Origin of the sequence: Marinobacter lacisalsi (assembly GCF_042651045.1) — a bacterium.
Classification (GTDB): Bacteria; Pseudomonadota; Gammaproteobacteria; order Pseudomonadales; family Oleiphilaceae; genus Marinobacter; species Marinobacter lacisalsi.
Genome location: NZ_JBHSDI010000001.1, coordinates 566993 through 682335, shown reverse-complemented (window position 1 = coordinate 682335; position 115343 = coordinate 566993). Strand labels below are relative to the sequence as shown.

Genomic DNA, 115343 nt, shown 5'->3' with positions numbered 1-115343 from the left:
CTCGTCGAACAGGTTGCGGATGCCGCCGTAGAGATCCACGGTGGTGTCACGCCCCACCCGCCAGCTTTCACCGCCTTTCAGATCGAACCGCCAGTGGCTGTCCACCTCTTCGGTATTGGCGTCGTCGGCATAGAAATCCCCTACGTAGTGAGTACCCACTTCCACGAAGCGTCCGCCCAGGCCCTGCCAGGCCACAGCACCGTTCCACAGGGTTTGTGGCAGGCCGGGCAGGTCGTTGCCGGCATAATCATCGCCGCCGTCGGTGGTGTAACGGTCGAAGCGGTAGCGGGCCAGGGTCAGGCTGCTACGGGCTTCCCAGGCCGGCAGGAAGGGGTAGCGGACAGCGGCTTCCAGTCCGTCACGTGAGGTGCGACCGGCATTACGGTAGAAAGTGCGACCGCCGCCGGAGATTTCAAAGGGAATCAATTCGTCGTCCACGTTGACAGAAAACAGGGCCAGGTCGTATTCCAGGCCCATGTCGAACAGGCCCCGTGCACCCACTTCATAATTCCAGGCCTGCTGGGGTTCGATATCGGGGTTGAAGCCGCCCCGGCCATCGGGGCGCGCAAATTCGGTGAAGGTGGGGGTTTCGAAGGCATTACCAACGGTAGCGTACCACTGGTGCGCAGGCCGGTACTGGTAGCTGAGGCCCAGACTGCCAGACCATTCCCGGAAGGTGCGGTCGCCGCTGTCGTCGGTGCCGTCCGCCAGGAAGTCGTCGTTAATTTCCATGGTAACCCGATCATGCCGCAGGCCGGCGCTTAACGCGAGCTCGTCGGTCAGTGACCACTCACCCTGGGCGAAAACCCCGGTACTCTGGGCCTGCTGGAATTCATCCCCAGTGGTGCCGGTGACCTGGCCGTCGGCACTGACCGAACGACGGCCCCGGTCATCTTCCTGCCAGCCAAGGTCCATGCCGATCACCCAGTGAAGCGGCCGGCCTGTCAGCACGGAGCTGCGACTGTATTCCAGGCTGCCGCCATAGTAGTCCCGCTGGTAATTGATCAGGCTGGAGCCGGGAAATGGCAACTGCTGCTCGAAATCGCGCCAGCTATAGAACACCGTGGCATCCAGCGCACCTCCGCCGAAGCTCTGATCGCGGTAGTGTGTGCCCACCAACTGCTGGTCCACGGTCTGGCCGGAATCCAGCCTCTTTGCTATGTCACGGGCCTGCCGTGGGTCGTCCTCGGCGGCCTCGCGGGTCAGGCCGCTGAGGTCTTCGGCTTTCGGGGTGTCGAGCAGGTTGAGAAGTACCGTCAGGGAGCGCTGGTCATCCAACTGGTAACCCAGCTTGCCGTTGAACAGGTACTTTTCCACCTCGCTCTGCTCCCGGTAACCCTCCGAATGCAGGGCTGAGGCGCTGGCCGCATAGAACCAGTCACCCTGCTGACCACCAGCACGAACACCCAGCTGTCTCAGGCCGTAGCTGCCGGCCTGGAGGTCGATAATGGGGGATTGCCGCATGCGGCGACCATCGGCCGTGGTGATGTCGATGACGCCACCGGCGGCATTGCCATAAAGTACCGACGAAGGCCCGCGAATCACTTCGATCTGGTCGGCACTGGCCAGATCCACCGCGTCAATCTGGGCCTGCCCGTCCGGCAGAGTGTAGGGAATGCCATCCACCCGGATATGAAGCCCACGAATACCGAAAGGTGCCCGTGCCCCGAAGCCCCGGCTGGAGATGCGCTGGCCCTGGGCATAATTTTCCCGGTTCTGCAGGTAGAGGCCGGGCACGAATTCCAGGGATTCGTCCAGATGGATACGCTGCTGCCCCTGCTGGATGTCCCGCTGCCTGACAACGGTCACCGCAGCCGGCGTATTATAGATATCCCGGGACAGGCGCGGCGCCGTAACGATGATATCCGGCAGGGCTTCTGCCGCAGCTGGTGTATCCTGCTGCCCGGCAACACCGCCACTCCAGGCCAGCGCCACCAGGATCACCGGCACCGCTCCGTGCGTTTTTCTGCCCTGCATACCCTTCCCCCACCTGTCTGTTTGGTCCTGAGCCTACTGTGCCTGGATGAGCATCCGACCGGTTCACTGCCCGGTCGGAAACACCCGAAGAAAGGTACAAGAATACCAGCTCAGGTCAACGTCGTTGGGTGGACCTTGGCGACAGAACAGGATTCTGGCTATGACAGGAAGCTGTCCACGTCCCGGGCAAAGCGCTGGTGATGCTGGAACAGAAAGCCATGGCCGGATGCGGGGTATATCGTGCACAGACCATCGGGCAACGCCTCCACCGCAGCGTAGGAAGCATAGGCATGCACCATGATGTCATGAACGCCATTGGCCATGAAAACGGGTTGCCGGATATGGCCCAGACGGGACCTGACCTCACTGCTCGCCGCAAAGGTCTGTATGGCCTGAAACTGGGCCCCTACCGAGGCGACATTTACCGGAGGCAGCGGTGCTTCGGTTCTCTGGCCCAATCTTGCCAGGTGTGCCCTGCCCGCTGCCCTGCCGTCTTCGGTGTCCGGGAAGAACAGGTAGAGAAAGTCGTCATCGGTATTCACCGGCTTGCCTGCCACTTCCCACACCCTGGCCGGAGCGGGCCTGGAGCCTTCAATGCCGCCAGGTGTAGAGCCAGCCACGATTACCCGGCGCACCAGCCCCGGATACTCCAGTGCCAGTGACAAAGCGACCATTCCACCCATCGACCAGCCCAGCACATCCACCTCGTCGGCCCGGGAAAGTATAAAGCGGCTGGCGATCGCTGCCATTTCCGCGATGCTGGCCGGGGTCTTCCCGCCAGAGGCTCCCACGCCGGCACTGTCGAAAACGATCACCTGCCGATGCTCCGCCAGCAAATCCAGCAACGCGGGATCCCATTCATCCATGGTGGCACGGAACCGGTGGCACAGGACCAATGGGGGTTTATTCCCCGTCTGACCGAGCACGCGGAAGGCGATGTTTGCACCGTCAATATCCACCCAGCGGGTCTTTGCGGTATTGGCTGAATTCTCCATGGCTTTCTCCCAAATCAATCAGGTTTGGTGTTTCGGTGGTACCGGGCAGCCACAATATTATGGACATCATACAAAGATCGCAATATGATGATCGTAATTTTAAAAGCCACCGCACCACAGCGAGGAGAATGACCATGACCAACATTGTGATAGCCGGCTATGCCCGCTCCCCTTTCCACTTTGCCCGCAAGGGCGAACTGACCAGTTTGCGGCCGGATGATATGGCCGCCCAGGTTATGGGAGGTCTGGTTCACAGACTGGATCTGGACCCGGCCCTGCTGGAGGATGTGATCATGGGTTGCGCCTACCCGGAAGGCGAACAGGGCAACAACCTGGCCCGTATCGCAAGTTTCCGGGCCGGTTTTCCGGAGACGCCGGGGGCAGCCACCATCAACCGCTTCTGTGGTTCGTCCATGGCCGCTATCCACTACGCTGCCGGTCAGTTAATGCTGGGCGCCGGTGACGCCTTTCTGTGCGCCGGGGTCGAATCCATGACCCGGGTTCCCATGGGTGGCTTCAGCAACAGCCCCAACCCGGAATTGCTGGAGCACTACCCGCAGGCCTATATGCCAATGGGCTACACCGCTGAGGAAGTGGCCAATCGCTATGGCGTCAGTCGCCGGCAACAGGAAGAGATGGCCGTGGCATCCCACGCCAAGGCGAACTCGGCTCGGGAGGAAGGCCGGCTGGAAGGGGAGATTGTGCCTTTGATCACACCCGACGGCGAGGTCAGGCAGGATGGCTGTATCCGCCCGGGCACCACTCTGGAAGCCCTGGCCGGCCTGCAACCGGCCTTCGAGGGTTCAGTGACCGCTGGCACGGCTTCTCCCCTGACCGATGGCAGTGCCGCCGTACTGGTTTGTCGTGAGGAGTTTGCCGGTCGTCATAACCTGCCAATACTGGCCTGGATCCGCTCCGTCGCCGTGGCGGGCTGTCCGCCGGAAATCATGGGAATGGGGCCGGTGTACGCCACCCGCAAGGTGCTTGAGCGTAGTGGCCTGAGCATTGATCACATCGACCTCATGGAGATCAACGAGGCATTCGCCAGCCAGGCCATTGCCTGCCTGAACGAGCTCGGCATGCCCCATGACCGGGTCAACCTGGACGGTGGTGCACTGGCCCTGGGCCACCCGCTCGGAGCCACCGGGGCACGAATTACCGGAAAGGCCGCAGCCCTGCTGCAACGGACCGGCGGGCGCTATGCCATTGCCACCCAGTGCGTGGGCGGCGGCCAGGGCGTGGCAACCTTGCTGGAACGCGTATAGGCAGTTTTCCGGCGCTGACCATTCCTGGCTTTCGGTGTAGCATATCGGTCATAACGATGCCGTGGGTCATGCTGCCTGCGGCACACCAACTCCAGGAGACACCTCCATGCGCTATTCTCCCGACCAGAAGGAGAAGACTCACCAGAGAATTGTCGACGAAGCCGCCCGGCAGTTCCGGGAAAAGGGCGTCAGCAATACCGGTCTGCAACCGTTGATGAAGGCCCTGGGCCTGACCCATGGTGGTTTCTATGCCCACTTCCGATCCAAGGATGACCTGGTGGAATCGGCATTGCAGGAGGCCGCCCGGCAAATGGACGAAGAAACCGCCCAGGTCCACGATACCGGCGCGCCTCTGGCCACGCTGATCAGCCGCTACCTGTCACGCGGCCATCGTGACACGCCCGGCCAGGGCTGTGCATTGCCCACCGTTTCGGCAGAGCTGGGTCAGTTGGGCAAGCCCAGCCGGACCACCGACCGCATCGTGAACGACCGGCTGAAACTGATTGGAGACGAGCTGGGCCAGGACCAGCCCGATGACCGCAGCATCATGATCCTCTCCGCCATGGTGGGCGGCCTGCAGCTGGCCCGGAGTGTCAGTGATCCGGCCCTGTCCGATCGCATTCTGCGGGCAACCCGTGAGCAGTTACTTGTGCTCATCGAGGCCTGACCCAAACGGAACCCCCACATTCACCACGAGCGGGGTATGGCCGGGCGAGGATTGCTGCGGCTATACTCTGTCAGGTCGCTGACCTGCGCAGGCCAGCCGCGACGGAAACCCATCAACCAAGGGAACTGCCATGAGCGATCTCGAAACCCGCTTTAACGAAGCCGTCGACTTCATCCAGAATGGACGCGGTGACGCCAGCCCCTCCAATGAGCAGAAGCTGGAGTTTTATGCCCTGTACAAGCAGGCCACGGAAGGTGATGTCAGCGGCAAACGCCCCGGTATGATGGATTTTGTCGGACGCGCCAAATTCGACGCCTGGGAGAAAGTCAGGGGGCTGTCACAGGAAGAGGCCATGCAGCGGTACGTAGACAGGCTGGAAGAACTGCGCAACTGACACTCCGCTGATCGCCATTTGACGTGACTCAAGAAACCATGGAAACGCCTGATCGGTTTTTTGCGGTATTAAAACGTTTGTCATATGATGCCGCCATCATAACAAAAACCGGGGCCCGGACACTCCGAAGAGCCCGCGAAACACTGTCAGGAAAACTCCCATGTCTCTGAATGAAGCGCTTGAACAGAGCGAACCAGGTCTGTTCAAACGGGTACACAGCGCCATCCGCAAACAGCGACTGAACCAGCGAACCGAGCAGACTTACCTGCACTGGATATCCCGGTTCGTACTGTTCCACCAACCCAGGAAGCCGGAGACACTGGAAAGTGACGATCAACAGGCATTCCTCCTGTACCTACAGGACCGCATCCAGCTATCCCGCGCACGCCTTAACCAGGCACGGCAGGCACTGGTCTTTTTCTACGAGGATGTCCTCCACAACCCCGACCTGCTGGCCGAATCCGCCTGAGCGCCCATGCGCGCAAAGCTGATCACCCGCGCCGGGTTTGAGGCGCTCAAGGCAGAGATGGAGCAGCTGTGGCGCTTCGAACGCCCTGAAGTAACCCGCAAGGTCACCTGGGCTGCCAGCCTGGGCGATCGCTCCGAGAATGCCGACTACCAGTACAACAAGAAACGGCTGCGGGAAATTGACCGCCGCTTCCGTTATCTGGAACGTCGCTCACGGGAGCTTCAGGTGGTGGATTACAGCCCAGAACAGGAAGGACGGGTGTTTTTCGGCGCCTGGGTGGAGGTGGAAAACGAGGAAGGCCAGACCCGTCATTTTCGCATTGTCGGATACGACGAACTGGACCTGGACCGGCGCTATATCTCCATCGACTCCCCCATGGCCCGCGCACTGCTGAAAAAGCAGCTGGACGACGAAGCCGTGGTCGTTACCCCGGAAGGACCCGCCACCTGGATTGTCACCGATATCCACTACGAGAAACCTGCCGACGCGTGATAGCAACCATTACATGCACGTCTGTGGATGGTCAGAGTCTGCCATAAAAAAACCCCGCCAAACCGGCGGGGTCAAGGCTAGCGCTGTGCTGGAGGGAGAAGCAGACGGAACCTGTGTCTGCTTCACTACTGCAATACCCATTATCCATAGTAGCTGTTAACCCGAAGTGGCCGAGCAATGACATTTTTTTCAGGCCGCTGGATTCGTTCGCAGCACCTGCTGCTTCAACAGATTGACGCCTCATTCCTGATTTAGGTTGTATACTCTAGTCGTTATCTCCATGTTGTCTCTGTCAATTCGGTCAACCAAGACGCACCGTGGGAACATACTGTATGAATAAAGATGACCTGACCCAGGCCGCCCTGAAGGGTGTTGACAGCCTGGGCTATCAGCTGGACAAGCTGGGTATTACCGATAAGGTGAATCGCCACAACATTGCCGCCTTCATGATGGCCGAGCAACATCATCTTGAGGGCGAGTGGGACAGCCTGCAAACCCGGATGGACCGTTACCGTGGCCAGGCGGAAGAGCTTCTGGAAAGCCTTGAGAAAAGCAACTACCCGATCCTGCGACCGGTCGCGGAGCGCATCAACCGCTTCCGCCGCAATGGTCAGGCCGACTGATCTTCCTGCTGATCGTCCCGGTTCGCGGGTATTGAACGGAGCCGCCGTTTCTGCGGGTTGTAGCGGGGCAGCGTCACCCGTACCCGCAGACCGGGGTTTTCCGCCCCCGGATGATGATCAAACAGTCCGATAGACCCTTTATGAATCTCCGCCACGGCGCTTACCAGGCTAAGGCCGAGACCGTTGCCGGGGAGAGAGCGGCTCTTACCAACCCGGTAGAAACGCTGGAATATCTGCCCTTTCTCGTCATCCGGCACACCGATGCCGCTGTCACCCACCTCGAACACTGCCCCGTCATCATCCGGCGTCACGCGAACCACGATTTCGCCCTCTTCCGGAGTGTACTTGATGGCGTTATCGATCAGGTTGCTGACCATCTGGAACAGAAGGTCCCGGTCACCCTCCACCATCACGTCCTCATCAATCTCCTGGATGAAGCTCTGGTCCTTGTCTTCCGCCAATGCCTCGTACAGCTCACAGGCGTCGCTGACCAGCATGCCAAGGGACACCGGCCGCACATCGGCAGTGGTGTTACCCCGCGTTTCCAGCCGTGCGATCCGCAGTAGCGCGTTAAAGGTGGCCAGCAGCTGATCCGCTTCCGCCACGGCCTTGGCCGCCTGGTCCCTGGCCTCGTCGTTGTCCACCAGCATAAGGGTGGTTTCCAGCTGGTTACGCAGGCGGGTCAGGGGTGTGCGCAGGTCATGGGCAATGCTGTCGGAGACGTGGCGGATACCCTCCATGAGGTACACGATCCGGTCCAGCATCTGGTTGAGGTTTTCCGCCAGCTGGTCGAAATCATCCTGGGTACCACGGGTGGGTATTCGCTGGGAAAGGTGCCCATTCATGATCTTGCGGGAGGTGTTGTTGATCACCTCTATACGCCGGGTGGTACTGCGGCTCATCATGAACCCGCCCAGCAACGCCAGGGCCAGGGTAATGCCCATACCCCAGTTGATGGCCGTTTCAATCAGTGCCTTGAGGGTGTTGAGGTCGTCCACGTCCCGCCCCACCAGCAACCGCAGGCCGCCCTGCACTTCGAATATCCGGGCGCGGGCCATGCGCGGCGGGCCGGTCCAGCCGAGGCTTTCATCCAGCGTGAAGTTGATCCAGCTGCCCTGGGACTGGGCACCCTCCGGCCAGGTGCTGAGGTTGCCCGCCAGCTTGAGGTATTCATCGGTGGTCAGCAGATAGAGGGATTTGGCATTGGGGTCGCGGGCCACCCGCTCACGGATGATCGTGATCAGGCCATTGACGCCCCGACCCCGGTATTGCTCCGCCAGCCCCGCAATTTCCGCTTCGATGGTTTCATCGGTCTGGGCGGTCATGAAACCGGCGGTACGCCAGTATATGAACGCCAGCAACAGGAATACCGAGGTGGCGAATACCACCATGTACAGCAGCGCCAGCTGGAATGTGGAGGTTCGTAGCTGGCTAAGCAGTTTCACGCAACATGTATCCCGCACCCCGCACTGTCTGGAGCAGCGGGGTATCGAACTCCTTGTCGATCTTGGCCCTGAGACGGCTGATATGCACGTCGATGACGTTGGTCTGGGGATCGAAGTGATAGTCCCAGACTTTCTCCAGCAGCATCGTCCGGGTGACCACCTGGCCGGCATTGCGCATCAGGTATTCCAGCAGACGGAACTCCCGCGGCTGCACGTCGATGTTCTGCCCGGCACGCTTGACCGTACGGGCCAGCAGATCCATTTCCAGATCGGCGACCTTGAGCACGGTTTCCGTTTCCGCCGACTGGCGGTTACGGCGTACCAGCGACTCGATACGGGCCAGCAGCTCGGTAAAGGAAAAGGGCTTGGTCAGGTAGTCGTCGCCACCACCACGCAGGCCCTCTACGCGGTCGTCCACGTCTCCCAGGGCACTGAGGATCAGTACCGGAACCTGATTGCCCGTGGCACGGACCGTCTTGATGATGGACAAGCCATCCATGCCCGGCAACATCCTGTCCACAATCATGATGTCATAGTCTTCGCTGGCGGCCATCATCATGCCTTCCTTGCCGTCAGCCGCGTGATCCACCACGAAATCGGACTCCTTGAGCCCTTTTACCAGGTAGCTTGCCACGTCCTGATCGTCTTCGATTACCAGTGCTTTCACCGGTCTTCCTCCCGCCTGACTGTCTACTCGCGATTGCAGGGCCAGGCCCCGGCATCCAGGGCGCTACCACTGTCAAAGTGCCTGTGAACAGGCATTCATGCGTTGTTCACAGGCTTTGTAATGTTTGCCCAGAGTAAGGGCTCACCGGGTTAGCTGCCAGTTACGATCCTGTAAGAGGGTGTCGTCATCGACGACGGGCAGATCATGACCAGCTGTCACCCGGACATCCACCCCAAGCCCGCGTCAGTTCTGGCTTTCGGGTGGTATTCAGCACTCACCCAGCCATTGTAGCCGGCATCATCCAGCGCCCGAAAGATGGACCGGAAGTTAATTTCCCCGGTCCCGGGCTCGTGTCGGCCGGGGTTGTCGGCAAACTGGATATGACCAATGCGGGCCATGCACCGGCGTAGCGTGCGGATCAGGTCGCCTTCCATGATCTGCATATGGTAAAGATCGTACTGCAGGCGCACATTGTCAGCGCCCACCTCATCCATCAGCCCGAGGACCTTGGCGGAGGTATCCAGCAGGAAACCCGGCATATCCACCCGGGAATTGATGGCCTCCAGACACAGGGTGATGCCCTCTCCCTCCAGCCGACGGGCAGCGTAGTCCACATTCTGCCTCAGGGTCGCCCAGAGCCGGCCCTCGTCCGCCTCTGCCGGTCGCAGCCCGGCCAGACAGTTGAGCCTTTGGCAGCCAAGGGCCCGGGCATAGCGGACCGCTTCCTCGACGCCGGCACGGAACTCCTCCTCACGACCCGGCAGACAGGCGACACCGCGTTCGCCAGCGTTCCAGTCACCGGGTGGCAGGTTGAACAGTACCTGGGTCAGGTCGTTCTCCCGCAGATGCTGTGCCAGCGTGGCCTCCGGCCAGGCATAAGGGAACAGGTACTCGACACCCCGGAAACCGGCCTGGCGGGCAGCCGAAAACCGCTCCTCAAAGGGAAGCTCATTGAACAGCAGGGTCAGGTTGGCGGCGAATCGGGGCATGATGTCAGACCTTTCCCCCGGACGTCCGGCCACCACCGAGACGTGCGCCGTTAACGTGTTCCAGCTCCAGCAAGAGACCGCTGTGATCCACATCGGTGTGGCCATTGGCGATCAGTGACAGGTAGCTGTTGTGAGCCTGCTGAGCCAGCGGCAGGGTGAGCCCCTCCGCCCGTGCCTCGTCAAGGATCATGCGGAGGTCCTTGAGCTGAATACGCGCCGGCGCGCCGGGAGCAAAGTCCCTCTCGATCATACGCTGACCATGCTGCTCCAGTATTTTGCTGCCAGCAAACCCGCCCATAAGGGCTTCGCGCACCGCCGCCGGGTCCGCGCCACCTTGCGCTGCCAGCAGCAGCGCCTCGGAAACCGCGCCAATGGTCACACCCACTATGGCCTGATTGGCCAGCTTGGCCAGCTGACCCGCGCCCACCGGGCCAATGTGCGTGACCTTGCCCAACGTGCCCAATACCGGCTGCACCCTGGCCAGGTCAGCCGCTTCGCCACCGGCCATGATGCTCAGGGTTCCGGCCTCGGCGCCCCGGGTGCCGCCGGAGACCGGGGCATCGAGATAGCCGGCACCGTATTCGGTGGCCATCGCGGCATGGCGCCGGGCCACTGAGGGTTGCACCGAGCTCATGTCCACCACTACGGCCCCTGTCCGAAGTGCCCCCATAACACCCTGGCGAACCAGTACGTCTTCCACCACCTCACCGTTTTCCAGCATTGTGATCACGATGTCCGCATCGGCCACGGCGCCGGCGGGGGTTTCTGCCACCGATGCCCGCTCACGGAATGGCTCACACTTGCTTTCGGTGCGATTCCACAGGGTCATCGGAAAGCCGGCATCCAGCAGGTTACGGGTCATGGGGGCTCCCATCAGGCCGATGCCCAGGAAGGCGATATGGGGTTTTGCCATCGGATGTCCTTTTACAGCGTTTCTGTATGCAAACAAAAACGCCACCAGTGGTTAGCCGGTGGCGTTGTCATCAGGTGATCAGGTGGGCTGCCGGTCAGGCCGCCGCCTCCACCATTTTCATCTTGATCTTCTTCATGGCGTTTTTTTCCAGCTGCCGGATACGCTCGGCGGAGATGCCGTACTTGTCAGCCAGCTCGTGCAGCGTGGATTTGCTATCGGTCAGCCAGCGTTCCCGCAGGATATCCTGACTGCGTTCGTCCAGGCCTTCCAGAGCTTCCATCAGGCGGCCGTTGGAGTCTTCGGTCCAGTCGGACTGCTCCAGTTGCACAGCCGGATCACCGCGTTTGTCTTCCAGGTAGTAAGCCGGGGCCTGGTAGGCATGATCGTCATCGTCATCCTGGGGACCATCAAACGCAGTATCCTGGGATGCCAGCCGGCCTTCCATTTCACGGACCACGCGCGGCTCGACGCCAAGGTCACTGGCGACCGCGTTCAGTTCATCCTGACTCAGCCACGCCAGCCGCTTCTTCTGGCTGCGCAGGTTGAAGAACAGCTTGCGCTGGGCCTTGGTGGTGGCCACTTTCACGATGCGCCAGTTGCGCAGGATAAACTCGTGGATTTCGGCCTTGATCCAGTGCACCGCAAAAGACACCAGACGAACCCCGTATTCAGGGTTGAATCGCTTCACGGCCTTCATCAGGCCCACGTTACCTTCCTGAATCAGGTCTGACTGGTTCAAGCCATAGCCGGAATAACTGCGCGCGATATGAATCACAAAACGAAGGTGCGACAGCACCAGCGTACGCGCTGCATCCACGTCTTCCTCATAATAGAGGCGTTCAGCAAGCTCACGCTCTTCATCTGCGGATAATACCGGGATGCGACTGGCTGCCTGGATGTAGGCTTCCAGGTTTGCACCCGGAACCAGGCGATCAGCCAACTGTAGACTTGTACCCATTCGTATCCTCCGTACTTGGCGACCAGGTAGCGTATCAATTCAACCTATGACCGCCAAGTTTCTGATTAGTTCCTCAACCTGACCTGCTCTTCAATAAAAATCAATAATCTGAGGTCAAATTGCAATAAAGACGGTGCCTGATAAATGCTGCTACTGAAGCCAATTCCGCTTGGCCTGACCCTGGCACTCGTCGGATCAGGCCATCTATCGTTACTGGAGGTAACATAGAACCGTGCCACAGGCCTCAGCCATACGGTGTTTCCCCTACACCGGATTGCATCCGGGCATTGTGCCACCACATTTAAAGGCACCAGCCTAGCACAACCACCCGCCTGACAAATTAACAAGCCTTAAAGAAATTCCGGGCTCTGCACAGCATCAGGTCGCAGCAATGCGCTTTTCTACCCTGCAGACGGCTAAGCGCCGGCAATCTCGCCAGGCTCAATGGCATCCAGGTGCCGCCGGACCGCGAGCCATGCTCCCAGCCAACCCAGCGCTACCGCCACCAACAGCAGACCTGCGGCGCCGTCCAGCGGCAGACCACTGAGGGCGAAATCGCTATTGTACAGCACGACCAGCTCCTTCACTGAGCCGTTCAGCCACCAGATGGACAACTGCAGGATAACCAGCGCCACCAGACCGCCACCAAGGCCATACCAGGCTCCGGTATAAAGGAACGGACGGCGTACAAAAGAATCCGTGCCTCCCACAAGCTTGGCCACCAGAATTTCATCACGGCGATTTTCAATGGCAAGCCGGATGGTATTGCCAATCACCAGAATCACGGCCGCTGCCAGCAGCAGGGTCAACACCCAGACCGCCCGCGCAATCAGGTCGGTCATGGCGGCCAGCCGTTGCAGCCACCCCAGGTCCACCTGCACCCTCGCCACCTGTCCCTCGGCCTCCAGCTCACCCGCCAGCGTGTCTACACCAGCGGCCGTCCGGGCGTCATCCACCGGTGTCACCAGCAATGTATGAGGCAGCGGGTTTTCATCCAGATAATCCAGGGCGTCAGCCAGGCCTGAGTCAGCGCGAAATTCCGCCAATGCCTCCTCCCGGTGGATCATGACCACCTCGGCCACATCACCACGACCGGAGACCCGGGCCTGAAGATCCCGGGCATCGGCATCGGAAACCTCATCGGCAAGGTACACCGTGACCCGCGCGGCGCTTTCCCAGCCAGCGCTGACACCCTGCAGGCTGGCCAGCAGCAACAGCAGACCCACCGGCAATGCCAGGGCGATACCCATAACTGCCCAGGTCATGGCACTGGCCACCGGTGCCTGCCATAGCCGACGGGCACTGTCCTTCGCCACCTTGAGATGATGGGAGCGATAGCCTGCCAGCACGGATTTGATGGAAGATGCGGAGCGGCCGGCACCGCGGGCACGGCGATCAGCCGGCTGGCGTTCACGGCGGCTCATGACAATGCCCCCGACCTGGTGGGCTGACCGGCCAGAAGTTCACCGTGAGACAGGGTGAGCCGCCGCCGGCCCATGGATTCGATCAGGGCGATATCGTGAGTGGCAATCAACACGGTCACACCCACCTGACTGAACTGCTCGAACAGATGCATGATGTCGGCCGACAACTCGGGATCCAGATTACCCGTGGGCTCATCCGCCAGCAGAACCGGCGGTTTGTTGACCACCGCCCGGGCGATGCCCACCCGTTGCTGCTCACCGCCGGAAAGCTGGACCGGGTTCATTTTCTCCTTGCTCAGCAACCCCACCTTGTCCAGCGCTGCCCGCACGCGGCGCCCGATATCCTGGTGCGCCACACCCATGACTTCCAGGGGCATGGCGACGTTGTCGAACACCGTACGGTCAAACAGCAGCTGGTGGTTCTGGAACACGGCACCGATATGGCGACGAACGTAGGGGATCTGCCGACGTGGCATGGTGTTGAGTAACTGACCACCCACCACCACCTTGCCAGCGGAGGGGCGCTCCATCAGCAGGATCAGCTTGAGCAGGGTACTCTTGCCAGCCCCGGAGTGACCGGTCAGGAAGGCCAGTTCGCCCCGCCCCAGCTCAAAGGATACATGCCGCAATGCGGTGTGATCGCTGTCATAACGCTTGGTGACCTGCCGGAACTCAATCATTACGGCCTACTTCCATTTTTTGTCCGCCGGAGCAACCGCCGGGAAACAACTCAGTCGTCAAACAAAGCATCCACGAAGGTTTCCGGCTCGAACGGCCGCAGGTCTTCAACCTGCTCACCCACACCGATGTAGCGAATGGGCAGGCCCAGCTGGCGGGCGATCGCGAAGACGATACCCCCCTTGGCAGTACCATCAAGCTTGGTCAGGGCGATGCCCGAGACGCCAACCGCCTGCTGGAAGACCTGCGCCTGGCTCAGGGCATTCTGACCAGTGCCGGCATCCAGCACCAGCATCACCTCGTGAGGCGCTGACTCGTCCAGCTTTTTCATGACCCGAACCACCTTTTCCAGCTCGGACATGAGATTGTCCTTGTTCTGCAACCGGCCCGCTGTGTCGGCTATCACGACATCTGTACCCCGTGCCTGTGCAGACTGCACCGCATCGAAAATCACCGAGGCGCTGTCGGCCCCGGTGTGTTGGGCGATTACCGGCACATCATTCCGGTCACCCCACACCTGAAGCTGCTCTACGGCAGCGGCACGGAAGGTGTCGCCGGCCGCCAGCATGACGCTGCGACCTTCATTCCGGAACTGGTGGGCCAGCTTGCCAATGGTGGTGGTCTTGCCAACGCCGTTCACCCCGACCATCAGCATGACCCAGGGCTTCTTCCCGGTATCGATGGCCAGCGGCTCACGGCTGCCGGCCAACAGGGCGCGAAGCTCGTCCTTCAGTGCCGTCTTCAGCGCGGCACCGTCCTTGAGCTGGCTGCGGTTGAGCTTCTCTGTCAGGGAATCGATGATCTCGGTGGTGGCGGTAACGCCTACGTCTGCCATCAGCAGGGTGGTTTCAATCTCTTCCAGCAGGTCCTCATCCACCCTGCGGCCGACGGAAAACAGCCCGGAAAGGCTGGAACCGAGGCCCTGTCGGGTCTTGCCAAGCCCGGCCTTGATACGCTGGAAAACACTGACTTTCTTCTCTGGCTCTGGCTCTGGCTCTGGCTCTGGCTCTTTGACAGGCTGAGGTTCCTCGGCGGGGCTGACCACCGTCTCCTCGGATACCGGCACCTCCTGTTCCCCGGCCGGAGCCACCCCCGGCGATACCGATTCGCGATCTAGCGGTTCGGGGCGCGGCCCCGGCAGGGCTTCGGGTTTACGCTGGGGAACTGGTTTGGGGCGGGGCACCGATGCCCGCCGGCCAGCCACATCTACCACAAAGGCCAGTACCAGCAGCACCAGCAGGCCGATCAGAATCCACTCTGCCATCATTTGTCTTACCATGTTTGCTGGAGGGTCAGCCGCCCGCTTAGTGTCCCGTTTGGTTAAACCAAACGGGACACTGGAGCCGCTGCTCAGGAAAGCGCCCATTCTAGCGGCAGAGGCGTTCCGGGTCCAAACCTAGCACCAATTCCGCTACCATAAGCCCGCTCAACGACCATTACCGGACATAGCATGCCCCGCAAATCCCGCAACGCCAGACCCAACAGATCAACCCGCTCAGCAGGCCAGGGCGACGTGCGCATTATCGGCGGCGACTGGCGCAGCCGGGTACTGCGCTTCCCCGACGAGGGCGGGGTACGCCCTACCCCGGCACGTACCCGTGAAACCCTGTTCAACTGGCTCCAGTTCCTCGTGCCCGGCAGCCGGTGCCTGGACCTGTTCAGCGGCAGTGGTGTGCTGGGACTGGAAGCCTTGTCCCGTGGCGCTGACCGGGTGACCTTTGTGGAGCACACCCCGGCCCTCGCCCGAAACCTGCGGGACAACCTGCGTCTTCTGAAAACCGATCGTGGTGACGTGGTATGCGAGGATGTGATGGCTTTCCTGCAGCGCCCTGCCGACGCGCCGGCAGACATCCTCTTTATGGATGCCCCTTTCCGACAGGGCTGGCTTGAGGAACTGTTACCGCTGATTGCCGGGAATGGCTGGGTAGCGGCGGGCAGCCGCGTCTATCTGGAGTATGAAAGTGACCGGCAGGCACCGGCGGTGCCCGGGCACTGGCACCTGCACCGCACCAAGAGCGCGGGGCAGGTTACCTATGCACTCTATAATGTCGGCGCCCCGTCTGAGTGATTCGTTGATCTTGCGAGCCCCTGAGGCCGTCACGCAGAAGGTTAACGAATCACCCGGATCTTAGGCCGGACGCAGTGAATAGGCCCGCAAGTGCGCAGCGAAATCTTCCAGATACCGGATACCACTGGCCTCGGCTTCACGACACCACGCCATCAGCGCCTGCAGTTTCTCCTGGGGTTTGACACCCCGCCGACGCCAGAGGGCCTGGAGCTCCTGGTTCATGTCGTAGATCTGCCGCAGGGTCGGATGGGTCTCCAGCACCGACTCCAGGTGCGCCTGCTCCTGGGGTCGGATCAGCGAGGTTTCCCGGGACAGCAGCTTTTTCACCCGGCGGTAGCGCGGGCGAATGGTGTCATCCATCAGTGACTTCTGCTGACGCAGCACCGGCTCCATTACCCGCTTGCGATACTGCCGCATGATGTCGAAGCGGTTGTTGGCAATCGCCTGCACCGTTTCCACATCCACGTCCTGCTTGCCGGGCACCCAGTGCACCACTGGGCGATACCCTTTAGGCTTGGCCAGGCCGAACAACTGGAACAGACGGATGTAACCCCAGCCAATGTCTACCTCATACCAGCGACGGGACATCTTGGCGGAGTTGGGATAGGTATGATGGTTGTTGTGCAGCTCTTCGCCACCAATAATAATACCCAGCGGCGAAATATTGCGGGCATTGTCCTGGCATTCGAAGTTGCGATAACCGACATAGTGTCCCAGGCCATTGACCACGCCAGCGGCCCAGACCGGAATCCACATCATCTGCACCGCCCAGATCCAGATACCATGGACACCGAACAGCGCCAGGTTGATCAGGAACATCAGGGCGATGCCCAGGTTGCGGTGGCGGGTATACACGTTACGCTCGACCCAGTCCTGGGGGCAATTCTTGCCAAAGCGTTCGAGCGTTTCCGGCGTCGTGGCCTCGGCGTAGAGTTCCGCGCCTTCAAAAAGTACCTTGCGAATCCCCTTTACCACCGGGCTGTGGGGGTCATTCTCGGTTTCGCAGGTAGCGTGGTGCTTGCGGTGGATAGCTGTCCACTCGCGGGTGTTGATACTGGTGGTCAGCCACAGCCAGAAGCGGAAGAAATGCTTCAGCACGGGATGCAACTCCAGCGCGTTGTGGGCCGAGTGCCGGTGCAGGTATAGCGTTACGCTGACAATGGTGACATGTGTCAGGACAAGAGTGACGAGCACCAGTTGCACCCAGGACAGCCCGAGGACGCCGTTATACGACATAGAGTTTCCTTAACATACTGATCTTTCTTTGATTCTTTATACCGGCAATCGTCAGCCTGAGCGACGATCACGGAGCACTCACTTTAGCGTACAGTTGTTCGCCCAAACAACGGTAATTACGCTGCGATTTGTTACCATTTGATCAGGAATCACGAGGACCGCCCCTTGCCCGAACTACCGGAAGTTGAAACCACACGTCGCGGCGTTGCCCCCCACAGTGAGGGCAAGCAGGTCGCGGAACTGATCATCCGCGACCCTCGCCTGCGCTGGCCGGTTCCCGATGACCTGCCCGGGCGGCTGGCCGGGCAAATACTGCGAGAGGCGGACCGCCGCGCCAAGTACCTGCTGCTGCGATTTGACCATGGCACAGTGATTGTCCACCTGGGCATGTCCGGCAGCCTGCGGGTCATTACTGACCGCAGTGAACCCCAGAAGCATGACCATATTGACCTGGTGTTCACTGACGGCATCCGGCTGCGCTTCAACGACCCGCGGCGCTTTGGCTGCTGGCTGTGGGACGAGCACCCTCTGAACCACCCGCTGCTGGCCAGCCTGGGCCCCGAGCCCCTCGGGCAGGACTTCAACGGCCCCTACCTGTTCCGCAAGTCCCGGGGCCGCAAGACCCCGATAAAGAGCTTCCTGATGGACAACCGGATCGTGGTGGGCGTCGGCAACATCTACGCCAATGAAGCCCTGTTCAAGACCGGAATACACCCTAACCGGCCAGCAGGGCGGATTGGCGCTGCCCGCTACCAGCAACTGTGTGAGGCCATCCGCGAGACCCTGAGCGCTGCCATCCTGATGGGTGGCACCACCCTGCGGGATTTCGTCAACAGCGAGGGCAAACCGGGCTATTTCGCCCAGTCACTGCTGGTGTATGGTCGTGCGGGACAGCCCTGCGTGGAATGCCAGCGACCACTGCGGGAAATCCGTATGAACCAGCGCAGCACGGTCTACTGCACCCGATGTCAGCGATAACCCCCATTGAAGCGCTCACCCAACTGGGGCACCCTGAAACGTCAACCCGACAGATGGCAGTGGCACTATGATTGACTGGTTCCGCGCAGACCATGTGTTCCTGGATATGGACGGAACGCTCCTGGACCTGCACTTCGATAACCATTTCTGGCTGGAGCACCTGCCCCGCCGATACGCCGAAACGTACCGGATGACCCCTGACCAGGCCCGCGATCTGGTCGTGCCCATGATCATGGCGGAGCGGGGGACCCTGAAATGGTACTGCACCGATTACTGGAGCGACCGGCTCGGCCTCAACATCACCGCCCTCAAGGCGGAAGTGGGCGAGCGCATTGCCTACCGCCCCCAGGTGCGGGAGTTTTTGCGGGCGCTGCGCCGCCACCGTCTCAAACCGGTCATCCTCACCAACTGCCACCCGGACCCGCTGCGCCTGAAGCTGGACCGCACCGGACTGGAGCATCTGGTGGACGATATCGTTTCCAGCCATGACCTGGGCGCCGCCAAGGAAGACCAGGCTTTCTGGGACAACCTGCTGAACCGACTGACCCACGACCGGGAACGCGCCATCATGGTGGATGACAGCTTTCCGGTATTGGAGAGCGCCCGCCGCGCCGGTATTGGCCAGTGCCTGGCCATACTATCACCAGACAGCCGCCAGCCGCCCCGGGACCCGCATCCGGAAATTCCCGCCGTGGCCCACTTCTCCGAGGTACTGCCGGCCCTCGACCCCCAAGTGTCCCGTCTGGCTAATTCCTTAACCTACTGAGCTTCTGAAAAGCCGAAGAGCCAGGCGTGCTGGTGAAGGTTTGGTGGTTCCAAATCGAGACAGCACAACGACGCTATTCGGTTCTTCAGAAGCTCCCGAAGGGCTTGCCTCTGAGGACTCTGAGCCTGTGTTGCCAGTCTTTGAGGTGGAACCACCACACCTGCAGACTGGCGCCTTGGCCAGAGTCCTCAGAGGCAAGCAGTGGATTAAGGAATTAGCCAGACGGGACACTAGCCCCCTGACATCAGGGAAACAGGACCGGTATAATAGTTAACCAGACACGGGATACCGTCATACCCTGCGGAGGATCATGAGCCAGAAACATCCGGACACCGGCAAATCCCAGGTACGCCTCGACAAGTGGCTGTGGGCCGCGCGCTTCTACAAAACCCGCTCCCTGGCCAAGGACGCCATTGAAGGCGGCAAGGTCCATTACAACGATCAGCGCTGCAAGCCCGGCAAGACCGTGGAAACCGGAGCCACCGTGAAACTGCGCCAGGGCTTTCAGGAACGTATCGTGGTTATCGATGCCATATCGGACAAACGACGGGGCGCACCGGAAGCCCAGACCCTCTACCACGAAACCGACGACAGCATCCGCAAACGGGAAGATCTGGCCTGGCAGCGCAAGACCATGCAGGCCGCCCAGTTACCCCCGGCCCGCCGGCCCACCAAAAAAGACCGGCGTGACCTGCAGAAATTCCGGGAACAGCAGGGCCTCTGACCCTGCCGCCCGCCTGAGCTTCAGGCACCCCGGCCTTTATTGACCCAGAAATCCTTTAATCTGATGGAAACCGGATGCAAGCCAAAGACCAGTTCCGCAAGTTTATTTTTGAACACAGCCAGATCCGGGGCGCCTGGGTGCACCTGGGCGACAGCTATGGTGACATTCTCTCGCAGACCACCTATCCGGCGCCGGTCGCCCAACTGCTGGGGGAATCCCTGGCAGCCAGCGTACTGATGAGCAGCACCCTGAAGTTCAGCGGCACCCTGTCACTGCAGGCCAATGGCGAAGGCCCCGTCACCACCCTGCTGGCAGAATGCAGCCACGACCGTTTCATCCGCGGTATCGCCCGCGTTGACGAAGAGCGTTCGCAGCCGGAAGGCGAAACCCTCAACCAGCTGTTGGGCCAGGGCCGCATGGCCATCACCATTACTCCCGATCAGGGGCAGCGCTACCAGGGTGTGGTCCCGCGGGAAGCCGACACTCTCGCCGGTGCCCTGGAAGAGTACTTTGATCGCTCGGAACAGCTGGCCACACGCCTGTTCCTGTTCGCCGACGGCAAGCATTGCGCTGGCCTGCTGCTCCAGCGCCTGCCCGGCGCCACCGAGGAAGACGACGAACTGTGGGAGCGGGTGGAGCACCTGGCGGCCACCATCACCGCCGAGGAGTTGCTGACCCTGGACAGCGAGACCGTACTGCATCGCCTGTTTCATGAAGAGGATGTCCGCCTGTTCGACCGGGAACCCGTCGCCTTTCGCTGCAGCTGCAGCCGCGAGCGCACCCTGGCGGCCCTGCAGTCCATCGGCAAGGATGAGTGCTATAACATTCTGGAAGAACAGGGTAGCATCGAGATGGACTGTCAGTTCTGCCATGCCCATTACCAGTTCCAGCGCATCGATATCGATCAGCTGTTCTCGGGGCATACACTGCACTGATCTGCGACATCCACGGGTTCTGTCCAATAAGGCGGGACATCAGCCCGCAAGCCCCCTGGAAAGGGGTTTGTCGGGCTGTCGTTTTTTCAGGACGCCTCTGGCATAATAGCGCGCCTGAATTGACCCGACTGCTCATAAATCCGCCAACCCGCTGCTGTCCCGGGGCACGTGGGCAGAGCAGTCCAAAGACATCTTGAGGGCGAGGTCGAAGTGAGCACAACTTATACGGATCTGAGCTCAGCGCGATTGGTCGAGCTGGCACTGGAAAGACACGAAGGTCAACTGGCCGCCAACGGTTCGCTGGTCGTGAAGACTGGCAAGCGTACCGGCCGGTCACCGATGGACCGGTTCATTGTTCAGGAGCCCGGTACGGAAAACTCCGTTCACTGGGGACCGATCAACCGGCCCTTTGACGCAGACAAGTTCAACGCGCTGTGGGATCGGGTGGAAAGCTACCTTTCCTCAAAGGAACATTTCCTGTCCCACGTTCATGTGGGTTCTGACCCGGAACACTACCTGCCGGTGCAGATGCGCACCGAGACCGCCTGGCAGAACCTGTTCGGCCGCAACCTGTTCATCCGCCCGGACAGCTACAACCCGTCCGACAAGAGCGAGTGGCAGATCCTCAACGCCGCCAACTTCGAGTGTGACCCCGAGCGGGACGGTACCAACAGCGACGGCTGCGTGATGATCAACTTTGCCGACCGCAAGGTGCTGCTGGCTGGCATGCACTACGCCGGCGAAATGAAAAAGGCCATGTTCTCCGTGCAGAACTTCCTGCTGCCGGAGAAAGACGTGCTGCCCATGCACTGTTCCGCCAACGTGGGCGACAACGGCGACACCTGCCTCTTCTTCGGCCTGTCCGGCACCGGCAAGACCACCCTCTCCGCCGACCCGGACCGTTACCTGATCGGTGACGACGAGCACGGCTGGGGCCCGGGCACGGTCTTCAACATTGAAGGCGGCTGCTACGCCAAGTGCATCGACCTGAGCAAGAAAAACGAGCCGATCATCTGGGACGCCATCCGTTTCGGCGCCATTGTGGAAAACGTGGCCATCGATCCGGACACCCGTGAGCCGGACTACACCGACGTTTCCCTCACCGAGAACTCCCGTTGTGCCTACCCGCTTGAGCACGTGGAAAAGCGTGTCGAGGAAAACCGTGCCGGCGAGCCGTCCCACATCGTTTTCCTGACCTGCGACATGACCGGCGTACTGCCGCCGGTGTCCATCCTCAGCAAGGAAGCGGCGGCGTATCACTTCCTCAGCGGCTACACCGCGCTGGTGGGCTCCACCGAGATGGGCTCCTCCTCCAAGCTGAAGTCCACTTTCTCCACCTGCTTCGGCGCACCCTTCTTCCCGCGTCCAGCCGGCGTCTACGCCGAACTGCTGATGAAGCGGATGGATGCCTTCGGCAGCAAGGTATTCCTGGTCAACACTGGCTGGACCGGCGGCCCCTACGGCGTGGGCGAGCGCTTCAGCATCCCCACCACCCGGGGCATCATCAGCGCCATCCAGAACGGCGACCTGGACAACGCCGAAACCGAGCATCTGCCAACCCTGAACCTGGACGTGCCCAAGGCGGTGCCGGGCGTCGACAGCAACCTGCTGAACCCGCGCAGCACCTGGGCCAGCAAGGAAGAGTACGACGCCAAGGCACAGGAACTGATCGGCCAGTTCGTGGAGAACTTCAAGAAGTTTGAGGTATCCGACGCCATCGTGGCGGCCGGGCCGAAGCTGTAACTCTCGGTTCGTAGAAATAGAAAAGCGCCCTGCCTCACGGCACGGCGCTTTTTTTATCACTGATAAATGGAGGGGGAGATCACTCCAGCCGGTAAGCCACCTGCCCCTCGCACACGGTCCAGAGGGCTACACCTTTTAAGTCCTGACCCGATACAGGCACATGGTGGCCCCGGGACAGCAATACGCTCGGGGTGGCTTGCCACCGACTGTCCAGGTCCCAGAGGCTGAAGCTGGCCTTTGCACCCTGCTCAATGCCGGCGTTCCAGCCGATGACAGCGGCCGGACCTTCCGTCAGGGCACGCAGCAGGGCATTCATGGTCAGCTCGCCCTTCTCCACCAGCGCCAACCCCATGGAGAAGAGACTCTCCACAGTGGACAGCCCGGGCTCGGTAATGCCCAGGGGTGCCTGCTTGGCGGCGGTATCGTGAGGCTGATGCTGGCTGACGATGGCGTCGATTACGCCATCCTCGACACCCTGTAACAATGCCTTGCGGTCGGCCTCGGTGCGCAGGGGCGGCACCACATGGTAGCGGCTGTCAAAGCCGGACAGGGCTTCCTCGGTGAAGACAAGCTGGTGCATGGCCACATCGGCGGTTACCGAGACACTACGACTGCGGGCCTCAGCCACCATCTCTACACTGCGGGCACAGGACAGTTGACCCAGGTGCAGGCGCACTCCGGTTTCCTCCGCCAGCAGCAGCATTTCCATCACGGCGGCGGTTTCGGCCACTTCCGGCACGCCCAGCAGCCCCAACTGGGCCGCTACCCGGCCATCATGGGCGTAGCCATCGGCGGCCAGCGCCTGATTCACCGGCTGCAGCATCAGGGTCAGGTCGAAGGTGCGGGCGTAGGCCATACAGCGGCGCAGGATGCGTGCATTGGTCATGGCGTGGTTGCCATTACTGAAAGCCACACAGCCAGCGCTGGTGAGGCCCACCATATCACTGAGCAACTCACCGCCCAGGCCGCGTGTGGCGGCACCAATGGGTAACACCCGGACCGCAGACTTCGTTCGCGCCACATCCCGGATCAGGTTGGTAACGGCACCGGAATCGTTCACCGGCGAGGTGTCGGGTGACGCACAGACGGTAGTAAACCCGCCCCTTGCGGCTGCCCGGGTTTCCGAGGCGATGTTGCCCTTCTGGCCGTTGCCGGGCTCCCGCAGGTTACAGCACAGATCCACAAAACCGGGCAACAGCGTCAGGCCACTGGCATCAATGACGACATCCGCAGGGTCATGGATAGCCTCGCCGCCCATGGACTGGATCAGGCCATCACGGACCAGCAGATGGATGCCGCCAGCCTCGCCCGGCAGGCGGGCATTGTCGATTCTCAGAGTGGTGGTCATTGCGCGCCTCCCTGCTGCCGGGCCCGGGCAGCACGCTCAGCCACCTGACCACTCATGGCCATGGACATCACCGCCATGCGAATGGCGATGCCATTGGTGACCTGATTCAGGATCACCGATTGCGGCCCATCCGCCACGGCGGATTCGATTTCCACACCACGATTGATGGGCCCGGGGTGCATGACGATGCAGTCAGGCCTGGCCAGCGCGAGCTTCTCCGAATCCAGACCATAGAGCCGGTAGAACTCCCGCTCGCTGGGCAGCAGGGCCCCTTCCATCCGCTCCCGCTGCAGGCGCAGCATGATCACCACATCCAGGTCATCCATCCCTTTCGCCATATCGTATTCCACGGCGCAGCCGAGACTGTCCACGTCTGCCGGCAGCAGCGTGCCAGGCGCAATCAACCGGACCTCTTCCGCCCCCAGGGTCTGCAGCGCCCGGATCTGGGACCGGGCCACCCGTGAATGCAGGATATCCCCCACGATGGCCACCTTCAGACCCTCAAAGCGCTGCTTGTGCTGGCGGATGGTGAGCATGTCCAGCATTGCCTGGGTGGGGTGGGCGTGGCGGCCGTCGCCGGCGTTGATGATAGCCACGCCCGGGGTCACCGATTCGGCAATGAAGTGGGGCGCACCACTCTGGGAATGGCGCACCACAAACATGTCGCTGGCCATGGCTTCCAGGTTGAGCAGGGTGTCGGACAGCGACTCTCCCTTGGAGGTGGCCGAAGTGTTGATGTCCAGGTTGAGCACGTCGGCGGATAACCGCTTGGCGGCCAACTCGAAGGTGCTGCGGGTACGGGTGCTGGACTCGAAGAACAGGTTGACCACGGTGCGCCCCCGCAGAAGGGGCACCTTCTTGATGGTGCGCTCGCCCACTTCGATGAAGGAATCGGCGGTGTCGAGGATATCGGTCAGCATGGCCCGGTCGAGACCATCAAGGGTAATAAAGTGTCGCAGCTGCCCTTCATCGGTCAGCTGCAGGCGCCGGGATGCCCGGTCGTGGGGGCTGAGCTGGTCAGACACAGTCATGCCTTTACCTCCCGCACTTCAATTCTCAGGGGATCCGGCCCCACCAGCTTGACCCGCTGGCTGGCTGGCAGCGTCAGGCGATGGGCCACCACATCCGGCTGGATGGGCAGGTCTCGCCCGCCCAGGTCGATCAGCGCCACCAGGCTGATGGAGCTGGGCCGGCCGTAGTCGAACAGCTCGTTCATGGCGGCACGAATGGTGCGACCACTCATCACCACGTCGTCCACCAGCACCAGGTCGCGGTCCTCGGTTTCAAACGGCAGGTGTGACGGAGTTACCCTGGGGTTAAGGCCAATGCGACTGAAATCGTCCCGGTAGAAGGAAATATCGAGCTCACCGAAGGGCTCGTTAAGCCCCAGCCGCTGGTGCAGTTCGCCGGCGATCCAGACACCGCCGGTACGGATACCCACCAGCAGTGGATCGGTAATACCCCGATCGCTCAGATAACGCCGCAGCGACTGCTCCAGCGTATCGAGCAGAGCGGGAACCTCGGGTATGTCGGTCATGGTGGCGTCAGCCTCCGCTACATCAATGAGTCAGGACGGGTCTTCTGGTGGTTGAACCAGCTCTCCAGAATGAGTACCGCCGCCAGGTCGTCCACGCCGTGGCGTCCGAAATCGCTGCTGCCACCCTCTGCCAGCACCGCCTCCTTGGCCTCGAAGCTGCTCAACCGCTCATCCATCATTTCCACCGGCACATGGTAGCGACCGTGGAGGCGCTTGCCGAACTTACGCGCCCGGGCACACATATCGCTTTCGGTACCATCCATATTGAGGGGCAGACCGACGACAATCAGGTCCGGCTGCCACTCTTTCAGCAGGGCTTCAATCTGGCGCCAGTCCGGAATGCCATCCCGGGCGGCAATCATGGTAACCGGACGAGCAGAACCCAGCATTTCCTGGCCACAGGCGACGCCGATACGACGCAGGCCGAAATCAAAGGCCAGCACCTGACGCTGGCGAGCCACGCCGGATTCCGAGTCAGGCATGGCCCACCGACTGATCCAGTTGCCCGGGATCAATACCCATCTGTGCCAACACAGTGCGATAGCGATCCTGCCAGGGGGTGTCGAAGAGAATGGCATCACTGGCCGGACAGGTGAGCCAGGCATTGCCTGCCAGCTCTTCTTCCAGCTGACCAGCGCCCCAACCTGAATAGCCCAGGGCCACCAGGTAGCGCTCAGGACCGGCATCATTGCCAATGGCCTGGAGGATATCCCGGGAGGTGGTGATGTGCAGCCCGTCGCTAACCGCCACGGTGCTCTGCCAGTCGCGCGCCAGGGGGTGAAGCACGAAGCCTCGTTCCTGCTGGACGGGGCCGCCGCCGAAGACCGGCTGCGCCAGATGCTCGCCGTCCATATCCAGCTGTTCCAGGATTTCCCCCAGCGACACATCCAGCGGCTGGTTGATCAGCAGGCCGAAGGTGCCGTCGGCGTCATGATCGCAGATATAGACAATACCGCCGTGGAAGTTGGGATCGCCAAGCCAGGGCGATGCCACCAGGAACTGACCCTTGAGATTCTGACCCTGCCGCTCACGTTCACTCATCCTGATGTCAGCCCCCGCCGCTGGAAAGACCAGGTGCGTATGATTTCAAGCTCATCGGTTTTCTCCCGCATGGCTTCCGGGAATGGCGCAAACGGTGCGGCCAGACGGATAATGCGGATGGCGGCGTCGTCCAGCACCGAGCTACCGGAAGATTCGAGAATGCTCACTTCCTTTATAGTGCCATCCTTGCGCAAGGATACCAGCAAACGCAGGTCGCCGTAGATACCCCGGTTGCGGGCCTCCTCGGGGTAGTTGCTGTTGCCAACGCGGGTGATCTTGTCGATCCAGTTGCGCACGTACCAGGCGTTGGAGGATTGCAGGGTAGACGCAGCGGTTACCCGCGTGACCCGGGGCCGGCGGGCATAGGCCTGCTGCTGGGCGTCCAGGCGCGCCTCGAGGCTGGCAATTTCCAGGCTGCGCTCCATCAGACTTTTCTTCTCGGCCACCGGCAGATCTTCCTCGGGCGCCTCCGGGGTCTCTTCACGGACTTCCGCCTCCTGTGACCGGGCCTCGGCCTGAACCACTTCCCGTTCTTCCCGGGGCTGGCGCTCGGTTACCGTTGGCTGGACCGGCTGCACCTGCTCCACCTTGCGGGCGTTGACGTCGGCCACTTCGGTGGTGGTCTGCTCCAGCTTTTCCTCCGCCTCACCACTGCCCTGCTGGTTGCTGGCCGCCAGGAAATCCGCCTCGTCCGGGGCCTGCTCATCCTCAAACCGGGACAGGGTGATTTCCATGGTGGAGGCACTGGTGGCGGGCTCTTCGGGGGCAAAAGTCACCCCCAGCAAGACCACCGCATGCAGCGCAAGCGCCATGAACAATGTAAACATCAGGCGATCATTCGCCGTGACCTGTGCTGCCATTCCTGCCACTTCCAGGGGGTTCCTATGTCAGAGGATCATCAAGAGCGGCCCATTATCCCAGACGACGCTCGATGGCATCCATGAGCTGGCCCGCAATATCGATGCCGAACGCCGCATCCAGCTCCCGCACGCAGGTGGGACTGGTAACGTTGATCTCGGTCAGGTAGTCGCCAATCACGTCGATACCCACAAAGATCAGGTTCTTCTCCTTCAGTACCGGCGCCACGCGGTCGCAGATTTCCCGGTCACGGGCCGTCAGCTCGCGGCCTTCCCCGCGCCCGCCGGCAGCCAGATTACCCCGGTTTTCGCCCACGGACGGAATCCGGGCCAGGGCATAAGGCACCGGCTCGCCCTCGATCAGCAGGATGCGCTTGTCGCCACCCGTGATCTCCGGAATGAACTTCTGGGCCATACACTGGTGCTGACCGTCGTTGGTGAGCGTCTCGATAATAACGCCCAGGTTGAAGTCGTTCTCGCGGATCCTGAAGATGGACTTGCCGCCCATGCCATCCACCGGCTTCATGATGACGTCACCATGCTCCCGGTAGAATTCACGCAACCGATCCGCCGAGCGGGTCACGATCAGTGGCGGTGTGCAGTCCTCGAACTGGGTGGCAAAGAGCTTCTCGTTGCAGTCCCGCAGCGCCTGGGTGGGGTTGACCACCAGCGCGCCCTGGCGTTCCGCCGCTTCCAGGATATGGGTGCACATCAGGAATTCCCGGTCCACTGGCGGGTCCTTGCGCATCAGGATCGCGTCGAGATCACCCAGGGCGATGTCCGACTCACGGATGAAGTTGTACCAGTCGGCCGGATCCATTCGCACATCCAGCTCCCGCACCCGGGCCCGTGCCTGCCCGCCTTTCATGTACAGATCCGGCAGTTCCATGTACTCAATCTGCCACCCCCGTTGCCGGGCCGCCCACAGCATTGCCAGGGAGGTGTCTTTCTTGAAATGGATATCCTGGATCGGATCCATTACCACGCCGATTCTGATTGTCATCGAACCTCCCCGGTCAAATCATGAAAAAAACAGGAACCCGTCTACAGAGCATACCTGTTAAACGGTGCTATGCTGAGCGTGAGATGGTATTGCACCCGGCGCCGGAATGCACCCGCCTTTGCCTGAAGCAAAGCGCAGGCGACAAAAAATCGTCGCAGCAGACGATTCAAACTGTGCGCGTGTACAATACGTCACAAACTAAAACTTTGTTGCCGGTCACGAATAACCTATAAATAGAGTGGCTTGATAGAACACCCTCGGTTTGTGTGTTAAAAAGCAACTCTCTGAATACCGACACTCGCAGAGCGCAAGGCAGTTGCACAATGGATGACAACTTCGAAAATCTGAAAATCATGGTGATTGACGATAGCAAGACCATTCGTCGCACCGCAGAAACGCTGCTCAAAAAAGTGGGCTGCGAGGTAATCACCGCGACCGACGGATTCGATGCGCTCGCCAAGATAGCCGACTCGCACCCCGACATCATTTTCGTGGATATCATGATGCCGCGTCTGGATGGCTATCAGACCTGCGCCCTCATAAAGAACAATTCCGCCTTCCGCAAGACGCCCGTCATCATGCTCTCGAGCAAGGACGGGCTGTTTGATAAAGCGAAGGGGCGTATTGTGGGGTCGGATCAGTACCTGACCAAACCGTTCAGCAAGGACGAACTGCTCAACACGATTCGCCAATACGTTCCCCAGGCGGAAAAGTAACGTTCGTCCTAATAAAGAGAACCATTGAGGATATCATGGCCCGAATTCTGATCGTTGACGACTCCCCCACCGAAATCAAGAAAATCTCCACCATCCTGGAGAAGCACAAACACGAAGTGCTGACCGCTGACAACGGCGCCGACGGCGTTGCCATGGCCAGGGCTGAAAGCCCCGACCTGGTACTGATGGATGTAGTCATGCCCGGACTGAACGGCTTCCAGGCCACCCGGCAACTGACCCGCGCACCGGAAACTGCCTCTATCCCGGTGGTGATCGTGACCACCAAGGACCAGGAAACCGACCGTGTCTGGGGTACCCGTCAGGGCGCCAAGGGTTATCTGGTCAAGCCGGTCAAAGAGAGCGACCTGATCAGCACTATCGACAGCCTCGTTTCCTGAATTCGCCCCGTGGAGTAAGCATGTCTGCCCAGGCCGCCCCGTTTGCCGTACTGACGGATATTGCCCGGCGAAGCCGGTCCCTGGCTGCCGGCCTGCCGGAACAGCAGGAGGCCGTCGCCCTCTGGAACGGCATCGGCTTCATGCTGGCCGGCCAGCGCTATGTCGCGCCCATGGGCGAAGTCGTGGAAATCCTTCATGTCCCCCGTTACACCCATGTACCGGGGGTTCGTCCGTTCATGCTGGGCGTAGCCAACGTTCGTGGCCGGCTGCTGCCACTGATTGACCTGGCCCAATTCTTCGGTTTGCCGCGGGGTGCCCGCAGCAACCGAGATCGCCGCATCCTTGTTGTCGAACAGGACGATATCTTTACCGGCCTGGTGGTCGACGACGTGGCAGGCATGCAGTACTTCGCCGAGGACAGCTTTCAGGCTCATCCGGGTGATGTGCACGAGGTGGTCCAGCCGTTCGTCCAGGGCGGTTACGTCCGGGACGAGGAAACGTGGAACGTGTTCTCAACTTTTGCGCTGATTGATGATGAGCGCTTTCTGGATGTGTCACAGTGGTAATGTTTGCGGCCGTGCCGGCATCGCTGGCCGACTTACCCCCTGAAACCTATTTGCCAAAAAGAAGAGAGGCCGGGAGCCAAAGATGAAAAACAAAGCCGGAAGATTCAGCATGGGCCAGGGCGCCAACAAGCTTGTTGCCGGCCTGATTGCAGCGCTGATCGCACTTACCGTGCTGCTCGTTGTGGTTCTGTTCATCGTTAACGAGAACAGTCAGAACGATCAGGAATACATCGCCTACGCTGGTGAACTGCGGGTACTGTCCCAGGAGATCACCAGTAACGCCACCGAGGCGGCTGACGGTAACGCGGAAGCGTTTACTCAGCTCCAGTCCAGCCGCAACGAATTTGCCCGGCTGTGGAGCTACATCCTGGAAGGCAATCCGGAAACCGGCCTCCCGGCCAGTGAACTGGCGGCCGAGAGCGAGGTCCAGCCGTACTGGAACACCGTTCGCGAAAGCGCTGACCGCATTGTAAACACCCGGGAAGACGTGCTGGCCCTCCACGAGGTGGCAAGCCGTCTCAACGACACCATCCCCAACCTTCAGCGTGACTACCGCGACATCGTCACGGTGCTGCTGGATAACGACGCACCAGCACAACAGGTGGCTCTGGCCCAGCGTCAGTCACTGCTGGCGGAACGTATCGCACGGGCGGTGAACAGCGTACTGTCCGGTGACGAGGACGCCGTGGTTGCCGCCGACCGGTTCGGTCGCGATGCGACTGAATTCGGACGCATCCTCCAGGGTCAGCTGGAAGGCAACCCGGCCCAGAACATCTCCCGCATCGACATTGAGGAAGCCCGCTACGGTCTGGAGGCAATCCAGGAGCAGTTCCAGTTCGTTTCCCAGAACATCGATGCCATCCTTGACGCCTCGCCCTACCTCAAGCGCGTTCGTGAAGCGTCCAACAGTATCTTCCAGAATTCTCAGGTGCTGCTGCAGGAAATCTCCACCCTGGCCAACAGCTTTGCCGGCCAGGCCGGCTCCCGGATCATCAGCCCGCTGCTGGCATACCTGATCCTGGCCCTGATGGTCGCCACCGTTGTTGCCATCGGTGTGGTGCTGTATCGCGCTGCCCAGGAACGCCTGGCCCAGACCCAGGCCCAGAACGAACAGAACCAGAACGCGATCCTGCGACTGCTGGACGAACTGGCCGACCTGGCCGATGGTGACCTGACCACAGAGGCCACGGTAACCGAGGACTTCACCGGTGCCATCGCCGACTCCATCAACTACGCGATCGACCAGATGCGTGGCCTGGTACAGGCCATCCGGGGCACGGCGGTACGGGTTGCCTCCGCGGCCCAGGAATCCCAGTCCACGGCCATGCAACTGGCCGACGCCTCCGAGCACCAGGCCCAGGAAATCGCCGGCGCCTCGGCAGCCGTTAACGAGATGGCGGTGTCCATCGACCAGGTATCCTCCAACGCCGCCGAATCCACCGCAGTTGCGGAGCGCTCGGTTGCCATCGCCAAGAAAGGCGCCGAGGTGGTACAGAACACCATCCGCGGCATGGATAACATCCGTGAGCAGATTCAGGAAACCTCCAAACGGATCAAGCGACTGGGTGAATCTTCCCAGGAAATCGGTGACATCGTATCGCTGATCAACGACATTGCCGACCAGACCAACATCCTGTCCCTGAACGCCGCCATCCAGGCCTCCATGGCCGGTGACGCGGGCCGGGGCTTCGCGGTGGTTGCGGACGAGGTTCAGCGTCTTGCGGAACGTTCCTCTGCTGCCACCAAACAGATCGAGGCACTGGTCAAGACCATCCAGTCGGATACCAACGAAGCGGTTATCTCCATGGAACACACCACCGCCGAGGTGGTCCGTGGTGCCCGCCTGGCGCAGGACGCCGGTGTGGCCCTGGAGGAAATCGAGAACGTATCCATGAGTCTGGCGGAACTGATCCAGAACATCTCCAACGCTGCTCGCCAGCAGGCGTCGTCGGCGGCCCACATCTCCAATACCATGAACGTTATCCAGGAAATCACCTCCCAGACGTCTTCCGGTACCAACGCCACCGCGCGGTCTATCGGGAACCTGGCCGAGATGGCATCCGAGTTGCGGTCTTCGGTGGCCGGCTTCACGCTGCCGGAAGAAGACACAACCGGTACCATGGACAACGAGAAAGACAGCAACGTACCGGTGGTCAGCTGACCATCGGTAGCAGGGGCGACGACGCTTTATGTCTGAAACACCCCGCAACCTGTCACCCGGCTCCGAAATATGGGCGCTGCGCCCGCTCCCCGATATGGACGAGGCGCAGTTCCACCAGTGGAAAACGCTACTGGAACACCGGACCGGCATGGCCCTGGCACCTGAACGCAAGTCCTTCCTGGAAACCAATATCGGGATCCGTATGCGGGAGATCGGATGCGGCAGTTTCCAGGCGTATTACGAAAAGATCGTGGCAGGACCGGAAGCGGTGGTGGAGTGGGCCACTCTGGTGGACCGTCTCACCGTCCAGGAAACCCGTTTCTTCCGGGACGCGGATGCCTTCCGCCTGGTGTCTGACTATGTCATGACCCGGCCGCGGGAACAGCTCCGCCGGCGTCCACTGGAGGCCTGGAGCGTAGGCTGCTCCACCGGTGAGGAGGCATACACCCTGGCCATCCTGTTGAACGAAAGCATGGAGCAGTTAGGGCTTCCCCCGCTGTATGGAGTCACCGGCTCTGACATCAGCAAGCCGGCCCTGGACAAGGCGCAGAAGGGGTTATTCAACCCACGCCGGCTCAATGGCATGGATGAAAGCCTCAGGCAACGGTATTTCCGGGCAGGTGCCCGTAACAGTGCAGAAATTGCAGAGGGAATTCGTGAACGCGTCTGTTTCACCCGGCTCAATGTGCTGGACCTGAAACAGGCACCGATGCAGGGAATGAACATCATATTCTGCCAGAACCTGCTGATCTATTTCCGCCGCTGGCGCCGGCGGGAAATCGTCAGCCGGCTGGCGGACCATCTGGCTCCCGGCGGCCTGCTGGTGCTGGGCCAGGGCGAGATCACCGGCTGGCACCCACCTGGATTGCAGCGGGTTCCCTCGGAACATGTGCTGGCGTGGATACGCCGCCAGTCAGACGACGAATAACCGGAGTGGTTATGGGCAACAACCATGACAGCATCGCCCTGGACTGGGTTCGCGGCGAAATAGAACAAACCCTGAGACAGGGCCAGCAGGCACTGGAAGCGTACGTGGAAAATCGTGACGATACCGCCCGCCTGCGCTTCTGTCTGAACTACCTGCACCAGGTCAACGGCACCCTGCAGATGGTCGAACTGCAGGGTGCGGCCCTGCTGACCGAAGAGATGGAAAAGCTCACCCAGAGTGTGCTCAAGAACGAAGTGGACAGCCCCGATCAGGCCGTGGACATCCTGATGGAAGCCATATTGCGCCTGCCCCGCTATCTGGAAGGCCTGCGTTCCAGCGCCGATGATCTGCCCCTGACCCTGCTGCCACTGCTGAACGACCTGCGTGCCGCCCGTGGCGAGGGCCTGCTGTCCGACCTGTCCCTGTTCCGCCCTGACATGACCCAGGCCCGTTTCGAGGCCTCTCCGCGGGTTGCCCGCCTGCTGCAGGACCCGAAAATCCTGACCAACGTAGCCAAACTGGGCAAGATGTTCCACCGGGCGGTGGAGAGTACCAGCCCCGGAGGCGACAATAACCTTTACTACGATAACCAGCAGAAGGTTATCCAGCGCCTGGTCAAGCTGTGTACCGGCACCCCCCGGGAAGAGCTGTGGCGTGCGGCCGGCGGCTTTATCGAAAGTCTGCAGCAGGACATCAATGAGCTGACGCCGGCCACAAGAGCGCTGCTGCAGGAACTGGACACTGAAATCGCCCGGCTCACCCGCGAGCCCGGCGACATCCTTCATCAGCCGGTACCCGAAACCCTGTTCCGTAACCTGCTGTATTACGTGGCCCAGGCCAGGACCGCGACCTCGCCCTACATTACCGACCTGCGCGATCGCTACCGCCTTGACCAGGCACTGCCGGGTGATGATGGCGACGATACCGGCAGTGGGCCCGGCCGCGATGCCATCCAGTCCGTTGTCCTCGCTCTGAACGAGGAAGTGGCAAGACTGAAAGATCAGCTGGACCTGTTTGTCCGCGACCAGAACCGGCAGAATCAGGACCTGGAAGAACTGGTGCCAGGCCTGCGGCAGGTAGCCAATACACTGGCCGTGGTTGGCCTGGGCAGCCCGCGGCGGATCATCGGCGAACAGATTGAGACCGTTGAACGCCTGCTGGCACAGAGTGAAACCGCCGATGATGGCACCCTGCTGGATATCGCCGGGGCCCTGCTATACGTCGAAGCCACCCTGTCCGGACTTGACCGCGACAAACACCCGAGCCACCGCGCAGCGGATGACACCGAGCACGGCGATGCCGGCCCTGGCGCCCAGGAACTGGGCGACGCCCACACAGCGCTGCTGCGGGAATCCCGCAACGCCCTGGAACAGGTCAAGAGCGCGGTCGTCAATTTCATCGCATCCCAATGGGACCCGCGGGAAATTGGCCATGTACCCGAGATGCTGGCCAGCATCGAGGGCGGCCTGAAAGTCATTCCCCTGCAACGTCCGGCGGACATTCTTGCCGCCGCCCGGGAGTATATCCAGCAGGTCCTGCTGGAACGCAAGCGCATCCCCGACTGGAAACAGCTGGACACCCTGGCCGATACCGTCACCAGTGTCGAATACTACATGGAGCGCCTGGCGGACGGCATTACCGACAATGAATCGGTGCTGCGCGTCGCCGAAGAAAGCCTGCGCAGCCTCGGGTTCCCGCCAGGCGAAGAGCCTACCTGGGTTGAAGACGAACCCTCGACGACCGCCCCCTCTGTTACGGCAACCGACGATGCGCCGCTGGAGTCTCCTGAGCAGAGCGCCAAGAGCTCCGACATGGACCTGGTGGATGACGAAATCCTCGAGATTTTCGTCGAGGAAGCCGGCGAGGTCATGGATACCATTCGCACCTGGTACCCCCGGCTGCGCCAGACCCACGATGATCGCGAAGCACTGACCGAAGTCCGTCGTGCCTACCACACCCTCAAGGGCAGTGGACGGCTGGTGGGCGCCACCAGCATTGGCGAGCTGGCCTGGTCCATCGAGAACCTGCTGAACCGCGTTCTCGACCAGACACTCAGGCCTGGCGAAGACCTGTTCCAGCTCGTGGATGAGGTCAACAACCGCCTGCCCGGTCTGATCGATGAGTTCCGCACGGGTCACGCCACCGGTGATGTAACCGCCCTGATCGAGCGGGCTGAAGCCATGGCCAACACACGCAAGACGGGTCATGACGATAGTGCGCCAGAGACCGCCGAAACGGACACCGGAACACCGGGCGCCGAACAGAAGGAGCAGCCGGAACCCACCGCCGAAAAGCCGCCGGCAACGGAGGCCTTCGAGGACGAAGATGACCTGATCGACGACGAGATCATCGAGATCTTTGTCGAGGAAGCCGCTGAAGTACTGGACACCATCAACGAATACCTGCCCATGCTGCTCAGTCAGTACGATGATCGCAGCGCCATGGCGGAAGTGCGTCGTGCCTTCCATACCCTCAAGGGCAGTGGGCGCATGGTTGGCGCCAGTGTCGTGGGTGAGCTGGCCTGGTCGGTGGAGAACATGCTGAACCGGGTGATTGATGGCACTGTGTTGATGAACGACGACATCGCCACACTGCTGCGGGACGTGGCCGACACCATTCCGGCACTGGTCACCGACTTCGAGAAGCGACAGCCTGCGTCGGTGGACACAACCACGCTGGAAACCCGGGCCAATGCCCTGGCCAATGGCGACATCCCGGATACCCGGGAAATGCCGGCCGCGGAATCACAGGATGTCGCAGATAAGCCGGAGGAAACCGGGGCCCAGCCGACAGCTCCGGAGCAGCCACGCGCCGACGAAACAACCGAGACCTCCCTTGAAGATGAGGACCTGGTCGACCCGATTCTGGTGGAGATCTTCGAGAGCGAGGCACGCACACATCTGGCCGCACTGGAAGAATTCCTGGACGAGGCCGGCGACCGCAGCAGCGTGGCCTACACCGATGCGGTATCACGGGCACTCCATACCCTCAAGGGAAGCGCCAATACCGCGGCCATTGAGCCCATTGCCCGGGTGGTCACGCCGCTTGAGCAGTACGTCAAGCAGGCCCGTGCCGAGAACCGCCGCGCCGACGCCGATGTCGTCAACCTGATCCGGCAGTGCTGCGACTTCCTCAAGGTCGGCCTCGACCAGCTCCACACGACGCCCCAGCAACCCCTGGACGGCACCGAGGCCTACCTGGAGCAACTGGCAGCCGTGTCCGCCCGCACCCTCGGACGCCGTGACCAGGATGACCCGCAAGCCGGCGGCGGTCAGGACCAGCAACTGGTCTCCCTGTTCCTCAGCGACGGGCTGGATGTACTGCTGGATGCCGATCGCATTGTCAACGAATGGGCGGAGAATCCCGCCAATACCGGCGATATGGACCGGCTTTCCCATGAGCTTGAACAACTGACCACCGGCGCTAAACAGGCTGGTCTGGTGGATGTTGCCGAGCTCACCGGGGCACTGGCCGGGGTCTATCACAACGCCCTGCCCCATACCGAAGGCCCTGACGAGTGGTTCATGGAAACCGTCCAGTCGGCCCATGAGCACCTGATCAACCTGATGGACCAGGTCGCCGCCGGCCTGGCCACCAAACCCGATCACACCCTGCAGGCTGAACTGCAGTTGCTGGCCGACTCCCTGTCCACACCGGATGACCTTGACGAAGAAGCGGACTACGACAGTCACGAGCTGCCTACGGCAGAAGTGGATGAAGATGAAACCACAGCCACCGGCGGTGACTCGGAAGGCGACCTGGACGACGAGTTGGCGGCCATCTTCCTGGAGGAAGCGGAAGACCTGATCGCCAGCACCGCCGACGCTCTGGAATCCTGGCAGTCCCGCCCGGACAACAGCGAACTGCTGCGCCTGCTGCAGCGTGACCTGCATACCCTCAAGGGCGGCGCACGCCTGGCCGATATCCATGCCATCGGCAACCTTGCCCACGAGCTGGAAAGCCTGTTCGAGGGCCTCGCAGAACAGCGCCTGGGCGTCACCGATGAATTATCCGACCTGCTGTTCAGCTGCCATGACCGTCTCGCGGGCATGGTGGAAGCGCTGGCCAAGGGAGAACCACCGAGGCCCGCGCAAGACCTGGAAGGCGATATCCGTCGCTATATGGATACCGCCAGCGGCAGTCGCCCGGTTACCGATGTGGAGGATGAGCCCGACGCCACCGACGCACCGCTCGCTGACTCTGACCTGGCCGTAGATGAACCGGACACTTCAGAAGAGGGCAGTCGCGATGACACCGATGAAGCGACCGATGAGCAGACACCGGAAGCCGAGGTGCCTGAGGCCGTAGACCACGAGCCGATCGACGACAGCGAAGAGGCCGGTCAGGAAGACACCCGCGCCGAGACGGACGATGAAGACCTGCCCGAGCTGGACGTCAGTGATCTCGAGAACGAGCTCGAGCAACTCCACGAAGACATTGACGAAGTGCAGGAAGATACGTCTTCCGGCGGCGCCGATGAATCAGTGGAAGAAAGGGCCGAAACCTTCGACCTGTCTCACCTGGACCCGGAACTGTTGGCCATCTTCCTGGAAGAAGCCTACGACCTGGTCAATTCCACAGGCAGTGCGCTGCACAGCTGGAGCGAGAATCCCTCCGACACCAGCCTGGCCGGTGAGCTTCAACGGGATGTGCATACTCTCAAGGGCAGCGCCCGCATGGCCGGCGTTGACCCTATCGCCGACCTGACCCACGTCCTGGAAGACCTGTTCGAGCGGGTCGCCGACGGTCGCATCAGCGCCAGCCAGGAGATGCTCGACCTGCTTTTCGCCTGCCATGACCGGCTGGCCAACATGGTGGACGAGGTTGCCACCTCCCGTCCCTGCGCGGCCGCCAATGAGCTGGTCAGTCGGGTGCAGGCCATTATTGATGGCAAGCCGGCACCGACCGCAGCGGACACTGCCGCAGACAAACAGGCTGCGGAACTCGACGAACCGACAGCAGACTCCCTGTCGGATAATTCCCAGACCAAAGCTACCGAAGGCGATGACAGCAGCCTGGAACTGAGTGCCGAAGAGATCACCGGCATGTTCCTGGAAGAAGGACTCGATATCTGCGAGTCCATCGAAGAAAGCCTGGTGCAGTGGCGCGAGGATCCCGAACAGCTGTCCGGTATTACCCAGCTGCAGCAGGAACTGCACACCCTCAAGGGCGGCGCCCGTCTGGCGGATATCGACGCCGTGGCCGATCTGGCCGAGGCCTGGTCCGATGCGCTGGGACCATTGCTGGAAGGTTCCGGTAATCAACCCCTGGTGCTGTCCCTGAGCGAGCGGGCCAATGAAGGCCTGCGCGCTATGCTGGGCAACCTGGAGGAAGGCAACCGGCCCCAGCCGGATAACGGCCTGCTGCGTCTGCTCAGGGAAGCGGCCAGCCACCGGGACGAAGCCGCCCAGCCGGCAGAGGAAGAAACCACCGCGGCCGCTGAGGATGAGCCCGATACCGAGGTGCTTGAGATCTTCCTGGAAGAAGCCCAGGAAATCCTCGACCAGCTGGAACAGTTGCTCGCGGACTGGCATCAGGAGCCGGAAAGCCAGCACTTCAGCCAGGAGGCCCAGCGCGCACTGCACACCCTTAAAGGCGGTGCCCGCCTGTCGAAGCAGCCGAAACTGGGCGACCTGTCCCACGATTTTGAAACTCTGCTCACCGAGCTGGGCGACAAGGCCCCGACTCCGGATGACTGGAAAAAGATCACCCGGCACCATGACGGGCTGATTGCCTCGGTAGGCCAGGTTCGTCAGTCATTCGATGACTATATGGCCGGCCAGGGCCCGGTGGAAGCCGAAGCAAAACCCGAGAAAGAGGCCCCCAAAGCGACCGGGGAAGCCGCCATGCCGGCCCCCGCCAAGCGGGAGTCCGGCCCACGGCCTCCGCAACCGGCGCGCAAGGCCATCGAACAGCGCCGCAAGGAAAGCGCCCGGGCGGCTCAGGAGACCATACGCGTATCCGCACCACTGCTGGACGACCTGGTCAACCTGGCCGGCGAAACCAGTATTACCCGTGGTCGACTGGAGCAGCAGAACAGCGATTTCGGCCACACCCTGGACGAAATGGCCGCCACCATCGACCGTCTGCGAGAACAGCTGCGGCGGATGGACATCGAAACCGAGGCGCAGATCCTGTTCCGGGCCGAGCAGGAACACGGTCCCGATTACACCGAGGACTTCGACCCCCTGGAGATGGACCGCTATTCCTCCATCCAGCAGTTGTCCCGGGCCCTGAGCGAATCGGCATCGGACCTTGCTGACCTGCGGGAGACCATGTCGGACCGGGTGCGGGATACCGATACCCTGCTGGTCCAGCAGTCCCGGATCAACACCGAGCTGCAGGAAGGTCTGATGAAGACCCGCATGATCCCGTTCGCCTCCATGGTACCGAGGCTGCGGCGGATCGTCCGGCAGATCAGTGGTGAACTCGAGAAAAAGGTGGAGTTCGACGTCTTCAACGCGGAAGGCGAGCTGGACCGCAACATCCTCGAGCGCATGATCGCGCCCCTGGAGCATATGCTCCGGAACGCCCTGGATCACGGTGTCGAGACCCCGTCCGACCGGGCCAAGGCCGGCAAGCCGGAAACCGGTCAGGTCACCCTGAACCTGACCCGGGAAGGCGGCGAAGTGGTCCTGCGCCTGAGCGATGATGGCGCCGGCATCCCCAGCCCGGTCATTCGCCGTAAGGCTATTGAGCGGGGCCTGCTGGGTGAACACGAAGACCTGAGCGAGCGGGAAATTCTGCAGTTCATTCTTCAGCCCGGCTTCTCCACGGCCCAGGCCGTCACCCAGATTTCCGGCCGTGGCGTGGGCATGGACGTCGTTGCCAGCGAGATCAAGCAACTGGGCGGTAGCCTGGACATTGACTCCAGGGTTGGCGAAGGCACCACCTTTACCGTTCGCCTGCCGTTTACCGTCTCGGTGAACCGGGCACTGATGGTGTCCACCGGCGAGGACTTCTACGCCATCCCGCTGAATACCATCGAGGGTATCGTGCGGGTCAGCACCTGGGAGCTGGAGGAGTATTACCAGCCAGAAGCGCCCCTGTACGAGTACGCCGGCCAGGATTACCGCCTGCAGTACCTGGGTGGCCTGCTGCACAGTGACCACCGGCCCAAGCTGCAGGGCCAGGCCCTGCCCCTGCCAGTGATTCTGGTACGTGGTTCCGAACAGCCCATGGCCCTGCAGGTGGACAGCCTGCTGGGTAGCCGGGAAATCGTGGTCAAATCCCTCGGGCCGCAGTTCAGCTCCGTGCGCGGCGTGTCCGGTGCCACCATCCTGGGTGACGGCAACGTGGTGGTGATCCTCGACCTGCCGGCGATGATCCGTTCTGACATTCTGTCCGAGCGCCAGCGTCTGTCGGAACAGGCGGCCCAGCAGCAACAGTACCGGGAAGACCGCCCCACCCTGGTTATGGTGGTGGACGACTCGGTCACCGTGCGCAAGGTGACCTCCCGCCTGCTGGAACGCAACGGCATGGAAGTGGTCACCGCGAAGGATGGCCTCGATGCCGTCGCCCAGCTCCAGGACCACCGGCCGGACATCATCCTGCTGGATATCGAGATGCCGCGGATGGACGGCTTCGAAGTGGCCAGTTTCGTGCGTCACGACGAAGACCTGCGGGAGGTACCCATTTGCATGATCACCTCCAGGACCGGCACCAAGCACCGGGAGCGGGCACTCGGCCTGGGCGTGAATGCCTACCTGGGCAAGCCGTTCCAGGAAACCGAGCTGCTTGAAACCATCCAGAGCCTGACCGGTGCGGATGTCGGAGACGGAGGCGCCTGATGTCAGATGGGGGCGGGCGGCCTGCGGTCGCGATTGTCTCTGACGACGTCTTGCAGCGCCACCGCCTACAGGAGGCTACAGGTCGTTTCGGACTACGCCCGGGGTTCTCAGGAGCCCCGGAGCGCATCCTCAGCTACGAGGTACTGCCGGACGTCGATCTCTGGCTGGTGACGCTGGAGGACGAGGCCGACCATCCTGCCCTGTTTGATCATTTGCTGGACCACACCGAGGCGCCAATACTGTTCGGGATTGATTCCGCGCCCAAGCCCGGAACCCGCGACTTCGTACGCTGGGAACGGCGCCTGCAGAGAAAACTGGAACAACAGCTGGGCCCCCTTGAAGAGACGGAGTCCCAGGAGGCCCTGGAAGAACTGGAGGCCAGACCTTCCGAAGGACCGGCCACGGTGGAAATGCCACCATGGATCACGCCGGTGGCCCCCGGGCATATTGCCGAGGAAATCTGGGTGCTGGGGGCCTCCCTGGGTGGACCTGCGGCGGTGAAGGCGTTTCTGGATCACCTGCCCCCCGGGCTGCCGGTGGGGTTCATCTACGCCCAGCACATTGATGGCAACTTTACGGAGGTGCTGGCCAGGGTGCTCGGGCGTCATGCCCACTATCGCCTGCAGCGGGCCGAGGAGGGTATGCGCCCCGCCTGTGGTCAGGTAACGATGATACCGGTGGAGCGGGAATGGGCCCTGACCCCGGAAGGCACCCTGACTGAGAAGAACAATGCTTGGCCAGGCCCCTATGGGCCGTCCATCGACCAGGTGCTGCTGAATTTTGGTGACCACTTCGGTGCCCGCTGCCATGCCATACTGTTTTCCGGCATGGGTAACGATGGCGCCATGGCCGCTCCCATGTTGAGGGCATTTGGCAGTAACATCTGGGTGCAGAGCAGCGACACCTGCGCCAACAGTGCCATGCCCGAGGCGGTCGCTGCCACCGGCTGTACCAGCCTGACCGGCTCGCCGGAAGATCTGGCCAGGGCACTGGTGCGCACACTGGCCGATGCGGCCCTGCTGAAACAGACATCGTCGCAGGATGTAACCTGAGGACCGAGAACCATGACCGATACCACCACGAAAACGCTACATTGTGTGCTCATTCCCATGAACAACCGGCAGTTGCTGCTGCCCAACGTGTCCATAGCGGAAGTGGTGGACCACGACACCAATCTGTCCGGTGATGAGGGTCCCGACTGGCTGGCGGGTTACCTTGACTGGCGCGGTCAGACACTGCCTGTCATTTCCTACGAGGGGGCCAATGAGCAGGAGGCGGTCATTCCCGTCGCTGGCCGTGGTCGCATCGTTGTGCTCAACACCATTGGTCCCAACCACGACAAGCTCCCCTTCCTGGCCATTGTGACCCGGGGTATTCCCAGCCAGACCCGCCTTGAACCGGAACAGGTGCATGGTGGCGAGGATGCCGGCCAGGGCCCGGCCGACCTGATGCAGGTGGAGCTGGAAGGCGAGCCAGTGTGGATTCCCAACCTGGAATACCTTGAAAGCCTGGGTATCGAGGCTCTCAAGAGCGCCTGATCCGGCTTCCATCCCTCAAGCCATCTCCCGAGTCCCGGCCTGTTCGGCACTGCCGAAACACCCGGGGCTTTTTTGACACCCCGTTTCACGCCCGCGAGTTAATGTTATACTGTTACATTATTTGCCGGAAAGCGCTGTTATGTCTGCCAACGCACTGCCCTACCGCCCTCACAACCACGACGCCTGTGTGCGGGACGCCCTCGACGAAGCAAGGGCTATCTGCCAGTCCCGCAATGCCCGGCTGACCCCCATCCGCCAGCGGGTACTGGAACTGATCTGGAAGTCCCACAAACCACTGGGCGCCTATGACCTTCTCGGGATGCTGGCGCAGGAAGGCCATAACGCCGCTCCACCCACAGTCTACCGGGCACTGGACTTCCTTCAGCAACATGGGCTGGCACATCGCATCGCCTCACTGAACGCCTTCACCGGCTGTAACCACGCCCGCGAGCGCCATACCGGCATGTTTCTGATCTGCCAGGGCTGCCGTAATGTCCACGAGCTGACCTCGGACGCCGTCTCCGGTGCCGTGGCGGAGGCTACGGCCGATGAGGGGTTCGTGCCCACCGAAACCACTATCGAGGTGGCGGGGCTCTGTCCCCGCTGTCAGGCGCAGCAGGCAACGACATGACGGCAACAGTCGCTGAACCCCTGGTCCGGCTCGACCAGGTCTCGGTTTCCTTTAACAATATGCCGGTGGTGGACCGGGTCAGCCTCGAGGTACGCCGCAACGACATCGTGACCATCATCGGCCCCAACGGTGCCGGCAAGACCACGCTGATCAAGGCGGTGCTGGGTATACAGCCGGTAACTGCCGGCCAGATCCACAAGGCCCGCAACCTGCTGATCGGCTACGTGCCCCAGCATCTGGAACTGCAGCCCACGCTGCCCCTGAGTGTACGCCGCTTCATGGCCCTGACCGGCGCCCCCGAGGCGGATTGCCAGGCTGCCCTGAGTCGCACGGGCATCCGCCACCTGTTCCGCAAGTCGGTGCATCACCTCTCTGGGGGCGAAATGCAGCGCCTGTTGCTGGCCCGGGCGCTGGTGCGCAAACCGGACCTGCTGGTACTGGACGAGCCGGCCCAGGGTGTCGATATCAACGGCCAGGCCGCACTCTACGAGCTGATCCGCACGGTCCGCGATGAACTGGCCTGTGGCGTGATCATGATCTCCCATGACCTGCACCTGGTGATGGCGGCCACCGACCGGGTCATCTGCCTCAACCAGCATGTCTGCTGCAGCGGCTACCCGGCCGATATCTCCCACGATCCGGCGTTTGTGGAAACCTTCGGCCGCCCGGTAGCGGACAGCCTGGCGGTCTATCATCACCATCATAATCACAGCCATGACCTCCACGGGGATGTGGTGGATGGCGAACAACCGGAGCACGGCGGCCACCATGTCCATTCTTGATCCGGTACTCGATGATTTCTTCTGGCGGGCGCTGCTCGGCGGCCTGGGTATCGCCCTGGTGGCCGGACCGCTGGGCTGTTTTGTGGTGTGGCGGCGGATGGCCTACTTCGGCGACACCCTGGCCCACTCGGCGCTGCTGGGTGTTGCCCTGGGTTTCCTGTTCCAGACCAACCTCAACCTCAGCGTGGCCGCCACCTGTGTGCTGCTGGCCATTGTCCTGGTGTCCCTGTCCCGCAGTCAGGCCCTGGCCACCGACACCCTGCTGGGCATCCTGGCCCACAGTGCCCTGGCCATAGGCCTAGTGGCCCTGAGCTTCATGCCGGATGTACGGGTTGATCTGACCGGCTATCTGTTCGGCGACCTGCTGGCCATGACCCGGCAGGACCTGGCCTGGATATTCGGCGGTGCCATCGTGGTGCTCGCACTGTTGCGCTGGCTCTGGCAGGGCCTGCTGATGGCGACCATCCACGAGGAACTGGCAAGGGTGGAAGGCTTCCCGGTTCAGCGCCTGCAACTGGTGCTGATGCTGATCTTCTCGCTGGTGATCGCCGTGGCCATGAAAATGGTGGGTGTGCTGCTGATTACCGCCCTGCTGATCATACCCGCTGCCACCGCCCGGCGACTGGCCAGCAGTCCGGAAAAAATGGTGCTGATGGCCATCGGCTTCGGCATGATCGCGGTGGCCTGTGGCCTGGGGCTGTCATGGAATCTGGATACTCCGGCCGGCCCGTCCATCGTGGTGTCGGCTTTCGTGGTCTTCGTGCTGATCTACGGGCTGATTCGTCGCGGCAGGGCCTGAGCTGGCAGCCTCCTGTTGGCTGGTCTAGAGTGAGAGCTAGTGCCCCGTCTGGGTAATTCGTTTACCTGCTGCGTGACGCTGAGGGCACACTGGTTGCTCAACCGGGACAATGTCGGACAGGATGCTTTCATGGATTCCGAACAAACGTCAGGACGACCTGCCTACATCTTGTGGTTGCTACCCGTTCTGGTATTGGTCAGCGGGCTGGCTCTGACCGCGATGATGGCGCCCCGCAGCGTCCTGACGGTGGACCAGTTGGTCGACGACCTGTCCAGGGCCCACCATGAGCAACTCAGCCGGGCCCTGAGCCGGCGTATCTCCGACACTCTGGGTGCGGCAGCACAGCTGGCCCGTGACCGGGAGCCTGGCTTCAACAGCCAGGCCAGTGAGTTTCTGGACCATTTTCCCGCTATCGCCGGGCTGGAGCTACTGTCCCGCGTCAATCACTCCCAACGTCCGATGATCGAGCGGAGCCTCAGTGAGCAGAGCGGTCAGTTCATCCGCTTCGCCACCTGGACCGGGCGGTTCTCCAGTGGGGTTGCCGACGAATCTGACCAGTACCTGATCATCCGGCGCGCCCACTTTCAGCCTGAAACCATTGCTTCAGACTCCAGTCTCGGACTTGTTGCCACCTCGGTTCCCCACTGGCGTGGCGCCCTGAATCGAGCGCTGGAGGAGGGGCACGCCACCGCCACAACACTGACGGAACTGCATCGAAATGGCACCAGCCAGTCCGCCCTGCGGGTCTTTGTGCCCTCGTCTCTCCAACAGGCAGAAGAGGCGCGCCTGGTCTCGCTGGTGCTGCGCCCGGATGTCTGGCTCAGCCAGAACCTTGCGGACCTGCACGATCCCCGATGGCAGGTTGAACTCCACGACATCAGTCAGTACGCACGCCACCCCATGGCCTCGATGCCGGCCGACGGCACACCGGCCAGCGACATCGCCGCCACCCGCTCCACCCTGTCGGTAGCCGATCGCGAGTGGATGCTCAGCACCACGCCGGCTGCCGGTTGGCTTGACGACATGAGGCAGCAGGTGCTTTGGCCAGCCTGGCTTACCGGCCTGACCATCACCCTGCTGGCGAGCGCCCTGACGTTGTGGGCGATATGGCTGACCCTGCGGACCGAGCGACTGCTGGAGCGACGCACCCGCCGTGCACGGCATCTGGGCCAGCAACTGGACAACACCCGGGTAGAGAAGAACATCCTCCACCACTCATTGCAGGAAAGCGATCGCCGGACCCGGGACCTTATCGACCTGGGGGCTGGCATCTTCGCGGAACTGGACGAGGGGCGTCATATCGGATACATCTCACCGCAGGTGGCCACCTTGCTGAACATACCCTCCACTGACCTGCTCGGCAGTCCTCTGGACGCCATGTTCGACGAGAGTGATCACAAGGATCTGTCCATGGCCTTCGATGCCGCCCGCCGGGACCATTCGATCCAGCGGCTGGACACAGAAGTGATGACCCGCAATAGCGTCCCGCTTCCGGTAGCGCTGCGGATCAAGGCACTGAAGGACCCACTCAGCGGCTGCTCCGGCTTCCGGGTGTCGCTGACGCCCCGGCAATAAACCCCGCACGGTGCACCAGCTACAGCGGCCGGATCACCTCCCGTATGCGCCCGGTCTCCACCAGCTCCATGAATTCGTCACCGAGCCGTTCACTGCGGGCGATCGCGGCACGCCAGGTGCGCTCACGGCCGGCATCGTCGCCGGCAAACCGTTCGAAGTCCTTGCGGTCCGGCAGTTTGCGATCGGGTAGCGAGGCCAGGTAGTCGCGGGAGGGTGCCACCAGCAGGACATCCTGCAGACGGTTGGCGTCTCCACGGCGCCAGGGCAGGCTCTTGTCGAACCAGCCGGGGACCACCCGGTCGGTAAAGTGGGGGTACAACACGACGCCCGGTTGCCGGTATGGCAGATCCAGGTGGTAGTCCAGCAACCCGCCATCCCTGTACACGCCTTCCGGAGCCCCGGGAATATTGCGGATGCCGGACATCACCAGGGGAATGGAGGCAGAGGCCAACAGCGCCGGAATCAGGTTGTCCCGGCTCAGGGCCACATGATGACTCGGAAAGTCCACCAGCTTCGCCAGCGGCGTCGCCAGCCTCTGGTCATGGATGATTCCCCGCTCGAAGAAGCGGCCCAGATGCCGTCGGCTGACCATATTGGCACTGATGGCCTTCATCAGGCCCAGCGCAAGGCGTCCCCGGGCATCATCTTCCAGCCCCGGCATGCTGCGTACCACCACGATATTGAGCCGGTACCAGGGATGCTCGAGAATGGTCTGCTCGCGGCCGCCAAGCAACTCCTCCAGGAACAGGGTGCTTTTGCGGGTCACCTCCGCCGGGCTCACGCCTTTGGAGAACCGCTGGCAGGTGTAGAGTTCCGCCAGCCTGGCCAGCTGGGAAGCCGGATCGTCGGAAGAGGCCACGGCGGCAAAACGCCAGCTGCCAATGGACGAACCGATCAGGGCCCGTTCCTGGGGGGCACGCAATAACCAGTCACCGAAAATGGCCCGGTCCAGACCCGACAGGCCCAGCGCCTTGGGACCACCCGCCGCGCCCGGAATGACATGCACATCTTCCGGTTTCAGCCCTCTTTCCCGGACACGCGCCAGAGCGCGGCGACCGGCCTTGATGGTCAGAGCCGGCGGCCGGCTGTGGATGACTGACATGGATGACACCTCCCTGGAAACATGGGCAACGACTCTCAAACCGGAGCCGTCTGAACGCTGGCTGAACGCACTGCCAGCCCGCGATTCAAACGCGAGTTTAACGAAGTCCTGCGGGCACGGCTATAACCGGACCCACCACTGGTCTTTTTGAGCCACCGCGACGTAATCAGTACTGTTCACTTCTCACTTGGCTTACAATGGCGGGTTTAGTCACGCCGTACTGAAACGGAAACCATCATGACAGACGCTCTCGATTCCCTCTCTGCCAACTACCGGAACATCATCGAAGGCCTGGGCGAAAACCCCGACCGCGAAGGCCTCCGGGACACACCTCAACGGGCGGCGAAGGCCATGCAGTTCCTGACCCGGGGCTATCAGCAGACCCTGGATGAGCTGGTCAATGGCGCCGTGTTCGAGTCCACCATGGACGAGATGGTACTGGTGAAGGACATCGAGCTGTACAGCCTGTGCGAGCATCACCTGCTGCCCTTCATTGGCAAGTGCCACATCGCCTACATTCCTGATGGCAAGGTGCTGGGTCTGTCGAAGCTCGCACGAATCGTGGACATGTACGCCCGGCGGCTTCAGATCCAGGAAAATCTGACCCGGGAGATTGCCGAGGCGGTGGAGCAGGTTACCAACGCAGCCGGTGTTGGTGTGGTCATCGAAGCCCGCCACATGTGCATGATGATGCGGGGCGTCGAGAAACAGAACTCGGTCATGAAAACCTCGATGATGCTGGGCGGCTTCCGCAAGTCCCAGGCAACCCGCACCGAATTCCTGCAACTCATCTCGGCAAGGGGCTGAATCCCATGACCGCCCCCGTCGCTGTGGTCACCGGCGCCGGTCGCCGGCTCGGGTTCTGCACTTGTCAGGCGCTGCTGGACCGTGGTTACCGGGTGTTTGCCCTCTACCGCACCAGTACCGACGAGATCGGGCAACTGGTGGAGAGAGGGGCCATTGCCCTTGCCATGGACCTGTCCGACCCGGCCAGCATTGAACAGGGGCTGGCGCATATTCGCAGCCAGACATCGACCGTTCAGCTGCTGGTGAACAACGCCTCCGAATTCACCGCGGATGAGCCGGAGCACGGCGCCCTTGCCCGTCAGGCTGCGCGCCTGTTCCAGATCAACAGTACCGCTCCGATGATGCTGATGGCGGGGCTGAGCGACTGCCTGCGTGCCGGCTGCAGCTCGCTCACGGAGCCAACGCTGGTGGTCAACATCACCGATATCTTTGTGGAAAAACCGAACCCGAAATTTGCCGCCTATTGCGCCAGCAAGGCCGCCCTCAGCAACCTGACACTCAGCTATGCCCGCCTGCTGGCACCGGAAGTCCGTGTCAATGCCATCATGCCGGGGCCGATCCGTTTTCTGCCAGACCATACCGAACAAGACAAAGCCAGCGTCCTGGCGGAAACGCTGTTAGCGCGGGAGGGCGGTTTTGACAGCGTGGTCCAGCAGATCATCGCCCTGCTGGATAACCAGTTCATGACCGGCGCCCTGATTCCAGTGGATGGTGGCCGGCGTCTCGCCTAACGCCTGGCCGTTCAGCACCAGTCGCTCCCCCGCCTCCCGCTCACCGGCAAGCAACTGACGATAGTAGCTTTCAGTAATGGTGCTGCCGGTGAACGCAGGGTTGCGACGGGTTTCCAGTATGTCCACGTCTATGGGTCTGTCACGCACACCACTGAAGGGGTCGGAGCGATCGCGACCCAGTGACTCTTCCAGTGCGTTGAGTTGCTGCTTCACCTGATCCGGCGGCAGATCGCTCTGGAACACAGCCAGCGCATTCAGAAAGCTGTTGTCCGAATCCATTCCCTGGGGAGCGGTGCGAACCACCGGCGACAGCGACACCTGTCCGAACAGCCGCGCCAGCCGGGCCAATGCCCGGGGAAGATTCTGTTCCGGGCTGATGTTGCTCCCCAGTCCACACAGATACCACATACCAGTTACCCGCGAAGCTGCATTGTTGAATGGTTATTGAACGCCGAAGCCATTGGTACGGATCAATCCCTTACACGGCTCAGTGTGTTGCCTTATGGTTGAACCACAAAACCGGGTGCCGATGAATTTTACTATCAATTACCGGTAGGCACGCACAAGGCTCAACCGTTAGTATGGGCGCCACGCAGTCCAATTACCCGGAGGGCAGGCATGCCGATACAGCACCCCGAAGAGATACGAAAGATTCTGGGCGAGGTTCGCACGATTGCGCTCGTTGGCGCCAGTGAAAAACCCCACCGCCCCAGCCATGAGGTCATGGCTTACCTGCAGGGGCGAGGCTACCGCGTGATACCGGTGAACCCCAGGCTGGCCGGGAAAACACTGCTCGGTGAGACCGTCTACCCGGATCTCGCATCGATCCCGTACCCGGTGGACATGGCGGATCTGTTCCTGGCCCCCGAACGGACCGACACCGTCATCGACGCTGCCATTGCCCGCAACATTCCGGTTATCTGGCTTCAGATCGGGGTCATTAATCACGAAGGCGCTGAACGGGCCGAAGCGGCGGGCGCCAGAGTGGTGATGGACCGGTGTCCGAAACAGGAAATTCCCCGCCTGGGTATTCCACCGGTGGCCGCCTGACCGTATAGTTTGACATCAGGATGTGTCGCCCTTGGTAAAAGGGTGACACGGTGCCGCACAAACAGGTTACAAATATGACATATTAGTAACCCTATCGGTCATCCAGGACGCCTGGCTGTCCCTACCATAATAATAATGACATGACTTCAACACCCTGCTTCCGGAGCGCTGTGTGCGTCAGAAACGCCCGCTATCTGTCATCCTCGTCCGCCAACTGATGAAACCGGCGTTTCCGGCGGCGATCATGTTGACCTTCCTGGTTATCGCCACCGGACTCAAGCTGGGACTGGACTCGGAGGAAGATGCCCAGGTCCGGCAGACGCTGGCGTCGGAAACCGAATCCCTTGCCCGCCAGCTGGAAAAGGATTTTCTCAACCACGTGATTGCCCTTCGCCGGATGGCCGCCCGCCTGGCTCTTCAACCGGATATGCCGGAAGCCATCTGGCAGGAGGATGCCCGCAACTATTTGCAGGACTTCCAGACCTTCCAGGCCATCGAATGGATCGACCGCGACTTTATTATCCGCTGGGTCGAGCCCCTGGAAGGAAACCGGGGCGCCCAGGGCTTTAACGTCGCCTTTTCCGACGAGCGACGTGCCGCACTGATCCAGGCCCGTCAAACGGGCAACCCCGACATCTCAGGGGTTATCCAGCTGACCCAGGGTGGCGCCGGCCTGGTGGTCTACGCCCCGGTGGGTTCCGGCGCAGCAAATAAGGGGTTCATCGCTGGCGTATTCCGCATGGAAAAGCTCTCCGACGCGCTGATTCTTCCCCACATCCACGGCAACTTCAGCCTGGAGCTGCTGGAAGATGGCGAGGTGGCGTTCAGCCTGCCCGCCCGTACCGCCACGAACAATAGCTTCAGCTATACCGCACAAGCCAACCTGCCCTCAGTCCAATGGTCTCTGCGGGTTACTCCCACCAATACGTGGGTCGAACGGTATCGCAGCAACTGGCCCTGGGCGACGTTCCTGAGCATGCTGGCGCTGGGTTTGCTGGTATCCTTTACCGCCCTGCTGGTTCAGGTTGTACTCAAGCGCAAACAGGATCTGCTGAAGACCCGGCAGGATCTTGAAGATGAGATCAACCAGCGTGTTGCCATCCAGCAGGACCTTGCCCGCCTGGAATCCACCGACATCCTGACCGGTCTGGCCAACCGACGATTTTTCATGGAAGACCTGGAACATACACTGCTCCAGGCCGACCGCCAGATGCGGCAGGTGGGTCTGATCATGCTGGACCTGGACCGCTTCCAGATGTTGAATGATTCCCTGGGCCACCAGTTCGGGGACGAGCTGCTGATCAAGGTATCGGAACGGCTCGATCAGCTGAGTGATGAACGGGTCATGGTGGGGTACGCCGGCGGTGACGAGTTCATGGTCTGCCAGCAGCACGTGGAGGACATCGACGACGTTATTCATCTGCTCGGCCAGATCAAGGCGTGTTTTTCGAAACCTTTTGAAATTGATAACGAAAAACACAATGTCACTGCCACCATGGGCGTGGCCGTCTTCCCCCAGAGCGGGATGGACGCGGACATCCTGCTACGCAATGCAGACATTGCCCTGTACCGGGCCAAAGAGCAGGGCCGCAACTCCTACCAGTTCTATACCGAGGGCATGCAGGAGCGGGAGGTACGCCGTCTGGAGCTGGACACCGACCTCAGTGAGGCCCTGGCCCGAAACCAGTTCGAGCTTTACTTCCAGCCGCAGCTGGATCTGGTCACTTCCCGCGCCGGCAGCGTGGAAGCCCTTATCCGCTGGAATCATCCGCAGCGCGGCCTGGTCCCCCCCATCGAGTTCATCCCGCTCGCCGAGGAAAGCGGGCGCATCACGGAAATCGGTCGCTGGGTTATCCGCGCGGCCTGTCAGCAGCTGCGACTGTGGCGTGGCACCCCTCTGGAGCACCTCCGGATCGCCATCAACCTCTCCGGCCGTGAGCTGGGTGAGGCCGATCTGCCGGACTACCTGGCACGCTGTTTTGAGGAATACTCGGTCGAGCCCCATCAGTTGGAAATCGAGCTGACCGAGGAGTCCTTTATCGCGAATGTGGAGCACAACCATGAGCAGATGCGGCGCATCAGCCAGCTGGGTGTGCATCTGGCGATCGATGATTTCGGGGTGGGCTATTCGTCTCTGGGTTACCTGAGGGATTTCACGGTGGATCTGCTGAAGATCGACCGGTCGTTCATTACTGACGTAACCGAGCGCCATGATGATGCGGTCATTACCCGGGCAGTGATCAATCTGGCTCACAACCTGGGCATCCGGGTGGTGGCTGAGGGTGTGGAAACCGAGGAGCAACTCTTGTTCCTCAAGCAACACAACTGCGACATGGCCCAGGGCTATTACATGAGCCGTCCGGTGCCCGCTGCCGATTTGCCGGGAGTGATCGCCCGGGGTTTGCTCTCCGTATCTCTGCAGTAACCGCCTTCGGACGTTTCCGTTGCACGTGGTAAACTCCGTTCAGTTCGACCCTATCCAAGCCACTCTGACAGGATAGCCATGGCCAGTTACCTGACTCCAGAACAGAACCAGCGCCTTCGCCGCTGGGAGACCATCAACAAGTGGTATTTCATCATCGCGTTTATAGTGCTGGTCATCCTTCTGGTGTTCAGCACCCAACTGGGCTTATCCAGTGGCAGTAGCTGGGGCCCGCTGGGTGTTCTGCTGGCACTGCTGGTGGTACCTATCATCATCCTCCAGCTCCGACTCAAATGCCCCGCCTGTGGCCATTCCATCGGCTGGCAGGCCAAACTGATGGCGCCGGATCAGTGCCGGAACTGTGGGGTGTTTCTTCGGTCCCGCACCTGACCTCAATACAAGCCTTATAGTCCCTGCCCGGGCTCTGGGGTGTTTCGGGAATTTTTCCACCGCAATTCAGGGGCCGTCCCTGGCCCCACCTTGCTCCGCGACATCCCTGTCGCTGTTCCAAAATCCCCGAAACACCCCAGATCCCGCCGAATACCGTGCTATCCGGTTCCAACCTAGTTCACCGCCTTAAAAATTCTCTCCAAATGCAGTCAAAGCCAGACCAGCGGAGACAACTGCATACTTACGTCGGTCCGGGGGCAGGTGGGGGTATTACGCAGCAGCGCCATGGATGGCGCGGAGCAAGGCGGGTTGCCAGGGACGGCCCCTGAATTGCGGCGAAGTAATACCCCCACCTGCCCCCGGACCAGCCCCCGAAAAAAGGCCCCATTTGCCTCGAATCGGCCACCAAAACCCTTGACCTATGAGCAACTCACAGGTTCTAGTCTATTCTCATTAAAAGCCCAGAATGGAAAACGCCATGAAAGTAAGCGACCTGGCAAAAGCGGCAGAGGTGAACCCGGACACCGTCCGCTTCTACACCCGGGAAGGCCTGCTGAACCCGACCCGGAACCCGGACAATAACTACCAGCAGTATGACGCCGAAGACCTGCGCCGGCTGCGGTTTGCCCGTAAAGCCCGTCAGCTCGGGTTCTCGTTGCCGGAAATCCGTTCCATTCTGGGGCAGGCGGACGAACACCACTCCCCCTGCCCCATGGTCCGGGAAGTATTCGAAGACCGCCTGGCCGAGGTGGAAAAGGAAATCGCCGAGCTCCAGCAACTGCGGGAACGCATGAAGAACGCCCTGACCGCCTGGCAGGCCATGCCCGATGGCACCCCGGATGGCCACACCATCTGCCGGCTGATCGAACACTGGGACGACGACCAACCTTCTCACGAGAGAGGCTGCGACCATGCCTGATACTGAAATCGCCACCCTGAGCCCCGCCCTTTCCATATCCGGCGCCACTTGCCAGGGTTGCGCCAGGAAAATCCGGGCCGCCCTCGAGCCGCTGACCAGCAGCACCGAACAGATCGATGTGGACCTGGAGCGCCAGACCGTAGCCCTGCCAGAGGGCATTGATCTCAACGACGCGGCCAAACGGGTCACCGAGGCGGGCTACCCGGCAGAACCCCTGTGGCAGCCGGCGCTGTCCATTACCGGCGCCACCTGCCAGGGCTGTGCCCGCAAGATCCGCGCCGCCCTTGAGCCCCTGACAGGCGACGAGAACCGTGCCTACGTTGATCTCGACCGGCAGACCGTTTCGCTGTTCACTGATGTGGACCGCCAACAGGCCGCGGAACGGGTCACTGAAGCCGGGTACCCGGCACGCCCGCTGGATGAGGACTCAGACACCCCGGACTCCCCGCAAATACAAAACGAGCAAGCCGACGCACCGGCACAGGTACCGGAGAGTGGCGAGTCACCGGAACCACCAGCCACCAGCGATCCCGATGACGATCAGGTCCAGCTGTCAGTCACCGGCGCCACCTGCGCATCCTGCGTCGCCACCATCGAAAAGGCCCTGATGTCCGTGAAAGGCGTGACCGGGGCCCATATGAACCTGGCGGACAATACCGCTACCGCAACCGGCGACGCCGACCCAAAAGCCCTGGTGCAGGCAGTTGAAAGCTCCGGCTACGGCGCCAGCGTTATCGAGGATGCCGACGCCGCTGATGAGCAAAAGCAGGCCCAGGACCGTAAGCAGTACCGCAGCATGCTGGTCAAGATGGCCATAAGCCTGGGCCTGGGTATCGGCCTGATGGCGTACGGCATGGGCTTTGGCTCGATGATGGTAAGCGAGGCCAACCAGATTACCTGGATCAGCCTCGGCATCCTGACCTTTGCCGTCATGGCGCTCACCGGTGGCCATTTCTTTACCGGAGCCGCCAAGGCCTTCCGCCACCACAACGCCAATATGGACACCCTGATTGCCCTGGGCACCGGCACCGCCTGGATCTATTCCATGGTGGTTTCCGTGTTCCCGGATGTCTTCCCGGAGATGGCCCGGCACGTGTATTTCGAAGCGTCTGCCATGATCATCGGCCTGATCAACCTGGGCCAGGCCCTGGAACTCCGGGCCAAGGGCAAGACCTCCGAGGCCGTGCGCCGCCTGCTGGACCTGCGGGCGAAGACCGCCCGGGTCATCCGCGACGGGGAAGAACAGGATATCCCGGTGGAACAGGTACGCAAGGGTGACCATATCCGGGTGCGCCCGGGTGAAAAACTGCCCGTGGACGGGGTTATTGTTGAAGGCACCACCCGCATTGACGAGAGCATGCTCACCGGCGAGCCCATGCCCGTGAGCAAGGCGGACGGTGACGAGGTATCCGCCGGCACCCTCAATACCCACGGCTCCATCATCTACCAGGCCACCCGAGTTGGCAGCGAGACAGCCCTGGCGCAGATCATTCGCCTGGTCAAAAAGGCCCAGGGCTCCAAGCCCGCTATTGGCCGCCTGGCGGATAAGATCTCTGCCGTGTTTGTGCCCACCGTCATGCTGATTGCGGTAGTCACCGCCCTGGTGTGGTTCAACGTCGGACCCGATCCCCGGGTGGTCCACATGATGGTGGCAGCCACCACCGTACTGATCATCGCCTGCCCCTGTGCCCTGGGCCTGGCCACTCCCATGTCGGTGATTGTCGGTGTGGGCAAGGCCGCGGAACATGGTGCCCTGATCCGCCAGGGCGATGCCCTGCAGACCGCCGGCAAGCTGGACCTGGTGATTCTGGACAAGACCGGCACCATCACCGAGGGCCATCCCGCCGTAACCCATGTACATGCGACCGAGGGAGACGAGGCAGAGGTTCTGGCCCTGGCGGCCGGGCTGGAGCAGCATTCGGAACACCCCCTGGCCGAGGCCATTCTCGCCCGGGCCAAAGAGGATGGGGCGCAGAAGCGGTCGGTTACCGGCTTTGAAGCCCTTAATGGCAAAGGCGTACAGGGCGACCTGGACGGCGAGCCCCTGCGCCTGGGTAATCGCCGCTGGCTGGAAGGGGAAGGCGTCGACCTGGCTGCCCTGGACGAGGCCGCCCGCACCATCACCAGCGAAGCTGGCACGCCACTGTTCCTGGCCCGGGGCACCCGCGCCCTGGGCGTCATTGGTGTGGCAGACGCCATTAAACCGGACTCGGAAGCAGCGATTCGTCGCCTCCATGACGCCGGCATCCGGGTAATGATGGTGACCGGCGATGTGCAGGCCACCGCCGAGGCCATTGCCCGCAAGGCTGGTATCGACGATATCCGGGCAGAAGTGTTGCCGGAAGACAAGGCCGATATTGTCGAGGAGATGCGCCGCAAGGGCCATACCGTGGCCATGGTCGGTGATGGCATCAATGATGCGCCAGCCCTGGCAGCAGCCGATGTGGGCTTTGCCATTGGCACCGGCACGGATGTCGCCATTGAGAGCGCCGCCATCACACTGATGCGGGGATCCCTGCACGGGGTGGCCGACGCCATCCAGATATCACGGGCCACCATACGCAACATCCACCAGAATCTGTTCGGGGCATTCATTTACAACACCCTGGGCATACCGATTGCTGCGGGCCTGCTCTACCCGGTTTGGGGCGTACTGATGAGCCCGATCCTGGCCGGTGCGGCCATGTCACTGTCGTCGGTCACCGTGGTCACCAACGCGAACCGACTGCGACTTTTCAAACCCCGTCACGAATCTGATACACAGGAGGGGAACTGATGGCCACACTGCTAGTCAATCTTGCAGGACTGGTTTTAATGGGCGCCATCGTCTGGTGGTTCTGGCTTTCCGGATCCGGCGACGCCGGCAACCAACAACACGATCATCACTGAGGACGATAATATGAAGAAACTGACAATGGCCCTGAGCCTCGCTGCCACCCTGACCGCCGGACAGGCCGCCTGGGCGGAAGATGACCTGACCATGAAAGTCTACAAGTCACCCTCCTGCGGCTGCTGCGGTGACTGGGTGGACCATATGAGAGAAAACGGCTTCGAGGTGGACGTCACCGACACCAATAACATGAACCAGGTGAAAATGGATGCCGGCCTGACCCCGCAACTGTCCAGCTGTCATACGGCGTTCGTCGGTGACTACGTCATCGAGGGCCATGTGCCGGCAGCGGATGTACGCCGTCTGATGGAAGAGCAACCCAGCGCCCATGGCCTGAGCGCCCCGGGCATGCCGATGGGCTCACCGGGCATGGAAATCGGTGATCGCAAGGATCACTACCAGGTCCTGCTGTTCAACGAAGCCGGCCAGACCAGGGTGTTTGCCGAACACAACTGATTGCCCGGCCGTCATCAGCTGGGAGCGGGGGCGAGGGGCGTGCGGAACGTGGCAGGCGAAGAAAACTGCGACTACGATTTGATCAGGGAGTAGTTTATGATCTCCCTGTGACCCGTCTGATCGCCTACCTGAGCTGAACGGGTGTTCTGGTCCAATCCGCAAGGAAATCGCCTTGAGCCTCAAGACACGCATTCTGGGCCTTGTCTCTGCACTTATCCTGGTGGCCTCACTGGCTACCTGGCTGTCATACAGGGCTCTGTCCGAGGACATCATTGAGCGCTGGGGCCAGCAGGTAGCGGAGATCCAGGTCCGTTATGACAGCGCCCGGCTGTTACAGTCACTGGAACGGGAGATTGGCCTCGCCCGCCAGATGGCGGACTCTTCTACCCTGATACAATGGGCCCTGTCACCGAACGACCCGGCATTGGAAGACGCCGCTATCCGCCAGATGGAAAGCTTTCGCGCCAATTTCCGCGATAACAGCTATTTCGTTGCCCTGCTCGAGAATGGCCACTACTACTTCAACAATACCGATAATGAATTCGCCGGCAAGCAGTTCCGCTACGTGCTGGACCCGCAGGATCCGGACGATGCCTGGTTCTACCAGCTGATCGATGAGGGCCGGGACTTCCATCTCAACGTCAACCCGGACACCGAACTGGGCGTTACCAAGCTCTGGATTGACGTGCTCATGCGCGGTCCTGATGGCGAAATACTGGGTATGGTCGGTACCGGCATGGAGCTGGACCGCTTTCTTCAGGACATCGTGGACATCAACCAGGACGGCATTACCACCCTGTTCGTGGACTACAACGGTGCCATCCAGCTCTACCGCGACCGCAACTACATCGATTTCGCCAGCATCATCAAGCCCGAGGGTCAGAAGAACACCGTTGATCTGCTGTTCGATAACCCGGACGACCAGAAAAAGGTACTGGGCATGCTGCAGATGCTCAAGAACAGCGGCGGCGAGGAGGGCAAGGTCGCCAGCAGCTTTGTGACGGTGGACGGTCGCAAGCATCTGGCCGGGGTGGCTTACCTGCCCGCCATAGGCTGGTTCGAAATCACCCTGCTGGATCTGCAGACACTGCTACCAGTCAGCTATCTGTGGCCGTTGGTGGGCGTCTTCCTGGCCACTCTGCTGATCACCCTGCTGTTGTTCCACCTGTTGATCAGCCGTCGGGTACTTGGCCCGGTCATGGCCCTGGAAGGGGCTGTGAAGCAGGTTCGGGAAGGCAACTTCCGGTTACCGCCGCTGCCCAAACCCGATAATGAGATCGGTCGCCTGAGCAGTCATTTCGAGGAAATGACTGCCAGCCTGAAAGACTCCACTGAGGACCTTCAGGGACAGGTGGACGAGCGCACCCGGGAACTGCACCGGCTGGCACGCAGAGACCCGCTGACCGAGCTGGGTAATCGCCGTGCGCTGGATGAACTGTTCGCCGCCGAGATCGAGCGGGCCAACCGGGAAGGCAATGGCTTCGGGGTGCTATGGCTCGACATTGACCATTTCAAGACCATCAATGACCAGCAGGGCCACCAGAGCGGTGACGCCATTCTCTGCGACGTGGCCCACTGGCTGCGGGCCAGCCTGCGCCCCTACGATCAGGCCGGGCGCTGGGGCGGCGACGAGTTCGTGGTGATCCTCTCGCCCTGTGACAGCCATACCCTGAACCACATCGGTCAGCGTGTTCGCAGCCATGTGGAGACCCAGAGCAACGCCATGGGTATGCCGGTCACCATCAGTGTCGGTGGTCACCTGGCGAAGCCCGGAGAAACCCTGGACGAGATCCTGAAGCAGGCAGACAAGGCGCTGTACCGGGCCAAGCAAAGCGGCCGTAACCGGCTGGTCACCAGTGATCAGGATGAGCGGGACACCGAAACCACTGCCTGAGCAGCCGGCGTACTACCACTTATCAAGCTGCAAACCGTGCTCTTCCAGATAAGCACCGTGCTCTCGACGATACTCATCGGCGATTTCCTTGTGGTAACCGGATGGGCGGGGGATTTCCTGGGCTTGATAGCGCCCAACCTCTATGGCCGTTTCTTTCTGATTCATGATCCACATAACGACCTGACCGCCCGGGGCCAGCCCCAGCACCAGGTTGTACCTCGGCATGTTCCGTTCTTCTCCACGCCACGTATAGGGCGCGGGTTCCTGCATCTTCTCAAAGAGCCCTTCCGGGTCTTCAAGCTCGATGAGCGCCAGATAGGAGGTCTCTTCCGCAAAGGAGAACCATTGGACGATGAATTGCTCTGGCATAGCATACCACTCGGCGCTTTTTCCACGTGGGGCTTTCCAGCAACAGCCGAGAGTGCCGATCGGGGCGCTCCAGCCAATATCCTCAGACACGGATTCGATGATGAATTTGCTTACCCAGACTTCGTAATGCGCAGGGGCCACGACTTCTATGTCCCAGTTGACGGCCCTGTCCCACTTGGGTGCAGACCATTCCGAGCAGGCAGATAGGAGTAACCAAAAAGGTATCACCAGCCAGATTCGTAGGTTTACCCTCATGACTAAAGCTCCTTGTTATTATAAATCACTCGTTTCCGCCCGGGAGCAGCCTCAAAGGGATACATCGGGCCCATGGCCCCGTAATGGTCTGAATGGTGGATGTAGCGCTGCTTCAGCAAAGCCCGTTTATCGTCTTCCAGAGCCAACGTTTCTCCCTCAAGAACGTGGGCCTCTATTGCCGTAGCGATTTCTGAAAGCTCGCTCGGGATCAACATACTCTCCATGTCCTCAGTTATTGGCCTCAGGGGCACCCCCTTCCTAACAGCAAGTTCGCGCATGACATGGAGAGGAATCCTTGAATACTCACCCCTAACCTCACGGGTTAACCAGAGGCTCAGACGCTGCTTCCCCATGTTTCCTGGCACGGGTGCACTCCTGATCTCGAACTTTCCCTCCAGGTTATACTCGCCGACCCATCCTTCCTGCTCAACAGCAGCCAGTTGCTGCTCGATCTCCCTCCGCTCTGGCGCGTGGGGCCCAAATGCCATAACCGGGGGACGTACAATAACGTCCTCCAGCCAGCGGTCCCTGTAGCCTCCCCCGAGGTCCGAGTGCACGCCGGGCAAGACCCATTCGCCAAAATGCGACGGTAAATTACCGGAGTCGCCACGAAGGCTGTTCAAAGCAAAATTTTTCCGCCGCTCATGCTCTGAGGTCAAATGTGCGACATGCTGAACCGCATCTGCGGAAATGTGAATGTTAGCGGGGTCATTAGACTCATTGGCGGGAGAGAAATCGAAACTGGTAACGTCGGCAATGGCAGCAACCGTGTCAAATATACCCAGGAAGCGAATGGTAACCGTCTCCGGCCAAGGGAGCCCTGCGTCATGGAAGGCCTTGCCCAGCACCCCATCAGGACGAACAATAACTTTTCTGCTCACGGGGAATGCGTCGTCGATCAAAACCCGTGTTTCTTTCCCACCGGCAATCACTTCATTGACGAAATGGCGAGCAGTGGCGGCCCCGCGACTAAAGCCGAAGACATCCAGAACAAGCTCGTCGATTTTTTCCTCTCCCAACTCCCCTAAACTCTCTGTAAGACGCTCGGCTCCCAGCTCAGTTTTTGCAAACAATCCCTGTCCGCCAAGCCCTGTCCCCAGCCCGATGCCTGAATCTCTATCACCTGTCTTCGTCCCGACACCAGGCAGATAAACCGACAGCGAATGTGTTGTCTGATTCCCCTCAGACTTAGTTTCGTTCAGATACAAATATTCCAGTTTGGACACGTTCGTTTCCGCGCCCAGGTAACTCTCTCCTGAATGCTGGGAAACGATCAGATTGCATTCGTCCTCGGACAATTTTTCGGTCTCATAGGCTGCGAGGCATTCGTCGATCTTGTCCTGGAAGCTCTGGATATTGCCCCGGTTATTCCCCGTTCCATCGAAGAAGACGCCAGCCTCCACCCGTACTTTAGGCTTGGGGGGTTCGGCACCTACCGGGTTCAGGTTTTCAGTCTTGGGAACCTGTGCGCCAGGAACGGCAGGGGGAGCATCAAAGCCACTTGGAACGATCTTGTCCTGAGCAGCCGGGGGGCGACTTGATACTGCCTGGGTACGTGGCTGATCCGCCTGTTGTTTCGGTTCTGGCTCAAGTACCGATGGTGCTGCAAAGGGCGCGCTACCTGCACCGGCAATGGCCTCAACCAGAGTCGATCGCTCCTCATAAACGAATAGCTCGCCACGGTGGATCTTGTCGGCAAGGTCCCGGATCAGTTCCTGGATATTGCCGGGGCGGATCCAGGGCTTCTGGTAGACCAGTTGCCAGACGTCGTACAAACCGTAGCTGAAGGGATCATTGCCTTGGTAGTGGACCAGCCTGCGCAAAGACTCGGTGGCATAAGCGCGATCGTGGATAAATGCCAGGTGGTTGCGGCCAAACGGATCATTGCCCCGGTACCAACGAGTGAAAACGTAGATACGATTAAGCGGGGCCCCAATTTCAATGGGGTCTTTGAGAAACATCCCTGTCGTCCTTGTAGTGTGGTCTCTTGCGTCCTGCCTTGGCCGAATCATCCATTCGACCAACGTCATGGAATAGTAATATGGGTAAGAAGTCAATCGATCCGCCCGCAGACCACTATCGCGACCAACCAGGGTTTAATACCCAGGACTAACCCGGCAATAACTCGATCGGGTAGCGGTAAGGGGTAGCCTCTGCCCCATCCTTCTCGCCGAAGTTCACCAGTTGCAGGCGGGCGCAGATCTTTGCCTCCAGCGCGGGCGCGTTGAGGGACGATTCCACAATCCGGCAGCTGGAGACGGCGCCGCTCTCCTCGATCACCAGCTCCGGTGTCACGGTGCCACGCAGGGACGGATTCCGGCGCAACGCGCGGTTGTAGATACTGAATACCGCCGACTTGTTCGCATCCATGATCCGACGCACTTCCGCGCTACTGCGGCTTACCTGCCGGCTGGTGGTAGGCGCCGGTTCTGCCTGCGGCGAACGCTGTGGCGAAGCGGTCTCCCGCGGCGCCTGCACCTGGGCCTGCTGGCGATCCTGCAGTGCCACGTCCCGTGTCCGGGTTGACGCCTGGTGGTCTGACACGCCCTGGGACCGCTGACGACTGGCCTGCTGGGCCACCCGGTCGGTGTTGGTCGCTGCCGGCTCGTCACTGCGCGTCCTTGGCCCCTGCAACGACGTGTTGCCGGAGCGATCACGCAGGGCCGACAGCTCGCTGCTCATGGCCATGATACCGGTATTGCGGGCGGTCTCCCGGGCCTGCTCCTCTTCCGTGGGCTGCGGGCTGGGGGGCTCCGGCTCGGGCGCGGCGGCGGTCTGCTCCGCCGGCGCGGGTGCTGGCGCTGGTTCTGGCTCAGGCTCAGGTTCCGGTTCAGGCGCCGGGGCCGGTTCAGGTTGTGGCAACGGTTCCGGTGTTGCGGTTGCCGGTTCAGGCTCAGGTTCCGGCTCTGGCTCTGGCTCGGGTTCAGGTTCAGGCTCCGGTTCCAGGATCAGCTCGGCCAGTTGTACCGGCTCTTCCTTCTCCTTCGGTGGCGGCTCAGGAATCGGCATAAATTCCAGTACCACAATCGCCACCAGGAACAGCGGCGCCAGTATCCAGCTGATGATTCTCAGGCGTCGGCGTTCGCTGTGGTTCTCTTCCCAGGGCAGTCCATAGCGGCTGGCAGCCATATTACACACCCTCCGGAGTCTTCTGGGTGACCGCCAGGGAGATGGCCGAATAGCCTGCCTCGGTACAGGAAGCCATCAGCTTGCGCAGCACCTCATAGGGCAGTTCCTGGTCCGCCAGGATATTGACCGGCCAGCCAGCCAAAGCTCCGGTGTCGCCCTCCGGTAGCGAGCCGGCGTCATTGCGGCCCGGAACCTCCAGTGCCTTCAGCGCCTGGGTCAGCGGCGGTACCGCCGCGGTTTCGGTGGCGTCCAGGGCCGCCCGGGTTATGATGAGCTGGCCGTTGAGGAACACGTTATGGCCGGTGACGATCAGCGTCGGGGCGTCGTCCGGGGCCTGCTGGGACGTGGATTCCGGCAGCACGATCTCGGGGTTGTCGCTGATCAGCTGATTGTCCGCCGATGAATTCACCATCAGGAAGAACACCAGGATGGTGAAGATATCCATCAGCGAGACCAGGTTCAGCTTGCCCTGGTTCTTGGTACGGCGCTGGTGGCGTCTGAGCCGGCGGGCCCGTGGGGATTCCTTCACGGTGTCACCTCCCCTACCTGATAGTCTGGCGCATCGCCCACGGAAATATTGGGGAAGAGCTTCACCTCCACCAGGCTGGTGACTTCCACGGCCTGGAATGAGCGCACCGTGTCCATCACCGTGATCAGGGTCTGGTAGTGGGTATCCGGGCTGGACTTGACGGTCACATCCTCCTGCTCCGGCCAGCGCTTCTTGAGCGCCTTCATGACCTGTTGTAGCTGATCATAGTCCGGCGCCGTTGCCTCCCCCTCATCCTCGGTTACCGGCGCAATCTCGCGCAGCACATGGCCTTCACTGTCGGTGACGGTCAACTGTTGTCCATGGATAAGCACCACCGGGCGCACCACCTGCTCCTCGGCCGCGGCGCCGGAACTGCGGGGGAAATTGAGTTCAATGATGGTGGTGCGGGCAAACACGACACTCATCAGCAGTACCGGAACCAGCACGATCATCAGGTTCAGGAACGGGGTGACGTCCAGATCCGCTTCACTTGTCAGCCGGCGATGTCTGCGCCTCATGGCCTTCTCCTGACGGGTAACATCCGGGGCGACCTCAGTTGGGGCGGGGGCCCGCGGCGGCAGTCGGCTGAGGGCTGCGCGGCGCTGAAGCGGTGGCGGTAGCCGGAGTGGCGTCACTGATGAGGTTGAGCACCTTGATGCCGGCCATTTCGAAGCTGTCCACGATCTCGTTGGTCTTGGTCTGCAGCACTGCGTGGATCAGCAGCAATGGAATGGCGGCAATCAGGCCGAAGGCGGTGGTACTCATGGCCAGGGAAATACTGCTTGAGAGCATGGCCTGGCGGTTGCCGGCGGCCTCGTCACCACCCAGGGCGGTGAAGGCGTCGATCAGCCCGAAAATGGTGCCCAGCAGCCCCAGCAGGGTGGCCACATTGGCCAGGGTGGCAAGGTACTGGGTGCGCTTTTCCAGGCGGGGCATCACTTCCAGCAAGCCTTCCTCCATGGCGTACTCGATATCTTCCCGTGGCTGCTTGCGGGCCATTCGCAACAGGCCGGCGCCAATCATGGTGGCCATGGCACTGCCGGAATCCCGGGCATAGTTCAAGGCGCCCTTGAGGTCCTTGCGGTGCAGCATCTCATGCAGTTTGCGGAAGTCCCGGCGGTTCACGTGCTTCTGGGCGGTCAGGTAGAGCCACCGTTCCACCGAGACAATCAGCCCGATCAACAGAACCACGGCAATAACGACCATGAAAGGGCCGCCGTCCTGGAAGAAGCCAGCAAAGGATTCGATCATGGTGGGTTACTCCTGGATATCCTGTGATCGTTGGTCTGATGTCAGTTCGGGTTGAGTCTGGTGGTACCGCAGGCGCCGCCTGAAGTCCCCACGCTCCACCAGTGCCGGGGTTTCCCCGGTCATCAGGCGGCGTTCCATGGGGGCCGGACCCTCGCTGGCAACCGGTTGCCAGGGCACCAGGTACAGCACGGTGGGCAGTTCCTGTTCGCCCTGGATGCGGGTGCCTTCAAGGGTGACCACCTGGCCCTGGTCATTACCCTGCTGCCCGAAGGCCGGCGCGGTCGCCAGTACCATCAATGCGGGCAAGGTTACCGATAACCGCCACCGACGACTGTGCCGGGTTTCCCGCTTTTGTGTTTTGAAGCTGGTCATGTCACTCATAAGTGCCGTCAAAGTCGGTTTTTGAGATCCGCTACCCATTGCGACACCATCGGGTCCGGTTCTGGCAGCAGGGTCTGGTACTGCTCATAGAGTCGGAGTGCCTCACGATGCTGCCCCTGGTAGAGGTCCAGCAGGATGCCCAGGTTGCGCAGACTGGGCAGGTGGTCCGGATCAGCGGTCAGGGCCCGCCGGTAGTAGTCTTCCGCCTGGCCAAACTCTCCCGCCTTGCGGGCCATTACCCCCAGGTGATTCAGGGCATCCGGCTGTTCTGCGTTCCGTTCCAGCACCTGCTCGAAGCAGGCCCGGGCGGCATCGGTGTTATCGTCGCGAAAGTCGAGAATGCACAGATTCAGCAGCGGGCCAGTCAGGTCCGGCTGCGCCTGGTGGAGGCGCTGCAATGCCTGCCGGGCCCGGGACGGGTCCTCATCCATCAGCGCCACCGCCTGCTGGAACTGGTTGCGGAATTCCGGCGAGATGGCGGACTCGCCACGGCTTTCCCGACGATCCCGGTCCGGTGCGGTGGCACAGCCGGCTACCAGCGCTACCGCCAGCAGCAGGCTCAGGTGCCTGGGTTTATTCCAGTTCATGAACAGCTCCTCCGGCTTGTTCCGGCTTCTGGTAGCGGGCGGGCAACAGCTTGCCCAGAGCCTCGAAGCTGCGGCGGATCCAGGCGTCGTAGTGGCCATCCCGGGTCTGTTCGATGTTCTGTTCGTGGATGGCGATGGCGTCGTCCTCGAAGGGATAGGCCTGCTCTTCCAGCAGCAGTTCGTACTGCATGGTCTCCATGTCACTCAGGCCGGCGGGCCGTTCCGAGTTCATCAGGTCGTTGGCCAGGGTGCGATAGAGTTCCGCCAGACGATACCCCGCCTGACTGTTGTAATCCTCGTGGCCATAGGCGGCGGCCTTCTCATAGCCATCGGCGGCGGCTTCCAGCGCCCCCATCTTGGCCCGCAGGTTATCCTGCAGGGGCGGAGCCAGGCGGATCGCCTCAAAATCCGCCCGCGACTGATCGGCCAGGGTAATGGCCGCTTCCGAGGCGAGCATGGCGGTGCGGTTAGTGGCCGAATCCCCCAGGCGATCGGCGGTGGCAATCTGCTGCTGCAGCCAGTACTGGCGGCTGTCTCCATCGCCCCGCTCAGCATGGAGCTCCGCCAGCCGGTTGGCGGCTTCCATATAGGGCCCCACGGGGTCCGGCCACTGCTGGGCGTAGCGCTGGTAGGCGTCGATAGCCTCGGCCTCGCTACCGCCCCGGTCATACAGTTCCGCCGCCAGCCAGCGGTTTTCCCGTTGTGTGTCCGGGTCGGTGCTACGGTCTGCCAGGATGGTCAGTTCCTCGGCGGCCCGTTGCCATTGCCCGGTCTCCCGGTAGGCCAGGGCCATGCGAGCGGGCAGCTGCGCGGTCAGCTCGTGGTCAGGCTGATCCGTCCGCAGGTCGTTCATGACCATCAGGGCGTCATCGTAATCCCCCATATCCAGCAGCAGGCCTGCCGCATCGTAGCGGGCGCGGGCACTGATTTCGGTACCGGGCGCAGACTGGGCCACCCGCAGCCATTCAGTGACCGCAGCCTGCTTTTCACCGGCTTCCAGTAACTGCTCACCCTGCTGGTATACTGAGGCTGCCAGGCTGTCCTGCAACTGGCTGCGACGCCCATCGTCCGCCGGCATATCCGCCAGGGCACCGGTATAGGCCTGCTCGGCGCTGCGGTAGTCGCCGGTGTCGTAATAACTCTGGGCCTGCAGCAGACGGGTCTCCAGTGCCAGGGTGGGATCCTGCAGTGGCTGCCAGGACAGCAACCGGTCGCCCAGTTCCTGCACACCGCGATGGTTGCCGGCCGCAGCCTCATACTGGATAGCGCTGTAGAGAATGGCTTCGGCCCGTTCGTCATCCGGGAATCGGCTGGCAAAACGGATCCGGCTCTGTTGCTCCAGATCTGGCCAGGGGCCATCGGCATTGTCGGTCAGGCCCGATTCCCGATAGGCGAGGATGGCGGCATAGCCTGCTTCGGCGGCCCGGTCATGCTGGCCGTGGTCGTAAGCCACCCGCTCGAAGATCTCGATGGCGGCACCCCATTGCTGCTGGGCCAGACGGGTCTCCGCCAGCAGGAAGAGCATCTCCGGCGTCTTCGGGTGGTCCGGGAAGGTATCCGCAAAATCCAGGTAGAAAGTGGCGGCCATATCGTATTGCTGGTCACGGATTGCCGGATCAGTGGCGTCCTGTGCCTGCAGGTAATGGCGGTTGGCCAGTTCCGGCAGCAGCACGATCAACTGGTCGCGGATAGCACCCCGTACCGTATCCGGCGCCTGCTGCCAGTAAGCACTGCGGACACCGTATTGTTCCACGAAGCGTGCCTGGGCCGGTGGCACCGCCTCGGGGAAGCCGCCGTCGCGGTAGATATCCATGATGCGAACCGCATAGTGGGGCGACTGTTCGCTGAACGGATGGGCGTCGATGTACTGCTGGTAGACACCAATCGCGTCTGTGTACTGCTCCCGGCCCTGAAGCTGTTCAGCGTAACGCTCGTAGACGACAGGTTCCCAGGGCCTGGGACCAATACGTTCAAACAGGTCGGCCACTGCGGGCGCCCCGCCCTGGTAAGAGAAAGACAGGCCAAGCACCCGGAACAGGTCCTCCACCAGGGTCTGGTGCTGTCGGTCCAGGTCGCCGGGGGTGGCGTTGTCCGGCAACAGCCGGTCCAGGGCGTGGCTGTAGCTGACCACGGCAGTGTCGTAGTCGCCCTGGCGGAACTCGGACCAGCCCTTCATGTAGAAGGCATGACTGGCAAAGGTTTGCTGGCGTTCGTCTTCAGAGCCGTCGCTGGCGCGGATCACGGCAGCGTAGCCGGTCTCCGCCGCCGCATAGTCGCCTTCGATGAACAGCAGTTCGGCACGACGGAACTGGGCTTCGACCCAGAGCGGCGAGTCCGGGTGCTGTTCAATCAGGGTTTCCAGTTCCTGCCGCTGGGCGTCGCGGTCGCCCCTCAGATCGTAGATACGTGCCAGCTGGTAGCGGATGCGGTGGTTATCCGCATGCCCCGGATTATCTTTCAACAACGCCTGGTAACCGGCAATAACCGGATCAAAGGTGTCTTCGGCAGTGTCCGCGTAGCGACCCTCGGCCTCAATGAACATCAGGTCGTGAAGCCGGTATCGGGTGGCATGCAGGGCTTCAGGATCGTCCAGCAGCACCAGCAGCTCCCGGTAGCGGGTGATCAGCTGGTCGAGGGTGGCAGCCAGTTGCTCCGGCGAGGCCTCCAGGGAATTCCGGTCTTCCCGGTACTGCTGATCCAGCAGGCGGGTCTCCGCCAGCCGTGACGCCAACAGGTAACGATGGGCCTGTTGCTGGTCACGACGGTAGTGGTCACGCAGTTGTGCCAGCAGCTGGTTGCGGGCATCGTTCCGGGCATCGGCAATGGCCCCGGTAAGCCCCCGCAGACGGCCATGGCTTTCTTCCACCCGGGCCGACAGCTCCCCCAACGCGCCGGGGCTGGCCATTTCCTGCTCCAGGCGGGCCTTGCGGGCGGTCAGTTCGTCCAGGGCGGCATCCAGACGATTCAGTTCGCTGCGCACCTGCCAGCGGTTGGGACCGTAGTCATCGACCAGCTGCCAGGTCAGTGAAGCGGCGACCCGTTCCAGCTTGCGGCGCTGCTCCGCCGTGCGTTCGTCATCCGGCAGCCGGGCAAGCCTCGCCTGGGCGCGCTCCAGTCGTTTGCTCAGCGCCTTTTGTTCGCGGGTCATGAAGAAAGCCGCATCTTCTTCCGATTCGGCTCTGCCCACCTGTTCATGAAAGGCCTGCTGGCGCTGGAACCACTGGTCATCCTCAATGCCGGCCAGGGCCTTTCGGGTCTGCCGGATACGTTCGCTGCGCTGCTGGCGACGGGTCTCCAGCATGAGGTTAAAGGAGGCCAGCTTCTGGTCTCCGGATTCCAGCAGGCGGGCCATCTGGTTCAGTTCATGGAAATCCTTGAGGGCCCGCTGGAAGGACTCCCCGGCAATCAGCTCTGCCAGTCCGGCGGCGTCTTCACCCGCGTCAGGGGCCGGCATGACCTCCAGGCGACCATAGGGATCCGTGACGATGGACTCGGGAAACTCGAGCAACGTGGTGCCGGGAAGCCAGCGTTGCCTGCCCTGTTCTTCCGAGGCAAACACCACGGCGGCGAGCAGGTCGTCCTGGTTTGGCGCCACCAGCCTGCCCGCGGCACCATCGTAGCGATCCTGCCAATAGGACGCGGCGTCCCGGTACGCGGTCAGCGCCTGTTCCCGACGCCCGGCCCGCTCATGGAGAACGCCCCGTACCAGGGCCATCTGTTGTGGCGATGCCTCGCCCGTTTCCATGGCGGCCCAGTGGGCAAGCACCTGCTCGGCGTCCTCGCCCTCCGCGGACAGGGTTTCCAGGCGGCGGGCCCGTGCCCCGAACAGGCTCTGATCATCGATGCCGGCGAGCACCTTTGGCACCTCACTGTGCTCACCTGACTGGTAGCGTAACGCCGCCAGGGTCAGCCGGATGCGGTCCTGCAGTGCCTGGCGCTCGCCCTGCCGGGCATCCTGCCAGTCATCATCGTCCAGATCGCTGGCCAGTGCCTCGAGCGCCTGTTCCCGGTGGTCCGGGCCGCCGACCAGTATCCGGTTATAGCGCAGGTAGGCGGAAAAAAGGCTGTCGTCCGGCAAGTCGTCCAGGATACCCGCCAGTTCCGGGGCTTCCCCGGAGAGCTGGTCCTTCAGGGCAATCTGACCCTGCAGGTAGAGGGATTCACGGTAGAGTTCCGGCTGTTGTTCCCGGAATACGGTCTGATCCAGTTGGGCCAGGGCGTTGCGGGCACTGTCATGGTCCGTTTCCAGGTAGAACACCTTGGCCAGGTAAAACCAGGCCTGGTTGCGCAGGCGCACATCCACGGAGTCATCCAGCAGTTGCTGGAACCGGTCCCGGGCCTCCCGCAGCATGCCCCAGGACAGCATCAGGCCACCTTCCACCAGCGCCGGATGCTGGCCATGGCCGTCAATGCCGCCTTCCTGTCGGGCCACCGCCAGACGCGTCAGGGCATCGAGGGCGTTGCCCTGGTAGTAGTCGTAGAGCACTTCGCCCCAATCGGGGTCCTGGGCACGGGTGGGCGCCTCGCCATTGTCGGCGGACACACCCAGGGACGCACCCACCATCAGCCCGAGGGTGGCCAGGCGAATGCGCACGGCAAGCCGGCTACGGCTCATGGCAGGTCCCACGGTTACTCCCATTCCACCAGTTCAACGGCGGGCTGGTAGTCCGCTGAGCGGTCGCGGATACGGACTTCCAGGGTGGCCGTGCCAGTACCCTTGTCCAGCTGGTAGGTGGCGGCCTTGCGGTAAGGGCGGTTCTCGGGGCCGATACCGTCCACGAATACAGTGACCTCGTGCTCACCGGTCTTCAGGTTGCCCATGTGAAGGCGCTGCATGCCGCCCCGACGGAGGGCATCCACCTGGCGGACCGTGTAAAGGTGGCTGGCGACCACCTCGTCATCCACCTTCAGCTTGACTGCATCCAGCGACAGGAACTCGCCGGTTTCCACGCTCAGGAACACCGCAAACTGGGTGCTGGCGGGAAACAGCAGGTCTTCCTCCAGCACAAACAGGTCGCGGTTCAGTTCGATCACCTGCTTGCGAAGCTCCTCGACACTCATCGCCACAGAGTCCGGCTCGTCGGTGGTCTCCTGGGCCTGGGACAGGGGTACACAGGCAAGCACCAGCAGAGCCGCCCAGAGCGGAAGCCGGCAGAGTGGGAAACGGTGTTTTGCTGTCATAACGGGCCTCGGAAATTCCGCTGGTCCGCCCTTGGGGGCCGGACTCGAATCATTCAGTATTCAAACAGGATGGACGCCCGGGTGACCCAGGCGTCAAAGCCATACAGGGGTTCCTGTCCTGGCTGATAGCTGCCACTGGCGGTCACGTCCCGGAAGTTGTCGTAGCTGAAGTCCAGGTAATCCACCAGCAGCCCCAACTGCAGCTGGTCAATGCCGGGCACCGGGATCTGCTGCCACTGGTACTCCACCCCGGCGCTGAAGGTGAGTCCGGAGAAGGTGCTCATCTCCTTGTCACGGGCCAGGTGGGTCTGGGAGTTGCCGTAGTCGTACAGGTCGCTGTAGAAGTCGGCCTGCTCCTGGGTGTAGTAACGCACGCCGCCTTCCAGGGTCCAGTTGGTGCCCAGGGCGTGGACGTAGCCCATCTCCACGGTGTGGGCGTCTATACCCCAGGAGTCGGAGAAGTAGCGGTAGCGCCCTTTCACCGAGGCGCGCCAGGGCAGGTAGTAACGGCCACTCACGGCGGCGGACACACTGGTACGGGTCTCCGGGTAGCGTTCCGGCTGATACAGGTAGTTGGTGGGGTCCGATGGATCAACGTAGCGGTTCTGACGGTACGGATTCTCCATGAAGCCCTCATCGGTCACCACCTCCAGGTCCAGCGACATCAGGCTGTTGGGGGTGAGCACCTGGGTCACGCCCAGCTGGTAGTTCTGGCGGTCGACCTCTTCCTCGAAACTGTCGTTGCCCACTTCCATGACGGTGTCCCAGCCCCGGGCATAGCCGATGGACAGGGTGGTCATGTTGCCGAAGAACTCCTGACTGATACCCAGGTAGAGGGTATTGGCCTCATAGTCATTCTCGGTACTGTTGGTGTAGCTGATGCTGAGTATGGAATTACCTTCGAGATAATCGGCACCCAGGGTGTATTCCGTGCGTTCTTCGGTATAGGGGCTGGCGGTGGCCAGCACATCAACCGATGCCGCCGATACCGAGTCCACGTAGTACTGGCCGCTGACAGAGACCTGGTTACCCACACCCTTTCGGACCAGCACCGAGGGACCGTCAATGGTCATGCCCCCACCTTCATAGCGATGGTAGAATGCATCCACGTGGTCCTCCGGCAGGGTCGCTGCCCGCACATTGCCAGCCAACGCCAACAGCACCAGCAATACGGTGACAGCACAACGGCGCTCAGTTACAGCCACAACCACCTCCTGAGCTGCCCTGGGCCCCGCGAGCGGATTCACGGGCACCGTAGACGTGCTGGATGTATTCCCCGGCCTTGCCCTTGCGGCTGTCGAGCATCACCGGGTCCGCAAGGTTGGCCCGCTGGTAGGGCTTGACCCAGGGTTCAGGCGCGGAACAACCGGCGAACAACAGGAATGCCGGCAGGATGCAGAGCAGGAGGCGCGGGAGGGCTGGCATCTTCATAGCAGGCTCATTCCCGGATCAGTTCGCGGATCTGGTCGCGGTAGTCATCCTCATACCCCGGCTGATAGCCGTGGTGGACATAACGGGCCTTGCCATCGCGGTCAATCATCACAGTGGTTGGCATGGCCTGGACGTCATAACGCTCACTGACAGTACTGTCATGATCCCAGAGGATGGCAAAGTCGACCGGCACCGCGTCCAGGAAACGCTCGGCGTCTTCCCGGTGCTGGTCCACGTTCACTGCCAGCACGCGGAAACCGTAGTCCCGGAACTCCTTCTCAATGGCGTCCATATGGGGCATTTCCTGACGGCAGGGTCCGCACCATGAAGCCCAGAAGTTGAGCATGATCACTTCACCACGGAGATCTTCCAGGCGCAGGTTGTCGCCATCGCGGCTCTTCAGGGTGAAATCCGGGGCTGTACCGGAAACGTCTGCTGTGGCAACAGCAGAAACAAGTAAGCCAAGCCCCAGACATAATGCTTTTACCCAGTTTGAACCTTTCACGTTTTAACTCCTCTTTTAACAATATCCGCGTCACGTTATTTATGTGACCGGTTTAAAAGAACACCGAAACCCCTGCACTGATTTCCGTATTAACGAAGGTCTTGTCTTCGCCAAGAATATCGCTGTCGAAAAGATGCTGCCGAACACCGATATGGGCCGACAGACTGTCGGTAAACAGCATCTGATAGCCCGCGCCATAATTAACGGTGAACCGGTTATCACCGGCAAAATCCGTTGAGCCCGCCCCGGCGGTCAGATAGAAGTTGGTGTTGAATACATAACCGCCTGGAAAAAACGCTTCGCCGGGCAATAACCGGTAGCCGAGGTTAAGGTTGTACCAGCTGTAGTCACGGTCATCGTCCGGCAGCAGCTGGACATCGCCGGCCAGGCGCTCGAAACTGGTGTCTTCCGCCTCGGCAAAGCCGATGCCTGCTTCCACGAAGAACGACTCACTGATGTTGTAGGTCAGACGACCGCCATACATGAAAGAGGAGCCGAAATCCTCGATATTGAGCCAGCCGGCTACCGCAGCAATCTCAAAGTTTTCACTGTCCACCAGGGCCTGCTCTACCGGCTGCGGCTCCACATCCGGTTCAATCAGCGGGGGCTCACGCTCCGACTGGGCCAGGACATCCTCCGGTGTGGCCGCAATGGCCACCGCGAAGGCGCTCGCAATGATCACTTTCAGAAGAAAATACCGAGTCCGAGTTTCCATTCCATCACTTCTTCGTTGGTTGTCCGGTCGGTGAAGACCTTGTAGTCGCGGACTTCCGCCCGCAGAAAATAGCGATCCGCCACGTAGTACCTGAGCCCGAAGCCAATGTGGGCCGTGGGGTTCTGGCGGCGCTCGGTCTGGGCCAGAGTCGCCTTGGGACTGATCCAGGCGTAGCCACCACCCATGGTGAGATAGGGCGATAGCCACCAGTCCGGGAACGGCTGGTGCTGGATGCTCAGATTGGCCAGACGGATTTCCGAACGGCTGCCAAGCACCTGTGAGGCCTGGACTTCCAGCGCCAGATTGCGAGTGAACTGCCAGCTGGCGGCGGCACTGATGGCGGCCGCACCTTCGAAGTCACCCATCATGGCGACCACTTCGCCACCACGATTACTGAAGTCATCCCGATCCGGTCGCGGCCCCACGGCTACCTGGCCGTCTTTGGTCAGGGTGCCGGCAGCCAAGTCGTCCTGCAGCACCCAGCCCTCGCGGTCGCGGCTGTCCCGCACCTTGATCCAGCGCGTCTTCTGCTTGAGCAGGGTCAGCCACTCCCCCTTTTCGCTGGCATGGAAGACCGGGTAGCCGATGGCAGGGCCGGTGCGCCATTCCACGAAGGGGGCCGTTACCACCACCTCAGCCGGCCCGTCGCCGGAAGACCACAACCAGTCCAGCATGCCCGCCCGCAATGGCAGGCTCCAGAGCAGACAACACGCCAGCAGCATTCCCTTGCGGGCCAGAGTACTTCGACCCATCAGTTCTCCGGGGTATCAAAGGGGTTGTTGTAATACTGTGCACCCAGGTCCAGCCATTCGCTGACCAGGCGCAGTTCCGCATCAGTGAGAAAGTCCTCGTGAATGCCGCCAGTGGCGAATACGTTCGTAAAACCTTCACTGGCAAGGGCGCCAGCGGTGCTCATCACCGAGGGTAGCGGAACCCGTTCGAGAATCGGAATCATATTGCCGTCGTCATCCAGGATCAGCTCTCCCTCTTCGTCGCGGAGGTATTCGCCGGACTCTACCTGGCGGTCCACCAGCACGCCATCCACCACTTCCTGCTCGAAGCGGGTGGCCAGTAGCTGGCGATAGGCTTCGAACTGGCGAGGCTCGTCGGGAGAAGCCCCGTCGGTCAGATCCAGGCTGCCAGCCGGCACCTGCACGGCACCGTCCTGGTCGGCGCCGGAATGGCAGCCGGTGCAGGTATAGTCCTGCTCTACGCCATCAGTATCCAGAAATACCCGTTCCTTACTCCACAGGGGGTGAATGTGAGTCTCGTAATGGATGACGGAACGACAGTAGGCACTCCAGTCAGCCTGGCAACTGGCTGTCACGGGCAGCGGCGTTTCCAGGTCCGCATAGCGCAAGGCATAGGATGGCACCGGTGTCGTCAGGGCAGGGTCGGCCCACTGGTCCTCGAACGCCACATCCGGGGAGAGCCGTCGAACCTCATTGTGACGGCTCCAGGTTTCTGCCATGGTCTCGCCCATTTCCGCCCACAGCGAGGGGCTGGTGCCCGGGAACTCCACCGTGCTGGTCATGGCTCCGGCGTTGGCCGGGGCCGGGTCGGCGCGGTAGTGGCCGTGGGGTACATCGCTGTTGGCGGTATGGCATCCATTACAGGTAAGTGTCTCGCCGGGGCGAAGCTGGAGCCAGTTCTGGTGGCGGGGAGAGATACGGCGCCCCCGGGCATCCACCACGCTGATGGCAAAGGCCACGTTGGCGGGTACCGCTGCCCGCGCGGAACCGTCCGGCTCCACCGGCACATAGCCAAGGATCTCGCGCATGCCCTGGGCGCGACTGATGCCAAAATCGGCGTTGTCCACCTCCCTCACATCCGGGTCAGGAATGGATACCGGCTTCTCGAAACGCACGAAACGGGCCGGGCGCTCGTCGGCTGATGTCTCAGTGGGATCAGCCATAACGGCAATACCCTCATCCGTCGAATCCACGCCATCTATGTCGTAGACACTGCGGATATGCACGATACCAAGGCCTTCGGTCACCAGTTCGCGGGCGTCCTCCGCCAACACCCCGGTGTCCACCTCCGGTGGGCGATAGGTAGGCCTTGGCCGGGAACTCATCAGCACGGCTTCGGAAATCTGCTGGCCTTCCCGGGCTGGCGCTATGGGTAACTGAGTGTTGTTGCTGACATTGCGTTGCCACAGGCCAAACAGTGGCGGTGCCACTTCATAGCCGCTGGAGTTCAGCCGCGATTCCGTACAGGGCAGGTTGGGCTGGCCGGCGCTGCTACCGCCGACCACCTCACGCACACGGCAGGGGCTCCAACTGATCAGGTAACGATCCGAGCCATCAAACAATGGCATGACCGAATCGAAGCTGCCGGCCAGGCTGGCAGACCCATCCCGGGACTGCCCCGGTACCAGCGGCGACAGTGCATTGCCGGTGCCGCCATCCAGGGTGCGGTTGTATTCCACGAACCGGCTGATATCCACCAGGCTGGGGAAGGAGGTCAGATCGTTGTTGCCCAACCCACGGGCCTGGATAAGGATACGGCCATCCTCCGTCTGGATGGGACGGAAATAGTGCAGATCACTGCCGTCCACATCATGGGAGTGACGACCAAAGACATAGGCCAGGCCAGTGCCATCGGGATTGATCTGGTAGAGGTTGAAACCGTTGTCCCGGGTCTGGCCGGCGTTATCCCAGCGGCTGAACAGGATACGACCGTCGTCCAGCACCACCGGGTCCAGGTCGTGGCTCTGGTTGAAGGTAATCTGGCGGATATTGTCACCCTCGGCAGTCATCACATGCAGGAGGAAGGCGGGGGATCGGCGGTTTTCGTCCTGGGCGGCAAACATACCCTTGCCCTCATCCAGCAGGATGGCCCGGGAGGCTCTCTGGCGGGTGGAGGAGAACACAATGCTGCCATCGGGCAGGTAGGCAGGAGCGATGTCGTGGGCGGAATCCGCTTCGGTATCCGAGGCAATGAGGCGCCGCAGGGAACCTGAGCCCAGGCTGTACTCCCAGATGTTCCAGGTGGGCTCAATAACTTCGTCGCCGGTTACCGGGGCATGCATGGCAAACAGCAGCCGCTCGCCATCATGGGAAACAGTGAGATCACGGACGTCGTAACGCAGGCGCCCGTCATCATCCAGGAACTCCTCGCCACGAAACGCCCCGGAGGTGACATCACGGGACGACGCCGAGGGCGCAGCACTTGCCTTGATAAACAACCGCGCACCGGGCATGAAGGCATCCGGTTCACGGCGGTCACGGGCAACCGGCATGGACGTGCCCTCATTCAGCACCAATGGCCGCTGGATATAGGCCACGGCCTGCTCGTTCACCACCGGATCAGGTTCCTGACTTCCACCACCGGTTTTGCAACCGGCTATTGTCAGAACGGCAAAAAGCAGAGCAACCGACAAACCCGCCCGCCTAATATATAAATGGGAAATTGATTCCGAGAAGCAGTTCACAATTGGTATTCCTTTAATATACCGGTTTCCTCTCTTTTTAAGTATCTCCGGTTATTGCTCACACTCCAATAAGTTTATATGTCGCATTTCATTTATCGTGGGCCAGTACACAAAATAGTTAGATCCCCTACCGTAAAATCGGAGTCCTGTTAAACATGTCACACCTTTTTCGGCATGACGAAAATATGGGGTGACCAATATCAATGGAAACCTGCAAAGGATATGCGTCATGGACGCCAGTAGTCGGTATTTCCTGATGAAAACATACTCGAAAATGGTTCCCCTGACCCGCATTCCCGGGAACGCGACAAATCCGGCTTCCCGAAGCCGTATCTCCGCACCCGGTCGGCTGTTACTGACCACCCTTGCCGCGCTCACCATGCTGACGCCGTCACTGCTGGTGGCCGGTGAGCGCGAGCAGGCGGCGAGAATGCACAGCCGCCTGACCGGGGTACCACCCTCCGAGCAGGTGCTGCAGCAGATGGCAACGGAAATCGCCGGCGGTGATCCGGTCGCCGCTGCCTACATCGCCATGGAAGACCCGGCCTTCTACAACGTCACCGTCAAGAACCTCGCCGCCCCCTGGACCAACGAGGCAATGACACCGTTCGTGCCGCTGAATGACTATACAGCCACGGTTATCGGGCTGGTCAGGGACGACGCCGACTTCCGTACCGTCCTTTATGACGACGTACTTTACGTAGGTGATATTGGCGGCCTGCCCGACTACGACACCGACGACAATAACCATTACGAAGCGCTGGAAGCGACCGGTGCCTCCCTGGCCGATTCCCTGCGCCGGGTCAACCAGTCCACCTACACTGGCCTGCCGTCCCAGGCGACTGCCGGTGTCATGACCAGCCGGGCAGCCGCGAAAGCGTTCTTTATCGACGGCACCAACCGGGCCATGTTCCGCTTCACCCTGATGAACCACCTGTGCAACGACCTGGAGCAGGTGGCCGACGTCACCCTGCCGGTGGACCGTATCCGCCAGGACGTATCCCGCAGCCCCGGTGGCGACAGCCGTGTATTCCTCAACAACTGTGCCGGCTGTCATACCGGCATGGACCCCATGGCCCAGGCCTTTGCCTACTACGACTATGAATATGACAGTGATAACGACCCGGAAGGAAACCTGGGGCAGCTGGTTTACAACTCGGTTGGCATGACCGACCCGGAAACCGGTACCCGCGTACAGGGCAAGTACCTGATCAACGCCACCAACTTCGAGCATGGCTACATCACCCGCGACGACCAGTGGGACAACTACTGGCGCATGGGTGACAACCGACGTCTCGGCTGGGCCGGAACACTGCCCGGCAATGGCGAGGGCGCCAAATCCCTGGGCCGCGAACTGGCTCACTCCGATGCGTTTGCCCAGTGCAAGGTCCGCCAGGTGTTCGAACAGGTGTGCCTGCGGGAACCGGGTAATGCCGACGACCGCAACCAGGTGGACAACATCGTCAGCAGTTTCAGAAACAACGGGTACCAGTTGAAGAACGCCTACGCGGAATCAGCCGCTTACTGCAAGGGTGAGTAAGCCCCGATAAAGGAATACGAGGTTACCATGAAGATCACCAAACGGCTTCATCAGCCCCTGCTTTGCACGATGCTGCTGGCCCTTGTCGCCCTGACCGGCTGCAAGACGGGCGAGTCCACCGAAAGCCTGCCCAATACGCAGTCACCGGGAACCAGCCAGTACAACGGCCCGGCACCGGCCACCGCCGATGTGCAAGCCTTCAAGATCAACGTCTGGGACAACCTGTCCCAGGCCAACCGCTGTGGCGAATGCCATAACAGCAACGGCCAGTCACCACGCTTCGCCCATGAGGGCGATGTCAACGTGGCCTACGCCCAGGCCAATGGCGTGGTCAACCTGGATGAGCCTGCAAGCTCACCATTGGTTACCAAGGTTGCCGGCGGCCACAACTGCTGGCTGGGCAGCGACCAGGCCTGTGCCGACGCCATTACCAGCATGATCAGCAGTTGGGCCGGGGGCAGCTCCGGCAGCGTTAACCGCATTGAACTGCAGGCTCCGGCTCTGCGTGATCCGGGCGGCACCCTCCCGTTCCCGGAAAGCAGTGGCACCTTCTCGACCACCGTCTACCCTCTGCTGACCACCTACTGCAGCGACTGCCACGCCGATGGCGACACCCGGCCGTACCTGGCCAGCGGCAATGTGGACACAGCCTATGACGCCGCCAAGAGCCGCATGAGCCTGACCGCCCCGTTCAGCTCACGGCTGGTTGAGCGCCTACGGGATGATCGTCACAATTGCTGGGACAACAGCTGCGAGGATTCCGCCGATGAGATGGAAGCGGCCATTGAAGCCCTGGCCGGCTCCGTCACCCCCAGCGACGTAGACCCGGAACTGGTCACCAGCAAAGCCCTGACCCTCGGTGGCGACGGGCTGCTGGCCAACTCCGGCGGCCGCTACGAGGACCACGTCATCGCCCTGTACGAATTCAAGACCGGCGACGGCACCACCGCGTTCGACACGTCCGGCATTGAACCGTCCATGCACCTGACCCTGTCCGGCAATGTGGACTGGGTTGGCGGCTATGGCCTGAGCTTCGGACCGGCCTTCACTGACGATAGTGGCAACAGCATGCGCAGCGGCAAGGCCCAGGCCACCACCGCTAACAGCCGCAAGCTGCACAACCTGCTGACCGCCTCTGGCGAGTACAGCATGGAAGCCTGGGTGGTGCCCGCCAACGTGACCCAGGAGGATGCCCGCATCATCACCTACTCGGGTTCGGCCACCGCCCGCAACCTGACCCTGGGGCAGACCCTGCAGAACTACGAAGTCCTGCAGCGCAGCACCACCACCGACCAGAACGCCGTATTCGCCACCGAAGATGGCGCCAACCGCCTGCAGGCCAGCCTGCAGCACGTGGTGGTCAACTTCACCCCGGACCAGGGACGCCAGATCTTTATCAATGGTGAACCCACCGGTGATGTGGACCCGGCGCCCGGCGGCCTGCTGACCGAGTGGGACAACAACTTCGCCCTGGTGCTGGGTAACGAAACCGATGGCAACTCCCCGTGGGAAGGCACCGTGCGCCTGGCGGCCTTCCACAACCGGGCCCTGTCACCGGAGCAGATCCGTACCAACTTCGAGGCAGGGGTTGGCCAGAAATACTACCTGCTGTTCGGCGTGTCACACCTGATCGACGTTCCCCAGGCCTTCATCGCGTTCGAGGTCAGCCAGTTCGACAGCTACAGCTACCTGTTCACCCAGCCGTTCTTTATCAGCCTGGATGAGGATGCCAGCCCCGGTGGCATCCCGCTGGAAGGCATGAAGCTGGGCGTCAACGGTCGCGAAACCCTTACCGGCCAGGCCTGGGCGCTGCTGGATGCCACACTCAACAGCAGCGACTACGTTGCTGGCCGTGGTCAGTTGCTGTCGCGCCAGGGCACTGTCATCCCCCTGGAAGGCGGCCCGGCGGCGGATGAATTCTTCCTCAGCTTCGAGCGCCTGGGGGACCACCAGAACGTTGTTGTCGAGGGCTCCCTGCCGCCAGCGCCAACCCCACAGGACCTGCCGGCAGCACCGGACGTGGGCCTCAAGACCTTTGACGCCATCAATGCCTCCATGGCACGGATGACCGGTGTACCGGTTTCCAACCCGTCGGTACGGGATACCTTCAACACAATCCGCCAGCAGTTGCCTGCAAGCACCAACATCGAAGGTTTCCTGTCATCCCAGCAGATGGCCATTACCCAACTGGCCATTGGCTATTGCGATGCGCTGGTGGAAAGCGACAGCCTGAGCGGGGACTTCTTCCCCGGTTTCGACTTCAGCCAGCCAGCTGGCTCTGCTTTCAGCAGTTCCGGCCGGGACCTGGTGATAGATTCGCTGATCGATGCCATGGTGGGCCGGAACCTGGATTCCCAGCCCGTGATCACCGAGCTGGAAACCGAGCTCGACAAACTGATGGATACGCTGACCGAATGTGCAGGCAGCTGTCCGGCTGACCGCACCGAAACCGTGGTTAAATCCAGTTGCGCCGCCGTCCTGGGCAGCGCGACCACGCTGATTCACTGACTACGGCCGTCACGAGAGGAATTGACCATGTTTATCAAGACGTCAAGGAAGCGGCCGCTGGCCAACCACGAGCCGCTGTTTCACGGCGACCACGCCCGCCCCCGCACCCGTCGGGAATTCATCGCCCAGGGTCTGAAAGCGGGCACCGCCGCCGTCTTTGGTGCGTCCACCCTGAGTCTGTTCGCCAACCCGCGGGCAGCCTCCGCCGCCCTGTCCCCCGACCTGGAAACCCTGCGCCAGAGCTGCGGCATCGCGGTACAGGGAGCCGGCAAGATTCCGTTTATCTGCTTCGACCTGGCTGGTGGCGCCAGCATGGCCGGCTCCAACGCCCTGGTGGGCCAGTCCGGCGGCCAGCTGGATTTTCTCAGCACTCAGGGCTACAACCGCCAGGGGCTGCCGGGGGATATGCTGCCGAACAACCCCGCGTTCATTAACACCGAACTGGGGCTGGCCTTCCACTCCGACAGCGGCTTCCTGCGGGGTATCCAGCAAAGCACAACGGCCGGTACGCGGGCCGCCATCAACGGCGCCATCATCGCGGCCCGGTCCGAGAACGACACCGGCAACAATCCCCACAATCCCATGTACGGTATTCACCGGGCTGGCGCCGATGGCGAGCTGCTGACCCTGATCGGCTCCCAGACATCCGACTCCGGTGGCAATTCCATGGCGCCCATGGACCTGATGAATCCCCAGGTGCGCCCCACCAAGGTGGACCGTCCCAGCGATGTCACCGGCCTGGTGGATACCGGCAACCTGGTGGGGTTGCTGGACCAGTCCGACGCGGTGGCGGTGATGGAGTCGATCCAGCGCATCAGTGACCAGAAGCTGGCCCGGATGGACACCCGCACCGGCATCACCCGGGAGGAAGTCATCAAGGATCTGGTGCGGTGCGGTTACGTCAAGACCGCGGATCTTGCAGACCGCTTTGGCACACCGTCGACCCTGGACCCGGAGCTGGATACCGATATCGTCGGTCCGTCCGGCATCTTTACCACCAACGAGTTCAACAGCGAGGGGGAATTCCGCAAGACGGCCTCGGTAATGAAGCTGGTCATGAACGGCTTTGCCGGCGCCGGCACGGTCACCATGGGCGGCTACGACTACCACACCGGCGAAAGGGCCACCGGCGAGCGCCGCGACCTGCTGGCGGGGCGCTGCATGGGTGCCTGCCTGGAATACGCGGCACGGGTTGGCATGCCGCTGATGCTGTATGTGTTCAGCGACGGCTCGGTATCCAGTAACGGGCGTATCGACGACTCCATGGACGGTCGCGGCAAGGGTGAGTGGACCTCGGACAACCAGCAGACGGCGGCATCATTCTATCTTGTCTACAACCCCAACGGCCGGCCCACGGCCCTGCGCAACCAGATCGGCTGGATGCGGGAAGACGGCAACGTGGAGACCTCCTCCAGCCCGGCAGCCAACAACGTCAACCAGCTGGTACAGACCGTGCTGCTGAACTACATGGCGCTGCACGGCGAACAGGGCCAGTTCGGCACCCAGTTTGCCGGCCATGGCCTTGGCGACAGCGCGTCGCGGGACCGGCTGCTTGGTCTGGCACCGATCGTCAACGGCACCATCAGCTAACTGACCACCTCTGCGCCATACCGCCCCCACGCCGGCTGAGCCGGATGGGGGCGTCGCGCTCTACTCTCTATTACTTTCTACTACTCTCCCGACATCAGGCCCTGCGAATAATGCATGCGGCGATGCTCGTCGATGATCACCGCATCAATTCCCTCCAGCTCGTTGATCAGCTCAAGCCCCGGTTTCGCACCCAACACAAACACCGCCGTGGACAGGGCATCCGTGGTCATGGCGTCACCGCCGATGATGGTGACACTCTGCACCTCCCCCGCCGGTCGACCGGTGGAAGGCGAGAGGATGTGGTGGACTCGCTCGCCCTCGTCGTCGATAAAGAAACGCTCATAATCACCCGAGGTGGAGATGGCCGTGTCGCTCAATGGCATCACCACCGCCTGCCTGTCGCGGTGTCGCGGATCCCGCACCGCGACCATCCAGGGCCGGCCCCGGCGATCCCCCAGCAGGCGCATATCGCCGCCGGCACTCAGGCGGGCGTGTTCGACCCCCGCCTGCTGCAATACCCGGATACCCTGATCCACCGCGTAACCCTTGGCAATCCCGCCCAGGTCCAGCATCAGGCCAGGTTTGCGAAGGCGCACGGTGAGATCCTCTTCATCCAGCAGGATGTCCCGGTAATTGATGCGATCGAGGCCCGCCCTGACCGCGTCGTCATCCGGTTGCTGGCCCTCCCGAAAGTCGTAAAGGTGGCCCACCGAGGCAAAGCTGATATCAAACGCCCCGTCACTCATCGCCGAAATTTCCCGCGCCTTTACCAACACGTCGAACAACGACTGGCTGACCGGTACCGGACGTTCGGTGGCTTCCCGATTGACCCGTGACAGTTCCGAGTCATCCCGGTAACGGCTCATGACCCTGTCCACCTTCGTGAACTCGGCAAACACCGACTGCCATAGCGTCTCTGCCTGCTGCCGGTTATCAGCCCACACCTCCAGGGCCACCGGTGTGGTCATCGCACTGTCATCGAAACGGAACCACTCTGCCAGGGCTGACGTAGTGATCAACAGGCCCGCCAGAACAAATGTCAGGGTTTTCGCCAAGATACGGATCAACATCGCTTTCCTCCGAAAAAACTGTGGTCATTGTGCCACTGAAAACACCCCGTTACCGGCACTGAATCTCACCCACAGACCATCTGACGCGGGCGGTCATAACCGGTATACTCCGGCCAACAGTCACTTTTACCAGCCAGGTTTCATTCATGCTTAATGCCGACGCGCTCAACCAGTTGCGCCAGCTCAAGAACGACATCGAAGACAAGAAGGTGGTTTACCCCGGTACCGTCAAGGCCACCAACGGTCGTTTCGGGTTTGTGGCACTGGACGAAGGTCGCGATGTTTTCCTGCCCCCCGAGGAAATGCAGAAAGTACTGCCCGGCGACCGGGTGACGGTATCGGAAGTACCCGGCGAGAAGGGACGCACCCAGGGCATTGTGGAAGAGCTGGTGGACACCAGCCTGACCACCTTTGTCGGCCGCTACCTGATCCGGGGCAAGGGCCATTTCGTGGCACCGGAAACCCCCGGGGTCGGCCGCTGGATCTTCCTTCCCCCGAAGGAGCGTCTGAACGCTGAACCCGACGACTTTATCTACTGTCGCATTCTTCGACATCCGATCAGGGACGGCAAGGGGCAGGCCCAGGTCCTGAAGGTCATCGGCAAGGCCGGCGACCCGGGCATTGAACGCAGCTTCACCCTCGCCAGTTTCGACATGGACGAAGAATTTCCCGCCGCCGTCACAGATCAGGCGGAAGCGCTGACCGAAGCCTCAATCAGCCCCCTGCGGGAAGGCCGTGAAGATCGCACTGACCAGCCCTATGTCACCATCGACAGCCCCGGCACCCAGGATATGGACGACGCCCTGCTGGTGGAGCCCAACGCCACCGGCTGGCGCCTGTCGGTGGCCATTGCCGACCCCACCGCGCTCGTTCCCGAGGGCTCACCGGCCGATGTGGAAGCCCGCAAACGGGCCACCGCCATCTATTTCCCCGGTGAACCGCGGCCCATGTTGCCAGAGGCCATCAGCACCCGCCTTTGCTCACTGATGCCGGAAACCGACCGCCTGGCCCTGGTGTGCGACCTGCAGGTCAACAACGACGGCAGCCTCGGCGAGTTCAGTTTCCATCAGGCGGTGATCCGCTCACGGGGCAAGCTCAGCTATGAGCTGGTGAGCCAGCTGGTGGAAGACCGGCACAATGAGGAAACCGATGCCCTGGCACCGGAGATCACCAATAACCTGGATCAGTTGCACCAGGCTGCCACTGCATTGCGAAAGTGGCGGTCCGAACACGCCCTGCTGAACACTGAACGACCGGAATTCCGCTTGCGGCTGGACGAGAACCGCCGGATCCGCACCATTGAACCGACGATGCAGAACGAGGCCCACCGGCTGGTGGAGGAATGCATGGTGGCGGCCAACCGCTGCGCGGCCCGCTTCCTGTCGGAGCTGGACAGCGGCCTGTTTGTCACCCATCCCGGCATTCGTGATGACCGGGCTGACAACATCCGCACCCTGCTTGAGCGCTACGCACCGGAACTGGCATCCATCGATCCGTCATCGCCGGACGGCTTCCGTGAGCTGATGGTGCGCACGGCGGAACTGGACACCGACGCACCGGTCAAGACCATTATCGCGCGCCAGCTGGCGCGGGCAGAGATGGCCTTCAAGGCAGCTCCCCACCAGGGCATGGGTCTGCCAGCCTACACCACCTTCACCTCGCCGCTACGCCGCTACGTGGATTTCTACGTGCACCGGCTGATCAAGGCAGCGCTGTGGAATGAGCAACACCAGACCCTGGAGAATGAGGGGCTTGAGAGTCTGCAACTGGCCCAGCTTCAGGCCCGCCAGGCGTCCAACAGCCTGGATAACTGGCTCAAGAGCGATTATGCCCGTCAACTCGGGGACGACACTGTGTTTACCGGCGTTATTACCCGCACGGTACCCGCAGGCTTCTTTGTGCGGCTGGATGCCAACGGTCTGGAGGGCTTTGTCAGTTGCAAGACCATTTCCGGCAAGTACAGCTTCGATCCGGTCACCCTGCGCCTCGAGGCCACCAAGGGCGCCCGCACTTTCCAGCTGGACCAGTCGGTATCGGTGAAACTGGCGGGCATCGACGAGGAGCGTCGCCAGATCAATTTCGAGCTGGTAGACGACAAACCTGGCGCATCCTGAAATCCGGGAGGGGCTGATCGGTCGTATTCACAGCAGGTACCCAAGCAGGAGGTTGCCATGCCGATCAGCCCACAGGAGTTTCTCAGAAAGTACGGTTTTGAAGACGACCAAGAGGAACGGGATCATTCCCTGCGTCGCAACGCCCTTGAGCACGCCAGACACCTGAAACGCCCGCACGCCGGCACCCCGCACGACTGGGAGGAATGGGAGCGCTTTCGGCGCGAACACCCGGATGAGGTGGAAGACGACGACTGACAGGACCTGGCGGTCTCAGTGATCGTTGTTGAGCATGCGGTCGAGGCGCTGGTCTTTCTCCCTCCAGAGACCTGCCAGCCATTCTTTCATCAGCCGGCGGTAGTCCGCATCCTTGGCGTAATCCCTTCCTTTGAGCTCATCGGGAATCGGGCGCGTGTGGATTTCCATACGGATCTCGCTCACGCCGCCACAGAGAAAATCCCAGAAGCTCGGGGCACCATCCGGATAGGCGATGGTGACATCCACCAGGGTTTCCATGGCATCGCCCATGGCATCCAGCACAAAACCCACACCTCCGGCCTTTGGCGTCAACAGGTTGCGGTAGGACGATTTCTGCTGCCGGATTTTTTCAGGCGTTGCCCGGGTACCTTCCACGAAGTTCATTACGCTCACCGGGGTATAGCGGAACTTCTCGCAGGCACGGCGGGTGGTTTCCAGGTCCTGCCCGCGTTTTTCCGGATGCCTGAGCAGATACTGGGGGGAATGCCGCTGCATGAAAGGGAAGTCCAGCCCCCACCAGGCAATGCCGATCACCGGCACCCAGATCAGCTGCTTTTTCAGGAAAAACTTGAGGAACGGCGCCCGCCGGTTGAACACCCACTGCATGGCCAGGATATCGACCCAGCTCTGGTGGTTACTCAGTACCAGATACCAGCTCTCCCGTTCCAGTTCCCCGGCACCGGTCACCTGCCAGCGGGTACGCTGGGTCAGTCGCATCCAGGCCTTGTTACCGGCCACCCAGTTTTCCGCCACCCAGATAATCACCCGGGTACAGTAAACCCGGAATCCCTTGTGGGGAATGATCAGCTTGAGCAGGGCGGGAACATAGAGAAACAGGGCCCAGAACAGGGTATTCAGAATCAACAGCGTGGCCGCAATAACGCCGACAACTGGCTTAGGAAGGAATCCCAACATCATGACTTCCATCGTTCGTGGTCGTAACCGCGCATCATATCAATGCGGAGCTCTTTTGGGCAGATCCACCGCCCATCCGTGACGTAGATAATGAGTCATGCTCAGCCCCCACGCCGGCGGGAGGCCCTACCCCCGATGGCCCGACCTCTGGTTTTCAAATTGCGGTCGACGGGAGCTGGAAAATGCAGTTAACTGGTAGCGGTACCACAGGAAAAACGCTCTGAAACCAACAAGCAAGGAGATACCATGAGCAAGGTTAATCTGGACGGCAATCCTCTGGAAGTCAGCGGCGAGTTTCCCCAGCCGGGCAATACCGCGCCGGACTTCACCCTGACCACCGGCGATCTGAAGGATGTCGGCCTTGATCACTTCGCTGGCAAGCGCAAGATTCTCAATATCATTCCCAGCATCGATACCGGTGTCTGTGCCGCCTCCACCCGCAAGTTCAACGAGAAGGCCGGTGACCTGGACAATACCGAAGTACTGGTCATTTCCGCCGACCTGCCCTTCGCCGCCGGACGGTTCTGTGGCGCGGAAGGACTCAAGGGTGTGCAGACGCTGTCCACATTCCGCAACTACAGCTTCCAGCAGGATTATGGTGTGGCGCTGCAGACCGGCCCGCTGGCAGGCCTGTGTGCACGTGCTGTGGTGGTACTGGATGAGAACAACAAGGTGCTCCACAGCCAGCTGGTGGACGAGATCAAGAACGAGCCGGATTACGACGCCGCGCTGGCGGTACTCTGACCACCTTGCCCGGTTGGGCCGGGTTACCGGCCCAAAAGAACACGGGTGGGCGGCCCCGCGGGGCCGCCCTGTTCCGCCGGGCTCGCTACGATACCTTCACCACCAGCTTGCCCCGGTTGCGTCCCTGCAGCAGCCCCTGGAAGGCGGTGAGCGCATTCTCAATGCCCTCCACCACATCTTCCTGGTATTTCACCTTGCCTTCCTTCAGCCACTGGCTCATATCCCTGCGGAAGTCCGGCAGCAGCTCATTGTGATCAGACTGAATAAAGCCGCGGAACATCAGTCGCTTGATCAGGATCTGACCCATGAATGGAATGAGGCGGTCCGGCCCTTCCGGTAATTTTGTCTGATTATAGTGAGCGATCCGACCACACACCGGGATGCGGGCGAAGTCATTCACCAGGGTCATCACGGCATCAAACACCTTGCCACCCACGTTCTCGAAATAGACATCAATACCCTTGGGGCAGGCCGCGCCAAGCTGGCTTTCGAAGTCATCGTCCTTGTAGTTCACGCAGACATCAAAGCCATAATGGTCCACCACGTGCTGGCACTTGTCATCCGCACCAGCCACGCCCACCACCCGGCAACCTTTCATTTTCGCGATCTGGCCGACCACCTGGCCCACCGCGCCGGAAGCAGCCGACACGACGACGGTTTCACCAGCCTGAGGCTTACCGAATTCCCGCAGCCCTACATAGGCGGTAAAACCGGGCATACCGATAACTCCGAGCCAGGCACTGGGCGGAGCAAGCTCCGTGTCGATTCGATAGAGCTCATCGGGGCTGGCCACTGAATGGGTCTGCCAGCCCGTGCGCCCTTTCACCAGGCCCCCCGGCGACAGGTCCGGATGATGGCTCTCGATGACTTCACTGACAGCCTCACCGCCCATCACCTCACCAATACCGATCGGCGTCGCATAGGACGCGGAATCATTCATCCGGCCACGCATGTAGGGGTCAAGGGACAGGTAACGGGTCTTCAGCAGTACCTGCCCCTCCCCGGCCTGGGGCATGGGGGCCTCTTCGAGTCGCAGGTGGTCTTCGTCGGGCATTCCGGTTGGTCTTTCCGCCAGGATATAACGTTGATTCATGGCCATTATAAGGCTCCTTGTTGGGGGCATTTTTGTTGTTGCACCGTAGGGTTAAGTGCCTGAGAATAGCTTACGAAATTCATTTCCGCCAAATGGAACCAGGAGAGAACAATGACAAGCATTCCCCTAGAAGAACTGGCCAATCACAAGGGCGAAGTCCTTGGTGAAAGCCCCTGGATGAACGTCAGCCAGGAAATGATCCAGGCCTTTGCCGACGCCACCGGCGACCATCAGTGGATTCACGTGGACGTTGAGCGGGCCAAGAAAGAAGCGCCCTGGGGTGCCCCGGTGGCACACGGTTTCCTGACCATGTCACTGATGCCACAACTCAGTCAGCAGGCCTTCCAGATCACCGGCCCCGTGGCTTCCATCAATTATGGAATGAACAAGCTCCGGTTGCCCTCCGCCGTCAAGTCCGGCTCGGATATCCGGTCCGTCATTGAGCTGGTGGATGTCCAGGACGTGGACGAAAAGCGGGTACTGGCCACCTACAAGACGGTTATCGAGATCAAGGGTGAGGAGAAGCCCGCCATTGTCGCTGAAAACCTCGCCATGTACGTCAAGCCGTAAACGGGGGCGTTCCGGCCGGGTAACTCAATGACGTGACCCCCCGGTATCAGCCGGCAGACACAAAAAAAGGGGGCCGAGGCCCCCTTTTTATTCGTGGTGTGAAATTCGGTTTATCAGAATTCCTTTTCCACGATTTCGCCGTCTTTAACAACGGCCATGGTCGGGGAGGTAATGAAGCCACCCTTTTCGTCTACGCCTATAACTTCATACGGGTTCTTGCTGGCTTTCAGGTTGGCAATGGCGTCACTCAGAGCAGCACGAACGACAGTCGGGTCGGTGCTTTCCGCCTCATCCATCGCCTCTACCAGACCGTGCAGTGCGAGGTAGTTGAAGGCCGCTTCGGAACCCGGAGCCTTGCCGTATTTCTCTTCATAACGCTTGATGAAGTTCTGGGCAGCATCTGTCTCATAGACACTCAGGGGCATAACACCAACGGTATCTTCCAGCGGCTCAAGACCACCAACAACATTGGCAGCTTCACTGATCTTGGCCTGGTCCATCATGATGAAGGCACCTTCGTACCCCAGCTGACGAGCCTGCTGCATGACCAGACCGGTAGGCTCGGATGCACCACCCACGAACATAACGTCGGGCTCCGAGGCAACCAGACGGCTGACGCCGGTGAAGAAGTCAGCGGACTTGTTGTAGTCCATCGGGTTCTTGGCAACCACTTCACCGCCCTTCGCAGTCCAGGCTTTCTCGATCATGGATGCCCAGATCTTGGCATATTCGTGGGTCGCACCGCCCATTGCGAGCTTGGTGCCCCAGTTCTCGATCGCGTAGTCGGTAAAGGCCTTTACGTAACCGTCGAAGGTCGGCGGAATACGCACGGTCAGCGGGTTACCCTGCTCGGTGATGGTTGGCACACTGGTGTACGCCATAACGAGGAAGTCGTCCTCAACGTTGAAATCCATCAGTGCAAAGATACCGCCGGAATGCGGGATGAAGATAGCAGGCACGTCGGATTCCTGAACCAGACGCTTGGCGTTGGTAGCGGCCTGGGCCGGGGAATACTGGTCGTCCAGGGCAACGATGTTGATGGTGTGATTTTCCCCATCAATATCGAAACCGCCATTGGCGTTGATCTCTTCGGCTGCCATACGCAGACCGGACAGTACGTTTTCACCGTACAGGGCGGCGCCGCCGGAAAGCGGGCCAGAGAAGCCAATATTCACTTCTTCTGCCATAGCGGCGGAAGACAGTCCCATTGTGGTTGCTACAGCAACAGCCAGTCCAAGTTTCTTCGCTGTTTTCATTGTTTTCTCCTGGTTTTGTTTCGCCCTTTCTGTTCAGGCTTTTTGTCAGGGTTGTTGTACAAGCGAGTGTCCGGGGCCCGGTCAGGCCCCGATGTATGCTTTGCGCACTTCCTCGTTACCCAGCATCGTTTCACGGTCGCCGTCCATAACGAGCTGGCCGTTTTCCATAACGTATGCGTATGTGGCAATTTTCAGTGCCGCAAAGGCATTCTGTTCAGCCAGCAGCACCGTGGTGCCCAGGCTGTTGATCTGTTTGATGGTTTCGAACATCTGCTTGACCACCAGTGGTGCCAGACCCAGTGAGGGCTCGTCCAGCATCAGCAGGCGCGGGCGACTCATCATGGCGCGGCCGATGGCTACCATCTGCTGCTGACCACCGGACAGGGAACCTGCCGGCTGGTGTGCCTTTTCCTCAAGGATCGGGAACAATTCCAGCACCTCGTTCAGGCGCTTCCTGTTGCCGTCCTTATCCCGGCGATGCACATAGGCGCCCAGCATCAGGTTATCGTGCACGCTCATCTGGGGGAACAGCTGGCGGCCTTCCGCACACTGCACCACACCGGCATTCACGATAGCACTGGGCTTCATGCCATTGAGGATCTTGTCCTCAAACTCAATGTTACCGGCCGAGGGCTTGTTCAGGCCACTGATGGTATTGAACAGGGTGGACTTGCCGGCACCATTGGCCCCCAGCAGGACCACCAGTCCGCCGGTATCGACGGTGAGGCTGATGTTGTTCAGAGCCTTGAAGCTACCGTAGTGGACGTCAACGTTTTTAAGCTGCAGCATCGTGATCACTCCCCAGGTACGCTTCGATGACCACCGGATTGTTCTTCACTTCAGACGGTGTGCCTTCGGCAATCTTCTCACCATGGTCCAGAACCATGATCTTGTCGGCAATGCCCATGATCATGTCCATTTTGTGCTCGATCAGGCAAACGGTCAGACCATTGCGGACCATCTTTTTCATCAGGTCCGCCAGGCCTTCGGTTTCCTCCGGGTTCACACCCGCCGCAGGCTCGTCCAGCAGGACGATCTTGGGGTCGGTGGCCAGGGCCAGGGCGAAGGCCACGCGCTTGCGCTCTTCCTGGGTGCAGTCAGCGATATAGCGGTTTTCGGCGTGGTTAAGCCCCACAAAATCCAGCGCTTCTCGCGCCTTTTCACGGGCAGCCCGTTCTTCCGCCTGCAGCCGTTTGGAGTTGATCAGCACATCCCACAACCCGGACCGGGTGCGCAGCCGGTAGCCAACAATCAGGTTATCCAGAACTGTTGCGGTTTCAAACAGGTTTGTGGTCTGGAACGTGCGCCCAACCCCCAATTTGGCGACATGGTCACACCGCATGGTGGTCACGTCCTGGCCGTCCAGCAAAATCTTGCCGGACGTTGGCTGATAAACCCCCGAAATCAGGTTAAAGAAGGTACTTTTGCCGGCCCCGTTGGGGCCGATAATCGCGTTGATCTGGTTGGCGCCAAAGTCCACGGATACATCGTTAACCGCAGCCAAGCCGCCAAACATTTTAGTGAGGTGTTCTACCTTAAGCATTGTTGTTCGCCTCCTGACCGCTGGACTTGACCTTACTTTCCGTCTGCACTTTCTTTGCTCCCAGGCCCAGGGCCTGTGCCTTGCGGTGCATCCAGGTCAGGAACGAGCCGGCAACACCCAGCGGGAAGAAGATAACCAGCAGCACCAGCATGGGGCCGAAGATGATCATGCGGTACTCTTCCAGGAACTGCAGTGACTGGGTCAGCCACACAATACTGATGGTACCGATCAGCGGTCCGAACAGCGTACCAATGCCACCCACCAGCATGTACATGATCATGTTGAAGGTGTGCAGGACGTTGCCATCCTCAGGTCCTACGAAGCGGATCATGCCTGCGTAAAGGGCACCGGCCAGACCGGCATAGACCGTGGAAATGATAAACGCCAGGATCTTGGTCTTCATCAGGTTGATACCCAGGGACTCGGCCAGGTCATCACCATTACGGATGGCGATGAAGGTACGGCCCAGCAGGGACTTCTGGATCCGGCTGGTGAACCAGATGATGAACACCAGGAAGAACAGCACCAGATAGTACACCGGAACGGTTTCACGGAAGTTGACCAGACCGAAGCCTTCCGGGGCGGCGATATTACGCACACCGACGGCGCCGTGGGTGAGCTCTTCCCACTTGTCCAGCAGCAGGTAGATGATGAAGCCGACGCACAGCGTAAAGATGGCAAAGTAGTGTTCCTTCAGACGCAGTGAGATCGCGCCGACCAGGAAACCGAGAACACCAGTCAACACCAGCGCGGCAAGGAATGACGACCAGAATCCCCAGCCGTAGTCTGACGTCAGCAGACCCACCGTATAGGCGCCAATCGCAAAGAAGCCGCCATGGGCCAGGTTGAGCTGGCCGCAGTAACCGGTAATCACGTTGAAACCATATACCGCGATGGCCCAGATGAAGGCCGTAGCCATTACATAAACCTGGTATTCGTTCACGGCCAGTGCCGGGAACAGCAGGGCCAGGGCCAGCAGTACATATTTGCTGGCCGGGTGCATTAGCAGGGCTCCGAGTTTAAACATCATGATCAGTGCGCCCCCTTAGCAAACAGACCTTGTGGACGGATAGACAGGATCACCACCAGCAGACTGAAAGCGATCACGTCCTTGTACGCCGTGGAGATGTAGTAGCCACCAAAAGCTTCAGCGAAGCCAATAATCATGCCCCCGACAATAGCACCAGGGATGCTGCCCATGCCGCCGATGATGATGATGACAAAAGCCTTCATGATCACGATATGCCCCATGGCCGGATAGACCAGGTTCAGGGGTGCATAAAGCGTGGCCGCAATGGCAGCGAGCGCCCCGGAAATGGCGAAGGTCATCATGGCCACCCGGTTGGCGTCGATACCCACCAGGAAGGCACCTTCACGGTTCTGGGCCATGGCAATAATGGTCGCGCCTACCATGGTCTTGCGCAGGAACAGGTTCAGGGCCACAACCAGCACCACCGTGGAAGCGATGATCAGGATGCCCTGCTCACGCAGGAACACACCATCCAGGTTGACCACGCCGCCGAACGGGGACGACATGCGGCGGAAATCAGACCCCCAGAACATATGCACCATGGCCTCCAGAAACAGGAGGATACCGATGGCGGCTATCTTGTCATGGATCGGGGGGGCGTTTCTCAGTTGGTGAAATACCAGACGTTCACAGATGATACCCAGCACGGCAACCACAACGGCTGAACCAGCCATGGCGACCCAGTAGTGGACACCCATATCAACCATGAAGAAGTACGACATGAACGCGCCTACCATGTAGAGCGCACCATGTGCGAAGTTCGGGATGTGGAGGATCCCGTAAACAAGGGTCAGACCGAGCGCTACGAGACCGTAGATGCTGCCCAGAGTCAACCCATTGAAAACCTGTTGGAGAAATATAGTCAAACCGGCCCCTCCCGTGGCGACGTTGTTTTTGTAGAGTTGCCGTTACCGCAACACTGTCGTTGATCTTATTGGGTTTCGTTTTTCGTGTTTGCTTTTTTTGGTTTTCTTTTGTATTCAGACGTTCTGCCAGAATGCCTCACGTCGATGCACAAGAGTACACTGCGAGCATATACTGTCAATAGACAGAATGTGATTTCGCTATGCGAACCTGATTGGTAATTTCAATGATTAAAATGAAATCCTGGCAGGATTACGAATGGTCTTATGATAGGCCGTAAGGCGGCAGGTGGTCAGGCACCCCACTGGCCAGCCTGACCAGTGGGGCAGTCACTCAACCCTGCTTTTTCCACTCTTCATCCTGAAGGGCACGCCACATCAACTTGCCGGTGGGCGACTTGGGCAGCTCGTTGACAAACTCCACGACAGACGGGACCTTGTAGGCGGCCATTTGCTCCCGGCACCAGGCGATGATGTCCTCCTCGGTGGTGGTACCGTCCGCCTCGGGCGTCAGCACTACTACCGCCTTGACCGTCTCGCCACGCTTTTCGTGGGGCGCCGAGATGATGCAGACTTCGTGGATGGAGGGATGCTGGTACATCATGCTCTCCACCTCCGACGGCCACACCTTGAAGCCGGACGCATTGATCATGCGCTTGACCCGGTCGACCATGAAGAAGTACCCGTCCTCGTCGTAGTAGGCCAGGTCGCCGGTGCGGAAGAACTGCTTGCCGTCGATCTCCACAAACGCCGCTTCGGTCTCCGCTGGCCGGTTCCAGTAACCCACGGTGACCTGGGGCCCGTTGGAGACAATCTCGCCGACCTCTCCCGGCCCTTTCTCCTCCAGGGTTTCCACATCAATGATGCGGGAATCCACGTCGAACATGGGAATACCCAGGCACTGGGCCTTGGGGGCGTTGGGCGGGTTGATGTGGGTGGCGGCCATGGTTTCAGACAGGCCGTAGCCCTCGATGTAATCCAGCCCGGTCAGCTTCTTCAGTTTGCCCGCCACCGCTTCCGGCATGGCAGCCCCGCCGCCGCCAATGGTCACCAGCGAACTGATGTCGTATTGATCCAGTTTGGGGTTGGACAGGAAGTCCACCGCCATGGTGACGATGTTGGTCCAGCCGGTGACCTTGTAACGCTCAATGAGCTTGCCGGCTACGTCCCGATCCCAACGGGTCATGATGACCATGGTGGAACCGGCGTAGATGGGGCTGTTCATGGAGCCGGTCATGCCGGTGACGTGGAAGAACGGCAGGGTACACAGTTGCACCGAGTCGGTAATGCTGATATTCCAGAACGCACGCTGGACAGCCGTCGCCATGGGCGCCCGGTGCACGTGCATGCAGCCCTTGGGCTGGCCGGTGGTACCGGAGCTGTACGGAATCACCGCCAGATCGTTCGGCCCGGCGGTATGGGGGCCGGGGGCATGCCCCTCATTAAGGGCGTCTTCCCAGGAAATCAGGCCAGGCCCTTCGAGAGGCTTCGGTTCAGCGGCCACTTCCGCAGGCAGGTTCAGGTCGGTGGGTTCGCGCACGTAGGTGCCATAGGCGGCGACGACGATCTTCTCAAGGTAGGTCTTGCCCACCATGGGCGCTATAAAGCTGGTCAGCTCCATACCCGCCAGGCACACCGTGGCACTGGTATCAGAGATGTAGTGTTCCAGCTCGGATGACCGGTTCATGGGGTTAACCGGTATCACCACGGCATCCGCCCGCAGGATCGCGTAGTAGCTGATAACGTACTGGGGGGAGTTCTGCATGTAAAGGAGCACACGGTCGCCCTTGCTGACCCCGTTCTCCTGCAGCCAGCCCGCCAGGGCCTCCACTTCATCCAGCAACTCCTGGTAGGTGATCTTCGTGTCGTAATAGATGATCGCCGTATGGTCCGGATACCGCAGCGCCGAAATGTCCAGGTTGGTCACCAGGCTGGTTTGCGGCAAGGTCATGGTCTTTGGCAACTCTCGGGGCCAGACCGAATAGTGTCTCGTAAACATTGGGTATTCTCCCGTTAACAAACTTGCAGACCGCAACCGCCCGGGCGGGCCCTGTCTCGGGATTCCGCGCACCGGAACGGTTCTGTCAATTCTTCCTCAGGGGGACGGATGCCCTGTTGCCCGGCAACCGATGGTCACCCCGCAGGGGTGATGCCGCCACGCCCCGGCGTCTCAGCACGGCCACATCAGAGTCGTCAGGCACCTCATGATCGGTGTGGCGGTCAAACCCCAGCCACCAATACGACAGGCCGCGACTGTCCTGCCCCGGCAACAACCTGGGCCTGGCAATAGAGCCGGCAGACTGGCCGGCAAACTCCATACTGTCTACCTGATCAGCACCGCAGGCAGGAAAGTTCACGTTCCAGCAGCATTTACCTTCCCCGGCGGTTGGCCACAACGCGCGTATCGCCGCTTCGCCCAACTCGGTCACCGGAGACCAGTCAATCCGGTCCCGGTTGGTAAAGGCCTGACTCAGGGCGATACCCGGAATCCCCAGGTGCTCGGCACTGAGTACCGCACCCACGGTGCCGGAATACTGCACCGAGTCACCGATGTTGCCACCGGCATTGATGCCGGACAGCACGAGATCCGGCGGGGTCTCGCCAAACCACTCGGCCAGCGCATAGAGCACACAGTCCGCAGGCGTGCCGGATACAGCAAAGTGCCGCTCACCGTGGCGATACACCCGCAGTGGGTCGTGCAGCGAAATGCTCTGCCCGGCGCCGCTGCGGTCATGCTCCGGGGCGACAACCCAGACTTCCTCCGCCAGACGGCTGGCAATGTCGGCCAGGATTTTCAGCCCCGGGGCCGCCACACCGTCATCGTTGGTGATCAGAATGCGGCGGACCATCGGGTCCGCCGCGGCCGACTGGCTCATACTTTTATGCCCTTACTGCCCTTCTGGGCCACGGACCAGCCGGCTTCCGCCAGCACGCTGGCGCGCTTGCCCACTTCCAGGGCATCGGAGTTGCTCGCGTTACCTGCCAAGGCACGGGCATAGACACCCTGCACGATGGCCGCCAGCCGGAACAGCGAGAACGACACGAACACGTGCCAGTCGTCGATACCATCACGGCCGGACGCCTTGCAGTAGCGCTCGATGGTCTCCTGCTCGGTGGGAATACCGATCTCGTCCAGGTCCTCGCCCACGACACCGCGCATACCCTCGAAGCCGGAGCTCAGATGGTAGGGCAGACAGTAGTAGGCCAGATCCGCCAGCGGATGGCCGAGGGTTGAAAGCTCCCAGTCCAGGATGGCGATGACTTCCGGCTTGTCCGGGTGCAGCATCAGATTACCCAGACGGTAGTCGCCATGGGCAATGGCGCATTCGTCGTTCTTCGGCAGGTTCTCCGGTAGCCACTTCATCAGGTTGTCCATGGCCGGCATGTCGTCGGTCTTGGAGGCCTCGTACTGCTTGGACCAGCGGGCGACCTGGCGGGCGACATAGCCTTCCGGTCGACCGAAATCCCCCAGTCCGACCTTGTTCACGTCCACCGCGTGCATCTTTGCCATGGTGTCGATGGCCGCCTCATGGACCGGGCGACGCTCCGCCTTGTCCAGATCCGGCAATGCCGGATGGCTCAGCACACGGCCTTCCATGAAGTCCATGACGTAAAACGGCGTACCGATCAGGTCGCTGTCTTCACACAGCACCCGCGCCTTCGGCACCGGCACGTCAGTGTTATCGGACAGGGCACGGATCACCTTGTATTCCCGTTCCACCATGTGAGCGGAAGGCAGCGTTTTTCCGGGCGGCTTCTTGCGCAGCACATAGCGGTTACCACCGGAAGTCAGCATAAAGGTGGGGTTGGACTGCCCACCCTGGAACTGCTTGACCTGCAGGTCGTCACCAACCTCGGGAATTTCCTTTTGCAGCCACTTCAGCAGGGCTGCTTCGTCAAACCGGTGGGCGTCGAGGACGTCCACCAGGTTGGGTCCAGTACTCATAAAAACCTCAGCAAATGGTTTCGCCGCCATCCGCCACAATCACCTGACCGGTGATGTAGGCGCTGGCCTTGGTGGACAGGAACACCGCCAGTCCGGCGATGTCTACCGGCTCGCCGAGGCGACGCAGCGGGGTCTTCTCTTCGGCGCGCTTGATGCGAACAGGGTCTTCAGTCAGCGCCTTGGCGAAGTCGGTTTTAACGATGCCAGGGGCGATGCTGTTGACTCGAATACCCTTGGGGCCCCACTCCACGGCCAGGTTGCGGGCCAGGGCCGCTTCCGCCGCCTTGGACACACCATAGGTACCAATGGTGGTGTTGCCCCGGATACCCGCAATGGATGACAACAGGACCACCGCGCCTTCGCCACGTTCGGCCATGCCCGGCAGCACCATATTGGTGAGCCAGAACGTGCCCTTGACGTTGGTATCCATGATCTTGTCCCAGGCCTCGTCGGTCATCTCGGCGGTGGGCCCGTAGACCGGGTTGGTGGCAGCATTGCACACCAGAACGTCGATCTTGCCCCAGGCCTCGATGGTCTTGTCGACCAGGTTCTGGAGCTGGTCCTTTTTGCCCACATGGCAGGGAATGGCGATGGCCTCGAAGCCTTCGGCCTTGAGCTCACCGGCCACCTGCTCACAGACGTCCGCCTTGCGGCTGGATATGACGACTTTCGCTCCCTGGCGGGCCATTTCCTCCGCAATGGAGCGGCCGATACCCTTGGTGGACCCTGTAATCAGGGCCACCTTGCCGGTCATATCAAACAATGGGTTTGTCATGATTCGGCTCCGGGATCAGTGGGTACGCGGATAGTTCTTCAGTTCCAGCTTGGCGATGGAATCCAGGTGCACCTCATCAGGACCATCGGCCAGGCGCAAGGTGCGCACGTTGGCCCAGGCCGCGGCCAGGAAGGTATCCTGACTGACGCCGGCACCGCCGTGTACCTGGATGGCACGATCCAGAACCTTCAGGGCCATGCTCGGCGCGATGACCTTGATCATGGCGATTTCCTGACGGGCCACCTTGTTGCCGACGGTGTCCATCATGTGGGCCGCTTTCAGGGTCATCAGACGGGCCTGTTCGATTTCCAGGCGTGAACGGGCGATGTCCTTACGAATGGAGTCAAACTCCACCAGCGGACGGCCAAAGGCTTCACGGGCGTTGGCGCGCTCGCACATGGCTTCCAGGGCGCGCTCGGCAACGCCGATGGTGCGCATGCAGTGGTGGATACGGCCTGGCCCGAGGCGGCCCTGGGCGATCTCGAAACCACGGCCCTCACCCAGCAGGATGTTGGAGGCCGGCACCCGTACGTTGTTGTAGTGGACTTCGGCGTGGCCATGGGGCGCGTGGTCATAGCCGAACACGTGCAGCGCGCGAACCATTTCCACGCCCGGGGTGTCCAGCGGCACCAGGATCATGGACTGCTGCTTGTGCTTCTCGGCGGACGGGTCGGTCTTGCCCATGACGATGGCAATCTTGGTGGTGGTGGTCATGGCACCGGAGGACCACCACTTCTTGCCGTTGATGACGTACTCGTCGCCCTCACGGCGAATCTCGGTGCCGATATTGGTGGCATCGGAGGAGGCCACGTTCGGCTCGGTCATGGAGAAGCAGGAGCGGATCTTGCCTTCCAGCAGCGGCTTCAGCCACTTCTCCTTGTGCTCTTCGCTACCGTAACGCTCGATGGTTTCCATGTTGCCGGTATCCGGCGCGGCACAGTTGAAGACTTCCGGGGCCATGTGGGAGCGGCCCATGATTTCGCACAGGTGGGCGTATTCCAGGTTGGTCAGGCCGGCACCACGCTCGCTCTCCGGCAGGAACAGGTTCCACAGGCCAGCGCTCTTGGCCTTGGCCTTGAGCTCTTCCATGATCTGGGTCGGCGCCCAGCGGTTCTCGGCCTGCTCTACCTGCTCGTGGTACTTGTGCTCGTTCGGGTAAACGTAGGCTTCCATGAACTCGGTGAGTTCTTTCTGCAGTTTCTTGGCTCGGTCAGACGGTTCGTACAACATCGTTGTGCCTCTCTATATTATTAGTTTGGAGGAATGCGTTCAGATGGGAACGCCCTCGGGTTTTTCGCTGCCGGATCGGATCCTGAACGTACCTTCGGCAATGGCAAGCAGGTTGCCCTTGTCATCGTGGATCTCGCCGGTGCTGTTGAAAATACGGGTGCCGCCGGCACGCTTGATGCCAGTGACGGTAATAGTGCCAGCGGAACACTGGCCGGTAAACGTGGTGGTCATGGTCAGGGTAATGGCCTTGCGCATCCGCCCCGGGTAGGGGCAGTAAGTGCCGGCCTCCGCCATGACGATATCCAGCAGGGAGCTCAGCACCCCACCGTGAATGACGCCCCCGAGATTCAGGTGCTCCGGCCTCAGGTCCAGAGCGATGACAGCCTTGTCTTCTTCCCAGGATACCTGGCGGTATCCCAGCATGTTGTGAAAGCCGGGCAGATCCTTGCCACCGGTGATGTGGAGGTTCTGTTGTGCTTCACTCATTACACTTTCATTCCAGGCATATTCAGTGAGGCGGTGTTGCCGCCGTCCACGGGCAGGGCCTGCCCGGTGATGTAGCTGGCGTCATCCGAGGCCAGGAAGCAGATCGCCGCAGCCAGCTCCTCCGGCTTGCCGTAGCGACGCAGTTCACAGCGCGCGCCCAGCTTGTGCTCTTTCTCATTGGAGCGGGCGTAATCGAACACGGCTTTGGTCATACCGGTTTCCACCAGCCCCGGGCACACCGCATTGACGCGGATGTTGAAGCCGCCCAGGTCGCAGGCTGCAGTCTGGGTCAGGTTGATCACGCCTGCCTTGGAAGCGCTGTAGGGGTTGCCCCCGGCGCCGGAACGGATACCGGCCACCGATGCGGTGTTGACGATTGCACCCTGCTGACGCTCCTGCATGAGGGGCGCCACATGCTTGATCATCAGCATGGCGCCGACCAGGTTCACGCCCAGGATCTTCTCCCAGTCCGCCTTCTCGTTCTCGGTGACAGGTGGATAACTGCCGCCGGAGATGCCGGCGTTGTTCACCAGGATATCAACCTGGCCAAACTGTTCCTTGACTTCGGACACCAGGGTTTTGACCGCATCCTCATCGGACACGTCCAGCTTGCGTTCAATATGGGTAGCTTCGGAGGGCATTTGGGCGGCGGTTTCCAGAAGGCCTTCTTCAGACCAGTCCGCGAGGATCACCCGGGCTCCCTCGCGGGCGAGCCTCAGGGCGGTAGCACGGCCGATACCACTGCCGGCGCCAGTGACGATGGCGACACGTTCAGTGAAACGCATCATAGTCTATGCTCCTTTAACCTTGTCGTAAGCCACGGAGGGGAAGCCGCGGACTCACGGGTTCTTATGATTGTAATGCTGACGCTTGACAGATTGATCCGGAAATTTGTTTCCGACAGGACTGTGTGAAAATGCCCCAAAAACTAGTTAGGCTGCTTTTCAAATGCGTAACAGGGCGTTTAATTTGTCACGCCTTCCAGTTTTGAGTCAATATATTCGGAAATAAATTTCACTAGTCAAAACACAACAACGATAGAGGCCCCCAAAATGAGACAAACCGTTGCGGCGATGCCGAATTACGCTCCAGCGATCGACCAGGAGACCATGGACCCCATCGGTCACCACATCCAGGCTTTCGCCCATTCCCAGGGCGAAAAGCCGGCCCTGACCGATGAAAAGGGCCGTCTCACCTGGGCCGAAATGCTGAGCCGGGCCAACCGCATCGCCAACCGGTTGCGGGACGATGGTCTGCAGACCGGCGACACCGTGGCCGGTCTGTCGGAAAACAGCAATGACTATATGTGCCTTTACCTGGGCACGCTCATTGCCGGTGGCTGCATGGTGCCCCTGTCCGGCATGGCCAGTGGCGAGGCCCTGGCACTGATGGTCGACGACTGCGACAGCCGTTTCCTCTTTGTGTCCGAAAAGAACCTGCCCCTGTTCACCGAGATCCGTGACCAGCTCAGCAGGGTCGAGCCGGCCCAGCGTATCGGCATCGACACCCGCGACGTCGACAGCGGCCTGGACCTGGACGCCTGGCTGGGCGACATCGGCGACGAGCCGAACCCCGCCGAGGTGACCCCGGACGACCCGTTCAACATCATCTACAGCTCCGGTACTACCGGAACTCCCAAAGGTATACTGCACGATTACCGGTTCCGCCAGCGGCAGTTCGAGCGCCTGGCCCGATATGGCCTGGATGGCGATGCCATCAACCTGGTCTCCACACCACTTTACTCCAACACCACCCTGGTGTCCGCCCTGCCCACCCTGTTCCACGGTGGCACCCTGGTGCTGATGGGCAAGTTCAACGCCCGCCGTTTCCTGGAGCTGGCCGAAGAGCACCGGGTGACCCACGCCATGCTGGTACCGGTGCAGTACAGTCGCATCATGGCCGAGCCGGACTTTGACCGTTTCGACCTGTCCAGCTTCAAGCTCAAGCTGTGCACCAGCGCGCCACTGCGCTCCGATGTGATCGCCGAGGCCATGGAACGCTGGCCCGGCAATATCCGGGAAGTGTATGGCCTTACCGAGGGCGGCATTTCCACCAGCCTGGACTGTGCCGCCAACCCCACCAAGTGGGATTCCGTCGGCGTACCCACCGAAGGTTCGGAGGTACGGATTATCGATGACAATGGCAACGAACTGCCCCAGGGCGAGATTGGCGAAATCGTGGGTCGCGCCATTTCCATGATGCGGGGCTACTACCACCGGGAACAGCAAACCAACGAGATGCTGTGGACCAGCCCCGAGGGCCATGTGTTCTACCGCAGCGGTGATATGGGCAGGCTGGATGAAGACGGCTTCCTTTATATACTGGACCGCCGCAAGGACATGATCATCTCCGGTGGTTTCAACATCTATGCCGTGGATCTGGAAAAGGTTTTGCTGGAGCACCCTGCAGTGGCGGATGTCGCCGTGATCGGCATCCCCAGCGAACACTGGGGCGAGACCCCGCTGGGTCTGGTGGTACGCAAGGCCGGCGAAACCGCCACGGAAGAAGACATCCTCACCTTTGCCAACAAAAAACTGGGCAAGACCCAGCGCCTGGCGGGCGTGGAATTCCGCGACGAGCTGCCCCGCTCCACCATCGGCAAGGTGCTCAAGCGGGAGCTGAGGGAGCCCTACTGGGCCGACCAGAAAAAGTAGGCACACAAGCAGCCAGCAGGAGGGCGACCAGAAGGGTCGCCCTCTTTGTTTTCCTGCAGTGGACCATCACTGACACCCGATTGGGCCATGGCCTGCTAGAATCCCCTGTCCTGACTTCGAGCCACCGACCGAACGGATCACCGTGAACGCCCCAGACGCCGCCACAAGCCTGCCCCGACAGCTTTACGCCATGACCTGGCCGATGCTCTTCGGGGTGTTGTCCCTGATGACGTTCCATCTCGCCGACAGTATTTTCATTGCCCAGCTGGGGCGTGACCCGCTGGCGGCACTTGGGTTTACCGTGCCCATGCAGCAACTGATCACCGGCCTGCAGGTAGGCCTTGGCATTGCCACCACCGCCATCATCTCCCGCACCCTGGGTGCCGGTGACGAACAGCGGGCCGTACGCCTGGCCGGACTGGTGGTCACCACCGGCGCGACCCTGGTATGCCTGCTGGCGGTCAGTCTGTGGTTGCTGCGCGACACCATCATGACGCTGCTGGGAGCTGAGCAGGCCCTGCTGCCCATGATCCGCCTCTACTGGATGCCCTGGCTGGTGGCCGCCTGGACCGGTGCCGTGCTGTATTTCGGTTACAGCATCTGCCGCTCCCATGGCGACACCAAACTGCCCGGGCTGATGATGATGGCCGCCAGCCTGCTGAATATCGCCCTCGACCCACTGTACATCTTCGTTTTCGGCTGGGGTCTGCCCGGCGCGCCGCTGGCCACCATTACGTCCTTTGGCGTCGGTTGCCTGGTGATCTACCCGGCCCTGGTAAAACGGGGCTGGATCGGCTTTGACCTGGGGCAGCTGGAGCTCGGCAAGTCCATCCGCCAGCTTGGCGGCATCATGGCCCCGGCCATGGTCAGCCAGCTGATGCCACCGGCCTCTGCCATGTTCGCCACGGCCCTGGTGGCCACCTTTGGTTCCGCCGCCGTGGCCGCATGGGGGCTGGGCACACGGCTGGAATTCTTCTCCATCGTGGTAGTGCTGGCCCTGACCATGTCAATGCCGCCCATGGTGGGCCGGCTACTGGGTCAGGGGGACATCGGCACCATCCGCAAGCTGGTTCGTCTGGCGGTTCGTTTCGTGGTGGTGTGGCAACTGGCCATTGGCCTGTTCTGGCTGGCCGCCTCGGGGCTGGTATCGGAACTGTTTACCGCTGACCGGGAGGTGAGCGATGTGCTGGGCGATTACCTGTTGCGGGTGCCCCTCAGCTACAGCGGCCTGGGGGTATGCATGCTGATGGTGTCAGTCAACAACGCCCTGGGGCTGCCCATGCGGGCGCTGCTGATTTCCACCCTGCGGCTGTTTGCCTGCTACCTGCCCATGCTATGGCTTGGCGGCCAGCTGGGCGGCCTGCCCGGGCTGATGTCCGGCGCCCTGGCGGGCAACCTGCTCGCTGGCATCATGGCGTGGCTGCTGTACCGGCAGGGCATGACGCATCTGCGAAGCCAGACCGCGCCGGCAGCCGGTTAACCGGAACAGCCTCCGCTCAGGAAAAGCGCTCGCGGAAATACTCCGGCAACTCCACCACCTTCTTGTGCTGGAAGTCGAAGAACACAAACCCGTACTTGGCCATTGCCACCGCCTGGCCGCTAGCCTCCTTGGTCACACGGAACACGTAATCACCGCCGTATTTGTTCAGGTCGGTGACCCCCACCTCAAAGCGGAGGCTTTCCGGGAAGAAGGATTCCGACTGGTACATGGTCGCCAGGTCGGTAACGATGATGCCGGTGCCACGGCCAATCTGCTCGGCCAGGCCCATTTTCACCATGAACTGGGCACGGGCCTCCGACAGCATGGAAATCAGGGCATCATTGCCCAGGTGGTTGGCACCGTTGATGTCGGTGATACGCACCGGCATGGTGGTGGAGAAAACAAAGACTTCATCGGGAAAAGACAGTTTGACGCGGGCCATGACACAACTACCGGAAAAATGGGTCAGAAAAAAGGAAGCGAATAATACGCCGTTCGCACGCCCAAATCATCTGGTGCCCTGAGTTCACTTCCGTTATGTTACGGTCAGACACCAAAATAAGAGCAAGCGCTCCAAAGCGTATATCGACTTGGAACCACCAGACCTTCGCCACCGCGCCTTGCCCTCAAGGCTCTCTGTGGCTCAGTCGATCAACGAATTAACCAACCGTGACACTAGGTACCCCCATGGACATCCGCCCCGCTGCCACCCTCGCCATCACCCGCGATTCCGATGAAGGGCTCCAGGTCCTGCTGATGCAACGCACCTGGGACGCCACCTTCATGCCCGGCTTTTACGTGTTCCCGGGGGGCGCGGTCGACGAGGCGGACCAGCGCTGCGAACCCCACCTGACCGGTGGGGATGACACCTCCGTCAGCCACGACATGGGCCTCAGTACCGGCGGCAGTCTCTTCATGATAGCCGCCATCCGGGAATGCTTCGAGGAAGCCGGCGTGCTGCTGGCGCTGGATGAAGAGGGCAACACCCTGGCACCCGACCACCCGGTGTTCAGTGAACGGCAGGGCATGATCGCCGGCGACCAGACCCTGGCCGCCCTGTGCCACCAGCACCGCCTGGCCCTGCCCATGGACCGGATTGCCTATCTGGCCCATTGGGTGACACCGCCGGGGCCACCAAGGCGTTTCGATACCCGTTTTTTCGTGGCCGCGCTTCCCGAAGGCCAGCAACCGGACCACGACCGGGTGGAGACCATCGACCATATCTGGCTGACACCCCAGCAGGCCATGGACGAACACCGCCAGGGTACCCGGCTGTTCGCCTCGCCCACCCTGCGAACCCTGCGCATCATTGCCGGCTTCGATACCACCGAAGCACTGATCCGCCATGCCAGGTCGCAACCACCGGAGCCAACGCCACACCGGCCCTGGCCAGCCACCAAACAGGGCAGGCCGGTATCCGTGGAACCCGGCACCGGACCTTTTGACGAAGTGCGCAAGCTGGACCCGGACGGCCGCGGCCAGGCACTGGCGGAGATTGTTCCCGGCCAGCCGGTACAACTGGCACCCTCTGTCGTCCGCCTGACCTGCCCCAACCCCGGCGCCATGACCGGACCTGGTACCAACAGCTACCTGCTGGGTCAGCCCGGACAGGCATGGACGGTTATTGACCCCGGCCCTGTTGAGCAAAGTCATCTGGAGCGTATCCTTGAGGTTACCGGCGGCCGCATTGAGCAGGTGCTGACCACCCACACCCACCCGGATCATTCGCCGGGCGCGACCTGGCTCCGGGAGCATACCGGCGCACCCCTGCGGGGCATGACCGCACCCGAGCAGGACCCGATCCAGGACCATGACTTCCGACCGGACTCGATCCCCGTGGATGGCGACCGTATTGATACTGCTGCCGGCACCCTGAAGGCCATCTTCACTCCCGGCCACGCCTCCAATCACCTGTGCTTCCTGCTGGAGCGGGAAAAGATGCTGTTTGCCGGTGACCACATCATGCAGGGCTCCACCGTGGTGATTAATCCGCCCGACGGCGACATGAAGGATTACCTGGAATCCCTCGACCGGCTACTTGAGGAAGAGATTCAGTGGTTCGCCCCGGCCCACGGTTTTCTGATGGGCAGGGTGGAATCGGTCATCGACTGGCTGACCACCCACCGCCTGACCAGGGAGAAGAAGATCGCCGAAACCCTGGCCGAACACGGCCCGGGAACCCTGAAGGAACTGGTCAAACACGCCTACGACGATGTGCCACCGGCCATTCACGGCCTGGCCATGCGCTCGCTGCTGGCGCATCTGATCAAATTGCGCAAGGAAGACCGGGCCCGTGAAGATGGCGATGCGTGGGAGTCAACGGACGTGTGATCCGGTACCCGTTCAGTCCCACAGTTCGTTGCAAAACCAAACCCTAATTAACAATGTCAGTCAAAGAGAGCTGATAGGGTGATGGCGTGACCTGGCAACGAATGACAGTGCGGTTAAACCTTTGTCAGGCCTCTGTACCGCCCTTTCTGCTTTCGGTTAGCCTTGGCTGACCTGTGCCGCCACCCGAACCCTGTTTACCCGGTTGCGGCGAAGTACGAATTGCTGTCAATGGGAGATTTGATGCGCCTGACCCCACCTTCCCGCCTGCTGCTACCGGCCATGCTCGTTGTAGCCGTGTGCACCGGCAAGGCCTGGGCCCAGGAGGCCAGTTCCCGCGCCCCCCAGGAAACTGCCCCGTCTCCCAGTGAATCCGCCGTCCCGCCCAGCGACAATACCGCTGACGACAGCGATCCTGTCCGGCTGGAGGATGAGGGCCCTCAGGTCATTACCGACTCAACGGACACCGCCCCCTCGCCACCGCCCGAAGGCCCTGAGGCTGCTGTAGAAGCCCCGCCGGTGATTGAACTTCCGGAAGACGAGTCCGTTGAAGACATTACCGCCTCGGACACCGATGTCAGCAAAGACAGGAAGCAGACCGCCGGCTCGACCCGTGAGTCGCCAGCCGGCGATGCCCCTGACGCGGACCTGCCCGACAAGCAGATCGCCGATGAACAAACCTCCCCCACCGGGACCATCCCGGAAACCCAGCCAGCCCAGGCGGAACCATTCCGGCTACTCAGTGGTGAAGTGCTGCCCGGCACCACGGCCCGGCTGGCCTGGTCACCAGGTATCCAGATATCGGGGCTGTCCCAGCCCACGCCGGTACTGGTGGTAAACGGGAGCAAACCCGGCCCCGTGATGTGCATGACCGGGGCGGTTCATGGCGATGAACTCAATGGCATCGAGATCATCCGCCGGGTCATCTACGACCTGGACCCGGACGAGCTGTCCGGCACCGTAGTGGGCATTCCCATTGTGAACCTGCAGGGGTTCCAGCAGGGCAGCCGCTACCTGGCTGACCGTCGCGACCTGAACCGTTACTTCCCCGGCAGCGAGGATGGCAGCCTGGCTCACCGCATTGCCCACTCGCTGTTCGAACAGGTGATCCTCAACTGTGACATGCTGGTGGACATCCACACCGGGTCCCTGAAACGCACCAACCTGCCGCAACTGCGAGCGGATATGGACAATCCGCAGGTTGCCGAGCTGACCAAGGGCTTTGATTCAATGGTGGTGGTACACAGCAGCGGCGGCCCCGGCATGCTACGTACCGCAACCACCGAATCGGGCATTCCCGCGGTAACCATGGAAGTGGGCGAATCCATGCGCATCCAGGAAGACCAGATCAGGGCCGGCGTCAACAGCGTGGTCAGCCTGATGGAAAAACAGGGCATGACGGCTCGTCTTTTCCAGTGGGGCGAACCCGAGCCCGTGTACTACCAGTCCCACTGGATACGCGCCAACCAGGGCGGCATCCTGTTCAGCGATGTGGAACTGGGCGCCTACGTGACCGAAGGCACTATCCTGGGCACGGTATCGGACCCTATTACCAACGAGCAGTCGCACATCCGGGCGGATGCCGATGGCCGGGTCATCGGCATGGCCGTGGACCAGGTGGTGATGGCCGGTTTTGCGGCCTACCATCTGGGCTCAAAGGCGGAAAATGAGGAGCAGGCGGAGTAGACTGATGCTCCGTCTGATTGCTGCGCTTCAACCAGACGGAATATTCTGACTGTCTGGAGCGGTACCGTGGCACGATATGCAAACCGATCCCTGGCACTGGCCTACACCGGGCTGGTGCTGACTCCCCTGTTCTGGGCCGGCAACGCGGTGGTGGCCCGTGGGGTGGTGGACAGCATCCCGCCGGTGTCCCTCGCGTTCTGGCGCTGGGTCATCGCCCTGCTGTTGCTGCTGCCACTGGCGCTTCCCAAAGTCCGCAAGGAATGGTCAGTGGTACGCGACCACTGGCCCCGCGTGCTCGTGCTGGCCCTGTTCAGCGTGGCCTCGTTCAACACTCTGCTCTACCTGGCTGCCACCACCACAACCGCCATCAACATTGCGTTGATCAATTCCACCATCCCCATCATGGTGGCTTTGCTGGCCTTCCTGCTACTGGGAGAACGAACCCGACCCGCGCAGGCTATTGGCATTGCCGTTGCCCTGACCGGCGTACTGATGGTCATTGCCCAGGGAACTCTGGGACGGCTGCTCAGCCTGTCCTTGTCACCGGGGGACCTGGTCATGGTGGCGGCGGTCATCAGCTGGGGGATCTTTTCTGTGCTTTTGCGGCGCCTGTCGATCCCGCTGTCCGCCATGACCTTTCTCACCCTCCAGATCGCCCTGGGTACCGCATTGCTGACACCCGTTTACCTGATCGACCTGCTGCTGATCTCAGGTGGCTTCACACTCTCAGGGTCCACCTTGCCACCTCTGATCTATGTGGCCGTTTTCCCCGGCATTCTTGCCTATGCCTTCTGGAACCACGGCGTCTGGAACGTGGGCCCGGCCCGGGCCGCCATCTTCATGTACCTGGTACCGGTATTCGCCGCCGTCCTGGCCTGGGTGTTCCTTGATGAACGTCTCGGCTGGTATCACCTGGCCGGTGGCGCATTGATACTGGTGGGGCTGTACCTGACAACGCGGAATGCGCCTGCTCCACAGACGAATAGATAACCACCAGGGAGCATAATTAGTGTCGACTTTGCTTACACTTAAGCTATCGAATCAAATGAAAGCTTAACAAAAACATGGCCTTAAATTTCTGGCCGAATTTTTGCTTTTCACAGAATGGATGCAATTATCTGTTGCAAAAAAATACTCATGGAGTTCGATAATGAATAAAATGTTGACCTTTCTAGCCGGTGCAGCGCTCCTGACAAGCGTCATTTCCACTGCAAACGCTGCAGTCATAACCCTGGAAGACATTACCGAATTTTCCGCGACCGGAACGAACCCCACCGGCGACCTGGACTATTCGCACTATGGCGACGTCAATAAGCTTGACGGCCCGACGGACTACCTGGTCTGGACCCACAACTACACCTTCAATCCACCAGCCGACTCCATACTGGGCGCCGTACTGACCCTGGACCTGCGCGACGACCAGGAATGGTACAAGTCCAAGTGCTCCTGGAGCTGGTCTTCCATGAGCATGGAATGTCATTATAAGAAAAAGGACGATGTGAACTGGGAAAAAGCCATTGGTTTCGGTGAAGACGGCACCTGGGATATCGGTGAAGTAGACACAGGCGCCTACAGCTACCAGGTGGGACTTGACTCGGTTGCCGATGGTTCCTACCAGGTGACTCTCGGGTCTATCTGGGGTGATTTTTACATCGACCGCTCTACCCTGACCATAGACTACCTGCCCGTTCCCGAACCCGGCACCCTGCTGCTGCTGGGATCCGGCCTGCTCGGACTTGGCCTGGCTCGTCGTCGACAGCGCGCTGCCTGACACCCGGCCAGAGTGAAATACCCCGGGGCCACCTTCCGGCCCCGGTAATTCCTTTCCTTATCGCACCCTGTCTGTCTGCAGGAACTGCTCCGGCAGCGAAATGCCGTCGTCGTAGAGGGTAATACCTGAACGCAGGCAGACGGACAGATTCTTGTGGGACGCCTCGGTCTCCTGCGGCAGCAGGTCGGCCACGGTCTGCATTTCCTCCAGCAACTCCGTTTCAGTAGCCTGCATCTGGCTACGGGCAAAGTCGCTGATTTCCAGCCCCTGCACGATCTGGTAGCGGCCGTAGTCACAGCGAACCGGGAAGGAATAGAAAATGCCCTTCTCGATGCCATAGCTACCGTCACTGACAATGCCCATGCTCACCCAGTCGTTTTCCGGGGTACCGTTGATCCAGTCATGCATGTGATTGAGGATGGCCTGGGCCGCTGAGGCTGCACTGGAATGCCCCCGGGCGTCGATGATGGCCGAGCCACGCTTCTGGATCTTGCGGATAAACTGCTCCTGATACCAGTTCTCTTCCACCTGCGGCAGCGCCGGCTCGCCATAGATGGTGGCATGACTGAGATCCGGAAACTGGGTGGAGGAATGGTTGCCCCACACCGTAATCCGCCGGATGCCCTTGGGGTTGGCCCCGGTATGGTTGGCCAGGATGCCACGGGTCCGGTTGTGGTCCAGGCGGGTCAGCGCGGTGAACTGGGCGGGGCTCAGATCCGGTGCGTTACGGCTGGCAATCAGGGCGTTGGTATTGGCGGGGTTGCCCACCACCAGCACTTTCACATCCCGGTTGGCGTATTCGTTGATAGCCCGGCCCTGGCCGGCGAACACCGGTGCGTTGGCGGCAATCAGCTCGCTGCGCTCCATACCGGGCCCCCGGGGTTTGGCCCCGATCAGCAACACGTAGTGGGCCCCCACCACGCCGTCTTCGAAACGATCATGCATACTGATGCTGTGCAGCAGGGGGAAGGCGCAGTCTTCAAGCTCCATGGCAATACCCCGCAGTGGCTCCATGGCCTGGGGCATCTCGATCAGCTGAAGGATCACGGGCTGATCCCGCCCCATCATCTCACCGGCGGCAATCCGGAACAGCAGGGAATGGCTGATACTGCCGGCTGCGCCGGTCACTGCGATACGCACGGGACGCTTCATCGCATGGCTCCTTGTCAGAATGGAACCGGAAACTCTATCAGGTTACCAACGACATTTTGAGCCGAAATCCGGAAACGTCCTGCTTTTGTGAGCTATCCCCACCGTTATCCGGCGCCATCAACCACTTCAGCCAGCACCCGTTGATGCAACTCTGCATCGCGGTTACTGAACAGAACAAAGCGAATACGTTTCACCGAAAACAGACTCGCAGCTTCGGCCAGCAGGGTGGAAAAGGCGATCCTCGCCGCCGGCTCCATGGGGTACCCAAAGGCACCGGTAGACATCGCCGGAAAGCCGATGGACGAAAGCCCCTGCTTCTCGGCCAGTTGCACACCATTGCGGTAACAGTCTGCCAGCAGTGCATCCGACGGTTCATCCACCCCATAGACCGGCCCCAGGCAATGGATGATGTGGGCGTTGGGCAACCCGAACCCCTCGGTGATTACCGCCTGCCCCGGCCGGATCGGCGCCAGCGGCTCACAGGCCCGGGCCAGCTCCGGCCCCGCCGCCCGATGGATCGCGCCGGCAACACCACCGCCGGACATCAACTGGGCGTTGGCCGCATTCACGACCGCGTCCAGATCTGGCTGTTTAGTGATATCGCCCTGGATACATTCGATCTGGATGCCGTTCTTCGTCTTGCATTGGTCAGACATTGCTAGCCCCCTGTTCTAGAGGAAGTTGCACGGAGTCTGGGGCGGGGTGTGCCGGGTATTTTTGGAGCAGCGCCATGGGTGAGACCAGCGTTTATGAAGCGAAGCTTCATGCGCAGGCGAACGACAGTCGCCTCGGGCGGCTGGCCGGACCGGCGCGGTCCAAGGTCGGTCCATGGATGGACCGTGAATTGGAGCGGAAAAAATACCCGGCACGGCCCGCCAGGCACTGATCCGAAATCACCTGGAACGCAGCCCAGCCACCGCCACCTCAATCTGTTCCATCGCCTGCCGGATCACCGCCAACGGCGACCCCAGATTCAGCCGCATGAAACCGCCGCCCTGGCTGCCGAAGGTTATCCCGGGATTCATACCCACCCCGGCCTGCTCCACCATGAACCGCTTCAGCCCGGCATCGTCCAGCCCCAGGGCCCGACAGTCCAGCCACAGCAGGTAAGTGCCCTCGGGGTCCGGCACCCGGATCTCCGGCAGCCGCTGGTTTACAAAGCCAAGCACAAAATCCCGGTTGCCGCGAACATAGTCCATCATCGCCGCTGCCCAGTCCGCACCATGGCGGTAACCGGCCTCGAATGCCGCGATACTGAACGGATTGCACTGCACCATATGCAGGGAATCGAATACACCATCCAGCTGCCGTAGCAGGTCCTGGCGTTCCGACACCACGGCGGACAGCCCCATGCCCGGAATGTTGAAGGTCTTGCTCGGCGCCACGGTAGTGACCAGGGGATCATCCGTCCGAGACAGGGTCGCCAGCATGCGATGCCCCGGCCGATCAGGATAGACCAGGTCTGCATGGATCTCGTCGGAAAGCACCACCAAGTTATGGGCCCGGGCAATCTCCAGCACCGCTTCCAGCTCCGCCATCGACCATACCCGCCCTACCGGATTGTGAGGCGAACACAGGAACAACACCTTCACCGAAGGGTCTGCCGCGCACTCGGCCAGATGATCTAGATCCATGCCGTACCGGCCATCACGCTCCACCAGTGGATTCTCCACCACCCGGCGACCAGCCTTGCGGATACTGCTGAAAAACGGCGGGTACACTGGTGGCTGGATAATCACCCCCTCGCCTTCACCGGCATACGCCATGGCTGCCGCGTGCAGGGTGGGCACGACCCCCGGCGCCATACGAATCCAGTTCCGTTCGATGGTCCATCGGTGGTGCTCCCGGAACCAGTCGATCATGGCCTGGTACAGGCTGTCGGGGAACAGTGTGTAGCCATACGCCGGGTGCCGCGCCCGGCTCACCAGGGCCTCGGTGACCGCCTCCGGGGCAGCAAAATCCGTGTCGGCCACCCACAGGGGGATGACATCATCGCGCCCGAACACCGCCTTGCGGGCATCAAACTTGACGGAGCAGGTGTCCTCCCGCGAGAACACCTGATCGAAAGGGTTGCTCAAGCCTTACGCTCCCAGATCGTGACGTCAGTAAAGTTGTACTGGTATTTGTTCGTGGTTTCACGAATCACAAACGGCAGCTTACCCGGTGCGCTGATCAGAGTGAAATGCGCCTCCAGGTGCTCCTTCAGGGCATCCAGGGTGGTGTAGTTCTCGCCGTCCTTCTTGAAGCCGCCCAGCCATTCGTCCCGGGGCGTGTGCTCTTCCATCCAGGTATATGGGCAGGCCAGCACCAGCAGGCCGCCCGCATTGACGCGACGGTGGATTTCCGCGAGGAACCGTTTAGGGCTGTAAAGGCGGTCCAGCATGTTACTGGCCAGCACCAGGTCATAGCCGGTGAACTGCGGCTTGAGGTTACAGGCATCCCCCTGCCAGAAGGCGACCCGGTCGCGGGTATCGGACAATCCCATCTCCTCGAGGTGACGGGTACGGTAGCCCACCAGCTCCGCTTCGTCGGTGAGGGTATAGCGCAGGGTGCCCTGCTCTGCCATGGCCACCCCCTGGCGGATGAAGCGCGCCGAGAAATCCACCCCGGTGACTTCCTCAAAATGCCGGGCCAACTCGAACACCGAGCGCCCCGACGCGCAACCGATATCCATCGCCGTGCCCTTGCGGCGCTGCCCCATGGCTTCAATGGCCAGATCGGCGATGGCCTTCGGGTAATTGGCGACACCCAGGTGCTCGTCGCCGAAATGGAACTCGGCGTATTCGGACAGCAGCTTGTCGGTTTCATACTGGGTGGCGGGTGGTTTCACTTCCGCATCGGACACCACGTACCGGAATCCGGCATGCTGGAAGAAGTGGCGACGGAACGCATAGCGGGCCGAGCGCAGGGTCTCGTTGCCGCAGGAGATCCAGGAGCCGCCCTTGATCAGGTTGTGCTGGTTGTCGAAGGTAGGCGTCGTAAAATCATCGTAGAGGGCGTGGACATCAAACCCATCGAACGGGTAGGTCGGGGTTTCCATCCACTGCCAGACATTGCCCACCACATCAAAGAACTCCCCATGACGGAAGTGGGTCACCGGACAGGATGACGCCCAATGGTCCAGGTGCAGGTTGGCCGGCGCCGGCCTGTCAGCAGGCACCTCCTGAATGCCCGCGACGTCATACAGTCGGTACCATTCATCTTCCGTAGGCAACCGGACCGGCCTGCCGGTTTCCCGGGCCTTCCAGTTACAGAATGCCTTGGCCTCATGATAGTTCACTTCCACGGGCCAGTCCCAGGGCATTTCCACTTCCCCGGTCATCAACCGCAGGTACCACTGGTTGCGCCAGACCCAGAAGGTGGGATGACGGGCGTCTGCAAAGTTGCGCCACTGCAGACCTTCCTCCTCCCACACCTCATCGTCCTGATAGCCACCGTCTTCCACAAAGCCCAGGAACTCAGCGTTACTCGCCAGATAGCGGCTGGCCTCGAATGACGTTACCCGGGCGCGGTGCTCTCCGTATTCATTGTCCCAGCCATAGCGCGGGTCATCGAAGGCCTTGCCCAGAACCACCTCGCCGGCGGGGACCGCAACCAGGTCATTATCCGGCGCTTCGCCGGTAACGGGGCATGGCTTCCAGGCGGCATCCGGCTGGACGTAGTCGGGCCTGTGTTGACGAATCAGCACCGACGAGGTTTCCAGGTGGATGCGCTCATGCTCGATGCCCATCACGATCGGCCACCAGTCACTCTGCCAGTTGATCGGCAAGGTCAGCGGCAGGGTGTCGATAAGGCCAACCACCGTGTCCCTGACCTTGTTGCGGTAGGCCATGACCTCGGCCACTGAAGGCCAGTCATAGTGGGCGTCGTCAAGGTCATCCCAGCTCATCTCGTCCACGCCCACGGCAAAGGTCGACTCCATGCCGGCGTCGACACGCTCCGGCAGCAACTTGGCCAGCACAAGCTTGTTGATAAAGAAGGTCGCGGTATGCCCCAGGTAGAAAATCAGCGGGTGGCGTAAGGGAATGGATTTCTCGAAATAGGCTTCGTCCCGGGCCAGCGTCCGGAACAGCGATTCGTAGGTTTCCCAGGTCGTCAGAAAATAGTCACGTATCTCCCGCCGCCTGGATTCCGGATCACCGGATGCCAGGTCCGGGGTGCGCTGAAACAGCTGGTGTGCGGAGGTGGTTACAGAAAGGGTGTCCATCCTGCTCATTATGCGATCGCTCCTGATGATT

Annotated in this window: 102 protein-coding genes (1 of these 102 cut by a window edge); 46 read left to right on the top strand and 56 right to left on the bottom strand. The window is 61.2% G+C overall.

What is annotated here, in order from left to right; translation table 11 throughout:
• Positions 1-1977, bottom strand: the 5' portion of a protein-coding gene (locus tag ACFOZ5_RS03135) for a TonB-dependent receptor family protein (RefSeq protein ID WP_379885359.1). The gene continues 99 nt to the left of window position 1, outside the view; the window shows 1977 of its 2076 coding nt (coding positions 1-1977); it begins with the start codon at positions 1975-1977; the stop codon falls past the left edge of the window.
• A 158-nt stretch (positions 1978-2135) separates the two neighbouring features.
• Positions 2136-2972: an alpha/beta fold hydrolase gene (locus tag ACFOZ5_RS03130; RefSeq protein ID WP_379885357.1), complete on the bottom strand. Its 837-nt coding sequence runs from the start codon at positions 2970-2972 to the stop codon at positions 2136-2138.
• A 128-nt stretch (positions 2973-3100) separates the two neighbouring features.
• On the opposite strand from ACFOZ5_RS03130, the gene ACFOZ5_RS03125 reads away from it, so the two are divergent.
• From ACFOZ5_RS03125 to ACFOZ5_RS03100, 6 genes are all read left to right on the top strand, one after another.
• A complete protein-coding gene (locus ACFOZ5_RS03125; protein WP_379885356.1) occupies positions 3101-4237 on the top strand; it encodes a thiolase family protein in 1137 nt (378 codons plus the stop codon).
• Positions 4238-4343: 106 nt separating this feature from the next.
• Positions 4344-4904 (top strand): TetR/AcrR family transcriptional regulator, encoded by a 561-nt coding sequence (locus ACFOZ5_RS03120; protein ID WP_379885355.1) that lies wholly within the window; start codon positions 4344-4346, stop codon positions 4902-4904.
• A gap of 130 nt (positions 4905-5034) precedes the next feature.
• Positions 5035-5298, top strand: coding sequence for an acyl-CoA-binding protein (locus ACFOZ5_RS03115; protein WP_379885354.1), 264 nt, complete (start codon positions 5035-5037; stop codon positions 5296-5298).
• A 160-nt stretch (positions 5299-5458) separates the two neighbouring features.
• Positions 5459-5767: a site-specific integrase gene (locus ACFOZ5_RS03110; protein ID WP_379885353.1), complete on the top strand. Its 309-nt coding sequence runs from the start codon at positions 5459-5461 to the stop codon at positions 5765-5767.
• 6 nt (positions 5768-5773) lie between these two features.
• Positions 5774-6259: a transcription elongation factor GreB gene (gene greB / locus ACFOZ5_RS03105; RefSeq protein ID WP_379885352.1), complete on the top strand. Its 486-nt coding sequence runs from the start codon at positions 5774-5776 to the stop codon at positions 6257-6259.
• A gap of 332 nt (positions 6260-6591) precedes the next feature.
• Complete coding sequence (locus ACFOZ5_RS03100) at positions 6592-6882, top strand: hypothetical protein (protein ID WP_379885351.1); 291 nt, start codon at positions 6592-6594, stop codon at positions 6880-6882.
• Here the strand turns inward: ACFOZ5_RS03100 and ACFOZ5_RS03095 are convergent.
• From ACFOZ5_RS03095 to ftsY, 8 genes are all read right to left on the bottom strand, one after another.
• Complete coding sequence (locus ACFOZ5_RS03095) at positions 6870-8327, bottom strand: sensor histidine kinase (protein ID WP_379885350.1); 1458 nt, start codon at positions 8325-8327, stop codon at positions 6870-6872. The genes ACFOZ5_RS03100 and ACFOZ5_RS03095 overlap by 13 nt on opposite strands.
• The gene (locus tag ACFOZ5_RS03090; RefSeq protein ID WP_091851950.1) at positions 8314-8994 is read right to left on the bottom strand and encodes a winged helix-turn-helix domain-containing protein; all 681 of its coding nucleotides are present in this window, start codon (positions 8992-8994) and stop codon (positions 8314-8316) included. The genes ACFOZ5_RS03095 and ACFOZ5_RS03090 overlap by 14 nt, the downstream gene beginning before the upstream one ends.
• Before the next feature lie 215 nt (positions 8995-9209).
• Positions 9210-9983, bottom strand: coding sequence for a hydroxypyruvate isomerase (gene hyi, locus ACFOZ5_RS03085; RefSeq protein WP_379885349.1), 774 nt, complete (start codon positions 9981-9983; stop codon positions 9210-9212).
• Positions 9984-9987: 4 nt separating this feature from the next.
• Positions 9988-10896, bottom strand: coding sequence for an NAD(P)-dependent oxidoreductase (locus ACFOZ5_RS03080; protein WP_379885348.1), 909 nt, complete (start codon positions 10894-10896; stop codon positions 9988-9990).
• Positions 10897-10990: 94 nt separating this feature from the next.
• Positions 10991-11854, bottom strand: a complete 864-nt coding sequence (gene rpoH / locus ACFOZ5_RS03075) for an RNA polymerase sigma factor RpoH (RefSeq protein WP_379885347.1) — start codon at positions 11852-11854, stop codon at positions 10991-10993.
• A gap of 416 nt (positions 11855-12270) precedes the next feature.
• On the bottom strand, positions 12271-13278 hold the full coding sequence (ftsX, locus tag ACFOZ5_RS03070) for a permease-like cell division protein FtsX (RefSeq protein WP_379885346.1): 1008 nt from the start codon (positions 13276-13278) through the stop codon (positions 12271-12273).
• Positions 13275-13958: a cell division ATP-binding protein FtsE gene (ftsE, locus tag ACFOZ5_RS03065; RefSeq protein WP_379885345.1), complete on the bottom strand. Its 684-nt coding sequence runs from the start codon at positions 13956-13958 to the stop codon at positions 13275-13277. The genes ftsX and ftsE overlap by 4 nt, the downstream gene beginning before the upstream one ends.
• A gap of 50 nt (positions 13959-14008) precedes the next feature.
• Positions 14009-15223: a signal recognition particle-docking protein FtsY gene (ftsY, locus tag ACFOZ5_RS03060; protein WP_379885344.1), complete on the bottom strand. Its 1215-nt coding sequence runs from the start codon at positions 15221-15223 to the stop codon at positions 14009-14011.
• A gap of 183 nt (positions 15224-15406) precedes the next feature.
• Here ftsY and rsmD point away from each other — a divergent pair, with 183 nt between their 5' ends.
• A complete protein-coding gene (gene rsmD / locus ACFOZ5_RS03055) occupies positions 15407-16024 on the top strand; it encodes a 16S rRNA (guanine(966)-N(2))-methyltransferase RsmD (RefSeq protein WP_379885342.1) in 618 nt (205 codons plus the stop codon).
• Positions 16025-16084: 60 nt separating this feature from the next.
• On the opposite strand, the gene ACFOZ5_RS03050 is transcribed toward rsmD, so the two are convergent.
• On the bottom strand, positions 16085-17260 hold the full coding sequence (locus tag ACFOZ5_RS03050; protein WP_379885341.1) for a DesA family fatty acid desaturase: 1176 nt from the start codon (positions 17258-17260) through the stop codon (positions 16085-16087).
• Positions 17261-17425: 165 nt separating this feature from the next.
• Here ACFOZ5_RS03050 and mutM point away from each other — a divergent pair, with 165 nt between their 5' ends.
• The 5 genes from mutM to ACFOZ5_RS03025 all read left to right on the top strand — a co-directional run bounded on the left by mutM (position 17426) and on the right by ACFOZ5_RS03025 (position 22406).
• Entirely contained in the window at positions 17426-18238 is an 813-nt protein-coding gene (mutM, locus tag ACFOZ5_RS03045; protein WP_379885340.1) for a bifunctional DNA-formamidopyrimidine glycosylase/DNA-(apurinic or apyrimidinic site) lyase, read from the top strand.
• A gap of 67 nt (positions 18239-18305) precedes the next feature.
• A complete protein-coding gene (gene yrfG / locus ACFOZ5_RS03040; RefSeq protein WP_379885339.1) occupies positions 18306-19004 on the top strand; it encodes a GMP/IMP nucleotidase in 699 nt (232 codons plus the stop codon).
• A 310-nt stretch (positions 19005-19314) separates the two neighbouring features.
• Positions 19315-19728, top strand: a complete 414-nt coding sequence (hslR, locus tag ACFOZ5_RS03035) for a ribosome-associated heat shock protein Hsp15 (protein WP_379885338.1) — start codon at positions 19315-19317, stop codon at positions 19726-19728.
• A 74-nt stretch (positions 19729-19802) separates the two neighbouring features.
• On the top strand, positions 19803-20663 hold the full coding sequence (hslO, locus tag ACFOZ5_RS03030; protein ID WP_379885337.1) for an Hsp33 family molecular chaperone HslO: 861 nt from the start codon (positions 19803-19805) through the stop codon (positions 20661-20663).
• 168 nt (positions 20664-20831) lie between these two features.
• Complete coding sequence (locus ACFOZ5_RS03025; protein ID WP_379885336.1) at positions 20832-22406, top strand: phosphoenolpyruvate carboxykinase; 1575 nt, start codon at positions 20832-20834, stop codon at positions 22404-22406.
• Between the two features lie 79 nt (positions 22407-22485).
• Here the strand turns inward: ACFOZ5_RS03025 and ACFOZ5_RS03020 are convergent, their stop codons facing one another.
• From ACFOZ5_RS03020 to gshB, 7 genes are read right to left on the bottom strand one after another with little or no spacing between them, the layout of a single operon-like run.
• Positions 22486-23754, bottom strand: a complete 1269-nt coding sequence (locus tag ACFOZ5_RS03020; RefSeq protein ID WP_379885335.1) for a dihydroorotase — start codon at positions 23752-23754, stop codon at positions 22486-22488.
• Positions 23751-24785 (bottom strand): aspartate carbamoyltransferase catalytic subunit, encoded by a 1035-nt coding sequence (locus ACFOZ5_RS03015; protein ID WP_379885334.1) that lies wholly within the window; start codon positions 24783-24785, stop codon positions 23751-23753. The genes ACFOZ5_RS03020 and ACFOZ5_RS03015 overlap by 4 nt, the downstream gene beginning before the upstream one ends.
• Positions 24782-25291 carry a bifunctional pyr operon transcriptional regulator/uracil phosphoribosyltransferase PyrR gene (gene pyrR / locus ACFOZ5_RS03010; protein ID WP_379885333.1) on the bottom strand — a complete coding sequence of 170 codons (510 nt, stop codon included), beginning with the start codon at positions 25289-25291 and terminating at the stop codon, positions 24782-24784. Before pyrR ends, ACFOZ5_RS03015 begins: the two co-directional genes overlap by 4 nt.
• Positions 25292-25308: 17 nt before the next feature.
• Entirely contained in the window at positions 25309-25773 is a 465-nt protein-coding gene (gene ruvX, locus ACFOZ5_RS03005; protein ID WP_379885332.1) for a Holliday junction resolvase RuvX, read from the bottom strand.
• Positions 25766-26332, bottom strand: a complete 567-nt coding sequence (locus tag ACFOZ5_RS03000) for a YqgE/AlgH family protein (protein WP_379885331.1) — start codon at positions 26330-26332, stop codon at positions 25766-25768. The genes ruvX and ACFOZ5_RS03000 overlap by 8 nt, the downstream gene beginning before the upstream one ends.
• Positions 26329-27192 (bottom strand): energy transducer TonB, encoded by an 864-nt coding sequence (locus tag ACFOZ5_RS02995; RefSeq protein ID WP_379885330.1) that lies wholly within the window; start codon positions 27190-27192, stop codon positions 26329-26331. The genes ACFOZ5_RS03000 and ACFOZ5_RS02995 overlap by 4 nt, the downstream gene beginning before the upstream one ends.
• 52 nt (positions 27193-27244) lie before the next feature.
• Complete coding sequence (gene gshB / locus ACFOZ5_RS02990) at positions 27245-28192, bottom strand: glutathione synthase (protein WP_379885329.1); 948 nt, start codon at positions 28190-28192, stop codon at positions 27245-27247.
• Positions 28193-28515: 323 nt separating this feature from the next.
• On the opposite strand from gshB, the gene pilG reads away from it, so the two are divergent.
• The 12 genes from pilG to ACFOZ5_RS02930 all read left to right on the top strand — a co-directional run bounded on the left by pilG (position 28516) and on the right by ACFOZ5_RS02930 (position 46076).
• Positions 28516-28908, top strand: coding sequence for a twitching motility response regulator PilG (gene pilG / locus ACFOZ5_RS02985; protein ID WP_379885328.1), 393 nt, complete (start codon positions 28516-28518; stop codon positions 28906-28908).
• Positions 28909-28943: 35 nt separating this feature from the next.
• Complete coding sequence (pilH, locus tag ACFOZ5_RS02980) at positions 28944-29306, top strand: twitching motility response regulator PilH (protein ID WP_379885327.1); 363 nt, start codon at positions 28944-28946, stop codon at positions 29304-29306.
• Positions 29307-29326: 20 nt separating this feature from the next.
• Positions 29327-29872 (top strand): chemotaxis protein CheW, encoded by a 546-nt coding sequence (locus ACFOZ5_RS02975; RefSeq protein ID WP_379885326.1) that lies wholly within the window; start codon positions 29327-29329, stop codon positions 29870-29872.
• An 82-nt stretch (positions 29873-29954) separates the two neighbouring features.
• Positions 29955-32033 carry a methyl-accepting chemotaxis protein gene (locus ACFOZ5_RS02970; RefSeq protein WP_379885325.1) on the top strand — a complete coding sequence of 693 codons (2079 nt, stop codon included), beginning with the start codon at positions 29955-29957 and terminating at the stop codon, positions 32031-32033.
• Positions 32034-32061: 28 nt separating this feature from the next.
• On the top strand, positions 32062-32961 hold the full coding sequence (locus ACFOZ5_RS02965; RefSeq protein WP_379885324.1) for a CheR family methyltransferase: 900 nt from the start codon (positions 32062-32064) through the stop codon (positions 32959-32961).
• Positions 32962-32972: 11 nt separating this feature from the next.
• On the top strand, positions 32973-40751 hold the full coding sequence (locus ACFOZ5_RS02960; RefSeq protein ID WP_379885323.1) for an Hpt domain-containing protein: 7779 nt from the start codon (positions 32973-32975) through the stop codon (positions 40749-40751).
• On the top strand, positions 40751-41803 hold the full coding sequence (locus ACFOZ5_RS02955) for a chemotaxis protein CheB (protein ID WP_379885322.1): 1053 nt from the start codon (positions 40751-40753) through the stop codon (positions 41801-41803). Before ACFOZ5_RS02960 ends, ACFOZ5_RS02955 begins: the two co-directional genes overlap by 1 nt.
• Positions 41804-41815: 12 nt before the next feature.
• Positions 41816-42289 (top strand): chemotaxis protein CheW, encoded by a 474-nt coding sequence (locus ACFOZ5_RS02950; RefSeq protein WP_379885321.1) that lies wholly within the window; start codon positions 41816-41818, stop codon positions 42287-42289.
• Positions 42290-42428: 139 nt separating this feature from the next.
• Positions 42429-42920 (top strand): Fur family transcriptional regulator, encoded by a 492-nt coding sequence (locus tag ACFOZ5_RS02945; RefSeq protein WP_379885320.1) that lies wholly within the window; start codon positions 42429-42431, stop codon positions 42918-42920.
• Positions 42917-43702, top strand: coding sequence for a zinc ABC transporter ATP-binding protein ZnuC (gene znuC / locus ACFOZ5_RS02940; RefSeq protein WP_379885319.1), 786 nt, complete (start codon positions 42917-42919; stop codon positions 43700-43702). Before ACFOZ5_RS02945 ends, znuC begins: the two co-directional genes overlap by 4 nt.
• Positions 43689-44501 (top strand): zinc ABC transporter permease subunit ZnuB, encoded by an 813-nt coding sequence (gene znuB / locus ACFOZ5_RS02935; RefSeq protein WP_379885422.1) that lies wholly within the window; start codon positions 43689-43691, stop codon positions 44499-44501. Before znuC ends, znuB begins: the two co-directional genes overlap by 14 nt.
• 129 nt (positions 44502-44630) lie before the next feature.
• On the top strand, positions 44631-46076 hold the full coding sequence (locus ACFOZ5_RS02930) for a CHASE domain-containing protein (RefSeq protein WP_379885318.1): 1446 nt from the start codon (positions 44631-44633) through the stop codon (positions 46074-46076).
• 19 nt (positions 46077-46095) lie between these two features.
• Here the strand turns inward: ACFOZ5_RS02930 and ACFOZ5_RS02925 are convergent, their stop codons facing one another.
• Entirely contained in the window at positions 46096-47178 is a 1083-nt protein-coding gene (locus ACFOZ5_RS02925) for a patatin-like phospholipase family protein (RefSeq protein WP_379885317.1), read from the bottom strand.
• A 237-nt stretch (positions 47179-47415) separates the two neighbouring features.
• Here ACFOZ5_RS02925 and folE point away from each other — a divergent pair, with 237 nt between their 5' ends.
• Together folE and ACFOZ5_RS02915 are read left to right on the top strand one after the other, a co-directional pair.
• A complete protein-coding gene (gene folE, locus ACFOZ5_RS02920) occupies positions 47416-47985 on the top strand; it encodes a GTP cyclohydrolase I FolE (protein ID WP_379885316.1) in 570 nt (189 codons plus the stop codon).
• Between the two features lie 5 nt (positions 47986-47990).
• On the top strand, positions 47991-48716 hold the full coding sequence (locus ACFOZ5_RS02915; protein ID WP_379885315.1) for an SDR family NAD(P)-dependent oxidoreductase: 726 nt from the start codon (positions 47991-47993) through the stop codon (positions 48714-48716).
• Here the strand turns inward: ACFOZ5_RS02915 and ACFOZ5_RS02910 are convergent.
• The gene (locus ACFOZ5_RS02910; protein ID WP_379885314.1) at positions 48603-49124 is read right to left on the bottom strand and encodes a 2-amino-4-hydroxy-6-hydroxymethyldihydropteridine diphosphokinase; all 522 of its coding nucleotides are present in this window, start codon (positions 49122-49124) and stop codon (positions 48603-48605) included. The genes ACFOZ5_RS02915 and ACFOZ5_RS02910 overlap by 114 nt on opposite strands.
• A 210-nt stretch (positions 49125-49334) precedes the next feature.
• Between ACFOZ5_RS02910 and ACFOZ5_RS02905 the strand changes: the two genes are divergently transcribed.
• From ACFOZ5_RS02905 to ACFOZ5_RS02875, 7 genes are all read left to right on the top strand, one after another.
• Positions 49335-49766, top strand: coding sequence for a CoA-binding protein (locus ACFOZ5_RS02905; RefSeq protein WP_379885313.1), 432 nt, complete (start codon positions 49335-49337; stop codon positions 49764-49766).
• 172 nt (positions 49767-49938) lie between these two features.
• The gene (locus ACFOZ5_RS02900) at positions 49939-52191 is read left to right on the top strand and encodes a putative bifunctional diguanylate cyclase/phosphodiesterase (RefSeq protein ID WP_379885312.1); all 2253 of its coding nucleotides are present in this window, start codon (positions 49939-49941) and stop codon (positions 52189-52191) included.
• A gap of 78 nt (positions 52192-52269) precedes the next feature.
• Positions 52270-52578 (top strand): hypothetical protein, encoded by a 309-nt coding sequence (locus ACFOZ5_RS02895; RefSeq protein ID WP_379885311.1) that lies wholly within the window; start codon positions 52270-52272, stop codon positions 52576-52578.
• 478 nt (positions 52579-53056) lie between these two features.
• Complete coding sequence (locus ACFOZ5_RS02890; RefSeq protein ID WP_379885310.1) at positions 53057-53497, top strand: MerR family transcriptional regulator; 441 nt, start codon at positions 53057-53059, stop codon at positions 53495-53497.
• A complete protein-coding gene (locus tag ACFOZ5_RS02885; RefSeq protein ID WP_379885308.1) occupies positions 53490-56273 on the top strand; it encodes a heavy metal translocating P-type ATPase in 2784 nt (927 codons plus the stop codon). Before ACFOZ5_RS02890 ends, ACFOZ5_RS02885 begins: the two co-directional genes overlap by 8 nt.
• Before the next feature lie 123 nt (positions 56274-56396).
• Positions 56397-56843, top strand: a complete 447-nt coding sequence (locus ACFOZ5_RS02880) for a DUF411 domain-containing protein (protein WP_379885307.1) — start codon at positions 56397-56399, stop codon at positions 56841-56843.
• A gap of 172 nt (positions 56844-57015) precedes the next feature.
• Positions 57016-58737: a diguanylate cyclase gene (locus tag ACFOZ5_RS02875; protein WP_379885306.1), complete on the top strand. Its 1722-nt coding sequence runs from the start codon at positions 57016-57018 to the stop codon at positions 58735-58737.
• Between the two features lie 12 nt (positions 58738-58749).
• Here the strand turns inward: ACFOZ5_RS02875 and ACFOZ5_RS02870 are convergent, their stop codons facing one another.
• The 16 genes from ACFOZ5_RS02870 to ACFOZ5_RS02795 form a co-directional block, all read right to left on the bottom strand.
• Positions 58750-59361, bottom strand: a complete 612-nt coding sequence (locus tag ACFOZ5_RS02870; protein ID WP_379885305.1) for a DUF2931 family protein — start codon at positions 59359-59361, stop codon at positions 58750-58752.
• Positions 59362-59363: 2 nt separating this feature from the next.
• Entirely contained in the window at positions 59364-61322 is a 1959-nt protein-coding gene (locus ACFOZ5_RS02865) for a T6SS phospholipase effector Tle1-like catalytic domain-containing protein (protein WP_379885304.1), read from the bottom strand.
• Positions 61323-61470: 148 nt separating this feature from the next.
• Positions 61471-62490, bottom strand: coding sequence for an AgmX/PglI C-terminal domain-containing protein (locus tag ACFOZ5_RS02860; protein ID WP_379885303.1), 1020 nt, complete (start codon positions 62488-62490; stop codon positions 61471-61473).
• A gap of 1 nt (position 62491) precedes the next feature.
• The gene (locus tag ACFOZ5_RS02855) at positions 62492-63019 is read right to left on the bottom strand and encodes an ExbD/TolR family protein (protein WP_379885302.1); all 528 of its coding nucleotides are present in this window, start codon (positions 63017-63019) and stop codon (positions 62492-62494) included.
• Positions 63016-63537, bottom strand: coding sequence for an ExbD/TolR family protein (locus tag ACFOZ5_RS02850; RefSeq protein WP_379885301.1), 522 nt, complete (start codon positions 63535-63537; stop codon positions 63016-63018). Before ACFOZ5_RS02850 ends, ACFOZ5_RS02855 begins: the two co-directional genes overlap by 4 nt.
• A gap of 34 nt (positions 63538-63571) precedes the next feature.
• Positions 63572-64270, bottom strand: a complete 699-nt coding sequence (locus tag ACFOZ5_RS02845) for a MotA/TolQ/ExbB proton channel family protein (protein WP_379885300.1) — start codon at positions 64268-64270, stop codon at positions 63572-63574.
• Positions 64271-64276: 6 nt separating this feature from the next.
• Positions 64277-64642, bottom strand: coding sequence for a hypothetical protein (locus ACFOZ5_RS02840; RefSeq protein WP_379885299.1), 366 nt, complete (start codon positions 64640-64642; stop codon positions 64277-64279).
• Positions 64643-64659: 17 nt separating this feature from the next.
• Complete coding sequence (locus ACFOZ5_RS02835; protein ID WP_379885298.1) at positions 64660-65238, bottom strand: tetratricopeptide repeat protein; 579 nt, start codon at positions 65236-65238, stop codon at positions 64660-64662.
• On the bottom strand, positions 65225-69853 hold the full coding sequence (locus ACFOZ5_RS02830; protein ID WP_379885297.1) for a tetratricopeptide repeat protein: 4629 nt from the start codon (positions 69851-69853) through the stop codon (positions 65225-65227). Before ACFOZ5_RS02830 ends, ACFOZ5_RS02835 begins: the two co-directional genes overlap by 14 nt.
• A 14-nt stretch (positions 69854-69867) precedes the next feature.
• Positions 69868-70419 carry an AraC family transcriptional regulator gene (locus ACFOZ5_RS02825; protein ID WP_379885296.1) on the bottom strand — a complete coding sequence of 184 codons (552 nt, stop codon included), beginning with the start codon at positions 70417-70419 and terminating at the stop codon, positions 69868-69870.
• A gap of 53 nt (positions 70420-70472) precedes the next feature.
• A complete protein-coding gene (locus tag ACFOZ5_RS02820; RefSeq protein ID WP_379885295.1) occupies positions 70473-71624 on the bottom strand; it encodes a DUF3570 domain-containing protein in 1152 nt (383 codons plus the stop codon).
• Positions 71611-71850, bottom strand: coding sequence for a DUF4266 domain-containing protein (locus ACFOZ5_RS02815; protein ID WP_379885294.1), 240 nt, complete (start codon positions 71848-71850; stop codon positions 71611-71613). Before ACFOZ5_RS02815 ends, ACFOZ5_RS02820 begins: the two co-directional genes overlap by 14 nt.
• 7 nt (positions 71851-71857) lie before the next feature.
• Positions 71858-72355, bottom strand: a complete 498-nt coding sequence (locus ACFOZ5_RS02810) for a TlpA family protein disulfide reductase (protein WP_379885293.1) — start codon at positions 72353-72355, stop codon at positions 71858-71860.
• Between the two features lie 52 nt (positions 72356-72407).
• Entirely contained in the window at positions 72408-73070 is a 663-nt protein-coding gene (locus ACFOZ5_RS02805) for an outer membrane beta-barrel domain-containing protein (protein WP_379885291.1), read from the bottom strand.
• Positions 73040-73822 (bottom strand): SH3 domain-containing protein, encoded by a 783-nt coding sequence (locus tag ACFOZ5_RS02800; RefSeq protein ID WP_379885290.1) that lies wholly within the window; start codon positions 73820-73822, stop codon positions 73040-73042. The genes ACFOZ5_RS02805 and ACFOZ5_RS02800 overlap by 31 nt, the downstream gene beginning before the upstream one ends.
• Positions 73822-76377, bottom strand: coding sequence for an HzsA-related protein (locus ACFOZ5_RS02795; RefSeq protein WP_379885288.1), 2556 nt, complete (start codon positions 76375-76377; stop codon positions 73822-73824). The genes ACFOZ5_RS02800 and ACFOZ5_RS02795 overlap by 1 nt, the downstream gene beginning before the upstream one ends.
• Positions 76378-76735: 358 nt before the next feature.
• Between ACFOZ5_RS02795 and ACFOZ5_RS02790 the strand changes: the two genes are divergently transcribed.
• The 3 genes from ACFOZ5_RS02790 to ACFOZ5_RS02780 are packed head-to-tail and all read left to right on the top strand — an operon-like array spanning position 76736 to position 82144.
• Positions 76736-78046: a hypothetical protein gene (locus tag ACFOZ5_RS02790; protein WP_379885286.1), complete on the top strand. Its 1311-nt coding sequence runs from the start codon at positions 76736-76738 to the stop codon at positions 78044-78046.
• Between the two features lie 27 nt (positions 78047-78073).
• Positions 78074-80554 carry a LamG domain-containing protein gene (locus ACFOZ5_RS02785; protein WP_379885284.1) on the top strand — a complete coding sequence of 827 codons (2481 nt, stop codon included), beginning with the start codon at positions 78074-78076 and terminating at the stop codon, positions 80552-80554.
• A gap of 27 nt (positions 80555-80581) precedes the next feature.
• Entirely contained in the window at positions 80582-82144 is a 1563-nt protein-coding gene (locus ACFOZ5_RS02780) for a hypothetical protein (RefSeq protein WP_379885282.1), read from the top strand.
• An 80-nt stretch (positions 82145-82224) separates the two neighbouring features.
• On the opposite strand, the gene ACFOZ5_RS02775 is transcribed toward ACFOZ5_RS02780, so the two are convergent.
• On the bottom strand, positions 82225-83214 hold the full coding sequence (locus ACFOZ5_RS02775; RefSeq protein WP_379885280.1) for an FAD:protein FMN transferase: 990 nt from the start codon (positions 83212-83214) through the stop codon (positions 82225-82227).
• A 146-nt stretch (positions 83215-83360) separates the two neighbouring features.
• Here ACFOZ5_RS02775 and ACFOZ5_RS02770 point away from each other — a divergent pair, with 146 nt between their 5' ends.
• On the top strand, positions 83361-85328 hold the full coding sequence (locus ACFOZ5_RS02770) for a ribonuclease R family protein (RefSeq protein ID WP_379885277.1): 1968 nt from the start codon (positions 83361-83363) through the stop codon (positions 85326-85328).
• A 57-nt stretch (positions 85329-85385) separates the two neighbouring features.
• Positions 85386-85583 (top strand): hypothetical protein, encoded by a 198-nt coding sequence (locus ACFOZ5_RS02765; RefSeq protein WP_379885275.1) that lies wholly within the window; start codon positions 85386-85388, stop codon positions 85581-85583.
• A gap of 15 nt (positions 85584-85598) precedes the next feature.
• Here the strand turns inward: ACFOZ5_RS02765 and ACFOZ5_RS02760 are convergent, their stop codons facing one another.
• Positions 85599-86498 (bottom strand): acyltransferase, encoded by a 900-nt coding sequence (locus ACFOZ5_RS02760; protein ID WP_379885421.1) that lies wholly within the window; start codon positions 86496-86498, stop codon positions 85599-85601.
• A gap of 246 nt (positions 86499-86744) precedes the next feature.
• Between ACFOZ5_RS02760 and tpx the strand changes: the two genes are divergently transcribed.
• Positions 86745-87242 (top strand): thiol peroxidase, encoded by a 498-nt coding sequence (gene tpx / locus ACFOZ5_RS02755; RefSeq protein WP_379885272.1) that lies wholly within the window; start codon positions 86745-86747, stop codon positions 87240-87242.
• 85 nt (positions 87243-87327) lie between these two features.
• On the opposite strand, the gene ACFOZ5_RS02750 is transcribed toward tpx, so the two are convergent.
• Complete coding sequence (locus ACFOZ5_RS02750; RefSeq protein ID WP_379885270.1) at positions 87328-88341, bottom strand: NADP-dependent oxidoreductase; 1014 nt, start codon at positions 88339-88341, stop codon at positions 87328-87330.
• Positions 88342-88446: 105 nt separating this feature from the next.
• Between ACFOZ5_RS02750 and ACFOZ5_RS02745 the strand changes: the two genes are divergently transcribed.
• Entirely contained in the window at positions 88447-88905 is a 459-nt protein-coding gene (locus ACFOZ5_RS02745; RefSeq protein WP_379885268.1) for a MaoC family dehydratase, read from the top strand.
• Positions 88906-89018: 113 nt separating this feature from the next.
• Here the strand turns inward: ACFOZ5_RS02745 and ACFOZ5_RS02740 are convergent, their stop codons facing one another.
• The 12 genes from ACFOZ5_RS02740 to ACFOZ5_RS02685 form a co-directional block, all read right to left on the bottom strand.
• Complete coding sequence (locus tag ACFOZ5_RS02740) at positions 89019-90161, bottom strand: ABC transporter substrate-binding protein (RefSeq protein WP_379885267.1); 1143 nt, start codon at positions 90159-90161, stop codon at positions 89019-89021.
• Positions 90162-90242: 81 nt separating this feature from the next.
• Complete coding sequence (locus ACFOZ5_RS02735; protein ID WP_379885265.1) at positions 90243-90950, bottom strand: ABC transporter ATP-binding protein; 708 nt, start codon at positions 90948-90950, stop codon at positions 90243-90245.
• A complete protein-coding gene (locus ACFOZ5_RS02730; RefSeq protein ID WP_379885263.1) occupies positions 90937-91704 on the bottom strand; it encodes an ABC transporter ATP-binding protein in 768 nt (255 codons plus the stop codon). The genes ACFOZ5_RS02735 and ACFOZ5_RS02730 overlap by 14 nt, the downstream gene beginning before the upstream one ends.
• The gene (locus tag ACFOZ5_RS02725) at positions 91697-92734 is read right to left on the bottom strand and encodes a branched-chain amino acid ABC transporter permease (RefSeq protein ID WP_379885261.1); all 1038 of its coding nucleotides are present in this window, start codon (positions 92732-92734) and stop codon (positions 91697-91699) included. The genes ACFOZ5_RS02730 and ACFOZ5_RS02725 overlap by 8 nt, the downstream gene beginning before the upstream one ends.
• Positions 92735-92736: 2 nt before the next feature.
• Positions 92737-93600, bottom strand: a complete 864-nt coding sequence (locus ACFOZ5_RS02720; RefSeq protein ID WP_379885259.1) for a branched-chain amino acid ABC transporter permease — start codon at positions 93598-93600, stop codon at positions 92737-92739.
• Positions 93601-93931: 331 nt separating this feature from the next.
• Entirely contained in the window at positions 93932-95596 is a 1665-nt protein-coding gene (locus ACFOZ5_RS02715) for a long-chain fatty acid--CoA ligase (protein ID WP_379885257.1), read from the bottom strand.
• Between the two features lie 85 nt (positions 95597-95681).
• Positions 95682-96473 (bottom strand): 5'/3'-nucleotidase SurE, encoded by a 792-nt coding sequence (gene surE / locus ACFOZ5_RS02710; RefSeq protein ID WP_379885255.1) that lies wholly within the window; start codon positions 96471-96473, stop codon positions 95682-95684.
• Positions 96470-97543: a phosphotransferase gene (locus ACFOZ5_RS02705; RefSeq protein ID WP_379885253.1), complete on the bottom strand. Its 1074-nt coding sequence runs from the start codon at positions 97541-97543 to the stop codon at positions 96470-96472. Before ACFOZ5_RS02705 ends, surE begins: the two co-directional genes overlap by 4 nt.
• Before the next feature lie 7 nt (positions 97544-97550).
• Positions 97551-98318, bottom strand: coding sequence for an SDR family NAD(P)-dependent oxidoreductase (locus ACFOZ5_RS02700; RefSeq protein WP_379885251.1), 768 nt, complete (start codon positions 98316-98318; stop codon positions 97551-97553).
• 15 nt (positions 98319-98333) lie between these two features.
• Positions 98334-99548, bottom strand: a complete 1215-nt coding sequence (locus ACFOZ5_RS02695) for an acyl-CoA dehydrogenase family protein (protein WP_379885249.1) — start codon at positions 99546-99548, stop codon at positions 98334-98336.
• A 39-nt stretch (positions 99549-99587) separates the two neighbouring features.
• Positions 99588-100034: a PaaI family thioesterase gene (locus ACFOZ5_RS02690; RefSeq protein ID WP_379885247.1), complete on the bottom strand. Its 447-nt coding sequence runs from the start codon at positions 100032-100034 to the stop codon at positions 99588-99590.
• Positions 100034-100822, bottom strand: a complete 789-nt coding sequence (locus ACFOZ5_RS02685; RefSeq protein WP_379885245.1) for an SDR family NAD(P)-dependent oxidoreductase — start codon at positions 100820-100822, stop codon at positions 100034-100036. The genes ACFOZ5_RS02690 and ACFOZ5_RS02685 overlap by 1 nt, the downstream gene beginning before the upstream one ends.
• A 264-nt stretch (positions 100823-101086) precedes the next feature.
• On the opposite strand from ACFOZ5_RS02685, the gene ACFOZ5_RS02680 reads away from it, so the two are divergent.
• Positions 101087-102688 (top strand): class I adenylate-forming enzyme family protein, encoded by a 1602-nt coding sequence (locus ACFOZ5_RS02680; protein ID WP_379885243.1) that lies wholly within the window; start codon positions 101087-101089, stop codon positions 102686-102688.
• 190 nt (positions 102689-102878) lie between these two features.
• Positions 102879-104168 carry an MATE family efflux transporter gene (locus ACFOZ5_RS02675; RefSeq protein ID WP_379885420.1) on the top strand — a complete coding sequence of 430 codons (1290 nt, stop codon included), beginning with the start codon at positions 102879-102881 and terminating at the stop codon, positions 104166-104168.
• Between the two features lie 16 nt (positions 104169-104184).
• Here the strand turns inward: ACFOZ5_RS02675 and ACFOZ5_RS02670 are convergent, their stop codons facing one another.
• The gene (locus ACFOZ5_RS02670) at positions 104185-104610 is read right to left on the bottom strand and encodes a thioesterase family protein (RefSeq protein ID WP_379885241.1); all 426 of its coding nucleotides are present in this window, start codon (positions 104608-104610) and stop codon (positions 104185-104187) included.
• Between the two features lie 245 nt (positions 104611-104855).
• Between ACFOZ5_RS02670 and ACFOZ5_RS02665 the strand changes: the two genes are divergently transcribed.
• From ACFOZ5_RS02665 to ACFOZ5_RS02650, 4 genes are all read left to right on the top strand, one after another.
• Entirely contained in the window at positions 104856-106499 is a 1644-nt protein-coding gene (locus ACFOZ5_RS02665; protein WP_379885239.1) for an MBL fold metallo-hydrolase, read from the top strand.
• A gap of 240 nt (positions 106500-106739) precedes the next feature.
• On the top strand, positions 106740-108182 hold the full coding sequence (locus ACFOZ5_RS02660; RefSeq protein WP_379885237.1) for a succinylglutamate desuccinylase/aspartoacylase family protein: 1443 nt from the start codon (positions 106740-106742) through the stop codon (positions 108180-108182).
• Positions 108183-108248: 66 nt separating this feature from the next.
• The gene (locus ACFOZ5_RS02655; protein ID WP_379885235.1) at positions 108249-109172 is read left to right on the top strand and encodes a DMT family transporter; all 924 of its coding nucleotides are present in this window, start codon (positions 108249-108251) and stop codon (positions 109170-109172) included.
• A 160-nt stretch (positions 109173-109332) separates the two neighbouring features.
• The gene (locus ACFOZ5_RS02650) at positions 109333-109953 is read left to right on the top strand and encodes a PEP-CTERM sorting domain-containing protein (protein ID WP_379885233.1); all 621 of its coding nucleotides are present in this window, start codon (positions 109333-109335) and stop codon (positions 109951-109953) included.
• A gap of 57 nt (positions 109954-110010) precedes the next feature.
• Here the strand turns inward: ACFOZ5_RS02650 and ACFOZ5_RS02645 are convergent, their stop codons facing one another.
• The 4 genes from ACFOZ5_RS02645 to ovoA form a co-directional block, all read right to left on the bottom strand.
• Positions 110011-111105 (bottom strand): malate dehydrogenase, encoded by a 1095-nt coding sequence (locus ACFOZ5_RS02645; protein WP_379885231.1) that lies wholly within the window; start codon positions 111103-111105, stop codon positions 110011-110013.
• A 104-nt stretch (positions 111106-111209) separates the two neighbouring features.
• Positions 111210-111761: a macro domain-containing protein gene (locus ACFOZ5_RS02640; RefSeq protein WP_379885229.1), complete on the bottom strand. Its 552-nt coding sequence runs from the start codon at positions 111759-111761 to the stop codon at positions 111210-111212.
• Between the two features lie 237 nt (positions 111762-111998).
• Positions 111999-113183, bottom strand: coding sequence for a MalY/PatB family protein (locus ACFOZ5_RS02635; RefSeq protein WP_379885227.1), 1185 nt, complete (start codon positions 113181-113183; stop codon positions 111999-112001).
• A complete protein-coding gene (gene ovoA / locus ACFOZ5_RS02630; RefSeq protein WP_379885225.1) occupies positions 113180-115321 on the bottom strand; it encodes a 5-histidylcysteine sulfoxide synthase in 2142 nt (713 codons plus the stop codon). Before ovoA ends, ACFOZ5_RS02635 begins: the two co-directional genes overlap by 4 nt.
• Positions 115322-115343 lie beyond the last annotated feature (22 nt).

Coding starts and splice junctions, on each gene's coding strand:
- ruvX (WP_379885332.1), bottom strand. CDS start 25,773: ATGCCTGACTCGGAATCCGGCGTGGCTCGCCAGCGTCAGGTGCTGGCC.
- ACFOZ5_RS03120 (WP_379885355.1), top strand. CDS start 4,344: ATGCGCTATTCTCCCGACCAGAAGGAGAAGACTCACCAGAGAATTGTC.
- ACFOZ5_RS02895 (WP_379885311.1), top strand. CDS start 52,270: ATGGCCAGTTACCTGACTCCAGAACAGAACCAGCGCCTTCGCCGCTGG.
- tpx (WP_379885272.1), top strand. CDS start 86,745: ATGAGCAAGGTTAATCTGGACGGCAATCCTCTGGAAGTCAGCGGCGAG.
- ACFOZ5_RS02650 (WP_379885233.1), top strand. CDS start 109,333: ATGAATAAAATGTTGACCTTTCTAGCCGGTGCAGCGCTCCTGACAAGC.
- ACFOZ5_RS02835 (WP_379885298.1), bottom strand. CDS start 65,238: ATGAACTGGAATAAACCCAGGCACCTGAGCCTGCTGCTGGCGGTAGCG.
- ACFOZ5_RS02780 (WP_379885282.1), top strand. CDS start 80,582: ATGTTTATCAAGACGTCAAGGAAGCGGCCGCTGGCCAACCACGAGCCG.
- greB (WP_379885352.1), top strand. CDS start 5,774: ATGCGCGCAAAGCTGATCACCCGCGCCGGGTTTGAGGCGCTCAAGGCA.
- ACFOZ5_RS03020 (WP_379885335.1), bottom strand. CDS start 23,754: ATGACCACCACTCTGAGAATCGACAATGCCCGCCTGCCGGGCGAGGCT.
- ACFOZ5_RS02675 (WP_379885420.1), top strand. CDS start 102,879: ATGACCTGGCCGATGCTCTTCGGGGTGTTGTCCCTGATGACGTTCCAT.
- gshB (WP_379885329.1), bottom strand. CDS start 28,192: ATGACAATCAGAATCGGCGTGGTAATGGATCCGATCCAGGATATCCAT.
- ACFOZ5_RS02730 (WP_379885263.1), bottom strand. CDS start 91,704: ATGCTTAAGGTAGAACACCTCACTAAAATGTTTGGCGGCTTGGCTGCG.
- ACFOZ5_RS02845 (WP_379885300.1), bottom strand. CDS start 64,270: ATGATCGAATCCTTTGCTGGCTTCTTCCAGGACGGCGGCCCTTTCATG.
- rsmD (WP_379885342.1), top strand. CDS start 15,407: ATGCCCCGCAAATCCCGCAACGCCAGACCCAACAGATCAACCCGCTCA.
- ACFOZ5_RS02950 (WP_379885321.1), top strand. CDS start 41,816: ATGACCGATACCACCACGAAAACGCTACATTGTGTGCTCATTCCCATG.
- ACFOZ5_RS03125 (WP_379885356.1), top strand. CDS start 3,101: ATGACCATGACCAACATTGTGATAGCCGGCTATGCCCGCTCCCCTTTC.
- hslR (WP_379885338.1), top strand. CDS start 19,315: ATGAGCCAGAAACATCCGGACACCGGCAAATCCCAGGTACGCCTCGAC.
- ACFOZ5_RS02955 (WP_379885322.1), top strand. CDS start 40,751: ATGTCAGATGGGGGCGGGCGGCCTGCGGTCGCGATTGTCTCTGACGAC.
- ACFOZ5_RS02685 (WP_379885245.1), bottom strand. CDS start 100,822: ATGATGCGTTTCACTGAACGTGTCGCCATCGTCACTGGCGCCGGCAGT.
- ftsY (WP_379885344.1), bottom strand. CDS start 15,223: ATGATGGCAGAGTGGATTCTGATCGGCCTGCTGGTGCTGCTGGTACTG.
- ACFOZ5_RS02915 (WP_379885315.1), top strand. CDS start 47,991: ATGACCGCCCCCGTCGCTGTGGTCACCGGCGCCGGTCGCCGGCTCGGG.
- znuB (WP_379885422.1), top strand. CDS start 43,689: ATGTCCATTCTTGATCCGGTACTCGATGATTTCTTCTGGCGGGCGCTG.
- ACFOZ5_RS03115 (WP_379885354.1), top strand. CDS start 5,035: ATGAGCGATCTCGAAACCCGCTTTAACGAAGCCGTCGACTTCATCCAG.
- ACFOZ5_RS02830 (WP_379885297.1), bottom strand. CDS start 69,853: ATGAGCCGTAGCCGGCTTGCCGTGCGCATTCGCCTGGCCACCCTCGGG.
- hslO (WP_379885337.1), top strand. CDS start 19,803: ATGCAAGCCAAAGACCAGTTCCGCAAGTTTATTTTTGAACACAGCCAG.
- ACFOZ5_RS03000 (WP_379885331.1), bottom strand. CDS start 26,332: ATGAGTGAACGTGAGCGGCAGGGTCAGAATCTCAAGGGTCAGTTCCTG.
- ACFOZ5_RS03080 (WP_379885348.1), bottom strand. CDS start 10,896: ATGGCAAAACCCCATATCGCCTTCCTGGGCATCGGCCTGATGGGAGCC.
- ACFOZ5_RS02770 (WP_379885277.1), top strand. CDS start 83,361: ATGCTTAATGCCGACGCGCTCAACCAGTTGCGCCAGCTCAAGAACGAC.
- ACFOZ5_RS02645 (WP_379885231.1), bottom strand. CDS start 111,105: ATGAAGCGTCCCGTGCGTATCGCAGTGACCGGCGCAGCCGGCAGTATC.
- pilH (WP_379885327.1), top strand. CDS start 28,944: ATGGCCCGAATTCTGATCGTTGACGACTCCCCCACCGAAATCAAGAAA.
- ACFOZ5_RS02805 (WP_379885291.1), bottom strand. CDS start 73,070: ATGGAAACTCGGACTCGGTATTTTCTTCTGAAAGTGATCATTGCGAGC.
- ftsX (WP_379885346.1), bottom strand. CDS start 13,278: ATGAGCCGCCGTGAACGCCAGCCGGCTGATCGCCGTGCCCGCGGTGCC.
- ACFOZ5_RS03110 (WP_379885353.1), top strand. CDS start 5,459: ATGTCTCTGAATGAAGCGCTTGAACAGAGCGAACCAGGTCTGTTCAAA.
- surE (WP_379885255.1), bottom strand. CDS start 96,473: ATGAGCCAGTCGGCCGCGGCGGACCCGATGGTCCGCCGCATTCTGATC.
- ACFOZ5_RS02885 (WP_379885308.1), top strand. CDS start 53,490: ATGCCTGATACTGAAATCGCCACCCTGAGCCCCGCCCTTTCCATATCC.
- ACFOZ5_RS02945 (WP_379885320.1), top strand. CDS start 42,429: ATGTCTGCCAACGCACTGCCCTACCGCCCTCACAACCACGACGCCTGT.
- ACFOZ5_RS02850 (WP_379885301.1), bottom strand. CDS start 63,537: ATGAGGCGCAGACATCGCCGGCTGACAAGTGAAGCGGATCTGGACGTC.
- ACFOZ5_RS02700 (WP_379885251.1), bottom strand. CDS start 98,318: ATGACAAACCCATTGTTTGATATGACCGGCAAGGTGGCCCTGATTACA.
- ACFOZ5_RS02695 (WP_379885249.1), bottom strand. CDS start 99,548: ATGTTGTACGAACCGTCTGACCGAGCCAAGAAACTGCAGAAAGAACTC.
- folE (WP_379885316.1), top strand. CDS start 47,416: ATGACAGACGCTCTCGATTCCCTCTCTGCCAACTACCGGAACATCATC.
- ACFOZ5_RS02865 (WP_379885304.1), bottom strand. CDS start 61,322: ATGTTTCTCAAAGACCCCATTGAAATTGGGGCCCCGCTTAATCGTATC.
- ACFOZ5_RS03100 (WP_379885351.1), top strand. CDS start 6,592: ATGAATAAAGATGACCTGACCCAGGCCGCCCTGAAGGGTGTTGACAGC.
- ACFOZ5_RS02745 (WP_379885268.1), top strand. CDS start 88,447: ATGACAAGCATTCCCCTAGAAGAACTGGCCAATCACAAGGGCGAAGTC.
- ACFOZ5_RS02790 (WP_379885286.1), top strand. CDS start 76,736: ATGGACGCCAGTAGTCGGTATTTCCTGATGAAAACATACTCGAAAATG.
- ACFOZ5_RS02960 (WP_379885323.1), top strand. CDS start 32,973: ATGGGCAACAACCATGACAGCATCGCCCTGGACTGGGTTCGCGGCGAA.
- ACFOZ5_RS02765 (WP_379885275.1), top strand. CDS start 85,386: ATGCCGATCAGCCCACAGGAGTTTCTCAGAAAGTACGGTTTTGAAGAC.
- ACFOZ5_RS02660 (WP_379885237.1), top strand. CDS start 106,740: ATGCGCCTGACCCCACCTTCCCGCCTGCTGCTACCGGCCATGCTCGTT.
- ACFOZ5_RS02670 (WP_379885241.1), bottom strand. CDS start 104,610: ATGGCCCGCGTCAAACTGTCTTTTCCCGATGAAGTCTTTGTTTTCTCC.
- ACFOZ5_RS02870 (WP_379885305.1), bottom strand. CDS start 59,361: ATGAGGGTAAACCTACGAATCTGGCTGGTGATACCTTTTTGGTTACTC.
- ACFOZ5_RS02640 (WP_379885229.1), bottom strand. CDS start 111,761: ATGTCTGACCAATGCAAGACGAAGAACGGCATCCAGATCGAATGTATC.
- ACFOZ5_RS02725 (WP_379885261.1), bottom strand. CDS start 92,734: ATGATGTTTAAACTCGGAGCCCTGCTAATGCACCCGGCCAGCAAATAT.
- hyi (WP_379885349.1), bottom strand. CDS start 9,983: ATGCCCCGATTCGCCGCCAACCTGACCCTGCTGTTCAATGAGCTTCCC.
- ACFOZ5_RS02975 (WP_379885326.1), top strand. CDS start 29,327: ATGTCTGCCCAGGCCGCCCCGTTTGCCGTACTGACGGATATTGCCCGG.
- pyrR (WP_379885333.1), bottom strand. CDS start 25,291: ATGACCGACATACCCGAGGTTCCCGCTCTGCTCGATACGCTGGAGCAG.
- ACFOZ5_RS02930 (WP_379885318.1), top strand. CDS start 44,631: ATGGATTCCGAACAAACGTCAGGACGACCTGCCTACATCTTGTGGTTG.
- yrfG (WP_379885339.1), top strand. CDS start 18,306: ATGATTGACTGGTTCCGCGCAGACCATGTGTTCCTGGATATGGACGGA.
- ACFOZ5_RS02750 (WP_379885270.1), bottom strand. CDS start 88,341: ATGGCCATGAATCAACGTTATATCCTGGCGGAAAGACCAACCGGAATG.
- ACFOZ5_RS02965 (WP_379885324.1), top strand. CDS start 32,062: ATGTCTGAAACACCCCGCAACCTGTCACCCGGCTCCGAAATATGGGCG.
- ftsE (WP_379885345.1), bottom strand. CDS start 13,958: ATGATTGAGTTCCGGCAGGTCACCAAGCGTTATGACAGCGATCACACC.
- ACFOZ5_RS02665 (WP_379885239.1), top strand. CDS start 104,856: ATGGACATCCGCCCCGCTGCCACCCTCGCCATCACCCGCGATTCCGAT.
- ACFOZ5_RS03130 (WP_379885357.1), bottom strand. CDS start 2,972: ATGGAGAATTCAGCCAATACCGCAAAGACCCGCTGGGTGGATATTGAC.
- ACFOZ5_RS02740 (WP_379885267.1), bottom strand. CDS start 90,161: ATGAAAACAGCGAAGAAACTTGGACTGGCTGTTGCTGTAGCAACCACA.
- ACFOZ5_RS02840 (WP_379885299.1), bottom strand. CDS start 64,642: ATGACCAGCTTCAAAACACAAAAGCGGGAAACCCGGCACAGTCGTCGG.
- ACFOZ5_RS02925 (WP_379885317.1), bottom strand. CDS start 47,178: ATGTCAGTCATCCACAGCCGGCCGCCGGCTCTGACCATCAAGGCCGGT.
- ACFOZ5_RS02800 (WP_379885290.1), bottom strand. CDS start 73,822: ATGGGTCGAAGTACTCTGGCCCGCAAGGGAATGCTGCTGGCGTGTTGT.
- ACFOZ5_RS02715 (WP_379885257.1), bottom strand. CDS start 95,596: ATGTTTACGAGACACTATTCGGTCTGGCCCCGAGAGTTGCCAAAGACC.
- ACFOZ5_RS03050 (WP_379885341.1), bottom strand. CDS start 17,260: ATGTCGTATAACGGCGTCCTCGGGCTGTCCTGGGTGCAACTGGTGCTC.
- ACFOZ5_RS02785 (WP_379885284.1), top strand. CDS start 78,074: ATGAAGATCACCAAACGGCTTCATCAGCCCCTGCTTTGCACGATGCTG.
- ACFOZ5_RS02760 (WP_379885421.1), bottom strand. CDS start 86,498: ATGTTGGGATTCCTTCCTAAGCCAGTTGTCGGCGTTATTGCGGCCACG.
- ACFOZ5_RS02680 (WP_379885243.1), top strand. CDS start 101,087: ATGAGACAAACCGTTGCGGCGATGCCGAATTACGCTCCAGCGATCGAC.
- ACFOZ5_RS02775 (WP_379885280.1), bottom strand. CDS start 83,214: ATGTTGATCCGTATCTTGGCGAAAACCCTGACATTTGTTCTGGCGGGC.
- ACFOZ5_RS02735 (WP_379885265.1), bottom strand. CDS start 90,950: ATGCTGCAGCTTAAAAACGTTGACGTCCACTACGGTAGCTTCAAGGCT.
- znuC (WP_379885319.1), top strand. CDS start 42,917: ATGACGGCAACAGTCGCTGAACCCCTGGTCCGGCTCGACCAGGTCTCG.
- pilG (WP_379885328.1), top strand. CDS start 28,516: ATGGATGACAACTTCGAAAATCTGAAAATCATGGTGATTGACGATAGC.
- ACFOZ5_RS02880 (WP_379885307.1), top strand. CDS start 56,397: ATGAAGAAACTGACAATGGCCCTGAGCCTCGCTGCCACCCTGACCGCC.
- ACFOZ5_RS02910 (WP_379885314.1), bottom strand. CDS start 49,124: ATGTGGTATCTGTGTGGACTGGGGAGCAACATCAGCCCGGAACAGAAT.
- ACFOZ5_RS02890 (WP_379885310.1), top strand. CDS start 53,057: ATGAAAGTAAGCGACCTGGCAAAAGCGGCAGAGGTGAACCCGGACACC.
- rpoH (WP_379885347.1), bottom strand. CDS start 11,854: ATGGGTACAAGTCTACAGTTGGCTGATCGCCTGGTTCCGGGTGCAAAC.
- ACFOZ5_RS02905 (WP_379885313.1), top strand. CDS start 49,335: ATGCCGATACAGCACCCCGAAGAGATACGAAAGATTCTGGGCGAGGTT.
- ACFOZ5_RS02815 (WP_379885294.1), bottom strand. CDS start 71,850: ATGAAGATGCCAGCCCTCCCGCGCCTCCTGCTCTGCATCCTGCCGGCA.
- ACFOZ5_RS02690 (WP_379885247.1), bottom strand. CDS start 100,034: ATGAGTGAAGCACAACAGAACCTCCACATCACCGGTGGCAAGGATCTG.
- ACFOZ5_RS02825 (WP_379885296.1), bottom strand. CDS start 70,419: ATGACAGCAAAACACCGTTTCCCACTCTGCCGGCTTCCGCTCTGGGCG.
- ovoA (WP_379885225.1), bottom strand. CDS start 115,321: ATGAGCAGGATGGACACCCTTTCTGTAACCACCTCCGCACACCAGCTG.
- ACFOZ5_RS02705 (WP_379885253.1), bottom strand. CDS start 97,543: ATGAGTACTGGACCCAACCTGGTGGACGTCCTCGACGCCCACCGGTTT.
- ACFOZ5_RS03015 (WP_379885334.1), bottom strand. CDS start 24,785: ATGACTGTGTCTGACCAGCTCAGCCCCCACGACCGGGCATCCCGGCGC.
- ACFOZ5_RS02860 (WP_379885303.1), bottom strand. CDS start 62,490: ATGGCTGCCAGCCGCTATGGACTGCCCTGGGAAGAGAACCACAGCGAA.
- ACFOZ5_RS02970 (WP_379885325.1), top strand. CDS start 29,955: ATGAAAAACAAAGCCGGAAGATTCAGCATGGGCCAGGGCGCCAACAAG.
- ACFOZ5_RS02995 (WP_379885330.1), bottom strand. CDS start 27,192: ATGGCAGCACAGGTCACGGCGAATGATCGCCTGATGTTTACATTGTTC.